Origin of the sequence: Hahella sp. HNIBRBA332, from assembly GCF_030719035.1 — a bacterium.
GTDB lineage: Bacteria > Pseudomonadota > Gammaproteobacteria > Pseudomonadales > Oleiphilaceae > Hahella.
Genome location: NZ_CP132203.1, coordinates 2,937,559 through 3,052,901 on the forward strand (window position 1 = coordinate 2,937,559; position 115,343 = coordinate 3,052,901).

General features: G+C 50.6%; 92 protein-coding genes and 1 pseudogene (2 of these 93 only partly in view). 23 read left to right on the forward strand and 70 right to left on the reverse strand.

All coding sequences use genetic code 11. The features are described 5' to 3' along the window. From prsR to O5O45_RS13045, 3 genes and pseudogenes are all read left to right on the forward strand, one after another. On the forward strand, positions 1-114 hold the 3' portion of the coding sequence (prsR, locus tag O5O45_RS13035; RefSeq protein WP_305905651.1) for a PEP-CTERM-box response regulator transcription factor. 1,239 nt of this gene lie to the left of the window's left edge; 114 of the gene's 1,353 nt are visible here — the last part of the coding sequence; its start codon lies off the left edge, out of view; it ends in the stop codon at positions 112-114. Positions 115-139: 25 nt separating this feature from the next. Next, positions 140-2,794 carry a tetratricopeptide repeat protein gene (locus O5O45_RS13040; protein ID WP_305905652.1) on the forward strand — a complete coding sequence of 885 codons (2,655 nt, stop codon included), beginning with the start codon at positions 140-142 and terminating at the stop codon, positions 2,792-2,794. A gap of 285 nt (positions 2,795-3,079) precedes the next feature. After that, a pseudogene (locus tag O5O45_RS13045) lies at positions 3,080-3,276 on the forward strand (integrase core domain-containing protein); the annotation flags it as partial. 60 nt (positions 3,277-3,336) lie between these two features. On the opposite strand, the gene O5O45_RS13050 reads toward O5O45_RS13045, so the two are convergent. The 4 genes from O5O45_RS13050 to O5O45_RS13065 form a co-directional block, all read right to left on the reverse strand. Further along, on the reverse strand, positions 3,337-4,503 hold the full coding sequence (locus O5O45_RS13050) for a DegT/DnrJ/EryC1/StrS family aminotransferase (RefSeq protein ID WP_305905653.1): 1,167 nt from the start codon (positions 4,501-4,503) through the stop codon (positions 3,337-3,339). 12 nt (positions 4,504-4,515) lie between these two features. Beyond that, on the reverse strand, positions 4,516-5,640 hold the full coding sequence (locus tag O5O45_RS13055; RefSeq protein ID WP_305905654.1) for a glycosyltransferase: 1,125 nt from the start codon (positions 5,638-5,640) through the stop codon (positions 4,516-4,518). Between the two features lie 161 nt (positions 5,641-5,801). Beyond that, positions 5,802-7,541 (reverse strand): SLC13 family permease, encoded by a 1,740-nt coding sequence (locus O5O45_RS13060; protein WP_305905655.1) that lies wholly within the window; start codon positions 7,539-7,541, stop codon positions 5,802-5,804. Between the two features lie 342 nt (positions 7,542-7,883). Beyond that, complete coding sequence (locus O5O45_RS13065; RefSeq protein ID WP_305905656.1) at positions 7,884-8,618, reverse strand: PEP-CTERM sorting domain-containing protein; 735 nt, start codon at positions 8,616-8,618, stop codon at positions 7,884-7,886. Between the two features lie 239 nt (positions 8,619-8,857). On the opposite strand from O5O45_RS13065, the gene xrtA reads away from it, so the two are divergent. From xrtA to O5O45_RS13095, 6 genes are all read left to right on the forward strand, one after another. Further along, the gene (gene xrtA / locus O5O45_RS13070) at positions 8,858-10,387 is read left to right on the forward strand and encodes an exosortase A (RefSeq protein WP_305905657.1); all 1,530 of its coding nucleotides are present in this window, start codon (positions 8,858-8,860) and stop codon (positions 10,385-10,387) included. Positions 10,388-10,519: 132 nt separating this feature from the next. Next, on the forward strand, positions 10,520-11,482 hold the full coding sequence (locus O5O45_RS13075) for a polysaccharide deacetylase family protein (protein ID WP_305905658.1): 963 nt from the start codon (positions 10,520-10,522) through the stop codon (positions 11,480-11,482). A 4-nt stretch (positions 11,483-11,486) separates the two neighbouring features. Continuing rightward, on the forward strand, positions 11,487-12,614 hold the full coding sequence (locus O5O45_RS13080) for a glycosyltransferase family 4 protein (RefSeq protein ID WP_305905659.1): 1,128 nt from the start codon (positions 11,487-11,489) through the stop codon (positions 12,612-12,614). Next, positions 12,611-13,231 carry an adenylyl-sulfate kinase gene (gene cysC / locus O5O45_RS13085; RefSeq protein ID WP_305905660.1) on the forward strand — a complete coding sequence of 207 codons (621 nt, stop codon included), beginning with the start codon at positions 12,611-12,613 and terminating at the stop codon, positions 13,229-13,231. Before O5O45_RS13080 ends, cysC begins: the two co-directional genes overlap by 4 nt. Then, positions 13,228-14,373, forward strand: a complete 1,146-nt coding sequence (locus O5O45_RS13090) for a glycosyltransferase family 4 protein (protein ID WP_305905661.1) — start codon at positions 13,228-13,230, stop codon at positions 14,371-14,373. The genes cysC and O5O45_RS13090 overlap by 4 nt, the downstream gene beginning before the upstream one ends. A gap of 42 nt (positions 14,374-14,415) precedes the next feature. Then, the gene (locus tag O5O45_RS13095) at positions 14,416-15,282 is read left to right on the forward strand and encodes a polysaccharide pyruvyl transferase family protein (protein ID WP_305905662.1); all 867 of its coding nucleotides are present in this window, start codon (positions 14,416-14,418) and stop codon (positions 15,280-15,282) included. Between the two features lie 60 nt (positions 15,283-15,342). On the opposite strand, the gene O5O45_RS13100 is transcribed toward O5O45_RS13095, so the two are convergent. From O5O45_RS13100 to O5O45_RS13145, 10 genes are all read right to left on the reverse strand, one after another. Further along, positions 15,343-16,320, reverse strand: coding sequence for a glycosyltransferase family 2 protein (locus O5O45_RS13100; protein ID WP_305905663.1), 978 nt, complete (start codon positions 16,318-16,320; stop codon positions 15,343-15,345). Positions 16,321-16,359: 39 nt separating this feature from the next. Next, entirely contained in the window at positions 16,360-17,268 is a 909-nt protein-coding gene (locus tag O5O45_RS13105) for a glycosyltransferase family 2 protein (RefSeq protein ID WP_305905664.1), read from the reverse strand. A 14-nt stretch (positions 17,269-17,282) separates the two neighbouring features. Beyond that, a complete protein-coding gene (locus O5O45_RS13110) occupies positions 17,283-18,194 on the reverse strand; it encodes a hypothetical protein (RefSeq protein ID WP_305905665.1) in 912 nt (303 codons plus the stop codon). 128 nt (positions 18,195-18,322) lie between these two features. Next, positions 18,323-19,306, reverse strand: coding sequence for a glycosyltransferase (locus O5O45_RS13115; protein ID WP_305905666.1), 984 nt, complete (start codon positions 19,304-19,306; stop codon positions 18,323-18,325). Next, positions 19,291-20,157: a sulfotransferase family protein gene (locus O5O45_RS13120; protein ID WP_305905667.1), complete on the reverse strand. Its 867-nt coding sequence runs from the start codon at positions 20,155-20,157 to the stop codon at positions 19,291-19,293. Before O5O45_RS13120 ends, O5O45_RS13115 begins: the two co-directional genes overlap by 16 nt. Position 20,158: 1 nt before the next feature. Next, positions 20,159-21,013, reverse strand: a complete 855-nt coding sequence (locus O5O45_RS13125) for a sulfotransferase family protein (protein ID WP_305905668.1) — start codon at positions 21,011-21,013, stop codon at positions 20,159-20,161. A 6-nt stretch (positions 21,014-21,019) separates the two neighbouring features. Further along, complete coding sequence (locus O5O45_RS13130) at positions 21,020-22,525, reverse strand: lipopolysaccharide biosynthesis protein (protein ID WP_305905669.1); 1,506 nt, start codon at positions 22,523-22,525, stop codon at positions 21,020-21,022. Continuing rightward, positions 22,525-23,760 (reverse strand): glycosyltransferase family 4 protein, encoded by a 1,236-nt coding sequence (locus O5O45_RS13135; RefSeq protein ID WP_305906204.1) that lies wholly within the window; start codon positions 23,758-23,760, stop codon positions 22,525-22,527. The genes O5O45_RS13130 and O5O45_RS13135 overlap by 1 nt, the downstream gene beginning before the upstream one ends. Continuing rightward, positions 23,760-25,127 carry an O-antigen ligase family protein gene (locus tag O5O45_RS13140; protein ID WP_305905670.1) on the reverse strand — a complete coding sequence of 456 codons (1,368 nt, stop codon included), beginning with the start codon at positions 25,125-25,127 and terminating at the stop codon, positions 23,760-23,762. Before O5O45_RS13140 ends, O5O45_RS13135 begins: the two co-directional genes overlap by 1 nt. Further along, positions 25,127-25,666, reverse strand: a complete 540-nt coding sequence (locus O5O45_RS13145) for an arsenate reductase/protein-tyrosine-phosphatase family protein (protein ID WP_305905671.1) — start codon at positions 25,664-25,666, stop codon at positions 25,127-25,129. The genes O5O45_RS13140 and O5O45_RS13145 overlap by 1 nt, the downstream gene beginning before the upstream one ends. A 267-nt stretch (positions 25,667-25,933) precedes the next feature. Between O5O45_RS13145 and O5O45_RS13150 the strand changes: the two genes are divergently transcribed. Continuing rightward, positions 25,934-27,028, forward strand: coding sequence for a carboxylate--amine ligase (locus O5O45_RS13150; RefSeq protein ID WP_305905672.1), 1,095 nt, complete (start codon positions 25,934-25,936; stop codon positions 27,026-27,028). Positions 27,029-27,089: 61 nt separating this feature from the next. On the opposite strand, the gene O5O45_RS13155 is transcribed toward O5O45_RS13150, so the two are convergent. From O5O45_RS13155 to O5O45_RS13195, 9 genes are all read right to left on the reverse strand, one after another. Next, positions 27,090-28,187, reverse strand: coding sequence for a glycosyltransferase family 4 protein (locus O5O45_RS13155; protein WP_305905673.1), 1,098 nt, complete (start codon positions 28,185-28,187; stop codon positions 27,090-27,092). Between the two features lie 31 nt (positions 28,188-28,218). Then, positions 28,219-32,502, reverse strand: coding sequence for a non-ribosomal peptide synthetase (locus O5O45_RS13160; RefSeq protein ID WP_305905674.1), 4,284 nt, complete (start codon positions 32,500-32,502; stop codon positions 28,219-28,221). Positions 32,503-32,554: 52 nt separating this feature from the next. Then, on the reverse strand, positions 32,555-33,928 hold the full coding sequence (locus tag O5O45_RS13165) for a FemAB family XrtA/PEP-CTERM system-associated protein (protein ID WP_305905675.1): 1,374 nt from the start codon (positions 33,926-33,928) through the stop codon (positions 32,555-32,557). A gap of 8 nt (positions 33,929-33,936) precedes the next feature. Next, positions 33,937-34,794, reverse strand: coding sequence for an XrtA system polysaccharide deacetylase (locus O5O45_RS13170; protein ID WP_305905676.1), 858 nt, complete (start codon positions 34,792-34,794; stop codon positions 33,937-33,939). Positions 34,795-34,811: 17 nt separating this feature from the next. Next, the gene (locus tag O5O45_RS13175) at positions 34,812-36,098 is read right to left on the reverse strand and encodes a porin family protein (protein WP_305905677.1); all 1,287 of its coding nucleotides are present in this window, start codon (positions 36,096-36,098) and stop codon (positions 34,812-34,814) included. Between the two features lie 55 nt (positions 36,099-36,153). Continuing rightward, complete coding sequence (locus O5O45_RS13180; RefSeq protein ID WP_305905678.1) at positions 36,154-36,984, reverse strand: XrtA-associated tyrosine autokinase; 831 nt, start codon at positions 36,982-36,984, stop codon at positions 36,154-36,156. Then, positions 36,981-38,495, reverse strand: a complete 1,515-nt coding sequence (locus O5O45_RS13185) for an XrtA system polysaccharide chain length determinant (protein ID WP_305905679.1) — start codon at positions 38,493-38,495, stop codon at positions 36,981-36,983. Before O5O45_RS13185 ends, O5O45_RS13180 begins: the two co-directional genes overlap by 4 nt. A gap of 71 nt (positions 38,496-38,566) precedes the next feature. Next, a complete protein-coding gene (locus tag O5O45_RS13190) occupies positions 38,567-39,205 on the reverse strand; it encodes an XrtA/PEP-CTERM system exopolysaccharide export protein (RefSeq protein ID WP_305905680.1) in 639 nt (212 codons plus the stop codon). A 135-nt stretch (positions 39,206-39,340) separates the two neighbouring features. Beyond that, positions 39,341-40,699: a TIGR03013 family XrtA/PEP-CTERM system glycosyltransferase gene (locus tag O5O45_RS13195; protein ID WP_305906205.1), complete on the reverse strand. Its 1,359-nt coding sequence runs from the start codon at positions 40,697-40,699 to the stop codon at positions 39,341-39,343. Between the two features lie 460 nt (positions 40,700-41,159). On the opposite strand from O5O45_RS13195, the gene tviB reads away from it, so the two are divergent. Further along, positions 41,160-42,437 carry a Vi polysaccharide biosynthesis UDP-N-acetylglucosamine C-6 dehydrogenase TviB gene (gene tviB, locus O5O45_RS13200; RefSeq protein WP_305905681.1) on the forward strand — a complete coding sequence of 426 codons (1,278 nt, stop codon included), beginning with the start codon at positions 41,160-41,162 and terminating at the stop codon, positions 42,435-42,437. Between the two features lie 97 nt (positions 42,438-42,534). Here the strand turns inward: tviB and prpD are convergent, their stop codons facing one another. From prpD to O5O45_RS13265, 13 genes are all read right to left on the reverse strand, one after another. Then, positions 42,535-44,019: a 2-methylcitrate dehydratase gene (prpD, locus tag O5O45_RS13205; RefSeq protein WP_305905682.1), complete on the reverse strand. Its 1,485-nt coding sequence runs from the start codon at positions 44,017-44,019 to the stop codon at positions 42,535-42,537. Between the two features lie 30 nt (positions 44,020-44,049). Next, complete coding sequence (prpC, locus tag O5O45_RS13210; protein WP_305905683.1) at positions 44,050-45,177, reverse strand: bifunctional 2-methylcitrate synthase/citrate synthase; 1,128 nt, start codon at positions 45,175-45,177, stop codon at positions 44,050-44,052. Positions 45,178-45,255: 78 nt separating this feature from the next. Beyond that, the gene (prpB, locus tag O5O45_RS13215) at positions 45,256-46,134 is read right to left on the reverse strand and encodes a methylisocitrate lyase (RefSeq protein WP_305905684.1); all 879 of its coding nucleotides are present in this window, start codon (positions 46,132-46,134) and stop codon (positions 45,256-45,258) included. 48 nt (positions 46,135-46,182) lie between these two features. After that, positions 46,183-46,857, reverse strand: a complete 675-nt coding sequence (locus O5O45_RS13220) for a GntR family transcriptional regulator (protein WP_305905685.1) — start codon at positions 46,855-46,857, stop codon at positions 46,183-46,185. A gap of 351 nt (positions 46,858-47,208) precedes the next feature. After that, positions 47,209-48,222, reverse strand: coding sequence for a UDP-N-acetylmuramate dehydrogenase (gene murB / locus O5O45_RS13225; RefSeq protein WP_305906206.1), 1,014 nt, complete (start codon positions 48,220-48,222; stop codon positions 47,209-47,211). A 1-nt stretch (position 48,223) separates the two neighbouring features. After that, complete coding sequence (locus O5O45_RS13230; protein WP_305905686.1) at positions 48,224-48,706, reverse strand: low molecular weight protein-tyrosine-phosphatase; 483 nt, start codon at positions 48,704-48,706, stop codon at positions 48,224-48,226. Next, positions 48,703-49,470, reverse strand: a complete 768-nt coding sequence (gene kdsB, locus O5O45_RS13235; protein WP_305905687.1) for a 3-deoxy-manno-octulosonate cytidylyltransferase — start codon at positions 49,468-49,470, stop codon at positions 48,703-48,705. Before kdsB ends, O5O45_RS13230 begins: the two co-directional genes overlap by 4 nt. Before the next feature lies 1 nt (position 49,471). Continuing rightward, entirely contained in the window at positions 49,472-49,654 is a 183-nt protein-coding gene (locus O5O45_RS13240; protein ID WP_305905688.1) for a Trm112 family protein, read from the reverse strand. Continuing rightward, a complete protein-coding gene (gene lpxK, locus O5O45_RS13245; protein WP_305905689.1) occupies positions 49,647-50,660 on the reverse strand; it encodes a tetraacyldisaccharide 4'-kinase in 1,014 nt (337 codons plus the stop codon). The genes O5O45_RS13240 and lpxK overlap by 8 nt, the downstream gene beginning before the upstream one ends. After that, positions 50,657-52,414, reverse strand: a complete 1,758-nt coding sequence (msbA, locus tag O5O45_RS13250; protein WP_305905690.1) for a lipid A export permease/ATP-binding protein MsbA — start codon at positions 52,412-52,414, stop codon at positions 50,657-50,659. The genes lpxK and msbA overlap by 4 nt, the downstream gene beginning before the upstream one ends. A gap of 23 nt (positions 52,415-52,437) precedes the next feature. Continuing rightward, positions 52,438-52,857: an ExbD/TolR family protein gene (locus O5O45_RS13255; protein WP_305905691.1), complete on the reverse strand. Its 420-nt coding sequence runs from the start codon at positions 52,855-52,857 to the stop codon at positions 52,438-52,440. Continuing rightward, the gene (locus O5O45_RS13260) at positions 52,854-53,489 is read right to left on the reverse strand and encodes a MotA/TolQ/ExbB proton channel family protein (RefSeq protein WP_305905692.1); all 636 of its coding nucleotides are present in this window, start codon (positions 53,487-53,489) and stop codon (positions 52,854-52,856) included. The genes O5O45_RS13255 and O5O45_RS13260 overlap by 4 nt, the downstream gene beginning before the upstream one ends. 118 nt (positions 53,490-53,607) lie before the next feature. After that, positions 53,608-55,344, reverse strand: a complete 1,737-nt coding sequence (locus O5O45_RS13265) for a DNA internalization-related competence protein ComEC/Rec2 (protein WP_305905693.1) — start codon at positions 55,342-55,344, stop codon at positions 53,608-53,610. Positions 55,345-56,052: 708 nt separating this feature from the next. On the opposite strand from O5O45_RS13265, the gene O5O45_RS13270 reads away from it, so the two are divergent. The 3 genes from O5O45_RS13270 to O5O45_RS13280 all read left to right on the forward strand — a co-directional run bounded on the left by O5O45_RS13270 (position 56,053) and on the right by O5O45_RS13280 (position 58,541). Then, the gene (locus tag O5O45_RS13270; protein ID WP_305905694.1) at positions 56,053-56,586 is read left to right on the forward strand and encodes a DUF2062 domain-containing protein; all 534 of its coding nucleotides are present in this window, start codon (positions 56,053-56,055) and stop codon (positions 56,584-56,586) included. Positions 56,587-56,669: 83 nt separating this feature from the next. Beyond that, positions 56,670-57,782 carry a 3-deoxy-7-phosphoheptulonate synthase gene (locus O5O45_RS13275; RefSeq protein ID WP_305905695.1) on the forward strand — a complete coding sequence of 371 codons (1,113 nt, stop codon included), beginning with the start codon at positions 56,670-56,672 and terminating at the stop codon, positions 57,780-57,782. Between the two features lie 12 nt (positions 57,783-57,794). Further along, complete coding sequence (locus O5O45_RS13280) at positions 57,795-58,541, forward strand: glycerophosphodiester phosphodiesterase (RefSeq protein ID WP_305905696.1); 747 nt, start codon at positions 57,795-57,797, stop codon at positions 58,539-58,541. A 55-nt stretch (positions 58,542-58,596) separates the two neighbouring features. On the opposite strand, the gene sthA is transcribed toward O5O45_RS13280, so the two are convergent. The 10 genes from sthA to O5O45_RS13330 form a co-directional block, all read right to left on the reverse strand. After that, positions 58,597-59,991, reverse strand: coding sequence for a Si-specific NAD(P)(+) transhydrogenase (gene sthA, locus O5O45_RS13285; protein ID WP_305905697.1), 1,395 nt, complete (start codon positions 59,989-59,991; stop codon positions 58,597-58,599). Positions 59,992-60,182: 191 nt separating this feature from the next. Next, entirely contained in the window at positions 60,183-60,425 is a 243-nt protein-coding gene (gene nqrM / locus O5O45_RS13290) for a (Na+)-NQR maturation NqrM (RefSeq protein ID WP_305905698.1), read from the reverse strand. Positions 60,426-60,429: 4 nt separating this feature from the next. Beyond that, positions 60,430-61,482 (reverse strand): FAD:protein FMN transferase, encoded by a 1,053-nt coding sequence (locus tag O5O45_RS13295; protein WP_305905699.1) that lies wholly within the window; start codon positions 61,480-61,482, stop codon positions 60,430-60,432. Continuing rightward, a complete protein-coding gene (nqrF, locus tag O5O45_RS13300; protein WP_305905700.1) occupies positions 61,475-62,701 on the reverse strand; it encodes an NADH:ubiquinone reductase (Na(+)-transporting) subunit F in 1,227 nt (408 codons plus the stop codon). The genes O5O45_RS13295 and nqrF overlap by 8 nt, the downstream gene beginning before the upstream one ends. 30 nt (positions 62,702-62,731) lie before the next feature. Then, positions 62,732-63,343: an NADH:ubiquinone reductase (Na(+)-transporting) subunit E gene (gene nqrE, locus O5O45_RS13305; RefSeq protein WP_305905701.1), complete on the reverse strand. Its 612-nt coding sequence runs from the start codon at positions 63,341-63,343 to the stop codon at positions 62,732-62,734. Between the two features lie 2 nt (positions 63,344-63,345). Next, entirely contained in the window at positions 63,346-64,011 is a 666-nt protein-coding gene (locus O5O45_RS13310) for an NADH:ubiquinone reductase (Na(+)-transporting) subunit D (protein ID WP_305905702.1), read from the reverse strand. After that, a complete protein-coding gene (locus O5O45_RS13315) occupies positions 64,004-64,813 on the reverse strand; it encodes a Na(+)-translocating NADH-quinone reductase subunit C (RefSeq protein WP_305905703.1) in 810 nt (269 codons plus the stop codon). The genes O5O45_RS13310 and O5O45_RS13315 overlap by 8 nt, the downstream gene beginning before the upstream one ends. Continuing rightward, complete coding sequence (locus tag O5O45_RS13320; protein ID WP_305905704.1) at positions 64,806-66,005, reverse strand: NADH:ubiquinone reductase (Na(+)-transporting) subunit B; 1,200 nt, start codon at positions 66,003-66,005, stop codon at positions 64,806-64,808. The genes O5O45_RS13315 and O5O45_RS13320 overlap by 8 nt, the downstream gene beginning before the upstream one ends. Positions 66,006-66,008: 3 nt before the next feature. Then, entirely contained in the window at positions 66,009-67,352 is a 1,344-nt protein-coding gene (locus O5O45_RS13325; RefSeq protein ID WP_305905705.1) for a Na(+)-translocating NADH-quinone reductase subunit A, read from the reverse strand. A 420-nt stretch (positions 67,353-67,772) separates the two neighbouring features. Further along, positions 67,773-69,245, reverse strand: coding sequence for a glyceraldehyde-3-phosphate dehydrogenase (locus O5O45_RS13330; protein ID WP_305905706.1), 1,473 nt, complete (start codon positions 69,243-69,245; stop codon positions 67,773-67,775). 208 nt (positions 69,246-69,453) lie between these two features. Here O5O45_RS13330 and mfd point away from each other — a divergent pair, with 208 nt between their 5' ends. Beyond that, complete coding sequence (gene mfd / locus O5O45_RS13335) at positions 69,454-72,903, forward strand: transcription-repair coupling factor (protein ID WP_305905707.1); 3,450 nt, start codon at positions 69,454-69,456, stop codon at positions 72,901-72,903. Between the two features lie 156 nt (positions 72,904-73,059). Beyond that, complete coding sequence (locus tag O5O45_RS13340; RefSeq protein ID WP_305905708.1) at positions 73,060-73,926, forward strand: peptidoglycan binding protein CsiV; 867 nt, start codon at positions 73,060-73,062, stop codon at positions 73,924-73,926. Positions 73,927-74,034: 108 nt separating this feature from the next. On the opposite strand, the gene O5O45_RS13345 is transcribed toward O5O45_RS13340, so the two are convergent. From O5O45_RS13345 to O5O45_RS13375, 7 genes are all read right to left on the reverse strand, one after another. Continuing rightward, positions 74,035-74,769, reverse strand: a complete 735-nt coding sequence (locus O5O45_RS13345) for an S-methyl-5'-thioinosine phosphorylase (RefSeq protein WP_305905709.1) — start codon at positions 74,767-74,769, stop codon at positions 74,035-74,037. 1 nt (position 74,770) lies between these two features. Next, positions 74,771-75,892 (reverse strand): mechanosensitive ion channel family protein, encoded by a 1,122-nt coding sequence (locus O5O45_RS13350; RefSeq protein ID WP_305905710.1) that lies wholly within the window; start codon positions 75,890-75,892, stop codon positions 74,771-74,773. A 39-nt stretch (positions 75,893-75,931) separates the two neighbouring features. Continuing rightward, the gene (gene nagZ, locus O5O45_RS13355) at positions 75,932-76,972 is read right to left on the reverse strand and encodes a beta-N-acetylhexosaminidase (RefSeq protein WP_305905711.1); all 1,041 of its coding nucleotides are present in this window, start codon (positions 76,970-76,972) and stop codon (positions 75,932-75,934) included. Between the two features lie 44 nt (positions 76,973-77,016). After that, positions 77,017-77,499, reverse strand: coding sequence for a L,D-transpeptidase (locus O5O45_RS13360; RefSeq protein ID WP_305905712.1), 483 nt, complete (start codon positions 77,497-77,499; stop codon positions 77,017-77,019). Positions 77,500-77,570: 71 nt separating this feature from the next. Beyond that, complete coding sequence (locus O5O45_RS13365) at positions 77,571-78,242, reverse strand: TetR/AcrR family transcriptional regulator (RefSeq protein ID WP_216735573.1); 672 nt, start codon at positions 78,240-78,242, stop codon at positions 77,571-77,573. A 238-nt stretch (positions 78,243-78,480) separates the two neighbouring features. Beyond that, positions 78,481-79,692, reverse strand: coding sequence for an ammonium transporter (locus tag O5O45_RS13370; protein ID WP_305905713.1), 1,212 nt, complete (start codon positions 79,690-79,692; stop codon positions 78,481-78,483). A gap of 458 nt (positions 79,693-80,150) precedes the next feature. After that, entirely contained in the window at positions 80,151-81,095 is a 945-nt protein-coding gene (locus tag O5O45_RS13375) for a hypothetical protein (RefSeq protein WP_305905714.1), read from the reverse strand. Positions 81,096-81,431: 336 nt separating this feature from the next. Between O5O45_RS13375 and O5O45_RS13380 the strand changes: the two genes are divergently transcribed. Both O5O45_RS13380 and O5O45_RS13385 read left to right on the forward strand, forming a co-directional pair. Then, a complete protein-coding gene (locus tag O5O45_RS13380) occupies positions 81,432-82,058 on the forward strand; it encodes a riboflavin synthase subunit alpha (RefSeq protein WP_371748006.1) in 627 nt (208 codons plus the stop codon). A 117-nt stretch (positions 82,059-82,175) separates the two neighbouring features. After that, complete coding sequence (locus tag O5O45_RS13385) at positions 82,176-83,627, forward strand: rhomboid family intramembrane serine protease (RefSeq protein WP_305905716.1); 1,452 nt, start codon at positions 82,176-82,178, stop codon at positions 83,625-83,627. A 36-nt stretch (positions 83,628-83,663) separates the two neighbouring features. On the opposite strand, the gene O5O45_RS13390 is transcribed toward O5O45_RS13385, so the two are convergent. From O5O45_RS13390 to O5O45_RS13405, 4 genes are all read right to left on the reverse strand, one after another. Then, positions 83,664-85,127 (reverse strand): tetratricopeptide repeat protein, encoded by a 1,464-nt coding sequence (locus O5O45_RS13390; RefSeq protein ID WP_305905717.1) that lies wholly within the window; start codon positions 85,125-85,127, stop codon positions 83,664-83,666. Positions 85,128-85,261: 134 nt separating this feature from the next. Then, positions 85,262-86,269, reverse strand: a complete 1,008-nt coding sequence (locus O5O45_RS13395) for a DNA polymerase III subunit delta' (protein WP_305905718.1) — start codon at positions 86,267-86,269, stop codon at positions 85,262-85,264. A gap of 150 nt (positions 86,270-86,419) precedes the next feature. Further along, positions 86,420-88,429 (reverse strand): transglutaminase TgpA family protein, encoded by a 2,010-nt coding sequence (locus tag O5O45_RS13400; protein ID WP_305905719.1) that lies wholly within the window; start codon positions 88,427-88,429, stop codon positions 86,420-86,422. Further along, entirely contained in the window at positions 88,422-89,414 is a 993-nt protein-coding gene (locus tag O5O45_RS13405) for a DUF58 domain-containing protein (protein WP_305905720.1), read from the reverse strand. The genes O5O45_RS13400 and O5O45_RS13405 overlap by 8 nt, the downstream gene beginning before the upstream one ends. A 267-nt stretch (positions 89,415-89,681) precedes the next feature. Between O5O45_RS13405 and O5O45_RS13410 the strand changes: the two genes are divergently transcribed. Beyond that, the gene (locus O5O45_RS13410) at positions 89,682-90,302 is read left to right on the forward strand and encodes a hypothetical protein (RefSeq protein WP_305905721.1); all 621 of its coding nucleotides are present in this window, start codon (positions 89,682-89,684) and stop codon (positions 90,300-90,302) included. A gap of 155 nt (positions 90,303-90,457) precedes the next feature. Here O5O45_RS13410 and O5O45_RS13415 read toward each other — a convergent pair whose 3' ends face one another. Together O5O45_RS13415 and O5O45_RS13420 are read right to left on the reverse strand one after the other, a co-directional pair. Beyond that, positions 90,458-91,021, reverse strand: a complete 564-nt coding sequence (locus tag O5O45_RS13415; protein ID WP_305905722.1) for a DUF6160 family protein — start codon at positions 91,019-91,021, stop codon at positions 90,458-90,460. Between the two features lie 236 nt (positions 91,022-91,257). After that, entirely contained in the window at positions 91,258-91,812 is a 555-nt protein-coding gene (locus O5O45_RS13420; RefSeq protein ID WP_305905723.1) for a DUF6160 family protein, read from the reverse strand. 739 nt (positions 91,813-92,551) lie between these two features. Here O5O45_RS13420 and pabB point away from each other — a divergent pair. Further along, the gene (gene pabB / locus O5O45_RS13425) at positions 92,552-93,883 is read left to right on the forward strand and encodes an aminodeoxychorismate synthase component I (RefSeq protein WP_305905724.1); all 1,332 of its coding nucleotides are present in this window, start codon (positions 92,552-92,554) and stop codon (positions 93,881-93,883) included. Here pabB and thrH read toward each other — a convergent pair. Beyond that, on the reverse strand, positions 93,880-94,494 hold the full coding sequence (thrH, locus tag O5O45_RS13430; RefSeq protein ID WP_305905725.1) for a bifunctional phosphoserine phosphatase/homoserine phosphotransferase ThrH: 615 nt from the start codon (positions 94,492-94,494) through the stop codon (positions 93,880-93,882). The genes pabB and thrH overlap by 4 nt on opposite strands. A 1,079-nt stretch (positions 94,495-95,573) precedes the next feature. Between thrH and O5O45_RS13435 the strand changes: the two genes are divergently transcribed. Then, entirely contained in the window at positions 95,574-96,299 is a 726-nt protein-coding gene (locus tag O5O45_RS13435; RefSeq protein WP_305905726.1) for a phosphoadenylyl-sulfate reductase, read from the forward strand. Between the two features lie 27 nt (positions 96,300-96,326). Here the strand turns inward: O5O45_RS13435 and cysB are convergent, their stop codons facing one another. Beyond that, positions 96,327-97,301: an HTH-type transcriptional regulator CysB gene (cysB, locus tag O5O45_RS13440; protein WP_279502797.1), complete on the reverse strand. Its 975-nt coding sequence runs from the start codon at positions 97,299-97,301 to the stop codon at positions 96,327-96,329. Between the two features lie 142 nt (positions 97,302-97,443). Here cysB and O5O45_RS13445 point away from each other — a divergent pair, with 142 nt between their 5' ends. Both O5O45_RS13445 and O5O45_RS13450 read left to right on the forward strand, forming a co-directional pair. Then, on the forward strand, positions 97,444-98,214 hold the full coding sequence (locus tag O5O45_RS13445) for a sulfite exporter TauE/SafE family protein (protein ID WP_305905727.1): 771 nt from the start codon (positions 97,444-97,446) through the stop codon (positions 98,212-98,214). A gap of 167 nt (positions 98,215-98,381) precedes the next feature. Further along, on the forward strand, positions 98,382-101,066 hold the full coding sequence (locus O5O45_RS13450; protein WP_305905728.1) for a LuxR C-terminal-related transcriptional regulator: 2,685 nt from the start codon (positions 98,382-98,384) through the stop codon (positions 101,064-101,066). A 290-nt stretch (positions 101,067-101,356) separates the two neighbouring features. Here O5O45_RS13450 and dinG read toward each other — a convergent pair whose 3' ends face one another. The 9 genes from dinG to O5O45_RS13495 all read right to left on the reverse strand — a co-directional run. After that, on the reverse strand, positions 101,357-103,513 hold the full coding sequence (gene dinG / locus O5O45_RS13455; protein ID WP_305905729.1) for an ATP-dependent DNA helicase DinG: 2,157 nt from the start codon (positions 103,511-103,513) through the stop codon (positions 101,357-101,359). A 6-nt stretch (positions 103,514-103,519) separates the two neighbouring features. Next, entirely contained in the window at positions 103,520-104,326 is an 807-nt protein-coding gene (locus O5O45_RS13460; protein WP_305905730.1) for a general secretion pathway protein GspB, read from the reverse strand. 9 nt (positions 104,327-104,335) lie between these two features. Further along, positions 104,336-106,105, reverse strand: a complete 1,770-nt coding sequence (locus O5O45_RS13465) for an ExeA family protein (protein ID WP_305906207.1) — start codon at positions 106,103-106,105, stop codon at positions 104,336-104,338. A 161-nt stretch (positions 106,106-106,266) separates the two neighbouring features. Beyond that, a complete protein-coding gene (locus tag O5O45_RS13470; protein ID WP_305905731.1) occupies positions 106,267-107,739 on the reverse strand; it encodes a DUF3336 domain-containing protein in 1,473 nt (490 codons plus the stop codon). Between the two features lie 169 nt (positions 107,740-107,908). Continuing rightward, entirely contained in the window at positions 107,909-108,634 is a 726-nt protein-coding gene (locus O5O45_RS13475) for an MlaA family lipoprotein (RefSeq protein WP_305905732.1), read from the reverse strand. 490 nt (positions 108,635-109,124) lie between these two features. Further along, entirely contained in the window at positions 109,125-110,246 is a 1,122-nt protein-coding gene (locus O5O45_RS13480) for a beta-ketoacyl-ACP synthase III (protein WP_305905733.1), read from the reverse strand. Between the two features lie 136 nt (positions 110,247-110,382). Further along, positions 110,383-114,255, reverse strand: coding sequence for an ATP-dependent RNA helicase HrpA (gene hrpA, locus O5O45_RS13485; protein ID WP_305905734.1), 3,873 nt, complete (start codon positions 114,253-114,255; stop codon positions 110,383-110,385). A 260-nt stretch (positions 114,256-114,515) separates the two neighbouring features. Next, positions 114,516-114,905: a VanZ family protein gene (locus O5O45_RS13490; protein WP_305905735.1), complete on the reverse strand. Its 390-nt coding sequence runs from the start codon at positions 114,903-114,905 to the stop codon at positions 114,516-114,518. Positions 114,906-115,006: 101 nt separating this feature from the next. Beyond that, on the reverse strand, positions 115,007-115,343 hold the final stretch of the coding sequence (locus O5O45_RS13495; RefSeq protein WP_305905736.1) for a long-chain fatty acid--CoA ligase. Its footprint extends 1,352 nt past the window's final position; 337 of the gene's 1,689 nt are visible here — the last part of the coding sequence; its start codon lies beyond the right edge, outside the window; the stop codon is at positions 115,007-115,009.

Genomic DNA, 115,343 nt, shown 5'->3' on the forward strand with positions numbered 1-115,343 from the left:
ATTCAAGCGCTGCAATCTACTCAAAACAATATGGCTAAAGCGGCCAGGTTGCTTGGCATAACCCGACCGACGCTGTATAACCTGACCGATAAGTACAATATTTCGTCCTCCTGATACAGGGTGAATCAAGGAAACAATCATGCTACTTCGAAAAGCAGTATCCCTTAAAATTATAATTATGGCCGCATTCAGCCTCTTGGTTGCATGTAGCGGCCAAGACAACAGCGCCCCCTCCAAGGAAGAAATTCAGTTCAAGAGTCATTTGGATCAGGCTCGCTTTTTTCAAAAACAAGGGCAGCTAAAAGCAAGTATTCGTGAAGCGCAAAACGCTATCAACATCAACCCTTCCAGCAGAAAGCCATTTCTGATCATCGCCGAAACTTTGCTGATTACCGGCGACGCCGTCAAAGCAAAAGATGCTTATGAGCAAATGCTGAAAGTTCAACCGGAAACAGCCTCAAAGGGCGAGCTTAATGAAGCCCACGTTGGTTTGGCGAAGTCCCTGCTGTTGCTCGGAAAAGTTGATGACGCCATGGTCGAACTCGACAAGATACAAGAGCCTAACGCAACTTTGTCAGCTCGAGCAGACATCGTAAGAGGCGATATAGAACTGTCAAAACGCAATACTGACGCAGCTCGCACTCTCTACGACAAAGCACTCCAATCTGACCCGAAATCATTCCAGGCGCTACTTGGCTTATCCAAAGCCTCATTTTTACAGAATGACAAGGATGGCGCGGCAGCGGAGCTGAAGAAAGCCGAGGAGCTTGCGCCAAATGATTCTGACGTTTGGCTCTGGAAAGCCAAAATGTCCGCCCTGGACAAGAATTTCCCTGCCGCCGAAGACGCCTATGTCCGTGCGCTGGAAGACATTGGCCAGTATGACCTGATGACGCTGCAAAAGTATCAGACCATTTCAGAATTAATCGAAGTGCTGCGCGCCCAAGGCAAACATGCCGAAGCCTTCACCTACCAGGAAGTACTGGATAAATCCGGTCCTGGCAGCATCAAGAACAGCTATGTTTCAGCGCTCGAAGCAGTTAAGAACAAGGACTATACAAAAGCTGAAGAGTACCTGAAAGGTATTCTTGAAAAAGCGCCGGGGCACAGAGAAGCAGGCGTTCTTTTGGGCATGGTGAAATATCAGCAAGGCGACTGGGAAGCAGCCGACAAATACCTGAGCCAATTCGCAACGGAAGACGTCAACAGCGCCGTCACCAAAGCCCTGGCAGCCACCAAGCTTAAGCTGCAGCAACCCGAAGCCGCAGCTCGCCTGGTAGAAAAATTACCGAAGGAAGATCCCGATTCGCTGTCTATTTACGGCGTAGCCGAGCTAGAGTCTGGGAATCTGGCGAGCGGCGTAGAAGCGCTTGAAAAAGCGTTGGCGCTGGATTCATCCAACACTGTATTGGTCGATAAACTAGGCAAAGCCTATCTGGCCAATGGTCAAGCAGACAAAGCCATTACCTTGCTCTCAGACAGCAAGGACAAGAACCCCAAGAGCGAAGGTATTCGCGCGCTTCTGGTCTCCGCTTACGCTAAGGCAGGAAAAGGCGACCAGGCCAAGTCAGAAATCGAAGATTGGAAAAAAGCGATTCCAGATAGCGCCTTGGCGCTTAATGCAGAGGGCGCATACTATTCCAGCCTCGACCAGTTTGATAAAGCAGAAAAGGCGTTTGACCAAGCCAAGAAGATTTCTCCAGACCTGAAAACGCCATACCGCAACTCCATTCTGCTGTTCGCAAAGACACAGAACTGGAACAAACTGCTGGACGAAACAAAAGGGGCTGTCAAGCAGTTCCCCGAAGACTTAGCACTAATTCGCGCTTTGTTTGAGGCCGCCAATAAGCTTAACAAGCTTGACGAAGCTACCTCTTACTTAGAGGATATTGCAAATAACGTGACCACCACGGCAGCCCCCAGTCTAACGCTGGCGGAGTTCTATGCTCGCACTGGCGAGTTTGATAAAGCGCGCCAATTCTTGAATAAAGCCAAAGGCCTCGATTCAGCCGGATCACAGCTAGAAAGCACGACACTTCTGGTCGCCACATTAGAAATTCCTAGCTTAATCAAAGCTCAGAAGAATGAGGAAGCTCGCAAACTAGCCACAGAAGTAGCCAAGACTTTGCCTGATCGCATAGAAGCGAGACTGCTACCCGTTAAAACTGAGTTTCTGACGGACAATGAAGCCGCAGGCGTAAAACTGCTCAACGAAATCAAAAAAGAATTTAGCGACTCTTCCCTCCCCTATGAAGTGGAAGGCGACCACTACTACAGTAAAGGCGAATACGAAAAAGCAATCAATGCATTCCAGCTAGCCTGGTATCAAAAACAAAGCCAGTCTCTGGCTATTAAGATGCATGAAACGCTGAAAAAAGCTCAGGCTGGCGCGAAATCACTAAAACCACTTGAGGAGTGGGTTTCCATTGAGCCAAATAGCCCACAAACCATTACATTGCTCGCCATGGGCTACCAAGCTAACAACATGCCCGATAAAGCGATCGAACAGTATGAAAAGCTGCGTCAGATCCGCCCCAATGACGCTGTAGCGCTTAACAACCTGTCCTGGCTCTACTTTGAAAAAGGCGACGCCAGAGCGTTGGAGCTGGCGGAAAACGCCTACAAATTGCAGCCAGAGAGTGCAGCTATCGCTGATACCTATGGCTGGATCTTGTACAAAAATGGCGACGCCCAAAATGCCCTGCCCATCTTAAAGAAGGCAGCGTCTTTGGACAGCAAATCCGAAGAAATCAAAGCCCACTATGATGAAGTGGCCAAAGCGGCTGGCCAATAAAATAACAACCTAAGCTGGCGGCCCAGGACATATCCAGGTCGCTATAATAATTAAAAAGGGGCGCTGTTTAGCGCCCCTTTTTTATGCCAATGACCCGTCCTGAATAGAGTTGACACATTCCAGCCCTGACTTTGAGAGAATGTGATGAATCAACGAGTTAAGCGGACACAACAGGACCACACCCTGGCTTTTAAACAGGCGGCAGTGGATCAGGTGGAAGGCGGTGAGCCAGAATCCTACCATGCCGAGCTCCCCACCCACCCCGGAACAGCGAATCAAGTAGCTTACGGTTATGACTGCTATCAGAACGCGCTGATGGAGCGGGCGAACGGGATCTTGAAAACGCAGTTCCTACCGGTGCGGCCAGGGAACCTGGGCAGGCCCGGACGACGGTCGATGAGTCCGTGGGTATTTATAACCGGGAGAGGCCACATCTGGCCCTGAAATACAAAACGCCCGATGCGGTGCATCGGGCGTTCTGAGACGAAATAGGTGTCAACCTATTTTAGGACTAGACACAATGCAAATAGATTAGATCGGCATCAGCATGCCAACTTTGCCACTGTTTTCACCACATCAATAACTTCATCTATTTCTCCGACAGTTATTCCTTCGTGGCATGGTAATGTTAACAACCTATCCGCAAACTCTTTAGCAGCAGGGAAATCATCTCTACCATTTTTTAGACGCATATTAATCCCTTCTATTTCGGGCAAAGGAACCCGATAAAACGCATTAGCGCCATATCCGAGCCTATTCAGCTCCAACTCCAAATGATCACGCGTCGCACGCGTAGGGGCCAGGATTGGAAACCTCAACAAGCCTTTTCGCGAAACATCATTAGCCTCGCCATCCACCACAAGCTTCCAGCCAGCATTCTGAAGTTCCGCCAACCCTTTAGCGTACGCAGCCACTTGAGCTTCACGAATAGCGTAAAAATGCTTAAGACCTACTGAGACGAGCTGATCCATCCCCTCCCTCACTTCAATGTACTGAAGAGGGTGATAAGTCGTAGCGCCAATATTCAATAAAGGTATGCGTTCCAGCACTCCATACGGATAACGCATTACTAGTGTATTCACGATGAGCGCCTTCAGCTTCCACACCCAATTAACGACAAGCTGTGAACGCACAAGTCCTGCCGTTACACCCGAAATGAGCTCGGAATGGACAGGTTTAAATAACAGCGCACCACCCCCCATCAGATTTACAGGCTTCCCTCTGCCGTAACTGAGTATGGCGAAATCCGCATACGCCGCCTCAGCAGACAAGGGAACAGGGGCCTGAGCCGAGTCTTCTATTAACATAACGCCTTGGGCGTCAGCAATCTCCCTCAGCTTATGCAATCGCTCATACATACCCAGAAAGTTAACAGCTACAATAGCAACCGTATTTCCAGTCAACGCCTGCTGAAGCTTTCCAAGATCCAGAAAAAAAGAACCCGCCTCAAAATCAACCAGAACAGGAGACGCCCCTTGGGCAATTAACGCCGCCACCAAATCTGGACAGGCATACGCGGGTAGAATAACCTCCGGGGCACCAACAACTGATGACGCTTTTGCTTGCATCGCAGCAGCCACAGCCAAGGATAAGGCTGCAGTACCACTATTAGTGTAGATATGCTGATAATTCGCTTTCCATGGAATATCCACCGGCGCATCTTGCGACTGATAAACTCTGCCGCCTACGGGCCTGACTTTAGCTAACACGTTCACTTCCTATTATCGTTTGGATGGCGTCCATACGGTCATTCTCGTCCCTTTGAAGAAATCAATGGTAGCTTTGGCAATCGCCAAGTTTACCTGGACAAAGAAGTAAGGAATTTTCACATACACTTTTTCACGCAAATCTGGCTTGAAATGGCCAATCAATACCAGCAAGTAAAACGCGATCTGCCCTAACAGCACCAAGGAATAGACTCCTCCCTGGTAATTCAGAAGCAAACTAAAAACTAGCAACGCCGCCAAAAACCAGGGAACGGCCCAGCGCATTACTTTATGACTTAACACTTGAACCGCAAACCAACCAAACTGCACAGGACTTAGAACCTGGGGATGACGCGACAACGCGGTAATTCCCCTGATAATTGTCCGCACCTTACGCTGGTACTCTTTCTGCGGATCAGCAACGTCTTTATAAAACCCCAACACATCAGGAGCCGTCACCGCAACCAGATCTTTTTTCACGCAGTTGAGGGCTGTATTAAAGTCGCTAGGGGAGTAAATATCCCATTCTTCACATACCTTCTTTCTTGCAGCGAAGAAAGAACCGCTCAACCCAACCAAACCAAAACGTTCGGACTCCAAGCGACGCAGCCACATTTCGTACTTGACGTACGCTCCTTCTCCCGCCACCTGATCATCATTGGTAATGAAGCGATCCTCACTGGACACCGCCCCTACTCTTTCATCTGCAAAGTAGCTTTCCAACTTTTTGATTGCATCAGCTGGGATCTTTGTCGCCACATCCGAAAACACAAGAATTTCGCCCGCAGCAATAGTGATCGCTTGCAACTGAGCGTACTCTTTCCCCTTGCGCTCATCAGCTCTGGCTAGCCGAACCCCTTTATCCGCGTACTCTCTGACAATATCGTCCGTTTCATCAGTAGAGCAGTCTGACGCAACAATAATCTCCATGTCGGGATAGTCCAGCTCCAAACTGTTTTCTATCTTCTCCCGAATACGATCTCGCTCGTTGTGAGCTGTGATAATGAGAGAGACTTTTCTTGAGGCCGCCCCTTCCGCCCTGACCATTCTTCTTTTTGGCAGCAGCTTCAAAATCAAAGGATATAGAAAGTAACTATACACTGCGCCAAACAACGCCACCCAGAATAGTATTTTGAGCATGGGTCACCTATTCAAAATTAAGCTGAAATTCTTCTCAAACCCCATCCACATACATTAACGCGACCCCATAATAATCAGGTATTACGTCAACACCGTGTTTGGCGCAGGATATTAGCATATCGCCAATCGCAAGTTGGAATTTTTAGCTGTGGATTCAACCATTAAAAAGGGAAAAACAACGGCGTAAGCAAGACCACCATGACACCATAAACCAATGCCACAGGAGCCCCCGCTTTGATGTAGTCCAAAAACCGGTAGTTGCCAGCGGAGTAAACCATTAAGTTTGTCTGGTAGCCATAAGGCGAGAGAAAGCTCGCACTCGCAGCATAGGCCACCACCATAAAAAATGGTTTTGGATCAACATTCATACTCTCTGCCGCCGCCAAGGCAATAGGAAACGCTAGCGCCGCAGCAGCATTATTTGTTATCAATTCCGTTAACAACCAAGTCGCCAAATATATACCCGCCAAAGCCCCCCAAGGGCCCAGTCCACCAAAAACAGACATAATTCCAGTAGACACAACATCAGCCAAGCCGCTTTGAGTCATAGCTTGGGCAATGCCCAGCGCAGCGCCAATTATCAAGATCAGCTCTATTGGTAATTTTCTGAACAATTCATTCAAACTGATGAAGCGCATTGATATATAAAAAAGAAGCAAAAACAAAGCACCATCAAAAAGTGAATAAAGCCCCATCGCACTTCCCAACAGCATCCCCAGAAAACCCAAGACTATTAAAGCGCTATTGAGCCCAGAGAACTTTTGGTTTGTGCGTAACCCCCTAACTACCAACAAATTAGAAGCCAAGTTGGGCATATTCATAAAGTCGTCACCCACAGCCAGGACTAACGCATCACCCGGAAATATCCGAATTTTACCCAGCCCACCCTTTAGGCGCTCATCCCCCCGACGAATTGCAACGACCCCAGCATCAAACATCGCCCGAAAGTTAACCTCCTTTAGAGTCTTCCCTTTCAGTTGTGATGATTGAGTCACCACCACTTCCACCAAGTTTCTCTCAAGAAGGTCCTGCTTATCGTCGAAAGGCACCAAGCCCGGAAAATGGCTCAGTAACTGAACTTGAGAAATATCGCCAGCAAAAATAAGCACATCGTTAGGTTCTATTAGCTCGGAAGGCGTCACTGGCGTAATCAAGTGCCCCCGCCGAATAATTTCTACAAGAAATAGCTGCTCCAAATTTCTGAACCCATTCTCAGACACTGTCTTACCAATCAGCGGCGATTGAGACAACACTGTGTATTCAAGAAAGTACTCTGATTGCAGTGCGGATTTTGTCTTGCCATTTTTAGGCAAGGAACGCACGCTCAAAAACACAATACACGCACAACCACAAATGAAAACCGGCAGCCCAACCCACGCAAAATCAAGCAACGCCAGCGGAGGATACCCCGCCTCACGAACAAAACCATCCACAATAAGGTTCGTGGAGGTGCCAACGAGAGTGAGAACGCCACCAAGAATGGATGCATAAGAAAGAGGAATTAGCAGGCGCGAAGGTGAAATAGAGTTATTATTCTTCAGCGGTGCAATAAGGGAACTAACAACAGCTGTATTATTTGCAAAGCTGCTTACAATTCCCGCCACCCCAATGGTCTTCAGTAAGCTACCTCGCTCCGTACTTCCGACTATCCAGCCCGCGATGCGCGGCAACAGCAGTGTTTTCTCCAGCGCAACAGAACACAGGAGCAACAAAGCCAGTGAGGCCAACGAAGTGTTAGTAAAATTTGCCAGCATCTTCTCTCGATCCACCAACCCAAAAACATACAGAGTGACAAGACCGAAAATAAATACCATTGCAGGGCGCAGAGATGTGACTGCCAGCGCAACAAGGATTGACAAAACCACCAGCGCAGATAACCAGAGGTCTAGTTCGCCGAACACATTATCTCCCATATTATGCTAACCCGCCAAAACGCACATTCCACCACACCTTTGAAATACCTGCAATTTCAGCGACAGCAAAATTAGACGCTTATTTCACGAAACATTAGGAGGGGACCGAAAAAATCATGCCTCACTTTTGGCAGGGCATATATTAGTAACAACACTCAAGAAGTACTACACTCAACCTCAGTAAACAGGCTAATTAAAATTTGAGCGATGAGCATCTATAAGATCCTGCTACCTATTACACAGGAATTTGGGACAAAACCTATCGATAGATAAAAGGGGCGTAAAGAAAACTTTACACCCCTTCTATTTTAGTCTTTAAACTTTGCTGAATTAAGCTTTCTTACGACGAGAAAGACCCAAACCAACCAAGCCCAGACCCAACATTGCCAGAGTGCCTGGCTCAGGAACGTTGAAGCCACCTTCGATAACGTCGTTAGCACAGGTCATAGTCCAACGCAGACCCAGAGCAGTAGATTTGCTCAGATCAGTAATACCCAGGTCAGCCAAGGTAATAGTGAATGACAGAACGCCCAGTGAACCAACTGCAGCGCTTGCACCGCTCAAGTCAGCACTAGAAGTTTCACCAGCAACTAAGCTAGCAGCGTCAGTTTTAACGCCAACTTCTTGATTCACACGAACAGAACCTGGGCCAGATAGAACCAACTGAGACGCGTAGTCTACATCTGACAGGCTATACAAGTCGCCAGTTGCAGAGTCCAGAGCATACTCCCAGTGCTCGCCATTACTGACATCGTCCGTGCCATAACGGTTTGCCGCAGTGCCGTTAGGATTCCAGCCATTGGTGCTGATAAACAAATCACCGAACTTATGACCCAGGCTGTCAGCGCCCTCAAAGAAGTTGGTGTATACGTTCACGTAAAGGTTGTCTGCATCGTAGGAAACTTCCATACGATCCACTTGATAAATCTTTGCGTCGCCGAATACGTCGCCATTGTAGGAAAGACCAGCGCCGTTATAGCCGTCGTTGATCGTTGCAGCATTTGCAGAAGCCGCAGCAACACCGATTGCCAGCGCCGCCAAAGTTGACTTAGTGAAAGAACTCATAACCGATTCCTTTTTTCTTTTGAAAGAAAGTGATGATAAACCCGCCATCACTTTAGCACATCTCATACCATAATTGATATTTCTTTATTTATCATAAGCATAAGAAAGATAGAACAGCCACAAAAACCTTGGAAATGTAAAAAAAACTGACAAGGGAGCTATAAGGTCACAAAACCAGTTGATCTCCGTTTTTATTCTTCTTTATAGTGCGCAATCACTGAATTTTAGTTGTGCGAGCAATGCAGTCAGAGATTAAAAAACTTAACCTGATCACAATTTTTCTAGTACTTTTAGCCATATCCCTAGGTTATTGGCAAGATTGGCTGTCGTTATTTCAGCTTTGGAATGACTCATACGATTATACGCATGGCTTCTTGGTCTTCTTTGTCACCATATGGCTCCTTTACACAAAGCGTGAAGAAATCCTTAAGCTTCAGCCTAACAGTTGGTGGCTATTCCTTACCGCATTAGTAGTTACGGCCTCTGCGCATCTGCTAGCCAAGGCAGCGGATGTTAAAACTGTGGCCACCCTGAGCCTACCCAGCCTCCTAATCTTTAGCGGACTGCTCTTATATGGCAAACAATTCTTCATAAAAGCCGTTCCCACTTTAGCTCTACTCTATTTTGCCTTGCCGGTATGGGACGACATTGCACCATTGCTACAAAGAATTACTGTTTTTACCAACCAAATTCTACTTGGCATATTCGATATCCCAGCGGTAATAAGAGATCTTTATATTACCATTCCCCAAGGAACGTTTTTTGTAGCGGGTGGCTGTAGTGGATCTCGATACCTATTAGTTGCCATGTTCATAGCAAATGTCTATGGAATTTTGTATTTACAAGACATTAGAAGAAGCCTAATGCTCTTTTCTATCAGCATATTTCTTTCGATGCTAGCGAACTGGGTTCGAGTCTTTGGCATTATATACGCAGGATATCAGACTGACATGAAAAGCTCGCTAGTTAATGATCACGAAGTCTATGGGTGGATCATTTTCGCGTTAGTATGCCTACTACCTTTGTTCATATCCGCCCATTACATTGAAAAGAAGACTGGAAGGGGAACCCCTGATGAAAAAGGAACTAGTCCCACGAACCACCCACCTTACCAGCCTCAATTTCGCAGACATGCGTTATTAGTCAGCATCACTCTGTTAATTTTGCTCTTTTCTCCTGCATGGCTGTTTATACTTTCCTTAACAACACAGAATGAATCTGTAAATTCAGTACGTTTCCAGGCCTTACCTGTTGGCGATCAAAACTGGAAAGGGCCCCTTATTAAGGACATGGACTGGAAGCCCGATTTTCACAACACAGATTTAAGCGCCAGCGGCGTTTATATCAATGAAGCGGGCGAAAGCTTGCAACTCAGCATAAACTGGTACTTTGATCAGCACCAAGGCAAAGAGCTGATATACTTTAACAATCTTCTTTTCGATGATAAACAGTGGAGCTTAGTTAGCAGATCTTCGATTAGATTACCCTTCACCACCCCGGAACTAAAAGTGGCGAAAACGTTATTGAAAAGGAAAAGCGCTGAGAGTTACGTGTTAATAAGGCACTGGTATCAAGTTGGCGGATTTATCGCGGAGACCAATATCGAAGCAAAAGTATTTGGAGCCTTCTCCAAGCTTGCTGGCGACGAGTCTGGCGGACTTATCGCAATTGCGAAATACTGCAACTCCGCGCAAGAGTGTAACGCAAATGATGCAGCCTTGGACTCGCTATCCCAATTTGTAGCCAAACACTTTAACAGTAAAATTTAGACCCAAACCCAAAGCTCCTATGTGTAAAGTCTGATTATCACACAGGAGCTGCTTCACATCTTAGGCGCCAAAGTGTTTGTAAAAAGTTCTGTCAAACAAGTATTTCAAATCCTACGCTACGCAGGCTTCTTGATGAAAAATAGAAAGCCAGCCCACCCAACGTTATACGTATTAACCTACCATCGCACGCTTCCAAAGAGCGATCCTCGGAGGGACTACGAACAACCAGGGATGGTGATAGCGCCAGAGCTGATAGCTCAGCATGTAGTATGGATGAGGAGTCTTGGGGCGACCCCAATTTCTCTTGAGCGATGGACACAGGAGAAGGATTCTCTTCCAGCAAATATTTATTTTGCAATAACCTTCGATGATGGCTGGCGGGACAATGCAGAGTTTGCTATCCCCCTCCTTACCAAGGAGAAGATATTTAGCACAATTTTTCTGGTGGCAGACTACATAGAGCACGACACACTGTTTTGGCCAGAAAAACTAATATATCTCCTGAAGCAAACGTTCAAAGATGCGCCCAGTGCATTTGATCAGACACAGTTCCAATGGCTGAAAGACTTGGGCGCAACTCTAAGTTGGAGCAGCCCCCCAGACATAGAGCAATTAGACCCCATTATTAATCTTTGCAAAGCATTAGATGACAGGGTGCTAAACAGCCTAATAGATCAAACAGCCCTAGAGACCTTCAGGGAAAAGATTGATACCTCTCAAGCCCGAAATTTGCTGGGCCAAGAAGATATTAAGGCATTATTAGACGGGGGCGGGGTTGATTTTGGCTCCCACACTTGTCGCCACTTACGACTTGACAAGATAACAAGCGATGATGAGTTAGAATACGAAATAGCTACATCCAGAGAGAAAATTGCACAATCAACAGGGAGGCAGCCCACATTTTTTTGCTATCCCAATGGAAATACTTCAGAAAAAGGCATGCAGGTTGTAGCTGAAAACTATAGCGCCGCCTGCACGACTAAACAGGGGGCAAACACCCCTGACACCCCATTGATGCAGTTGAGGCGCCACAACCTTCATGATGGCAATGCCTCATCAAAAATAAGCTTCTTCGCAACACTAAGCAATGGATAACGTAATGCAGAACTCACGCCCTCACCTAACTCACGTTGCATCAGGGGATGTTTGGGCTGGCGCGGAAAAGCAACTATATGAACTATGCAAGGCTTTAATCGCAACGAATAGCTTGGACTTATCGGCCATATTATTCAACGACGGAGTTCTTGCAGAAAAACTCCGCCAACTCAACATTGGCGTTACTGTTGCCGATGAAGCAAAGCTATCCCCTTTAGCTATGATACGCGGAATTCGCAATCATTTTATTAAACATAACAGCAACATTCTGCATACACACGGCTTTAAAGAGAATATTTTAGGCGTTACCGCAAGCATAAAGTCACCAGTTACCAGCGTAGTACGCACCATTCATGGCGGCTCCGAATCAAATATCTCATGGAAGACGCCCCACAAGAAAGCTATACATATTGCAGATCAATTACTGACAAGACACAAAGTCGACCGAATTGTGGCGGTTTCTGGACCACTATATCAGTCGCTCAGCAAAAGACATCCAAGCAAGGTCGTTAAGATATTTAATTTTATTAATAGCCGTGAGCTTGAAACAATTTCCCCAGGGAAGCCACCAGGTGAGGCTTTTACAATTGGAATAGTTGGCCGCTTGGCTCCAGTTAAACGAATAGATTTATTTGTTGAAACGATCAAAGAGCTACTTAAACAGGGCCATCATGAGATCAAAGGCAAGATAATTGGCGATGGCCCATTACGAAAGCCTATTGAGAATCTCGTGCACCAAGAAAGTTTGACTCAGGTTATTGAGTTCACTGGCTTTGTAGACCCATCTACACCAGAAATAGCAAAACTGGATCTACTGCTAATGACGTCAGATCATGAGGGCTTGCCAATGACGTTACTTGAAGCACTAGCCCTGAAGGTGCCGGTGGTTGCGCACAATGTCGGAGGGATTCCCGAGGCGCTCAATTTCGGCGCCGCCGGCCTATTGGTCGATGAGCATTCCGCTTTAGGTTATGCTACCGCCATCGATAAAGTACTCAACAACCCAGCAGAGAAAGAACGAATGCAAATGAACGGACTGAGTTACTTAAAAGAAAACTTTGATTCAGTCAAGAAGTCACGCGAGTATCTCAACCTCTATTTCCCATTATTAGGCCAGGAACTATCTAGATGACTCAAGAAAATATCGTCTGGCACGATTTTAAGCTAAAGAAGCAAGATCGCGCAGACATAAAGAACCAACAACCATGTCTTGTCTGGTTTACTGGACTAAGTGGATCAGGCAAGTCCACGGTATCAAATGCTTTAGACATCGCGTTACATAAACGCGGCTATCATACATATGTGTTAGATGGAGATAATGTTCGTCACGGATTGAATAAAGACTTAACTTTTTCAGACAGAGACCGAATAGAAAATATTCGCCGAGTGGGCGAAGCCAGCAAATTACTTGTTGATGCCGGCTTAATTGTCATGACTGCGTTTATTTCACCATTTCGTGACGATCGGAAGATGGTCCGCTCTCTATACGTACCGGGCGAGTTCATTGAGGTCTTTGTCAATACTCCTATTGAGGTTTGCGAGCAAAGAGACCCCAAAGGGCTTTACCAAAAGGCCAGACAAGGCGCCATAAAAAACTTCACAGGCATAGACTCCCCCTACGAACCCCCAGAGAGTCCAGACTTAGTTATCGACACCAGCAAGGAAACCACTGAGGAGTCAGTGGCGAGCATTATCGCTTTCTTAGAAGCAAGGAATGTCATAACCCCATCAACTGACAGCGATAAATGACTAAAATTTTAATTTTATATCACTGCGAAGCAAATACAGGCTATGCGATAGGCTCTTTGGAAAAAGTATTCTGGAGAATGGCCTTACGCATAGCTGGATCGCCAGATAACATCCACTTATGCTACCCCGGATATAACAATGGATACCCCGACTATACTCCGGAAGGATTTGACAATTTCGTGGAGTTCTCTGACAGACAGAACGCAATAGATAAAGTTGAATTATTTGCCTCGTACCTGAAAGAAAATAATATCAACGTTATTTTCGGCTTCGACCAACCCGTATCGCTTCCCTACTATAAGGCGGCTCGTTCAGCAGGTATCAGCTCCTTTATTTCTTACTGGGGAGCCCCTATGAGCAGCATCAATAGCGGCCTCAAACTACTATTAAAGAAGCTGGACGTGATGCGATACAGGCATGGCCCCGATCTCTATATATTTGAGTCCGAAGCCATGCGACAGTCAGCTTATCTTGGCCGTGGCGTACCTAAAGAAAAAACCGCCCTTTGCCACTTGGGGGTAGATACAGAAAAGTACCACCCTGATGAGAAAGATCAATACTACGCTCACGACCTATTTGGCATCTCTAGAGATAGGCAATTACTTTTCTATTCTGGACACTTTGAGGAAAGAAAAGGGGTTCGAGTTATAGCGGAAGCCGCCAATATTATCGCCGCTCAGCGTGACGACATAGTCTTCATATTATTTGGAAACCGTAATGATGAGGCAGCCCCTTATCAGGCGCTATTAAACGAGAAGTCATCAAAGCAGGTTATATTTGGCGGTTACCGTTCGGATTTACACAGGATACACCGCAGCTGCAAAGCGGGCATTATCGCTTCTACAGGGTGGGACTCGTTCACCATGTCATCCATTGAAATGCAAGCCTCGGGACTTCCCCTTCTTGTATCGAACTTACAAGGCCTGAGAGAAACAATTATTGATGGAGAGACCGGCCTTCTATTTTCGCCTGGTTCTGCAGCGGAGCTTGCTGAACGAGTTCAGATGCTGCTCGGCAAGGCGTCCAACATTAAGAAGATGAGTCAAAATGCCGTGTTACGCATACAAAGCCAGTTCTCTACCGAGATTCAAATCCAGAACCTAACAAGCCTGACAAAGCAACAACTAACTCGAAGCAAATAGCCTGTATTCCTCTACAGCTTTCTAATTACTCGGAAACAAACCATGTCAAATAGCCTCTACCTCAAGACTATCGAAGGAATAAACAGAGTAAAGCGAGTCGCAACTAAGAAATACAGCTCCGTATTAGGCACTATTAAAGGAAATAAAATTACTGCGTACTGGTGGAATGGTGAAACCAATTTTGGCGACCTTATTACTCCAGAACTGCTAAAATTTTACGGGTTTACCCCCGTCCATGCCTCGGCTTCAAGCTGTGAAGTCTTATCTACAGGCAGCATTCTGCAGTTTTCCTCCATTAACTACAAAGGCCATATCTTAGGATCAGGTTTGATAAAGGACCTTGAGTTTCCTATGCCTGAAGCGAACGTTCTAGCAGTCAGAGGGAGCCTTACCAGAGACAGAATCAAAGCCTCAAGTGACGTCCCACTCGGTGATCCTGGATTATTGGCGCCCAAGCTATTGCGAGGCGAAAGAGCCAAAAAGAAATATATTCTAGGAGTAATTCCGCATTATGTAGACGCAAACGATAGACGTATCACGCAATTAACAAATCGCTATCCATCTGAAGTAAAGCTAATTAGTGTAAAAAGAAAGCCTGAGGATGTATTCAAAGATATAGACGAGTGTGAATATATTCTATCCTCGTCTCTACACGGCATAATATCCGCTGACGCCTTAGGCATACCAAACATTTGGATGTCTCTGTCAGACAAAGTAGTTGGCGGCGGATTTAAGTTCCGAGACTATGGAACTGCGATTGACGCTGAGCCGCAGCCTTATCTCCTAGCTGGAGATGAAGCCCTCGACCAGCTATTGAAAACTGCCAGAATACCAACGGCCAAAGTAAAAGAAGCCCAAGAAAAATTAAACAACGTTTTTCTATCATTAAAAAGTGATAAATCGCCATAAAGGCAGCTCAACACGCCAATTCCTGCTCCTTAGTGATTGGCGTGCTTGCACACTGACTCCTCATGATTTTGGCAGCAGCATCAAATAGTTGAACAATGCCTTAATATTTGAAGGTTTGAAGCTAAAGGCTTCTCTATAGCAACGACTAGCTTCTTTATATGAGTGGCTATTTTTCAGCCCCCACCCTAACCGCTCAAGCCTATCAGACACCGCGGCTCTTATCTGCCTCTTCTTTGCATCGTCAAAATGACTAATATTCAGGCAGGATTTTAAAACTCTTATATCGGATTCTGCACAATCTTGGTGGTTTTCCGTCAAATTATTATCACCTCGGCCCGCGCTAATTAATGGCTCGTCTATGTATACTGCGTTAGCAAGAGTAGATAGCCGGAGGAAAAAATGAAAGTCCTCTGATATGTCAAACTCTGTCGGCCAGCCCTGCGCTGCTTTGTACAGCTCTCTTCTCATAACCAACGTACAGGGAGACATAAAGTAACCTGCCAACAATAATCCAAAGACATCCTTTTGCAGCAAGAAGTATGACTTAGAGGAAATACCTTCAAGGGGGGACTGGGTATAGCGATAAATGTTATTAAAAAAGTACGAGTTTGTATGCTCCAACCTTGCAGAGGGATTCTCAATTTCAAAACGAGAAAAATCGCTAAAAACAAACCCAACATCCGAACGCTCTCGCAGTATTTCCAGAGACTTGCTCAACTTTCCTTGCTCAAACAGATCGTCAGAATCCAGATATGCGATAAATTTACCTGAGCTGTTGGCCGTCCCTTCATTTCTGGCGCTTGAAACACCTCCGTTGCTCTTTTTTATAAGCTTAATTCGCCCTTCATAACTCTTCAGCGCTTCGTCGAGTTGGTCCTGAGATCCATCATCCACGACGACCACTTCAATGCCTCCCACGCCAGTCTGCGAAAGCACGCTGTCAATAGCCCTTCCAACAACGTGGGCTCGATTATATACAGGGATGATGACAGAGACGTCTATATCACTACTGGCCTGCTCCAACACTTTTACCGCCATTGTTCAATACAAGTTAAGGTGAATCGGGACATAAGGGGCTTATCGAAATTTGGAGGTAGCCCTGGCTATGCAGTACATAAACGTCAAGAATATATGATAGCAGCGCCCTTCTATCCCCCCCACTACTCGAGCCTTATAAAAAGACATAAACACAACAAGGGCCGCAGCAATAGAAACAAAAAGGAACGCCATCCACCATTTTGTCAGCGCAATGAAAAGGATAGAAAAAACGACAAGCATAGCAATAGAAAATGAAAATATTGCTACTTTTGACTTCAAAAGCGCCGCCAAGGTCTGCACATCGCCCTTACCATGCCATTGCTCTCGCCGGAAGAACGAACCCACATCTTCGGGATAACCCAAATGAATAGCAGATAGATTGGAGACATATCTAACCGTTGCACGACAAGAATTACGCGCTTTTAGGCAAAAATCATAGTCTTCACCAGTACGTAAATCACGACTAAATCCACCGACTTGGTCAAATAGACGTCGAGAGACCAGCATATTACCAGTTCCCACATAATTGCATTCCCCCTCTTTTTTATTCAAAAGAGGTTGAAACCAATATTTATGGAGCATATTTTCTGGATCAGATACCTGAAGGGAACCGCCAACGATAAGGTTTTGGGCTTCAATCTCGTCCTTAAGCTTCAGAAAGGCTTGACGCCATTCAGGTGTCAAAAGGACATCAGCGTCATTAAACAACAAAATATCACCAGAAGCTTTTTGGGCGCCAATATTTCTCAATTCGCCAATAAGAACACCTGGAACTACCAATACTTGGCAGCCCAGGCTTTCAGCAATCTGAGAAGTCCTATCCGTAGAACCATTATCAACAACTATCACTTCATGAGAAATATCTTGAAGAGACATCTTGATAGACGCTAGAGTCTCTTCAATAACAGCTTCCTCATTGAAAGCTGGAATAACAATACTTAAGTTCACATTATCCTTACTAACTACTGAATGGTTGCTTCCACTCTACTGGGTGGTGATTTATAAAGGGCAGATGGATTGCCTTTTTCACCAATATACAAGTTACCCTCTGCATCTCTATCTTGCGGCCTCAACTCGGCAGTGTCGACAGAGCTTTTCATTACTATGTTGTCAATATATAGAGACTGAGTTTTGGGCGCCTTACCGTTCCAGTAGGTAAAGAAATACAGGGAATCAGCCCAATCGCCCGAGCTTGTTAAAGTTTGCACATCCTTTCCATCCCAAACAAGCTTGTTATCAATCCATAGTTTAAAGTACGCCAAACCACCTTCACTTACGGGAACGGAGTCAAACCTCAAACTGATTTCGACCTTAAACCACTTGTTACGGGGCAATAGCTCATCTTTCTGATCTTTTGTACCGATGTACTTCCAGCCTCGACCAGCGGCGCCTTCTTTGATAAATCTGTACACTGCACCATTAAATGATGGGTCATCCATTATCTGGAAATCATTAAATCCGCCAACGCCATCAGCAGCTGACGCTCTGGTGCGAATTCGAAGAAACTTTAACGCTCCATTTCCTGCCGCGTAAAACTGAAAGTCATCGGGGACATACATGTGGAAAGAAGCCCAAAAGATGTCGCCTTTGTACAGGTTTTTACGGAAGTTCATAGCTCCGCCCCATACACCCCATCCCGTTTCCCCTTCCTTAATCGTCATCATTACATGCTGGGGATCCGCACCATCTACGAGAGGCCTGGGAAAGGCTGTAGAAAAGGTTGTACGTCCAGCAACTCCGTCAAAGGTATCAACAGTTTCAGCTTTAGCGCCTACCACTCCGCTGTCGAAGGTAACCTCCCTAGAAAAATCCTCTGAAAAAGCGCTAAGACTAAGCGTCAATGCGCAAACGGCTGATAAAAATCTGATTTTCATATTTGCCCCCCAACAATAAATTCATAAGCAGTATACTTTCATTCCATTCCGGATACGGTTACAGAAGAGCCGCTTTCTTTTACGGTACGTATTTTTTTCGACTTGGTCACAAGAGTGCTTCCAGGGCTTTAACAAAATCTCTCCAGGACAGTGAGTTGAACCTCTCTCTCCACGCGTTCGTTATCTCCAAGGCTATAGGCATAATTATAGCCCCTTTCCGCCAATTCCGCCCTCTTCTTCCCATCCTTCCACAGAGCGTCTATGGCGCGCCGCATTTCGATCCGATCTTCTGGAGAGACAACCATGGCGAGAGAATCATCCAGGATACCTACCGTCGAGGTTCCCCGGGTGATGATCACAGGCTTTCTAAAAAGCATCGCCTCCAAACACACACTGATACCCGCTGGTTGAATGACGTCTTTTATAATAGGAATGACTACCATTTTGCAATTGGCCAAATAGTCATACCATTCTTTCCTAGGCAAAAAAGCATTTATCCAAGTGACATTCTCAGGGAGATTATTGCTATCAATTCGCGCATTATGTTTACTTATACTTTGCTCCGGCAGCAAAATGGTTAGAGGATAACCAGAATCACGCACTGCCTCACACAACGTATCAAAGTCTCTTTGTGATGCACCGCAAGATAATATGTACTCACCTTCGTTAATTACAAAATCGTCATATATACCAAAGTTGTTGGCATTGAAAGGGACATAAGTAATCTTGCTTTCAGATATCCTGTAGTACTTCAAATAACCTGATGTTTCTTTATGCACACAGATTATCAAGCTAGCTGACTTCAACAAAAAAGATTTAAATAATATCTTGACTTTATCACCCAGCCCCTTTGGCCGACTAAGCACAACATCAAAATAGACTATTTTCACTCGCCCAAAAGTTAATAACTTTGTGAGAAAGAAAATACAAAGCATTCGCAAGTTTGGAGTCCAAGCCAGTATCACATCACTGTCGTATGCCCGACGGATAAACCCCAGCAACTCACCGACTACTTGCAAACCACTATTAACAAAAGGCGCGAAGGTTACTTCCACACCATCCACTTTCGATTTCAGCTTATTTACTGAGAGGATTTTCAACGGCTTAGCCATTGGGCCTCCTCTCGCAAGTATTCATCTCGAACCGCTTTAAAGTGCTCAATTTCACTCATCAACATCTCTTCTAGAATTTCGCGCGCGGCTTTGGGCATTGAAATACTTTCCCTGTCCTCGTTTGAACGCTTATGTAGAGTCTCAGGAATGTAATCTTGACTAATCCCAAGCAAGCTACAAGCATGCTTAAAAAATGCCTCTGGCGAAGCTTTTAAGTCTTCGTAAAACAAAAGACTGAAACGGTCTGGAAAACGCTCTTTCCAGCGGGGAATAATTTTCGAGTACTCAGACCGCAACCGAACTGTATTGGAGCCTATTCTTGCTTTAAGGCCGTCAACTTCTTCTTGAGTAATGTTCTCTCCCGTCCAGCGGTAGTTCATTTTCACCCCGGACCAGGCGCGCTCAACAGGATCTCGGATAATCAACAGTATTCGGCAGTGCTCAGGCACTGTTGACCTCACGAGATCCACTCCTTTCTCATCCAAAGTAGAATACGCTGGCGTCAGCTCGCCTCTGACTTTATCAGCCACGCGAGGAAAAAGATTTCGGTACCAAGAAGAGGATTTCGCGCCAAAGTTATAGCGTAACAGCCATTTTAGCGTTTCCATATCTGGCCGCTGCTTGAGAAAACGCATACGTTCCAGGGGGCTCCCCCAAGGATACCCCTCCTTCCCCACTAAAAGCGCATTGGGCTGCGCGAAGTTGAAATAGTGCAGCTCTTTTATTACTGGCAACCAGACCTGTGGGTGGTGCGCCAACTGATCATAAAGCCAGGTAGTGCCAGCTTTTTGGGCCCCAATGCATATAAAGTCCGGGCCTGCGAGAGTACCGGGCCGATTTGAATTAGTCATCCTATAAGTTCCACGTACTAAAATCTTTACCAGTGAGACGATGAAGTTCCGCCACTTTTTCTTGAAAGACAGGCGTCAATAGCTTGTAGACTTCATCTATTTCCTCTTGGGTAAGCTTTTCGTTGCTTTGGGTCTCGGCAAGCCTGACCCCCATGCGCCTAATACTCTTCGGCACAATTGCTGATACGCCATCCCATACACTCGAATGGCGGAACTTATTCAACAACCCCAAGCCACGCACTTTTTTGTAAGTTTTCGGAGCCTTGTTGGAGTCGACCTGTTCCGTCAGCTCGCAGTCAGCATCCACACCCAACCATGTAAAAATTTCACTCATTACCTTATTTTGATCAGATACCAGATCCTCAAACGTTAGTATGTATATTTTGTCTTTACCGAACAGGTCATAGTAGGGTTGGAGTTGGTATGCATAATCAGAGTACGCAACATACGCAGGATCTCTCTGAATAGCTTTGCTTATACTACGAGATTCCCCGTGCATATATAAATCACGCACATTGTGGTAGTAATGGCTTATTATCCTAGCGATCGGTTGACGCATTACATATAGAATTCTAGCATTAGGGTTGTAGGTATGTATTTTCTCCGGAACCCCTAAATAGGTGGGCAGTTTCGTATAATGCGTACTAGACTCCCCCACATATTTTTTGTTTTCACCAGGAGCCAACAAATCGGCATACTCTTGCTCAGTACGCCTACCCCACAGCTCTGGAACAAAATATCCCGGCTCCTTTTCCTCTGTCATGTGGATATCCGAATGCTTCGCCAGGCAATCGTGTAAAGTAGTGGAGCCGGATTTCATTGCCCCGATGACAAACAAGTTTGCTTTCACACCCATAGTTAGCTACTTACCACGCTTCTTGATAATAGACTGATAGAACATTTTCAAATGCCCGTATGGAATAACCCCTAGCGCTATCGCCAGGACAGGATAAAGCAGGGACAAGGCGACTCTGATGGCGATCGCCCAACCACCTACAGGATCCATTTCCGAGAATATCCAGTACTCAGAGATTAGATAAAAAGAAAGTGCAAGCGAAAGTGACACAATATGACTACGCCATCTAAGTTGCATGTCAAAGTGTCTTTTTGCGAAGTGATGGATTAGCAAGAACCTGACCAAAAAAGCCAGCACTGTTACCCAAGCCGCGCCATACATACCATATTTGGGAATACATACCCAATAGCCCAGCACACAGAAAATCGCCGTTACTACAGAAATCCAGCCAAACCGTCCTGTCTTGCCTGCTGTAAAAAAACCTAGATTGCAATAGTTTGTCCAAGCCAAAAGCACATAGGCTATCAGAACGATAGGTGCGATACTCGCAGCCGCCCAATAGTTTTCGTCAGACATAAACCGCAACACTACTGGCAACCACAAAGCAATTCCAAACGCCATATAAACTAAAATGCCTGAGACAACCCTGAATACAGCATCAAACAGATAGTGACTTTCTTGGTCTTTGTAAATGCGATACTTTTCGGCATCCCACATATTCAGGAAAGGCGTCCACCCTAGAGCGAATAGCATAAAACCAAATTTGTACGCCAAAGAATAAATTCCAACGGAGTCCAAGTCTAAAAATGCGCTAATAAAATAGCGGTCTGAATATGTAATAAAGAACATACTCAAAGCCGCAATAATAATAGGGAAGCTGAAGCCCAACATACTCTTCGCCGTACCCCATTTGAATTCGGGTTTTAACTCACCAACAACACCGAAGGTCAAAGCCAGCGCGGCTAGCGAGAAAGCGATAACAGAGGCGTAGACCGCTCCATACACCCCCATCTCAAGGTATATAAGAAAAAATAGATTAAAAGATATCTGCAGTGTAAGGCGCAGTACGGAATAGCCCAAGAACTTAAACGCTTTTCCATTGGCTCTGAGGTATGCAAATGGAATCTCCATCACAGCGCCAAGCAGCATATTCAAAGAATATAGCTGCACCAGAGTTTTTAAATCCGAGGAGCCAAACAGCAATTCGCTGATAGGACCAGATAGCGTTACTAACGTAAACACCGCCAACAAATGCATGCCACAGGTCATACCTAATGCGCTACCAGTGACTTGATATTTCTCATTATCGGTATTAGCTAGCCCGTAATATCTCAGAAAGGCTTGTCCAATTCTCGCCCCGAAAAATATGCCAGCCAAATCCACCAGCATTCCAAGCAGCTCAATAACACCATATTCAGAAGGTAAAAGATATTGAGTATAAATAGGCAGAAGCAGGAAGCTCGCTAATGAGCGAATAATAGTACCAAGACCATATATAGCCGTATTAGACACCAATACTTTTGTTTGTTTAACAGCTCCTGGGTTAGCCACTTCTGACTGAGGCGTGCTCATTACTTTGCCCCCCCGTTTCCAACAATAGAGGAGTATTCCTCAGCCATACGCAAAGCATAAAACTGGGGATGAAAACGTTGATTAACTTTACACCGACCTTTTTCCGCAAAATTTTTTCTCAACTCAGGCCTATCAATAAGAGTCATTATTCCCGTTGACAGCTCATCAGTGTTCTTCGGGTTTATGACATAACCGTCTACTCCATCTTCCACTAATTCAGGAGCCGCGCCTAAACTGGAAACAATTACAGGACAGCCGCTCGCCATAGCTTCAATTATCACCAGACCAAAAGGCTCTGGATCTATTGAGGCGTGAACAACCAAGTCAGAGATAGCGTAGAAAGGCCTAACATCCTTTTGAAAGCCAGCCCATATGATATTTTCTTCGATGCCAAGAGTCTCAACTCTGTGCTTGATCTTTTCATTGTATGCTTTACTGAAGCCTTCTGAAGCGTCTCCTACAATTAAAAGCCTTACTTCAGGCCAGTGCTCTGCAACTTTTGCAATCGCTTCTATAAGTTCAAGTTGCCCTTTCCAAGGAATAATTCGCCCAAATATTGAAACAACGAAGTTACTATCAGACAAATTGAACTGCGATTTAACGCTCTGAAGCAGAGTTTCATTCAAAGTCCAGTCAAGAGCAGCGGGATCAACCGGGTTCTCAATAACTTTTAGCTTTTCAGCAGGGTATCTATTTTTAACGGCGGAATTGGAGACAAAGCCAGATATTGCCAAGAACAATTTGACGCTAGGTGAAAATAGCCTTTCAAGAAAAGAGAGAGGGCTTTCCACCACTCCGTGTATATGCCAGACACAAGGCTTTCTGGTCAGAGCGGCCGCCATAAGCACATATACACTGTTATTAGCATGCACAATATCAATATCATTATCTCGAATGATTTTCATCAACTTCGTTACATAAGATAGGTTCTTGCATGTCGAATACAATGACAGCGCATATATCAGGATTTTGCGAATCACTTTATTCTGAACACCGGAGATTTTGTGGCTAACTCGAAAATAATCTAGGTAATTGAACGTAGGAGAGCAACTAACGACTTTTATATCGCCGGCATCAATCCATTTTTCTGGATTTTCTTTGATAGCTGTGACCACCACTGGATGAAAATTGTCAGGTAGTGACTTAGCCAGGCTAAGCAACACAACTAGCGCACCACCAAAGGATAAGCCTTGGTCAACCATCAGGACATTACACTTCTTTTCCGAATCCTGCATCACAAGGCCTCACCCGCCAGCTTAGACTCTCGCTCCTTCAGCTGCAGCTCCTTATGGGACCGTTTAATTGAGTTATGCATACATACAACCAGAGCTAAATGTATCCACAAATAAGGATAGTACAGTACAGTTACAAAACTGGCGCTTATCAAAAAACCAATCATGGCGAAGTCAAACCCAAACGCCAAATAATAGTAGAGGCGGTTTTCCATTTTTTTCGCCAGCTTTCGGACTTTATAATCTGTAACAAAGCTGGCCAATATAAGGAGAACAAGAACCGTTATTCCCGCAAAACCCAACTCAGTGCCACATTGAACAAATATATTGTGGACTAACTTACTCCCCTTCACTTCCGACGAGAAATGCCTTGGGTGGTATGTCGTCCATGCTTCGTGCCCGACGCCAAGAACCGGGTACTTTTTCATAGTCTCCCAGCCCTGCTCCCAACGCTCTATTCGATGCAGTGAAGTTCTATCTTCCCCGGAAGTTTCAAATCTCGCTTTAAACTCATCTGGAACAGATACAACGACAATCCACCCAACCAAACCAGCAACAATCGCCGTTTTAAAAAAGTGTTTAGTCTTTGCCAACGCAAGAACGCCCACGCCAATAACCGCAACAAGAGCTCCTCTTGAAGAAGAGGCAATGACAGTTCCAATAGCCGTGAACGGGAAAAGACTAAAGAATATTTTCCAGTATTTATTGATATATAAGCTAATACCTAATAGAAACGCCACGGAAAGAGGGGTAAATATCGCCATCTGAATACCTACTTCTCCTGAGTTTTGAAACCAGCCAGGAGCCCCTGTTACCCCCCAGCTCGCAAATGCGAACCCACGGTTCATCCATGAAATAAATCCGTGCTGAGACATTTTAAAAGAGTAAATCAAAAACGAGAGAAAGAAGATGTAAAACCGCTTTTCATTATTCACGATTGTCACAATCATGAAGTAGAACAAAAACCAGTCAAAAAAGGTCCATAATCGATTGAATGAAGCAGCACTGTATTCGGAGGCGGCCGAAGATATCAATACCACCAGTCCGTAGAGAACCATCAACTTGTTTATTCCATGCCCCGTATCCACTTTCTTTTTCTTTTCCACACAGTGAAAAATAAAAGCAGACATAATAAAAAGCGGGACCCACGGCAATATATTAAGCCACAAGTAGATCGACTGAGGTCGGACATATTCAAAAAATAAATACCCGCAGATACAAATAAAAGCGAATCCTTCCGCTCTTATAGTCTGATAGATAAATTTAATATCCATGGAATACAGCCGCTCCATATCACTGCGTGGCGGCTGCTCACTCGATTTTTTCTGCTTATTAGGACCGGAATAGTGGCCTAACTGGGGAAAGTTCATTACAAGCTTTTCTGCAATACTGAAAGCTTCGACTCAATGGTATCGAAGACTTTATTAAAAACTGAAACTTCCCTGCCGTATGGATCTGGAATGGTAGGCTGTTGATCTGGACCAACCATACCCAGAATAAGAACATGAGACTCCGCATCGTCCTTTCGATATTTATCTAAGGCATGAACCATATAAGGCTCCATGACGATAAACAAGTCGCCTTGGCGCATGCTCATGTCTTGAATTCGCGTACTGCGATGGTCGCTAAGACCCACTCCCCTCTCGGCAGCAACCTCTTTGGCTGTAGGGTTAGCGAGCGTTCCTCCGTCAGTAGCCAGACCACAGCTAACAATCTCAACCTTATCTTTCTGAAGCCTACCCTTGAGAAAGGCTTCCGCATATACGCTACGGCACACATTTCCTTTGCATACAAAAATCACCCTTTGGGGAGAAAATCCTGGGGGAATATCTGAATACCTTTTGTAAAACCCAAGGACCATAAAAAGATACTCTGACAACAACTTCAGTAACTTTTTCAGCTTACCCAAAATGATTCACCTTAACTTTGACGCCGGGTCGGACTTGCTCCACGAGCGCGATTATAGAGACTGCTGGAGGTTATTCAAACCACAGCAGACAACTTTTGACAGTTCAACACTTACCCAATTACTATCACCGGCATCTGAATCACTGCTACTTATCTTTCATCAAGCGACCAACCTACCATGATCAATACTCGCGCCTTGATACTCGACGCTAACCAACGCTCCGCTCTCGCCGCCACTCGTTCCCTGGGAAGTAAGGGCGTCTGGGTCATGACTGCGGACGAAAGTTTTGAAACACTTGCTGGAGCTTCGCGGTACTCAAGCGAAAAAGGCGTCTATGCCTCCCCTTACAGTAAACCTTCAGCATTTTTCGACGACATATTGAAAATAGTCTCTGAACAGCAAATTAACTTCCTGCTCCCTGTGACAGAGGCCTCCACCTACGTCATCCTGGAAAACAGAGACAAGCTGCCAAAAGGCTTAATTCTGCCATTTTCCGAAGCTGAGTCGATAGAGCATTTGGCTAACAAGAACCGCCTATTTCAGCTCGCTCAATCCCTGGATCTCCCCACCCCTCATACCTTGTATATAGAAAGTATAGAGCAGGCGCAGGAAGCGATAGCGAACATTACTGAATACCCAGTTGTTTTAAAGCCATTCAAGTCGCGCATACTTACCGGCGGAGAAATTATTAGCACTACCGTCATCATTGCTCACTCTCGCGAAGAGGCTGAGGCGGCCCTTAAAAGGCGTTATTTCCGCGAGTTTCCCTTCATGATTCAGTCTTATATTAAAGGTGAAGGCCAGGGGTTATTCGCTCTCTACTCACAAGGCGACCCCCTTTGCCATTTCTCTCATCGAAGACTGAGAGAAAAACCGCCGTCAGGAGGCGTAAGCGTACTTTGCGAGTCAAAAGAAGTAGATTCTCGTATGAAGAAAATTTCAGACACCCTGCTTCATCATGCCAATTGGAATGGTGTGGCCATGGTGGAGTTCAAAGTCGCAGAGGATGGCACCCCCTACTTGATGGAGATTAACCCACGATTCTGGGGTTCGTTGCAATTGGCGATAGACTCCGGCGTGGACTTTCCCTATCTCTTACTAAACTCTTTTGAAAACGGTGAAGTCGCACCTATTGACTCATTCACCGTAGGGCAAAAAATGCGCTGGCTGCTTGGCGATCTGGACCGCTTATACCTTGTCTTAAAATCTCCTGCACACCAGTACACACGTGCGCAAAAGCTGCTTGAGCTGCTTCGTTTCCTTCTCCCTAATGGTAATACCAAGCATGAAGTCAATCGACTATCCGACTTCCGCCCCTTTATATTTGAGCTGAAGAAATACTTACGAGATTTGCGTAGCTAAGACTTTACCGAAGAGCTTGTTTTCCATATTGACCCTCGGGCCAATATGGAAAACCAAGCGTTTAGGCAATCAGCCTGTCGTACAAGGCCTCGTATTCGCCAACCATAGTGACCAAGGAAAACCTCTCTATCGCTGACTGTTGCGCAGCCTGTCGCATTTTATCCACCAACTCCCTATCTCGGAGTTTTAATAAGGCTGTTTTAACCGCCTCAGGATCTTTCACAGGAATCAGCAATCCTGTTACACCATCCTCTACAATTTCTTCTGGACCACCACTGCGGGTAGCCACAACAGGCACGCCAGCCATCATGGCTTCAACTGTCGCAATGGAAAACCCCTCGCTCGTTGAAGTTAACAGGAATATATCCGCTTGCCCTAACAGATCCTTAACATCCGAGCGAAAGCCTAAAAAGTGCAAATTAGGCACTCCATCATGAGACTCAATGCGTTTTAGCAACGTCTCATATAAGCTTTTCTTCTGATGCCCGACAACAACGAAGTGATACTCAGGAGCCCCTTTCATTTTGGCGGCTGCATCCACCAGATATTCATAACCTTTTGCAGGCCGAATATTGCCTACCGAGAGCACAATTATTGCACCATCGGGCAAACCAAGCTCCCTATTTAAGGTCTTATCCTGTTTCGAAAACTGATTCGGATCCACTCCATTGTATATAAGTTTTAGCTTGCTACCTTCGAGCTCCCCTCGCTGCTTTAATTCCTCTTCCAACTTCTTTGACACGCAAATAATGGAGTCAGCTCCAAGGCTTATTAACTTAAACTTCAGGTTGATTAACCTTTCCTGCTTCGCCACATCAACCCCTCCATGAAACGTGGCTATCATTGGCTTACGCGTCAACATTGCGACGAGCGCGCCATATACATTAGACCCCATCAAGTGTGCATGAATTACATCTATCTTGTTAGAGCGTATAAATCGCACCAACACCAAAGCATAACTTAAGTTGAAGCTGCCTTTGGAGTCGATGAATATCGGCTCTATTCCTGACGCTCTAACTTGGTCGGCGACCCACCCCTCTCCGCGCAATATGACATGGTGATGGTACTTGTCTTTGGATAGATTCCGTAACAGTTGAATAAATACCGTTTCCGCACCACCTGGGCCAGTGGTGTCGATTATATGTAATACGTTCTTCATAAATTAATTGAAAGATACCTCTTTCGACACTCTATTCTTGCTCCCGGAGAAAACAGGCCAGCACCCGCTTTGCCTCTTCAGACTCCAGAAAGTGTGCGTGCTCAGCATCTACCGTCTCAATTTCTACTCTTCCTGTCAGATGCCTCTCCCAGCCCAGCACGGGCAAGCTGTACGCCCCGGACTCAGTGGAAGGCAGGCGCAACAGCATGACACTCCCGTTGTAAGCTCGTTCTATATGCCTCTCGACAGCAAGACGGTTCGATCTGCGCACCTCAAACACACGCAACGTCTGAGGCATTCTCAAACCAAGCATCCGATAGAGTCTTACTTCTAAAAAGTTCTTGTAATACTTTATTCTGGCCGATGTGCTTTGAGCGACCTTTTGTAAAAACGTGCGCCGATCCTCAGCGAAGCCTTCAGGCAAGTGCTTGGCGGCAGGCCCAATGGTGTCAAGCAATATCACCCAATCGACCTTAAACCCCTTACCAGAGAGCTCATTAGCCAACTCTACCGCTATGGAGCCCCCCATTGACCCTCCCAAGAGTAAAACTTGCTTTTTACTAAGAAGTTCATCAAGAAGCGCCGCATAGTGACGAGCCATATCAAGAATTGAGTATGAAGGCTCACTTACCCCATCCAGCCCGGTAGCCTGTATACCATAAACAGGGCGATTCAAATCGTCGAAGTCCAGTAATGCCTTATAGGCCAGCACATTACCGCCAACAGGGTGAATACAAACCAATGGAGTCTTGGCGCCACCAGCAGACAGTTGCACGATGTTTTTCCACCCTTCAGCTTCTCCTGCGGAATAGCCGCCCCCCTCGGCTTCGCCCCCTGAATAGCTATTATTAATTCGCGCCAACTCACCAGCTAGAGACCTTACTGTAGGCGCTTTGAAGAGCAAAGCCAGCGGCGCATTAATCCCGTATCGCCGATGCAACTGATCAAATACTTGTAACGCCTTGATTGAGTGACCGCCGACCTCAAAAAAATTGGCGTCAAGATCTAGTTCATCCAACCCCAGAACACTTTTCCAAATAGCTCCAACCTTATTGAGCAGCTCTTCGTCATCACCATGATGAAACTTAATCTGGCGCCGACCATTAACCCGACTATTGGCTTGAGAGCCCGAAAAACAATCTATTGAAATATCTGAATTTAACGCCGCCCCGCCAATTTCCATGCTCTCTATAAAACCTTTTAGCGTCGCCATGAACGCAGCAAGCATTTTCCTGCTTGTATCCAAATTAAATAAGGCGGAACTTGTCTGAAAGCGAAATACAAAGTCGCCCCCATAAAAGTCAACGTAAAGAAAGATCTCCCCCTGTGTATAGCCAATATCGACCGGCACAGGATTCAAAACGCCACTACCCGCCACATTTAGCTTGCGATTAGAAAAGTCATTAAATGTTATATAAGCTTGCGCCATGGTGGGCCTTGAGGCATCGCGGGCAGCCTGTACGCTGGAGACTATTTTTTCAAATGAAATCCCCCCATGCAGCAAGGCCAGATTTAAAGCCTGCTCAGTGCTTTTTAGCTGCTCCTGTAAACCGCCATCAACTTCAGGTAATCGCAATGGAATAGTATTAAAGAACATCCCTATGGCGTCATGAAGCCCCTTTTGTCCCTCACGACCGCTCGTAGCCGTCCCTACTATCAAGTCGCGCGCGCCCGTTACTTTTCTCAACCACGCAGAGAAAGCGCTTATTAACACTACAAACGGTCGCGTTCTAAATTTGTTTGCTACGCCAATTAACCTGAGCGAGAGATCTTGACCTAGAACCTCTACAACCTGCCTTCCTTTAAAGTCAAAAAAGTCCGGACGCTCGTAATCAGTTCGCAAGTTTAATAGCGGCAACGGTTTACATAGCGTCTGCACCCAAAATTCGATGCTCTCTTCCAAGTCTCTTTGACGAGAAGAGACAATTACACCCTTAGCCTCTTCCCCATTTTCCTGATAATCAGTTAGAGCCTCTTCCCTCTCATAGAGCTGCAACAAGCGGTCCCAAACTTTCAATTGGGATATGCCATCTAACAATATATGATGAGTCACCATCTGCAGAGCGGAAATCCGCCCTTCCATTTCATAGGCGACAAAGCGAACAAGCAACTCAGAATCAAAATCAAACTCACGCTTGGCCTCTTGGTGCAGAAGCGCCTCTAAAGAGTCTGATGAGCTTGCAATATCCCTCACTTGTAATGGCGTTTCCGCCGCCGAGCACAGCCTCCACGATAAACCAGCTGTATTCAACATCAACCTCAGAGCAGGGAGTTCGCGCAGCAACTCGGAAATCGCCCGCTCCAATCTGCCCATATCCCAAGGCGACTCTAAAATAAACGCCTCAGATTCATTAAATACGCTACTGGAGCCCGCCAACTGACATATAAACCAAATTCTTCGCTGACCATCGCTTAGCTCCGCACACTCTTCCAGCGTTATGAGATCTGAGTGATGCATCGCTTCAGGCGCGGCTGCAACCATCTCACACTGCTCAATAAACACGGGACATGCAATCAACTGATTAACGCCAACCGATTTCCCAAACTCAATCTCAATCTCATTCGAGAGTCTGGCTGCAGCTAGGGAATGCCCCCCAAGCTCATTAAAATGATCGTGAACGCTCTGCGGAGAAACTCCCAAAACCGCCTTCCACGCACACGCCAAACGCCGCTCAATATCAGAAGAGAACGGGTTATCAGTCGATGCAGATGACGCCATCCCCTTTTCCACATCGCTCTTCAACGCTTTCTTATCAATTTTCTTATTCGGTGTTTGTGGAAAGCTGTCATATATTCGCCAGAGGCCGGGAACCATATAAAACGGCAGTGTTTGCCGCAACGAATTCTCAACGCTCCCAAATGCCAAAGCTTCACTGGAAAAGCGCAAGCAACCGACGAGGACGTTGTCGCCTGCGGGGTTAGACACTGCAACAACTGCAGCGTCAGCGATTCCTGGCAAACGCGTCAATGCAGCTTCTATCTCTCCCAGCTCAATTCGAAACCCTCGAATCTTTACTTGATTATCAAGCCGATCAACATAGCGCATCTGACCGCTGGCGACCTGCACAAGATCGCCGGTACGATAATAAGGCTGCGTGAAACCAGAGAAATTGAGGGCGACAAAACGATCCTTATTGAGCTCGGGCCTTCTAAAATATCCAGGAGACAGACAAGCGCCGCCAATTAACAATTCTCCAGTCGCCTCACCCGAAACAGGATTAAGAGCCTCATCCACCACAACTAGATCGACATTAGCGTAGGGCGCGCCCAGCGGTATAAATCCCGCGTCAATATCTTCTTGACATACCTTATGACTACAAACCCATACCGTCGCCTCGGTAGGCCCATACATGTTCCAAACCTCACCCGCCTCCTGGAGGAGTTTTCCCGCCAAATCAATCGGAAAGGCCTCTCCACCACACAAAATCTTGTGCGTATTTCCAGGGCGCCACCCCAGTTCCAACATCAAGCGCCAAGTTGCCGGCGTCGCCTGAAGGACGTTAATATCATTCTTCGCGATAATATCTCCAAGCCGATCTGGAGACAGCGCATCGCTCTTCTTGCAGACATAAACAACCCCACCAAGAATCAGCGGAAGAAACAATTCCAGAACAGAAATATCAAAGGAAATCGTGGTCAGCCCAAGAAAACGATCGCCATCTCGAGTCCCGATAACCTCGTCTACGCCATATAGGAAATTAATAACAGCGGACTGAGCAATGGGAACACCTTTGGGGCGTCCTGTAGAGCCTGAAGTAAAAATGATATACGCGATCAAGTCAGCGGCTTTTTCAAGCGAGCCTCTAAGCTCTACATAGCTGTCTCGGAGGTCATCCAATGACTCAGAACACACACCACCTCCCGCCTCAACTACACTGTATTTATCCAAAAGCGCCAAATCAGGGATGGCTTGCAGAAGATCAAAGGTAGATGATTCAAATATGGCGGCGGAAGCGTCGGCATCTCCTAGAATAATTCGGATGCGCTCCGCAGGAAATGCGGGGTCAACTGGAACGTAAGCTGCACCAACAATACCAACGCCTAAAAGCAATGCAGGCAAATGATGGTCGCGATTCACACAAACTGCGACACGATCACCAACGCCAACTCCTAACGCGTTGAGTCGCTCAGCAACCAATAAGGAATGCTGTAGAAGCTGGCGATAACTAAGCTCACCATCTTCTGATTTCACCGCAGGCTTTTCAGAGAAACGTTCTGCGGAATTAAGAAGGACTTCCGGCAGCCCCCAGCTCTTCTCTTGTGCAATTGCAAAAAGACCAGCGCGGTGATCTCGATGATTGGGAGTATTACTCATCGCCTCAACCCTGCAACATGTAAAGGCCAGACTGTATATCGCACGCTTTTGATCAGGGCAAATACTTAACTACCATGGGACCGACCAAATTAGTCAGCCACACTGGCAGTCTTGTCCATACAGCAATAAGCAGCTTGAACTTGGGGTTATCGGGATTAAGCTTGGGCGCCTCTTTCCCTTCAGCAAGACAGTAGTCCCAATGTAAACGCACTGGCGCGGCGCCCCACTGCTGTTTAAATTTGTAAGTGCCGCTATCTTCCGTACAGCGCCCGAAATCAAAAATTTTATATTTCGCTTTAATGCTGAACCTTAAGATTTCCCAATACATCAGCATATTAATACCGGAACTATTTGCCTCCTGAACTGTTGAAGCCCAGGGGATTTCCATTCGATCGCCACTGCCGATAATAATCGCACAAGCGACTACAGCTCCGTTTAACCTGCCTATGACAACTCTAGCAGATTCTCCGTACGAGCTAAGGAAGCCACGAAAAAAGTTTTTCCCATAAACCGGCGTGCCAAGATCTCTCATATTCCTTGAAAATACAAAATAAAAATCATCCAGTAACTCGACACCACCGAGAGTTATTTCCGCTCCTTCCTTTTGAGGCCGCTTAATTTGTGCTCGAACTTTGGGTTTAAAGCCTAGCCATAAATCTTCTTCCTGATCAGGCAACGCAAGCCAGAACGTTAGCTTCTCGGTACGTTGCGGCAGCCCCAAATTGGATGACGTCAAATGCCTCAGCTCAATATGCCCTGCTCCCACCTGATCTCGCCAACGCACCGCATCTGCGAGGAGCATTTGAGCGACCTGATCGCTATCCGCAAGAATTCCGCCATAGTTAAAATATGGCGCTGAGACAACAAAGTTCCCAAATAGACGGCTCTTCAATTGAATAAGAGGTAGAACGCCGACCACCCTATCAGACTCATCAAGCGCACAACTAAAGCGACATGGATGGCCATACACCGATTCGATGAACGATTTCACCCACAGCTTATGATACGGGGAAGATTGTGGATGTTGGCCAACATAGCTCTCCCAAGACGCCTTTAAGCCTGGTTCTGCATCTATTTCCACAATGCGAAAAGCTTTGACTGCAAGATTCAAAATCTGTGACGTAGAGGAGATATCTTCAATAATCTGCTGCAGCTTCTCTGCTTGCTTGGACTTATCCAACTGACCACTCGAAAGCACTTCGTCATTCGATTGATCGGCTTGTTGACGCTGCGCTTTCTTAAACGCCTTAATTTGACCCGCTACTTCTTTGAACTCGGCTGAAACTGCTCCCATTTCGGCGATGAGCTCATCCGCGTCCGCTCCGTTTTTTTTAGCTTCGCCAATTAAACGCGAGAGTTCGCCTTTACGCGCCTTAAGCCGATCTTCTCGCAACTTCAGGCTGTCTAAATTAATCGCATCATTCATAGCAGGCGTTAAACCGCAACTGGAACGGGGTCAATAGACTGAGATTTAAGTACTTCTGAAACCGTTGTAAATGAAAAGTCATCCAGCAGCGACTCCAGCCTGGAAAAGCACACATCCAGATTGTTGTAATGCCGAAACGTCGACAACATGCTGGCTTTGACCCGTGGTTGCTTAGGATCGATTTCCCAAGGGTGCAAGTAAAAAATAAAGCTTCGACCCAAACTATTAACCCTACCCAACCCCCAACGCGTAAGCCAATAAGGAAACAGCCTGAAATAACCACCGCCAGCAATAGGCAGCCTATACTTGCCAATTGGGCAGGTGGTTAAGGGGAATTCTACAATCTGCTTTCCATTCGGCGCTTGTAGAATATAGGGATCCTCTGGTGTATTTGGCATTCCGTATCGATCATGCCTCACTGGGAAAATACTTGAGTCCCACTTAAACCCCAAATCACACAAAATATCCAGCGCCCACTTGGACTTAGCCGTTATCGAGTAACTTGCCGCGCGATAGCCTTCTACTGGCTGCTGAATGATATTCTCCAGAATATCTTTGGATTTGGCGGTCTCTTCCCTGAATACTGCGGGAGTTTGCGAGTAAACCAGTTGGTGGCTGTAGCCGTGCGAAGCCACTTCATGTCCCGCCCGATGAATCTCAGTAACAATATGAGGGTATCTTTCCGCCACCCAGCCCAAGACAAAAAAAGTGCCTTTCACGCCTTTCTTATCAAACAGCTCAATTAAGTCTCGTGTGTTTTTTTCAACACGACACTCCCGGCTCGTCCACTCATCAACGCCAATTGATTCCGCTAGCGCTGCAACGTGAAAATAATCCTCTACATCTATAGTCAAGGCGTTCTGCAAGACAACCACCTGTATGATTAAAAATTGGGGACGTAGTCTACGCCGACGCCGACAGTCATCGCATCATACTCTACTGCTCCGCCTTCAGAGTCCTTTGACTCGTACTCAACGTAATAACGAGAGCTGAAGTTCTTGTACCAATGATGATTAATCTGTATTGAATGTTCGTATGTGTCCTGTTCAACGTCAGTGCCGCCGAAGTTATTATTGGTATACTCTGATGACGCCAACCAGTTCCATACAGCATTAACTTTATGCGACCAACTAACCGCCACGGAATGCTCTTTATCTTCCAAAGCAGTTGTTTCATTTTCTTCGGTCGTGCTAGAGCCTTTTAATTGAAATACATCTCTAGCATTAGGCTTATAATTTACCCCAGCAACATGCTCTTGCATTAATAAGCTGTCACTTGACCCTTTACTGATTGGGTGTTCAAAGCTCTGAAAAACAGTTTCAGAAGCGCTATCGGTTAACTTGCGATTATAAGAGTACGTCAATCCAACCGTGGCGCTGGCCTGATAGCTCATATTCAACGAGCCAGTAACCTCATCCGACTTTCTGGTGACATTCGCCTGCTCACTGGTAAGCTTGGTCATACCAACGCCCATGCTGGCGAATAGATCGTTATAGCGCTTACTGAGACGCACCTCAGACTCTAAAGTCTCGATGTCTGTCTCGTTATCCAAGTCTGCCCACTCTCCACTGTTGCTCCATGTAAACGTAAGCTCATTCGCAAAACGATGTATATAATCGGCGGTAGCTGTCTTCCTTTTACTATCGATAGCCGTATTACTATCGAAGTCAATTTGCTTGTATTGCCCACTTAGCACCAAGTCATCTTCCGCCGACATAGCAATACGATAGCTAGGTCCAGTGGTAAAAACATTCTTCCGGACTCTTGTATCTGGAGTATTAGGCGTGCTGCTATTTAGCACGTCCTCGGTCAATTCATCCTTAACAAGCCAAGACAGGCTTGGGGTAAAATTATACTTACCGTCGTATACCAACTCAGTGGAAACTTCATCGCCAAAGGTATCGCCCCAGTAATGCTCAAAACCAAAGTCTGCCGAAAGCGAACTCTCAAAAGCTCCTTTCGTAATCGTTTGCCCCAGCTTTAAGCCCACCTTGCTAAGCCAATCATCTTCCTTATTCTGAGTTTTTGTTACGTTATCGGAGTACTCCTGAGTAGCGCTTAATTGCACTTCAAGCGGCTCCGCCTGTACATACAGTGTTGCGCTAATTGCATTTATACCAATCAAGGCAAGCATAGCTGGCCTTGATTTATCTAATAGAAGATGATCCATGAAGGGACAGGTCCTTATGGTAGTTATATAGAAAGACAGTCTCTTTTAGCTATTTTCAGCCATTTACCAAGACTCCCGCGCACTTCTGCGACGGAATCGATGACACAGCGGACACAATCTGACTTTCTGTAACCCTTCCATGAGGTACGACAACTAATGTCAAATCACACAGCTCGGAGATAATCCGCGCATCGGGAGACACTGCAATCGAAGGCGTATCCAGAATAATAAAGCGGTCTGGATAGCGCTTTCTTAATGAGTGCAAAAATTGTCTCATACGGAACGAAGTAAAAAATTCTCCCGAGGACTCTCGTCTACTTCCAGCCGGAATCAGTCTCAGTCTCTTGATGCCGGTTGGGTAAATTACGGAGGCTATATCCATATCTGGATCCTCAATAAAATCCGTAACCCCCAAGTCTGGCATCAAATCCAAAATATTGTGCAGGGAGGGCTCTCTAAGATTACAGTCAATAACCAAAGCCGTTTTACTGCTATCCAATGCAAACGCAGCAGCTAAGTTAATTGCCGTGAACGAGGCTCCACAACCATCAGCGACCCCTGTAACAGCTAACGTGAAGTTGTTACCTTTGCTGATCTCCAGCAAACGAGTTCGCAGTTCTCGAAACTTATCTATAATCGTACGATCAGGAGACTCTGGGTGAATAATGCGCTTTTGATTCAGATCATCAACTGACAGGAGAGAAGGCTCTCGCATCTTGGCGATCTGCTTACTAATTACATAACGCTCTACACTACCAGACTTAACTTCCAGCGAGCTAGGCACCAGCACCCTATCTGCAGTTGAATTAGGCTGGGCCTCTTTGGGATTAATCTGCCCCTTATCGATATCATAAATATTTTTGATATTCTCTTGTTTGTCGGTCACAAGACGACTCCCGTATAACGCATCCACCCATACACCAAATAAACGCCGATGCTGACTAATGCCAGGAAAAGAATGACTTTAGTTCGACGCCTGTCAATTCTCCGTTCCAATGGAGTGGAAATATAGGGAATCGTCGCCAACACAGGGATACCCGTATTTTCCTGCAAAATAGATCCTGTACGTACACGCGGGTCTACCTGACAGAACGCGACAGCTATGCCGATAGGCGCGAGAAAACCTAAAAACAATCCCGCCATAGCAAAGTGACGGAAAGTAAACCCTGACGGCTTAAGTGGATAGGCCGCCGGCTCATGAATCTTATAACTAAGACCGTGACCCTCAACATCAAGGCGCATAGAAACTCGCGCCTTTTCCCTGCGCTTTAAGAGATCGTCGTAGATATTCTTATTAACCTCATAATCCCTGGTTAGCTCAGCAATCTTCGCCTGATTTTCCTGAATGCGCTGCATCCGAGTGCGCTCTTTTTCCAATAAGACCGCCAAGGACTTTTGTCTAGTGCGTAACGTATCTATGTTGGCGAGCGCTTTTGAAAGCTCACTCTGCAGCTCTTGATATATAGGGTTAAAAGAAGACTCTGAGCGCGTAGACGAACCACCGCTGGACACAGCCTCTGCGCGCTGCTTCTCTAGCTCAACTATTTGCTGCTTCAAAGCGATAATGTCAGGGTAGCTATCCAGATAAATCAATCGCAAGGAATCAAGTTTCTTATTTAACTCATCTATGCGAGTTTGATATGCATCATCTGCGACTTCTCTTCTCACAACTCTAGATTGTCCAGACAATTGTGATTGCAGCGCATCTCTCTGAGCCATCGCCTCCTTTAGCGCAAGCTCGGCTTCTTCAATTTGACGCTCAAGAGCGGATAATCTTGACCCCACCGACTCAGCAGTACCGTCCACATTATCCTGCAGAAAGTTCTTCAAGCGCTCTTCAGAAGCCTGTAATTGCGTTTGATATGCCTTAACTTGCTTATCAACAAACTCATACGCGTTGCGACTCTCTTCACGCTTGCTGTTTTCCGTTTCTTCAATGAAGAGCTGCGTCAACTCACGAGTCACATCAAAAACTCGTTGCGCATTAGAATCCTTGTACTCTATCTCAATAAAGTTGGGGGCTCCGGTCTTCTTGACCGCCACGTTGTTACGCACTTTTGAAATAATACCCTCTTTCGCAGCGTCGGATTTTACTGTTCCCCAGATATCCTCCATTTCTGCGAGACGGGTCAGAACTCTTCTCGACAACATGACCTCTTCAACAGAAGCTACATGATCTTTCACTTTTGTGGTCAGGGCAGAGCCATCCATCAAAGGTCGGATTATATTTTGATCATCGACATAGATAACGCTTCGTGAAGTAAACTGCTGCGGCCATAACGCGCCCACGACAAGCGTTCCGAAGCTGACAGCAAGAAAAACAAAGAACGACAGCCATTTCCGGGAGCGAATCTCCCTGTAGGCTTCTTTTGGTAGCTGATCTATTGGAACCGCCATATCATTGCACCAGCATAGTCATAAGAGAAAAGTTCTGTCTCAAATTCAATTTCGCCCCCAACTGCGTCGTATTACAACACCTTTTCAGGAACAGTAATTATATCCCCAGGGTTCAACTCATAGTTGGTGGTCACATCGCCTTCCTGAAAGATTTCATTTAATTTTACAGGAATGATAACGGTCTTCCCTTGATACTGTCTGTACAACACGCTGCCATCTCCGCTGGCGAAATCATTCAACCCGCCAGCCGTCAACACGACATCCATGACGGTCATGCCATGACGGTATGGGATGGAAATTGGCGACTTCACAGCGCCTGTAACGCGCACCCTGCTGGAAAATTCATAGCTCTGCATTCCAGTGACGACAACACTCACCTGAGGCTCACGAATATAAACCGATAGCTTTTGCTTGATCTCCTCAGCCAACTGAGCCGGAGTTTTGCCGGACGCTACGATATCGCCAACCAGTGTCGTAGACAATTTGCCATCCGGCCTAATTGGCACGCCTCCAGACAATTCAGGATTGCGCCAAACATTTATGTTAACCACGTCGCCAGGACCCAGAATATACGACTCCAGCATCTTCGGCCGATCTTTCAGAGCGGCGCTAACCAAAGCATTGTCGGAAGGCTTAACCGTGCTGCAGGCGCTGAACAGCACAGCCAGCAATGCCAGAACGCATATTTTCAAGGCGTTAATTTTCATCATTAGTATCCCAAGTTAATCAGCAGTTGAATCCAATGCGACTCTTCAGCAGCCAGGTTTTCCGGATAGTTTTCCAACATTACGCCCTGCCAAATACTTCAAAACAATGATGCCAATGTTAAAAACCCGAGCGCCCGCTTACCGGGAGCCTTTCTTAAACAAAATAACCTCAACGGTCTGAATTAATACAATCAAATCAAGCAGTAGACTCTGATTTTTAATGTAGTATAAATCATACCGCAGCTTCTCCTTGGTGTCCTCCTCACTATCGGCGTAAGCGAAACAGAGTTGCGCCCAACCGGTAATACCGGGCTTCACTCTATGCCTTTCGTTATAGTAAGGAATTTTTTCCGAAAGCTTTTCCACAAAAATAGGTCTTTCGGGACGCGGCCCGACTACAGCCATATCTCCGAGCAAAACATTAAAAATTTGCGGCAGCTCGTCGATACGCACTTTACGAATAAAGCCGCCAATTCGGGTCACACGAGTGTCATTTTTCTGCGCCCAGACAGCGCCATGCTTTTCGGCGTCGACCCTCATGCTACGGAACTTCATGACAGGGAACGGACGACCGTTTAAACCCACCCGCTCCTGTTTGTATAACACAGGCGCCGACCAACCTTCTTCAAGCTTAATAGCAAGCACCGTCAATAACATAATAGGCCAAGTCACGAGCAGCAGGCTCAAACTGGATAAAATATCAAAGGCTCGCTTGGTGATGCTGCGAGTGGAAACCGCCCCAAATCCGTCTGCGAAGATCATCCAGCTTGGCTGAATCAGGTCCAGCGCCACCTTGCGGCCCTCGCGCTCAAGAAATGTAGGCGCGTCAACAATATGCACGCCTTCCATCTTGCATTCCAACAGATCGTCCAGCGGCAGCTTTTTCCTGCGGTCATCCAGGGCGATAACAATCTCATCGACCGGATGATTCAAAATATAATCTTTGAGAGTTCCAGGAATTCTCAACACTTTCTGCTCAGGCACCTTGAGCTCTTCATCCAGCCCAGGCACAAACCCCATTAACTCAACGCCTCGACGGTCCAGGGGTTCCTTTAAGTCCTCGTATAGGTTGCTTGCGCGATTTCCTGCGCCAAGCACCAACACATTTCGCTTAAAGCTTTGCTCATTGGCGAAAAATAGGAACAGACTGCGGGAAATCCCCAAAATAAAGATTGCGAGGACTGAGGAAAGAGCCAGAACACCCTTGCCAAAATACCATAACCAGGATTCGGTTACGTAGAACAGGAATGACAAGCCCGCAGCGGACATGAGAATCGAAAATATCGTTCTCAGCATCATGCCGGACATACCCTCTTGGGTTTTGGCGGGATAAACCCCCATTGCGATCATGATGATAAGGTTAACCAGCGCGAAGGTCAGCGCCTCAGGAATTGCAACTTGATAGTTATCGAGGAAAAAATTGATTTCGCCGAAATAACGGAAGAAAACGCCACAGTAAAATACTGCGCCTAAGACCACCAGGTCCGCGACGCCCATAATAATGTAGGGCAAATGTATGTAATGCCGGAATATACGTACGTGGGCCAAGCCTTTTCTCCTTACCAACACGGACTTGCAGCCTAGACTTGAGGGCCGCTCATGCTATCAGATTTTTATGGACAACTTAAGTTAAGCAAATACAAAAGAGTATTGTTAAACTAAATTCAAATATCTTGGCGCGTATTTTCCGATATACTTGCGCGGCGACGCGCTTTGGCTAAATTTCTCAAGAGTTCGCTTGATATTGTCACCATTGTCGATATGCGCAAAATCAGTCCAAACGAAGTCTTGAATGATTTAGCCTTAAGCGCATGATCCAACAATGGATGCGCGGGCTGTTTCCTGAGTTTCCACGGAATTGCCAAGGGCTTCCGCGGAGACCGTCTAACGACGGACGCTCATTATAGTTCGATTTTTTAAATAAAATACTACTACTATCTCGCTTAAAGGGTTTCCAATGACAGATTTGAGGAACGCAAAAATTGCAGTTGTGGGCCTGGGTTATGTTGGCCTGCCACTGGCCGTCGAGTTCGGCAAGAAGTTCTCTACCGTAGGCTTTGACATAAACGCCGCCCGTATTGAGGAGCTGAAATCCGGTAAAGACAGCACACTGGAAGTGGAACCCGAACTGCTTGCTGAAGCCAATAAACTCTCCTACAGCAACAAACTAGAAGATATACAATCCTGTAATGTTTACATTGTCACCGTCCCAACGCCTATCGACGACTTCAAAACGCCCGACCTGAGACCATTACAATCAGCCAGCCGCACAATAGGCAAAGTACTGAAAAAAGATGACGTGGTTATTTACGAATCCACCGTTTATCCCGGCGCAACAGAAGAAGTCTGCGTTCCAATACTTGAAGAAGTCTCCGGACTGAAGTTCAACCAAGACTTTTTCGCTGGCTACAGCCCTGAGCGAATCAACCCTGGGGACAAAGAGCACAGGGTCATCAACATTTTGAAGGTAACCTCTGGCTCCACGCCCGAAATCGCCCAGTATGTAGATGAACTCTATGCCTCCATCATTGTCGCGGGCACCCACAAGGCGAGCAGCATCAAAGTTGCAGAAGCGGCCAAGGTTATCGAAAACACTCAGCGCGACGTCAATATTGCTTTAATCAACGAGCTGTCGCTGATTTTCGAGAAGCTTGGCATCGACACACTGGAAGTATTGGAAGCAGCCGGCACCAAATGGAACTTTCTCCCCTTCCGCCCCGGTCTGGTTGGCGGCCACTGCATCGGCGTCGACCCTTACTATCTGACCTACAAAGCCCAGGCGGTCGGTCACCACCCTGAAATCATTCTGTCCGGCCGACGCATTAACGACGGCATGGGCGAACATGTGGCGGAGCGCGTGATTCGCATGATGACGCAACGCAAGCAGCATGTGGCTGAAGCCAATATTCTGGTATTGGGATTAACCTTCAAAGAGAACTGCCCGGACATCCGCAACACTCGCGTGGTCGATGTGATCAACGCCTTTGAGTCATATAACGCCAATGTGGATGTTTACGACCCCTGGGCCAGCCCAGCTGAAGCGGAACATGAATATGGCATTCGCGTTATTCCTGAGCTGAAAGAGAATCACTATGACGCCATTATTCTTACGGTGGCCCACAAGCAGTTCAAAGACATGGGCATAGAGAACATCCGTAAACTTGGCAAAGACACTCACGTCCTCTTCGACGTCAAATACGTACTGCCGAAAGACGCAGTGGATGGACGCCTGTAGCGCCAAACGAAACCAGCAAATAAAAAAGCGCGGATTACCGCGCTTTTTTATTTTAACGCCACTCTCATTTAAATAGAGCGGCTTCAGCTCATGAGTGTCAGATAACGAATAGATCCATGAATTCGTTAACTGGCGTCGCCTCCAGCTTCTTCTGATCCTTACACAAGGCAAAGATTTCCTCGCAACGCTTGCCAGGAAAACGTGTCGCCAGATTGGCGCGGAATTTTTTCTCCAACAAAGGTATACCTTCCTCACGACGGCGGCGATGCCCAACCGGATACTCCACTTCGACCTTGTCCGTGGACGTTCCATCCTTAAAGAACACCTGCACTGCATTGGCGATTGAGCGCTTATCCGGCTCGTGGTATTCCTGGCTGTAGCGCTTATCTTCTACGATTTCCATTTTGTTGCGCAGCTCATCTATGATCGGGTTCGCCGCATGGAAGTCATCTTCATAATGCTCAGCCACCAGATTACCGAACGCCAACGGCACGGCTGTCATGTATTGCAGACAGTGATCGCGGTCCGCCGCATTCGCCAGAGGGCCGACTTTAGAAATAATGCGGATGGCGGATTCGTGAGTAGTGATGACAATCTTATCGATATCCTGCAACCGGTCTTTGACCTGTGGATACAGCGTAACCGCCGCCTCCGCTGCCGTTTGAGAGTGGAACTCCGCAGGGAAAGAGATTTTAAACAGCACATTTTCCATTACGTATGAGCCGTAATCTCTCTGGAATTTGAAAACGCGATCTTCAGGCGCTTTGACTTTCTGATCCGCCACAGTCTTGCTGAAAGACACATCATAGAATCCCCACTGCGGCGCCGTCAGGACACCTGGAATACCCATCTCGCCGCGCATACTGATGTCAGCCAGACGCACCGCCCGAGAGGTTGCGTCACCCGCCGCCCAGGACTTACGTGAGCCGGCATTGGGCGCATGGCGATATGTCCGCAGCGAAGAGCCGTCCACCCAGGCTTGCGAAACCGCCGCCATAATCTGCTCTCTATCTCCGCCTTTCAGCTTAGTCACCACAGCGGTGGAAGCGATGCGCACCAACAGCACGTGACACAGCCCCACGCGGTTGAAGCTGTTCTCCAGAGCAATAACACCCTGGATTTCATGCGCCATAATCATGGCCTCCAGAACATCCCGCATGGTCAAAGGTTCTTTCCCAGCAGCGACGCGCTTCTGAGATAAATAGTCCGCCACCGCCAGAATACCGCCCAGGTTATCGGAGGGATGCCCCCACTCCGCCGCCAGCCATGTGTCGTTGTAATCCAGCCAACGGATAATACAGCCGATATCCCATGCCGCCTTAACAGGGTCCAAACGGAATTGCGTCCCAGGAACGCGAGCGCCATTCGGCACTACCGTACCTTCCACAATTGGGCCCAAGTGCTTAGTGCACTCAGGGAATCTCAGCGCCAACAGGCCGCACCCCAAAGTGTCCATTAAGCAGTTTCTTGCGGTATCCAGCGCTTCCTGGGATTCGATTTTGAAGTTCAATACATAGTCAGCAATGTCCTGAATGACCTTGTCATAATCAGGACGATCATTCAGATCTACATTCGCACCCATTCTCTTTCTTCCTCAACTTGGTTATTCGTATTAATGACGCTGCTCAATCGGAGTCCATTCAGCGGATTCCGGACCGGTATAATCCGCTGAGGGCCGAATGATGCGATTGTTCTCACGTTGCTCTTTCACATGCGCAGCCCATCCAGTCAGGCGCGACATAACAAAAATCGGCGTAAACAATTCGGTGGGAATACCCATGAAGTGGTAGGCGGAGGCATGGAAAAAGTCCGCATTGCAGAATAGCTTTTTCTCACGCCACATAACTTCTTCACAACGCACGGAAACAGGATAGAGCACCTTATCGCCTACTTCTTCCGAGAGCTTTTGCGCCCACTTCTTAATAATGGCGTTACGAGGATCGGACTCACGATAGATAGCATGCCCAAAGCCCATAATTTTTTCTTTACGTTCAAGCATGCCCATAATCTGCTCTTCCGCATCCTCAGGGCTCTTGAATTTCTCAATCATCGCCATCGCCGCCTCATTAGCGCCGCCGTGCAAAGGGCCCCGCAGCGAACCAATGGCGCCGGTAATGCAAGAATGGATATCCGACAATGTCGAAGCGCAAACCCGCGCAGTGAACGTCGATGCATTGAACTCGTGCTCCGCATACAGAATCAGAGAAGCATGCATTACTTTCTCATGCAGAGCGTCAGGCTTGCGTCCGTGCAGCATGTGCAGAAAGTGTGCGCCTATGGAGTCATCATCAGTTTCCGTTTCAATACACACCCCATCCTGACTAAAGCGACGCCAGTAGCAAATGATGGATGGAAAAAGCGCCAACATGCGGTCGATATGGTCATCTTGCTGCGAAAAGTCAGCCTCCGTCTCCAATACGCCCAGCATGGAACAACCCGTTCTCATCACGTCCATAGGGTGCGCATCGGCAGGAATGCGCTCCAGGACCTCCTTGAGGGCCTGAGGCAATGCACGCAGCGACTTCAATTTCGCTTTGTAAGCCTTCAGCTCCGCTTGATTGGGCAGCTTGCCTCGCAACAGCAAATAAGCCACTTCCTCAAATTCAGCTTTGTCGGCAAGCACATCAATGCCATACCCCCGATAGGTTAAACCATGCCCCGACTGTCCCACTGTGCATAGCGCCGTCTGTCCCGCGACCTGACCTCTCAGGCCCGCGCCTCCAATATTTTTTTCCGCCATTGCTAATTCTCCTCTTACATCAGACTGTTTTAAGAGTTCCGCTAAAGCGAAACCTCAATGTTTGCAGCGATTTATGAGTTATTTGTTTTTTCCCGCCGCAAACAGCGCATCCAACTTCTTTTCGTAATCGTGATACCCCAGAAAATCGTAAAGCTCCATGCGTGTCTGCATGGAGTCAACTACTTCTTTCTGATCGCCCTTACTCAAAATGCTTTCATACACGTTCAAGGCTGCGCGATTCATCGCCCTGAAGGCGCTCAATGGATACAGAACCATCGCCACGCCGACGCCGGCCAGCTCAGCCTTGTTGTATAGCGGGGTTTGCCCGAATTCAGTGATGTTGGCCAGAATAGGCGCGCTCAACGCATCGGTGAAGGCTTGATAATGCTCCAGCTCCGTCACTGCTTCGGCGAAGATGCCGTCAGCGCCAGCCTCGAGGCAAGCGCCTGCGCGGTCAATCGCCGCCTGTAGCCCTTCCTGAGCAAACGCATCCGTACGCGCCATGATGAAGAAGTCTTCATCCGTGCGCGCGTCCGCTGCAGCCTTTATCCGATCCACCATTTCTTCCTGGCTGACGATTTCTTTATTAGGCCTGTGCCCGCAGCGCTTTTGAGCTACCTGATCTTCTATATGAACCGCCGCCGCCCCGGCTCTAATCATTTCTTTGACCGTGCGCGAGATGTTGAAAGCCCCGCCCCATCCGGTATCAATATCGACCAACAAGGGCAATTCAGACGCTGCGGTAATCCTACGCACATCCTCCAGGACGTCATTCATGCTGGTCATTCCCAGGTCTGGAAGCCCAAATGACGCATTGGCCACACCACCACCCGACAAATAGATAGCCTGGTGCCCCACTCTTTCCGCCATCATCGCGCAGTAGGCGTTAATAGCCCCGACAATTTGCAGCGGTTGGTTATCTTCTAGCGCTTTGCGAAAGCGACGTCCTGCTGACATATTAGCCCCCTGTTGCATACCATTGAGAGACGGACGACTCACAGCATGCTATAGCTGCAACTCCCCATCGCGATACTTCCTGATTAAATTGTTCCTCGCAGCGGAAATGTGCCGCCGCATCAAGAGTTCAGCCAAGTCGCCATCTCGTTCTTCAAGCGCTTCGATAATACGCCAGTGCTCATGAAACGCCTTTTCAGGTCGACCGCTGAATGTACTGAGGCGATATCGATATAGCCTCAGCAGGTGATATAGCTCGCCTGTCAGCATATTGCTGAGCTTGCGATTTTTGCTGCCGGAGATAATTCGGAAATGGAAGTCGAAGTCGCCTTCCTTTTGGTAATAAGCAAGCCCCTTCTCCTCCTTGATTTGCTCAGCATGAATGTCCATTAGCCGCTTCAAATCATCTATTTCTTCTTGCGACATACGCTCTGAAGCCAATCGAATCGCCATCCCCTCCAAGGACTCGCGCACCTCGTACAGTTCAATCAGCTCTTCGAAGGTCAGCGCCACCACTCTGGCGCCAGAATGAGCTTTGCGAACAATCAGCCCTCTGCCTTCCAACCTGTGCAAAGCTTCCCTCAAAGGTCCTCTGCCAAAGCCAAACTTTGAGGACAGCTCAGCCTCACTAATTTTCTCTCCCGCTCGAATGTCGCCTTTGACAATAGCTGTCTGCAGACGCTCAAAAGCTTGGTCAGCAAGAGTTCGGGAGTCAGGCGCAGCCATATTGTTTACAATCCTCTCCTATATCGCGCCAATACAACCACTGCATAAGCGCACACCATGAGATTGTAAACAATATTGCCGACAAAGAGAAAGAGGCTTCAAGTCGTTTTTTACAATAGCGGAATACCCCTAAAGCACGCCCTGCTTAGCCGTTCAGAATCACAGATATTTATAGAAGAAGAATAAAATCTTTTTATTTCAAAAAGTTATTGAGTATCTAGGTAGCCCTGCCTGACACAACAAATGGCGCTCGCAAACTAACGCCAAAGGCCGGATGGATGCAAAACAAGGCAGAAGAAGAAGGAAACGCCACCCACCCGCTCGACAGGAAGCAGATGACGCGTAGATTGTTTACAAAATGAGGGGCTCGACTTCCAGGGACACGCCAAAACGCTCCTCAACAGAAGCCTGTATTCTGGAAGCGAGCATTTTCACCTCGCCGCCCGACTTATGACCAGGATTGATAAGCACCAGAGCCTGCTTGGGATAAACGCCAACGCCATTTTCCAGAAAACCTTTCCAGCCACAAGCCTGAATCAGCCATCCCGCCGCCAACTTACGGGAGCCGTCCGCCAGCGGAAAAGATACTATTTCGGGAAATTTCTCGCTCAGAGCAAGAAAATGCGCCCCTGACACAACAGGGTTCTTGAAAAAGCTCCCAGAGTTGGGCACTTGCGCCGGATTAGGCAGCTTTTCAGCCCTAATAGCTTCCACTAATTTTGCGACCGCACTGGCGTCTCCGGGAGCGCCCGCAGACTCCCAACGTCGTCTTAATTCAGCATATTCAAGAACCAGCGGCGCATCAGCGGACAACCTGAAAGCCACCTCCCAGATAAGCCATCTCCTTCCCGGCTCCGATTTAAAGTAACTGTCGCGGTAGCCAAAGCGACATTCAGGCAAAGAAAACGCTCTTTCCTCCAGCGTATCCATATGGATCGCCCGCACAGAATGCAACCGATCCTTCAGCTCCACGCCGTAAGCGCCGATATTCTGAATCGGGGCGGCCCCCACTGTACCCGGGATCAGGGCCAGATTTTCCAGACCTACGTAGCCTCGCTCCAGCGTCCACCAGACAAACTCATGCCAGTTCTCGCCAGCGGCCGTCCGCACAATATCGCCGCCTGAATCTGATGCCTCTACGTTGACACCCCGATTTTCCATCTTGATGACAGCACCAGGAAAATCGCTGGCAAAAACGACATTACTACCGCCGCCCAGCACAAAAACCGGCGAAGATGTCGCCCTTAATTCCGACAACACGCGACGAATATCACCAATATTCGTCACAGACACCATACGCTCACCCCGCGCAGGACAGCCCATGGTATGGCGCGTCGCCAAATCCGCATTCAACTCCCAATACATATCAGCCACGACGTTTTAATTGCTCTCGAACGTGGACCACAAGCCCTTCACAGGCGTCTTCTACCAAGTCCAACACGTGCTCAAACCCCTGAGGACCGCCATAATAGGGATCCGGCACTTCACGCTCATCGTTGGACGCAGCGAAGCTCAAAAACAACTTCACTTTATTTTGATGCTTCCGGGGACAGATGTGCTGTAAATTCGCGAGATTATCCCGATCCATCGCCAGCACCAGATCAAACTGCTCAAAGTCATCCGGCGCCACTTGTCGAGCTCGAATGTGATCAAGGGAATAGCCGCGCTTACTGGCAAATTCACGCGCTCGACGATCAGGCTGCTCACCCGCATGCCAACCTCCCGTACCGGCAGAATCCACCGCCACACAATCCGTCAGGCCTGCACGCTGCAGAAGCGTTTCGAACACGCCATGCGCAGTGGGTGACCGACAGATATTGCCCATACACACAAACAAAATCTTGATCATGATGCCTTAGCCATCATTGCGCGTACGCGTTGCAAATCAGCTTCTGTGTCCACGCCCGCCGGCGGAGCCTTCGCCACCACATCCACATGAATGGGCACGCCCCGCCACATGGCTCGCAATTGCTCAAGGCTCTCGATCCCTTCAAGAGGACAACTTCCCCAAGACACATAATCGCGCAAAAAACCAACTCGGTAAGCGTAGATGCCTATATGGCGATAAAAATCAAAAGTAGGCGGCAATCCGGCGTCAGCGTCGGCAAAATAGTCCCGCGCCCAAGGAATTGGCGCTCGGGAAAAATACAACGCCATACCAGCTTCGTTTTTCACCACCTTGACCGCATTAGGATTAAACAGGGTTTCCCTGTCATGAATCCTCTCACACAGCGTGGCGATGCCCGCCTGAGGATTCGCAGCCAGATTATTGGCGACCTGGGCAATCAGCTCCGCCGGCAGCATCGGCTCATCTCCTTGCACGTTAACGACGATCTCATCGTCGTCCAGCTCAAGGATATTCGCGCACTCCGCCAAGCGATCCGTACCGGAAGGATGGTCCGCGCGCGTCATCAGGACCGAGCCGCCAAAACCTTCCACCACTTCGGCAATTCTCGCATCATCCGTCGCCACATATATATGCTTGGCCAAACTCTCCTGCGCCCGATCGTACACATGTGCGACCATGGGTTTACCAGCTATATCCAGCAAAGGCTTGCCCGGCAATCTGGAGGAGCCATAGCGGGCGGGAATAATGACAGTGAAGGCGCTCATATCAACTCAACCGCTCATCAGTCGTCAGCGTACGCGCTTCTTTTTCCAGCATCACAGGGATGCCATCGCGTATGGGAAAAGCCATACCGTCATTCTTACAAACCAATTCCTGTTTCTCCCGGTCATACTTCAATTCACCCTTGCAAACAGGACAGGCGAGGATGGCCAATAATTTTTTATCCATGTTTTTTGTGACTCCGCAGTTCGTTTAGCCTGGCGTCGATCCTCTCATAAAACGCAGAGTTCAACTCGGCGCCAACCTCCAGATACCAAGCATTTTCAAGATTGAACGACTTACATTTGACCGCATCTTTCTCCGTCATCAAAACGGGAAGATTATCGTTGAATTCTATATCCTTCCGGGCGTAACTGTAATGATCAGGAAATGCGTGCTGAATGGAGGCGATATCGAGATCCGCCAGTGTTGCGAAAAAACGCCCTGGATTGCCTATTGCAGCAACGGCATGCGCAGTGCGTCCCGCAAAGTAACTCGTACTTTTTTCTTCACCGCCGGAGACTTTTTTCCAGCGTACGGGGCGCAACTGCATCATGTAATCAGCGCCAACCTGCGCATGCAAGCCATTGCTAACCACCAAGTCCACAGATTGCACACGCCTAACCGGCTCCCGCAAAGGGCCAGCAGGAAGGCAAAGTCCATTACCCCAGCCTCTTTGCGCATCCACGACGACGATCTCCATATCCCTGGGCAACGCCAAATGCTGCAATCCATCGTCGCTAATCACCACATCGCAATCATAAACATCCAGCAGCTTTTGCAACGCTTCCGCCCGCCTGGGCGCCACCACCACTGGACACCCTGTGCGCATATGGATCAGAGCAGGCTCATCGCCAGTTACCTTTGGATCGGGATGACGCTCCACCAAGACAGGATACGACTCGCTTTCACCGCCGTAGCCCCGGCTTATGACACCCGGCTTTAGCCCTCTACGCTGAAAGTACTCCACCAAGGCCACAACCAGCGGCGTTTTACCGGCGCCTCCCACCGTCAGATTGCCCACCACTATCACTGGCGGACGCAAAGACGTCGCATCCGCCTCTGCTGTGGACTTTGTCATTACAAAGACAGCCTTTCTGATTGCGACGATCAACAGGTAAAGCCATGACAGCGGCCACAGTAGAAATTTCCAGCGCGAGCCGCCGTACCAAACCCGCTCGATCCATGCGCTCATGTGTCCGCTTCACTGAATTGCAGCTTGTGTAAAGCCGCGTACGCGCCATCCTTTTCGATCAATTCGCGATGCGTGCCGACTTCTACGATACGCCCTTGATCCATGACCACGATCTTATCGGCATTCTCAATGGTGGAGAGTCTGTGCGCGACCACCAATGTGGTTCGACCTTGCATCAAGGTTTCCAGTGCGCTTTGAATATTCCGCTCAGCATGCGTATCCAGTGCGGAAGTGGCCTCATCAAGGATCAATATAGGAGAATCTTTCAACAGCGCCCGCGCTATAACCATGCGCTGCCGCTGCCCTCCAGACAAACGCGTCCCATTTTCACCCAGCAACGTGTCGAAGCCTTGCTCCAGTTGCTCGATAAAATCTAACGCATCCGCAGATTTCGCTGCTTCACGCACCTGTTCCGGCGTTGCATCAGCCAATGCGCCGTATGCAATATTGTTAGTGACCGTATCGTTAAACAGCACGACCTGCTGAGTCACGATGGAGATTTGTCGCCGCAACGAGCTTAGAGTGAAGTCCTTTAGTGGCTTCCCGTCCAGAAGAATTTCGCCCTTTTCATAATCATAAAATCTAGGCAAAAGGCTAACTAAGGTCGACTTACCGCTGCCGGATCGCCCAACTAATGCAACCGTCTCGCCCGGCTCAATGACGAGATTGATATCCTGCAATGCAGGCCTGCCCTCATCACCATATGCAAAGCCCAAGCTTTTAAACTCCAGCCGGCCTTGCGCCTTGTCAACTATATAAGAGCCGTTGTCCTTTTCTACTGGTTCATCCAACTGCATGAATACATCTTGGGCGGCCGATATCCCCCGCTGTATAACAGCGTTAACCTCAGTCAGCTGCCTGATAGGTTTGGCGCAAGTGGTCGCTGCGGTAATGTACGCCAAAAACTCGCCAGTGCTCATATTGCCGCGAACTTCAGGACTAAGAGCCAACCACACCAACAAGGCAATAAAAACAGAGATAACCAGCTGGATAATCGGCGTCGACAGCGCCTGAGTGAGCGACATCTTCAACGCCTGCGTAATATTGTACTCGCTGGCTTTCATGAAGCGATTGAACTCGTATTCCTCACCGCCAAAAGTGCGCATAACGCGATACCCGCCTATGGATTCAGAAGCCACATGCGTGACATCTCCCATACTGCTCTGTATGCGGCGACTAATACGCCGAAAGCGCTTGGAAACATAGCTGATAAGAATGCCGATAATCGGGCCGAGAACAAGAAATAGAAGCGTCAGCTTCCAGCTCACATAGATCATGTACCCCATCAATCCAATGACGGTAAACCCCTCCCTCAAAATGACAGTAATCGCATTGGTGGCGGCGCCCGTCACTTGGTCCACGTTGTAGGTAATACGCGACACCAGATGCCCGGTTGAGTTGGAATCAAAGAAGCGGCACGGCAATACAGTCAGATGGCGAAACAGCTCCAGGCGCATACGATGGACGATCCCCCTGGCCACGCGCGCCATGAAATAACCACCGCAAAATGAGCCCAGGCCGCGCAAGGCGAATATGCCGATGATCAGCATGGGAACCAAGAAACGCCCTTCCGGACTTGGAGTTTCGATCGCCGCGACGATGTATTTGGTTGCGTCCGCCATCGCTGCACTAGCCAATGCGTAAATCACATTACCCAGTACCGCTAAAGCGAAAACCTTCCATAACGGCTTCAAATAAGACAGCAGTCTGCCGTACACTTGCGCGCCGGCATACTGCTTTGCGACTTTTGACATGTCAGCCCTTAGTCAGGATAACGTTATTCGGCTTCGGTGCGTTGAGTGGTGATGCTCAACTTCTGATACCCGAGCTGACCGGCGACATCCATTGCCCGAACGACATATTCGTGGGGGGTTTTGGCGTCCGCTGTAACGATGAACGGAAGATCGTTCTTGCCCTTGGACAACTGCTCCACCGCCCTTTTCAATGTAGCGATCTGACTATTGATCAGCACTCGCTGATTAACGGTGTACTGACCATCTTTGTTGATCACAACCTCAATCTGATCCACCAGGTTTTCAGATGCTTCGCCTGAAGCCTTCGGCAGCTCCACCGCAAGATGGGTCTCCTTGGTGAACGTAGTCGAAACCATAAAGAAAATCAGCAGCAGAAAAACAACGTCAATCAGAGGCGTTACGTTTACTGACAACTCTTCTCTGGATTGGCGCCGGAACTTCACTTGCTTTTCACTCCGCTCATGTCGACGTCACGATCGCCGTGAACAACTTCAACCAGCTTTAACGCCTGCTGCTCCATTTCCACCACCAGCTCATCCACGCGACGCTGGAAGTAACGGTGACATACCAGCGCAGGGATAGCGATAGTCAGACCCACTGCGGTAGTAATCAGCGCCTTGGAAATGCCGCCCGCCAATGCTTGCGTATTGCCCGTGCCGGCAATTTGAATTTCGGCGAACACGTCGATCATACCGATGACCGTACCCAACAACCCCAACAGAGGAGCAATCGCCGCCACAGAACCCAACGCCGTCAGGAAACGCTCCAGTTCATGCACGACATGACTGGCTTCTTCCTCAATGCTTTCTTTCATGATCTCACGGCCATGTTTGGCGTTGATCAGTCCAGCGGCGAGAACACGGCCCAAAGGCGTGGATTGTTGGAGGTCTTTCAGGGTTTTGCCATTAAGTTCTTTTTTCTTAAGGCGCGCCATCAAATCGTTAACGATTGAGCGCGGCGCAACTTTTTGCGGCCGCAGAGTCCAGAATCTTTCAATAATGATCGCTAAAGCCACCACTGAACACAGCAAAATAGGGATCATTATCAAGCCGCCGGCCTTTAACAACTCGTACACGCATCTGTCTCCTCAAAAAAATTGCCATACTTTACCACAGCCTATAAACAAACCGTAACAGCAAAAGCTTATCGGTAAGTAATCTTAGCCCTTTAAAAGCACGGGGTTGTTCACAGAATCAGCGATTATTACCCAGCGTCATCAGAACCTCGTCAGAAGGTCCGCCAAACTGTATTTTAAACGCGCTGCCGCCCTCTTCGATTGACACCTGAACAGCCCCAACCTGGGCCGTGTTATAGAAAGCTGCGTCTCTGCGCACAAACCAGTCCCGCACCAGTTTATGCGGATGACCAAAGGCATTGAGATAGCCTGCGGAGGCGATGACGACCCGTGGAGACACAGCGGATGCGAACGCAGGTAGAAAGCTGGATGCGCTTCCATGATGCGGCAACACCATAACGTCAGACGCCAGCTTATCATTAGCTTCAGCCAATAGCTCCCGCTGCGCTGACGCCTCAATGTCACCTGTCATAAGTATGGCCAGCTCTCCCACCGTCAAGCGTATCACGCAGGAGCGGTTATTACTTTTCCCGCTCACTTCCCTCAGAGGCCAAAGGACCTCCATTCTCGCCCCGCCGACTTGATAGATGGCCCCGGCGATACAGGGCTTAGTTCCCGCCACTCTCTCCGGCTCACCAGATAGTGCGTACGCTAGAGTGAAGTTTGCGCGAACATCACTCCAACCGCCAGCGTGATCGCTATCTCCATGACTGATGACAGCGTACTTCAATCCTTTGACGCCGACAGACCGCAAATAAGGGTCGACTACGGCGGCGCCGGCGCTCCATCCGTCCGCGAAACCGGGCCCAGCATCATACAAAGCCGTCTCGCCACGACTTTCTATTACTGTCGCCAATCCCTGCCCGACATCCAATAAGGTAAAACGGAACCAAACCTGTTCATACCGCTCACGCATTCCCAGGCCGAGCAGCGCCAGCATTCCGATGAACCAGACAGCGCCAGGCATCCGCATTGCCCCCGCCACGCAGACTCCAACCATGATGAAGGCGACTGCGGCCAGCGTCACTTCCAAAGGCGTCTGCAAAACAGGGCCCAAAGAGGCCAGTTCGGCTACGCGCCAAAAGCCATCCAGACAGATATCCGTCATTCGCAGCAACATCTCTCCACCCGCTGACCAAACCAAAGCAACAGCAAGCGCCAGAAGCCCCAAGGGAACCACGATCAATGTAATTAATGGAGTTGCAACAAGGTTAGCCAAGGGAGCCGCTGACGGAATCTGCTGAAAACTTATCGCCAGAATCCCAGCAAGACCAATGGTCAAGGCCATTTGCGAACGCCACAATGACCCCAGTTTCGAGAAAGATTGCAGCGGCCGGTGACTAAAGGCGACAAAGAGTAGCCCAACCGCCACAAAGGACAACCAAAAGCCCGCACTCCAGGGAGCTAGAGGATCCAGAAGCACACTGCAGGAAAAAACCGCAATAAAGAATGTCGACGGTAGTACTCGGCGACGCAACCGCAGCATAAGCAGCGCAAGACACACCGCCAACGAAGCGCGTAACGCTGGCAAACCATAATCGATCAGAGCAACGTAGGAGAGTATCGCCAATATCGTCAGACCGCACGCAACCCAGTCAGCATACTGTCGCGGGAGCCAGCAAAACATCCAGCGCAAGGCGAACATAACCAGTATTGCTATCAGCCCGACATGGAGACCGGATATCACCAACAAATGCGTCAACCCTGAGCGCCTCAGCGCTTCCCATTGCGACTCGTCCAATTCAGAGCGGGCCCCCAGAAATAGCGCCAAGAAGCTTCGCTGATGCGTCATCAAGCCAGTCGTCGAGCGAACCTGATCCCGAATCCGGGCCCGCAACTCAGCCAACCTCTCCATCGGCCCTCCAGTCCGCCCCATCCCCCATAATTCAATAGAACCCTGAACGATGGAGCCTCTAGCATACAGGCCAGACCTCCAAAGCTTTTGCCAAGCCCATGGTTCATGAAAGTTTTGTAATGGCCGAAGGTCTTTCAATTTCGCTCGAAGGGAATAGCGCCCGGATTCGTGCAATTCCTCCTCACAGTAATAGCAGGATAAACGTACTGTCCTGTTCGCCAACTCAGGCAGCAAAACGCCATTCCTGCGGGCTTCTGCGACACAAAAGGAAAAGGACTGCACATTATCGGCGCGCACGGAACCACATATCTCTCCGTGCAGTTGTAAGGATTCGCCAAGCAGTGACGAAGGCAAGGATTCCGCAATATTTTGTAATCGAAATCCGGCGAAAATGACCCCAAACAGAAACAATGCCGGGGTATAATAGCGACCTCGGCCGCTGAGACTCCCCGCAATAACGCTCAGCAAGGCTAAAATGCTTAGAAGGGAGAAAATCCAGACATACCGGGAAATGAACGAAAGCCAATGATGGCCGAATAAAAAAACTGTTAGCCATCCGGCTGTTAGCGCGAGCATCCATGTGCGCATCGGTTGTTCCCTAAATTTACATTACACTCTAATATATGGCGGCTTTTTTCGGAGCAGCACTCTATACGACTTTCACGCGGTTGTAATCAGCAAATGCCTAAAGATTTCATCAAGAAGTGGATGCCAAATCCACACAAGCTTAAAGAAAACAAGTCTCTGCATTTTTTAGGCGACATCTTACATGAGCCCAACCTCTGGCATATCAACCGCCACGCTATCGCCAAGGCCGTCCTGGTCGGCGTGTTTTGTAGCTTTATTCCCATGCCTTTTCAGATGGTGGTGGCCGCATTCATCGCTGTCTGGGTGAATTGCAATCTGCCACTAGCCGTCGCCCTTGTATGGATTAGCAACCCTGTCACTATGCCGCCTATTTTTTATTTCAACTATCTGGTTGGCGCGCATATTCTAGGCATGCAGAAAGTTCATTTTGAGTTTGAGCTCAGTTTCGCCTGGCTGGGCGAAAAGCTTTATCAGATTGGCTTACCGCTCTATTTCGGCTCATTCATTTGCGGGCTATTCTTTTCCGTAATGGGTTATGTTGTCGTCGAGTACCTATGGCGCCGCAAAATCAGGCATGACTGGCGAAAACGACAGGAAAAGCGCGCAGCTCAGCGCGCGTCAGGCATGACCTGTCAAAACACCAAAGCTCAATAAAGAACATTGCCGCCTCCGCGGCGAAACAATTAGCATCGAATCCGTCTACTCCAAGAATCCATCCCTTACATCAGGAAACCGCTATGCTGATCATTCTTCACCCTGATACAGATATTTCCTCGGAAGCCTATAGAGAAACCCTGAACTTTATTGACGCACTACCTGGCGTCTCCAGCAAAGTGCATGAAATTCAAGGTAAACAGCAGAAGCTGACGGAACTCTATCTTCTTGGAGACACCAAGAAGCTGAACGCCGAAGAGTTAGAAGCCTTACCCGCTGTTGAACGAGTCGTACGTATTTCTGAAGAGTATCGCATTCTTGGCCGCCACGCAGACAGTAAGCGCACCACCGGATTTCATTACAATGGGCTGACGTTTGATCAAGAGAGCTTCCACGTATTCGCGGGCCTTTGCGCAGTAGACAATCCGACTCATGTCGAAGAAATGATGCGCGCTCTTAAGGAAAACGGCCAGCATTGCACCCGCATGGGCGCCTACAAACCACGCACCAACCCCTACACATTCCAAGGCCACGGCAAAGACTGCTTGCCTTATGTTTTCGAGTTGGCCGGAAAATACGACATTAAAGTAATCGCTATGGAGATTACTCACGAGAGCCATATCGAGGAAATTGACGAGTGTCTGGAGAAAACCGGCCGTCCTACAGGCGTTATGTTGCAGATCGGCACCCGTAACACGCAAAACTTTGAACTTCTCAAGGCTATTGGCAGACAGAAAGAATACCCCGCCCTACTGAAAAGAGGGTTCGGCATTTCGCTGAATGAGTCACTTAACGCGGCGGAGTATCTGGCAAGCGAAGGTAACGCCAATGTCGTCTTTTGCCTGCGCGGCATGAAAACGGATGGCGGAGCGCCTCACCGAAATCTGGTGGACTTTGCTCACGTCCCTGTCATCAAACGCCTTACCCGTATGCCAGTTTGCGTGGACCCGTCACATTCTGTTGGCAATCATGAGCGCGCGCCCGATGGAATATTGGAAGTCACTCACGCCACCGCCCAAGGAATCATCGCGGGGGCCAATATGGTTCTGGTGGACTTCCACCCTCACCCATCCAAAGCGCTGGTAGATGGCCCTCAGGCTCTGACCCTGCCGGATTTGCCTGCATTTCTGGAAGATGCGAATTTATGCAGGGAAACCTACCTTAAACGCCAAGCAATCTATAAGAAGTCCAATTAACGGAAACTCAATATGATTATTGTGGGTCATCGGGGCGCCAAGGGCGAAGCGCCGGAAAATACCGTCGCCGGCTTTGTTCATCCCTATCGGGAAGGCATCCGCAATTTTGAGCTGGATCTTCAGCTCAGCAAGGACGGCCACTTGATGGTCATTCATGATAAAACCACCAATCGCACCACCGGTCACGCCGCCAAGGTAGCGGAGCTAACTGCGGCGGAACTGGGCGACCTGGACGCAGGACTACACATCCCGCCGTGGCATGAGCCAGCGGCTGTGCCGACACTACAGGACATACTGGCGGCTTGCCCTGAGTTTCAGTCGATACAGCTGGAGATCAAGACTGACACCAAGCCCAGGCTGAACATACTCTGCAATCGACTGGTAGAGCTGATCCAACACGAAAAGCTGTTTGGGCGCGTCATCGTCACGTCTTCAAACTCTTGGGTGCTGCAGCAGATCAAGCGACTGAATGGCTCCATCGACACGGGATATGTCGCGGAGAAACGCTTTCCAGGCCCAATACAAACCGCACTCAAGCTCAACTGCCGAATGCTGGTGCTATATTACAAGTTGGCCGATGAGGAGCTGATGAGAGAGGCCAGAAAGGCGGGACTGGAAGTCTCCACCTGGACGGTGAATATGATTCCCGACGTACTACGCTTGCAGGAGCTGGGCGTACATAGCGTGATCACCGATTACCCCTGCCACGTCCTCAAATACCTAAAGACCCAGCAGCCGCATCTGACTCACGCGCAATAGTCGCTTTCACGACAGAAGGCGAGAGGGAAGCAAAAACCCTCTCGCCTAAACCAGATCAAAATATCCGATTGAGCCCGTTTAACGCCGCCACCCGATAGGCTTCCGCCATAGTGGGGTAGTTGAATGTGGTGTTAACAAAGTACTCAATGGTATTCAGCTCGCCGGGCTGATTCATGATGGCCTGTCCGATGTGCACAATCTCAGAAGCCTGGTCTCCGAAGCAATGGATTCCCAGCAACTCCATCGTTTCCCGGTGGAACAGCAGCTTCAGCATACCAACCGTGTCGCCAGTAATCTGCGCGCGAGCCAGATCCTTGAAAAACGCCTGCCCCACTTCATAAGGCACTTTGGCTTCCGTCAACTCCGCCTCTGTCCGGCCGACGGAACTAATTTCAGGAATCGTGTAAATCCCTGTAGGCACATCCGTAATAAAGCGGAAGAAATCATCCTTAACAATCTCCGAGGATGCTGAACGCCCCTGATCATAGGCGGCGCTAGCCAGACTGGGCCAGCCAATCACGTCGCCCGCCGCAAACACATGGGGGATCTTGGTGCGGTAATGATTGTCCACCGCCAGCTGACCACGTGCGTTGGGCTCCAGCCCAATATTCTCCAACCCCAAATTATCTGTATTACCAGTGCGGCCGTTACACCAGAGGAAGGCGTCAGCGCGAATGCGCTTGCCGGACTTCATCGTCAATACAACGCCATGATCATCACCGACCACGCTATCGTATTGTTCATTATGTCGCACCAGTACCCCGTTATCCCTCAGGTGATAACTCAGTGCATCGGAAATTTCTCCGTCAAGGAAAGACAGCAAACGCTCGCCGGGATTAATAAGATCTACTTTGACGCCCAAGCCGACGAAGATGGAGGCATACTCACAGCCGATAACCCCTGCTCCGTAGATAATCAGCGTTCTAGGCGTATGGCTAAGCTTGAGAATACTGTCGCTGTTATAGACACGGCGATGAGTGAAGTCTACGTCTTCAGGCAGATAAGGTCTGGAACCTGTCGCGATGACAATCTGCTTGCCATATAAGACTTCTTTGCCGTTCAGACCGCCCCGCACTTCAATACGGTTCTCGTCAATGAAACTGGCGCGACCGCGGTACAGATCAACCCTGTTGCGGGCGTAAAACTGTGTACGAATTTTGACCTGCTTACCAATTACTCGTTCCGCATTCTGCAGGACTCTGGGGAAAGAAAACCAGCGCGGCTCCCCAATATCCCGGAACATAGTGTTGGTATTAAACTGGATGATTTGTTTAACTGCATGTCGCAACGCTTTCGACGGAATTGTCCCCATATGGGTGCAATTGCCGCCAACCTGACTCTTATCCTCAATCACTGCAACGCGCTTGCCGTGCTTCGCAGCATTCATCGCCGCGCCTTCGCCAGCCGGCCCGGCGCCAATTACAACCACATCATAACGATATTCAGCCATGCGCTGTCGGTCTCCTGAAATCCTATCCCGCCGGATCGCAGCCGCCGCAGGCCGCCGGACGGGACATCTTTATAATTAATGACTTAAATCGCGACGCCAGATAAGCGCATCGTCGCGTGCGACAACTCAATCACAACCCGCAGAGCGCCCAATGAGGCATTCCGCAGATTTGCTTATATAAGGTTAAGAGCTCACTCCTTACGAGTGGCGTCGTATGCGAGATCTTCAGCCTGCGCCTGTGATTGCTTGGCGGCTTCCGTCTCTTTTTCACATTTGTTTTTATCGCCTCCGCAAATATCGCAGGCGACCTCCATACCTAAGGCGCTCATACCGCCACAAGAACCCGAAATAGGCTTGCGACCCAGAATGACGCCAATAGACATGGCCAAAACGATGAGCAGCATGACGCCGAACACAACAAGAAACACATACATCGCTCTACTCCTCCAATCGTTTGATTCGTTGCAAAAACGCGGGAGACGTTTCTTCTACAAACTTACCGTCCCGCCGGACAATAAACAACACGGCGATATCGTTTTTGACCGCCACCTCCATACCTTGTTCCGGCCCCATCACCATAAAGGACGTCGCCAAAGCATCCGCGCGCGCCACCGTATCGTCGATGACCGTTACTGAGGCAAGGTTATGGCCAATCGGCCTGCCAGTGCGGGGGTCAATGGTATGGGAGTAGCGCACGCCGTCTTCTTCGAAGTAATTACGATAGTCTCCAGAGGTGGCTACCGCGCCTCTATCCAATTCCAACACGTCCTGAGCCCGTCTTTCGCCTACTACCGGCGACTCTATGGCGATCCGCCAAGGCTGCCCGTCTGGTTTATGGCCGCTCAGCATGACTTCCCCACCAACCTCAACCAGATAGTCAGTGACGCCCTGCGATTCCAGGTATTTAGCCGCCAGGTCAACGGAATATCCTTTGGCGACAGCGGAGAGATCAACGTACATCGCTGTCTCTTTGAGGACTTTATCGCCATCCGCCTGGTATTTGAGATGTTGGTAGCCGACTTTGGACAACTCGCTGGAAAGCGTGGCGTCATCCGGTATCTTAATCGGGCGAAGATCAGGACCAAAGCCCCAAAGATTCACCAGCTTGCCCACAGTGATATCAAAAGCGCCGCCACTGATATCGCTTACGCCCTGGGCAATTTGAAATACTTCAAATGTTTCAGGCGAGAAATCAAACCAGCTTCCGGGCTCAGACTGATTAAAACGGCTTAATTCCGACTCAGGCTTGTAAGTCGACATCAGGCGATCAACCAGCTGCAATTGCGCCAATACGCCCTGCGCCAGTTCCTGCTCCGACTTACTCGAATCAGAAGCCCACTTAACATGATAGGTCGTACCCATGATCTTGCCCTCAGAAGAGTGCAATTCCGGGCCAGAATGAAAGCAGCCCGCCAATGCGAGACTGCTGGAAAGCAGTAAAGCACTGGCGGGCTTTCTGATTTTGAAGAACGCAGAAATAATACTAACCACCAAAGTCGTCTAGTAGAATATTCTCGTCCTCAACACCTAGATCTTTCAGCATTTTGATAACTGCCGCGTTCATCATGGGCGGTCCGCACATGTAGAACTCACAGTCCTCTGGCGCTGGATGGTCTCTCAGGTAGTTTTCATACAACACGTTGTGAATGAACCCTTTGTAGCCCGTCCAGTTGTCATCAGGCAGCGGATCGGAAAGGGCCACATGCCATTGGAAGTTATCATTCTCCGCAGCCAGTCCGTCAAAGTCGTCCACGTAGAACATTTCACGACGGCTACGAGCGCCATACCAGAAAGACATTTTACGGCTGGTCTTAAGGCGCTTCAGCTGATCGAAGATGTGCGCGCGCATTGGAGCCATACCGGCGCCGCCGCCAACGAACACCATTTCAGCGTCAGTCTCTTTAGCAAAGAACTCACCAAAGGGCCCGTATACAGTTACCTTATCGCCAGGCTTCAACGAGAATACCCATGAGGACATTTGTCCAGGTGGGAAGTTGGTGCCTGGAGGAGGCGTCGCAATACGGATATTGAACTTCAGTACGCCGCGTTCTTCTGGATAGTTCGCCATAGAGTATGCGCGAATTACCGGCTCTTTCACGACGGAACGGAAACGCCACAGGTTGTGCTTATCCCAGTCTTCGCGGAAGCGCTCTTCGATATCAAACTTATCGAACGTCACGTCGTAGGCTGGCGTCTCAAGCTGAACGTAACCGCCAGCGCGGAAGTCAACAACCTCACCGTCCGGCAATTTCAATACCAGCTCTTTGATGAAAGTGGCGACGTTATGGTTAGACACCACCTCGCACTCCCATTTCTTAACGCCGAAGACTTCTTCCGGCACTTCGATTTTCATGTCCTGCTTTACAGCAACCTGACAGGACAAGCGCCAGCCTTCTTTCTCTTCACGACGTGTAAAGTGCGCTCTCTCCGTCGGCAACATGGAGCCGCCGCCATCGAAAACTTTACACTTACACTGTGCGCAGCTGCCGCCGCCACCGCAGGCGGAGGACAAGAATACGCCCTCTCCAGCCAATGTTTGCAGCAACTTGCCGCCGGCTGGCGTTTTGATTGTGTGATTGGGATCGCCGTTCACCTCAATGGTGACGTCGCCCGAGCTGACCAGTCTTGCGCGCGCCGCCAGGATCACCGCCACCAGTGATAGCACTATGGCGGTGAACATGACTACGCCCAATATGATTTCAGTGTTCATTTGTAATTAACCTTCACCTGTTCGGACCGATTACAGAGAGATGCCTGAGAAAGACATAAAACCAAGCGACATCAGACCTACGGTGATGAAGGTGATGCCCAGACCACGCAGACCTTCAGGAACGTCACTGTATTTCAGCTTCTCTCTAATACCGGCCAAAGCGATGATCGCCAACGCCCAGCCCAGTCCAGCGCCGAAACCGTACACCAGACTCTCTCCGAATGTGTAATCACGCTCAACCATGAACAGGGAGGCGCCCATGATCGCACAGTTAACGGTAATCAGCGGGAGAAACACACCCAACGCGTTATAAAGCGCGGGGAAGAACTTATCCAGCACCATTTCCAATATCTGTACGATAGCGGCGATAACACCGATATATGTCAGCAACCCAAGGAAACTCAGGTCAACATTAGGCAACCCCGCCCAGCTCAATGCGCCTTCGCGTAACAGGCCATTATAAATGGCGTTGTTAACAGGCACAGTCACAGCCAGTACGACGACAACCGCAATACCCAGACCAATAGCCGCTTCCATCTTCTTGGACAAAGCCAGGAACGTACACATTCCCAGGAAGAAGGCCAAGGCCATGTTTTCAACGAATACCGCCTTGATAAGGAGGCTCAGGTAATGTTCAAACATGCTTAAAACGCCTCCTTAACTTTATGCGCGGATAATTTGTACTCCGGCGCTTCCACCTGATCTTTCTTCCAGGAGCGCAAGCCCCAGATGATCAGGCCAATGATGAAGAACGCGCTTGGAGGCAGTAATAGCAAGCCATTGGGCTGATACCACCCACCATTCGCCACCGTCGGCAGAATTTCCGCTCCAAACAGCTTACCTGCTCCGAACAATTCCCGAACTGTGGCGACTATCAACAGAATCGCACCATACCCTGCGCCATTGCCAATCCCATCAAAGAAGCTCAACACCGGACTGTTTTGCATAGCGAACGCTTCAGCGCGCCCCATTACAATACAGTTAGTGATAATCAAACCAACAAAGACGGAAAGCTGCTTACTGATTTCATATGCATAGGCTTTCAACACCTGGTCAACCACTATTACCAGAGAGGCGATAATCGTCATTTGCACGATAATTCGAATATTGCTTGGAATATGCGAACGGATCATGGCGATAAAAAAGCTGGAAAAAGCGGTTACCAATGACACAGCAATAGCCATAACCAGCGACAGCTGCAGACTGGTCGTCACCGCCAGCGCCGAACAAATCCCAAGGATCTGCAAGGCAATCGGGTTGTTGGAGAAAATTGGCTCCAGAAGAACCTTCTTCGGCGTTACTTCAGACATTTCCTGCCTCCCCGGATCTTACCCTTTCCAAATACGTTTTAAACCCGCTCTCGCTCAGCCAGTAATGAAGCAGATTCTCTACGCCACGGCTGGTGAGACTGGCGCCGGACAACGCGTCTACAGAGTACTTAGCGTCAGACGCCGAAGGATTCACCCCTCCTTTGACAAGTCGTACGGCAACGTCAAAGTTTTCGTCATATACCTCTTTGCCAGGCCATTGTGATTTCCAATTGGGGTTATCAACTTCCCCCCCCAATCCTGGCGTCTCTCCGTGCTCATAGAAACCGAGTCCGACCACACTGTCGCCATCAGCCTTCAGAGCAAGGAAGCCATAAAGAGTGGACCAGAGACCATACCCTTTAACAGGTAAAATCACCCGGGTCAGTTTGTCTCCCTCTTTAACCAGATATACTTTCGCGTAGCGCTCGCGACGCTTTATTCCAGCCAAATCCTCGCCTGAAGACAACGCTTTGGAAAGGTCAGGGTTTTGTGAGGATTTCTTCTGATCGAACGCATCCACACTCTCAAAACCGATGTCTTTGGGCTCGACATATTTGCCGGTATCCAGGTCGACGATCTTAGGAGTAATCTGCGCAAACTTCTCCTCCACCTCTTTCTTAGAGGGAGTCGCGCTTAACATTCCTGCAGCACGCAGAATATTTTCCTTCAGGTTCAACGTTTTATTTTGAACCTGTATAGGCTTCAACAGTACAACTGAAGCAGATACGAAGATTGAGCAGACGATACATAACGCAAGCGCGACGATGACCGTCTTTTGAATAGAATCGTTTGACTTAGACACGCGCCAGCCTCCGTTTGATATTGGCCTGAATCACCAGATGATCGATAAACGGCGCAAACAGGTTGGCGAAAAGAATAGCCAACATGATGCCTTCAGGGAACGCCGGGTTAACAACGCGAATCAAGACTGTCATCAGGCCAACCAATATGCCGAACGCCCACTTGCCAGTATTAGTCATGGATGCGGACACGGGATCCGTCGCCATAAACATCATACCGAACGCAAAGCCGCCCAACACGAAATGCCAGTGTGCAGGCACTTGGAACATCGGATTGGTGTCAGAGCCGATAACGTTCAACAAAGTAGCTGTCGCCGCCATCCCAAGAAAAACGCCAGCGACGATACGCCAGGACGCAATACCCATGATCAACAGCACAGCGCCGCCCAACAGAATAGCCAGGGTTGAAGTTTCACCCACACTGCCCTGCTGGAAGCCAAGGAACGCATCCATCCAGGAAATGTTGGTAGACAACGCATTCAATCCACCGGAAGCTGCTACGCTCAGAGGCGTTGCGCCACTGAAGCCGTCAACGGCGGTCCAAACAGCATCGCCGGAAATCTGAGCAGGGTATGCGAAATACAGAAACGCCCGACCAGTCAACGCCGGGTTCAAGAAGTTTTTACCCGTGCCGCCAAAGACTTCCTTACCGATCACCACCCCAAAACTGATACCCAAGGCCACCTGCCAAAGAGGGATTGTTGGCGGGCAGATCAAAGCAAAGAGAATAGAAGTAACAAAGAAACCTTCATTCACTTCGTGCTTTCTGATCGTTGCGAACAACACTTCCCAAAAGCCGCCGACAACGAACGTAACGGCATAAATAGGCAGAAAGTAAACCGCGCCATAAATGAAGTTATCCCAAATGCTGGCGGGATTATTGCCAGCCAGCATGGCGATAATTGCGCCATGCCAGTCCATATCCATGGTCAAACCATTAGCGGCGAGATAGGTGTTAGACTGGTAACCCACGTTGTACATGCCGAAGAACATGGCTGGGAATACACAGAACCACACCGTAATCATGATGCGCTTCAAATCAACGCCGTCACGCACATGCGTATTGGCGCTGGTCACTTTGGAAGGTGTATAGAAGATGGTGTCGACGGCTTCGTAAAGCGCGTACCACTTCTCATACTTGCCGCCTTTTTCAAATTGCGGCTCAATTTTGTCAAGAAATTCTCTCATTCCCATGCATCAACCCTCTTTCTCAATGCGAGTGAGGCTATCGCGAAGAATAGGACCGTATTCATATTTACCCGGACACACAAAGGTGCAGAGGGAAAGGTCTTCTTCATCCAGCTCCAGACAACCCAGCTTTTGCGCCATTTCTGTGTCGCCGACAATCAGTGAGCGCAGTAGTTGTGTTGGAAGAATGTCCAACGGCATCACCCTCTCATACGAACCAACGGGGACCATGGCCCGCTCGCTGCCGTTCGTGGTGGTGGTGAAGTTGAACAATTTGCCCGGGTTGAGCTTGGAAAGATAAATATTTAATAAGGAGAACTTATTGGAACCCGGCGACAACCAGCCCATGAATTCACGCTTGTAGCCTTCTTCAAGGCAGGATACCTGATTGGCGTAACGCCCCAGGAAAGCTACGCTGCCTTTGGCATTGCGGCCGCCAAGAACGGAACCGGAAATCAGACGCACCTCGGATGATTTCAATTCACCGTCTGTCAATTGGGTCAGAGACGCCCCCGCACGGGTGCGCAACAGACGAGGTTTATTGACCATAGGGCCCGCTAACGCGACCACTCTCTCCACAGACTTACGTCCGGATGTGAACAGGCGACCAATAGCGATTACGTCCTGATAACCTATCGTCCAAACAACTTTGGACGCGCTCACAGGATCAAGGTAATGGATATGGGTGCCAGCCAAACCGGCGGGATGTGGGCCGTCAAACTGCTCTTGTACAGCGTTAGAGCTGCTGGGCAGATCGTAACTGACGCCAGCGCGGGCGCATACGAAGACTTTGCCACGAGTCAATTTACCCAGAACAATCAGACCGTTTTTAAAGTCGGTCTTGGCTTCATTAATAATGACCGCCGGATCGGCGCTCAGTGGGTGGGAGTCCATCGCCGTCACGAAGATGGAATGAGGCTCAGCGTCAATGGCAGGAGCCTTGCTGTACGGACGCGTTCTCAACGCAGTCCAGTCTCCGGAAGCGATCAGGTTCTCGACAACCTGTTCGCGAGACAGATTGAGCAATTCCTCAGGGCTGTACTGAGCGAACTGCTCATACTCATCCCCTTCAACGTCGATAACCACCGACTGAAACACCCTACGCTCGCCTCGGTTAACCGCCGACACGACGCCGCTCGCTGGCGAAGTGTAACGGACGCCTTCCGTCTTTTTATCAGTAAATAGAAGCTGGCCGCACTTGACACGATCGCCTACCTTTACTTCCATGGTAGGTTTCATGCCATTGTAGTCAAATCCGATTAAAGCAACCTGTTTTACAGGCTTACCGTCTTCAATGACTTGTGCAGGCGCTCCGGCTATCGGAAGATCCAAGCCTTTCTTGATCTTGATCATCTAGCCCCGCCTAATCATCAGAATAAATTGATTTACAGCCACCACGAATGCGCTCTTGTGATTGGAGTTTAGGATTGCCCTTGTTGGAGGGATGCACAGGATGGCCGACCAAAAAACGCCATAATTATAGTGACGCAAATCCGGATTTTCTACTACGCTGGGCGAGCTTCTACGGCCAATCCCCTATTTTTTCAGTGAATTCAGTCATTCAGGGGCTCCGCTAAGGTTTATTACCATCTGATTACAATTATTCAGGCGCATTTACCAGGATATACAGCCTACCAGCACACCTAGACTTTAGTATTAGAACACCCAATTCGACCGCTCAATATTTCCACATCGACAAAAAAGGCGGACACCCATGGCCCGCCTTTTTAACCAGTTGGTCAACCTTTCAGGGTCGATCCGACAATGGCTCTTTTACCCCATTGTTTTAGGATAGACCGTATAGGTAACGCCCGCCATTTGGTTCACGACGCGAACCACCTGCGCGCTGTATCCTGCTTCGTTATCGTACCAAACATACAGCACGGCGCGATTACCGTTGACGATGGTCGCCTGCGCGTCGACAACGCCTGCGCGACGGGAGCCGACAAAGTCAGTGGACACCACTTCCGGCGAATTGACGAAGTCAATCTGCTTCTGCAAATCAGAGTGCAGAGACACATCACGGAGATAGCCGTTCAGTTCTTCTACGGAAGTATCGCGACCCAGATTAAGGTTAAGGATAGCCAGCGACACGTTTGGTGTCGGCACGCGGATCGCATTACCAGTCAACTTGCCAGCCAGCTCAGGCAACGCTTTGGCGACAGCCTTGGCTGCGCCGGTTTCCGTGATAACCATGTTCAGAGGGGCGCTGCGTCCGCGGCGGCTGCCTTTGTGGTAGTTATCGATCAGGTTCTGGTCGTTGGTATAGGAATGAACGGTTTCCACGTGACCATCTTTGATGCCGTACTCGTCATTCAGCGCTTTAAGCACCGGGGTAATGGCGTTGGTCGTACAGGAGGCCGCGGAAAGAATGCGATCTTCCGCAGTGATCAGATGGTTGTTGATGCCATATACGATGTTCTTGATCGAGCCTTTGCCCGGCGCAGTCAACAACACACCCTTAACGCCTTTACATTCCAGATGGCGGGACAGGCCGGCTTCATCGCGCCATACCCCTGTATTATCGATAACAATCGCGTTATCAATGCCGTACTGGGTGTAATCCACTGCATCCGGGCTATTCGCGTAGATAACCTGAACGTAGTTGCCATTAGCGATAATTGCGGATTCTTTCTCGTCCACGGTGATCGTGCCCTGGAAGGAGCCGTGTACGGAATCGCGACGTAGCAGGCTGGCGCGTTTTTCCAGATCATTATCTGCATTGCCTTTGCGCACGACAATTGCGCGCAAGCGCAGGTTCGCGCCGCCGCCGGCTTTCTCAATAAGAATTCTCGCCAGCAAACGTCCGATACGTCCGAAACCGAACAACACGACATCTTTGCTTTCTCCGGAAGTCCCCATACTTCCTTCGACGGCGCCTTTCCCAACCACTTCGTCCAGCTCGCTGCGCACAAAATCTTCCAGCGCAACCGTGTCTTTTATTTTTTCGTATTTAATGGCGAGCTTGCCGATATCTACGTGAGCGTGCCCAAGTTCCAGTTCGTCCAGCAACTTTAATATAGGATAAGTATTGTGCACGGACAGTTCATGTTCAGCCACCTGACGCACAAAGCGATGCGCCTTTAACAGGCCGATCACTGAACGGTTGATGATTGGGCGACCATATATGGATGTGATGACGTTATATTTTCTGTACAGTCTTCCGATAAGGGGAATCATCGCTTCGGCGACGGTTTCGCGTTCCTTCCATTCCCCAAAACAAGCATCCAATTTTTCTTGACTCACTTTTATGCACCTCTCGTCTGCGCAAATCGGGCGCTCATTATCCCTTTTCAAAACATCCGAAGCAATTTAGGCTCCTTGATTTTTAACGCATTCCAAGGCGTTTCAGGACTCTTACACAAGTGGACTGGCTATCACGTTTCCGGGGTTTGGTTGTGATTTTACGAAACAATTGTAGAATGCCCCTTGACTTTAAGGTGGAGATATAGAGTTGACAGAGCGGCGCCAACTTCCTTCAAATTCAACGACTATCAAGTACTGGCCTCAAGCAGTCGGACAGTCAGACGCTTACATTCTGGCGCAGGCGCTCAAAGAGCAAAAACGCCTGTTGGTGGTAATAACACCAGATATGCCTTCGGCGGATCAGCTCGAATCAGCAGTAAAATTTTTTTTAGGGGATGCGAAAAAAAATGAAAACACACCCCCAATTTTGACTTTGCCGGACTGGGAAACCCTTCCTTACGATACTTTTTCGCCTCACCAGGACATTATTTCCCAGCGTATTCAGACCCTGCACAAACTACCGACTTGCGACAGCGGCCTGCTTATCGTTCCGCTCAGCACCATCATGGTGCGCCTGGCGCCGAAAGAATTTGTCCAGCGCTCCACCTTGTTCCTGCGCAAAGGGCAGCCGCTCAGGATAGACAGTTATAGATCCGAGCTGGAGCAGGCGGGTTACCGCTGTGTAGATACAGTTTACGAGCACGGGGAGTTTGCCGTCAGAGGATCGATCTTCGACATATTCCCTATGGGCTCCAAAGCGCCCTATCGTATCGACTTGTTTGACGAAGAAGTCGAAACCCTGCGCCAGTTTGATCCAGAGACTCAGCGCTCCGCAGGACAGGTAAATGAAATCAGTCTGCTGCCCGCGCACGAATTTCCACTTAACGACGCGTCCATCCAACTGTTCAAAGACAACTTCTACGAGAAGTTTCCTGGCGCATCGCGCAACAGCCCTTTGCTGCAAGACATAAGCCGCTGCATCGCTACGCCCGGACTGGAGTATTATCTCACTCTGTTTTTCACCGAGACCGCGAGCCTGCTGGATTATGTCGCAAAGGACGCCTGTTTCGCCCTTTATGACGGGCTGCACGAAAAAGCGCTGCATTTCTGGAAAGATCTTGAGCAGCGTTACGAGGATTTGCGCCACGACATTCAGCGCCCCATTTTGCCGCCGGCGGATATCTATCTGCGAGTTGAGGAGTTGTTTGAGGGACTGAAGCAGTTCCCACGCGCGCAATTCAGCGCCAAGTCCGAAGAAACGGACAAACCGTTCTCTCCCCTTCCTCACCTGGCCCTGGACGCCAAGAAGGAAAACCCGCTGCAGGCTGTTGACTGCGCCCAGCAGGACAGCGGTTACAAGGTTGTCTTGTGCGCCGAATCCGCCGGACGCCAACAGGCGCTGATGGATACATTTAAGGAGCACGGCAGACCGCTCAATCTGCTGGAATCCTGGGAAGAGTGCCTGAATTCCGACGCCCCGTGGAATATTACGGTGGCGGAGCTGGCGAAAGGTTTCGCCGATAACGAAAACCGGATTCTGGTCGTAGCGGAAGCCGACCTGTATGAGGGCAGAGTTCTGCAGCGGAGGCGACGCAAGCGCACGCAGGAAAGCCCGGAAAACATTATTCAGAATTTGACCGAGCTGAAGCTTAATGCGCCGGTCGTGCATATCGATCATGGCATCGGCCGCTATAAAGGCCTGCAGTCGCTCGAAGTGGACGGCCAAAAGCAGGAGTTTCTGGTGCTGGAATACGCCAACGAAGCCAAGCTCTATGTACCAGTCTCCTCCCTGCATCTGATATCTCGTTACGCAGGTCTTGACGACAATCTGGCGCCGATTAATAAACTCGGTACGGATCGCTGGTCCGCCGCTAAGCGCCAAGCAGCAGAGAAAATCAAAGACAGCGCAGCGGAGCTATTGGAGATTTACGCCAAGCGCGAACTGCACAAAGGTTACGCCTGCCCGCCTCCAGACGAGCATTACCGCGCTTTTTCCGCCTCTTTCCCGTTTGAGGAGACGCCAGATCAGGCCACAACGATCAACGCAGTCTTGCAGGATATGATGAAACCACGCCCCATGGACCGACTGGTCTGCGGCGACGTGGGCTTCGGCAAAACAGAAGTCGCCATGCGCGCCGCTTTTCTCGCCGCTCATGCAGGACGGCAGGTGGCGATACTTACGCCGACCACACTGCTTGCGCAGCAGCATTTTCAGTCCTTCCAGGATCGTTTTGCAGACACTGCGATCAATATCGAACTGATCTCTCGTTTTCGCAGCGCCAGCGATATAGAGAAAGTCAAAGACAAGCTGTCAGAAGGCAAAGTCGACATTCTTGTCGGCACCCATAAACTGCTGCAAAAAGACATCCAGTTTAAAAATCTCGGCTTACTGATCATCGACGAAGAGCATCGTTTCGGCGTGCAACAAAAAGAGAAGGTTAAATCTCTGCGCGCCAATATCGATATACTCACACTGACCGCCACACCAATACCACGCACCCTGAACCTGTCCTTCCAGGGCGTCCGCGACTTGTCGATTATCGCCACACCGCCGGAGAAGCGCCTGTCCGTCAAAACTTTTGTACAGGAGCACAGCAACAGCATTATTAAAGAAGCCGTGCTGCGGGAAATACTGAGGGGCGGCCAGGTGTTCTTTCTTCACAACGAAGTTAACACCATCAATAAGGCCGCAGCGGAATTACAGGAGATGGTTCCGGACGCGCGCGTAGCTGTCGCCCATGGCCAGATGCGGGAGCGTGAACTGGAAAAGGTCATGTCGGATTTTTACCATAAGCGCTTCAATGTGCTGATGTGCACCACCATCATTGAAACCGGTATCGACATCCCCTCCGCCAACACTATTATCATTGAGCGCGCGGATAAGTTCGGCCTGGCGCAGTTGCACCAACTGCGAGGCCGGGTTGGTCGCTCTCACCACCAGGCATACGCCTATATGCTAACCCCTCCGCCGCGCAATCTCACTGAAGACGCAAAGAAAAGGCTGGACGCCATCAGCAGCGCACAGGATCTCGGCGCCGGATTCACCCTGGCCACCCACGACCTGGAAATTCGCGGCGCAGGGGAATTGCTTGGCGAAGAGCAAAGCGGACACATTCAGAACATCGGTTTCACTCTTTATCTGCAATTATTGGATGCCGCAGTCAAAGCCATGCGTGAAGGCAAAGAGCTGGATCTGACCCAACCTCTCGATCAAGGTTGTGAAGTCAATCTGCGTTTGCCCGCACTGATTCCCGACGACTATCTGCCGGATGTCCATAACCGTCTGATCCTGTATAAACGCGTCGCCAGCGCCAAGGATGAGGACGCATTGCAGTCTCTGCAAATTGAGATGATTGACCGCTTTGGCCTCTTGCCTGACGCAACCAAAAATCTGTTCCGCCAGACTCGCCTGAAATTGACCGCCGACAGGCTGGGCATCGCTCGAATTGATATCGGCGCCAGGGGCGGCGTGATCGAATTCAACGCGAAGACCACCATCGAACCGATCAAACTGGTCAATCTCATCCAGCGTGAACCCAGGCACTATAAATTGGACGGAGGCTCCAAGTTACGCGTCACTCGCTCACTGGAGGACAAGGAAGACCGTATGCAATTCGTGGAAAAACTTCTGAAATCCTTCGCCCCCGCCCGCGCATAACCCTGCCGGGCGGCCCCGGCGCCAGGGAAATGTAGTATACTTTGTGAGGGTTTGTTGATGGATGGCCACTTCCCAATTGGCGCCATCAACCCGCCCTAGCTTTTATTCCCTGGCGCACGCCTTCCAATCACAAAACAAAAGAAGTTGTCCAAATAAATGCTATTTTGCCGAACACCTCAACTTTGCCCTTTTTCAGCGCGAAGCATTGCACTCTTTCTCACGCTGTTTCTTGGGCTTATGTCTTCCAGCCTTCGCGCCTATGCAGGGCTTTATCAAATTGACCTCATCATGTTCAAAACCCCCGTGCCGGAAGGGGAAGAAAACTTTGAATACTATCCCGTCGATTACAATCCCGAAGCGCCGCTTCTGGTGGATTTCACACCGCTGAGCAGTCTGCAGAAACAGGCGCTCGGCGCAAACCAGACATTGTTAAAGTGGATCGCCAACAACCTTGACCGTCGCTCTGGTTATCAGGTTGTCTGGCATAAATCCTGGGTCTCGAATCTCGCGTACAACCAAGATACGCCCGTGCGCATTTTTGATACGGAAAGATTGGGTCAAGGCTATAGCATAGAAGGCGTGGTGAGCCTGTCACGCACTCGCTACCTGCACACTACGATTGATTTATCCCTGGTGGAGTGGAGGCAAAAACAGCCAGGCGGCGCTATGGATGACATGTTTACCCCCTTCCCCGAGCAAACGGGCGCCGCCAATGCGCTCACGCCAATGCCGCAAAACGCGCCGGAAGCAAAGGTCACCGCTCCCGACAGCGAGGAGCCGTTCATGGAAGAGGCCTTCAGAGGACTTGAGCCTGTCGCCCGCTACCGCAACCGACAATCACGCCGCATGCGTAGCGGCGAGGTCCACTATCTGGATCATCCTGTCGTAGGCGTACTAGTGAAAATTATCCCGGTCCGTAATGTGCGCATCCAGACTTCCGTCGACACCGCAGAAGGCAACCTGGCTGGCGAGGACGAGAAAGAGCCAGAAGAAAGCGAAACCGATAGTCCAACGGAAGACTGATATAACACACACAAGTTAGACGGCTTTGAGCATCCAATAAAAAAGCGGGGTAATTTCCCCGCTTTTTTTCATTCAAAGATCAGTATGTATAACGCACAACGCTGAAGGTCAGCTCTCTGCAACCAGCGCCGCAAGCAGCTGCTTCACATACCCCATCCCCTGATCAATCGCCTCATGGATTTCTTCCATGGTGATGATATTTTCGCTAACGCCCGCCGCCGGATTAACGACCAGGGAAATACAGGCATAAGGGACATCCAGCTCGCGCGCCAACGCCGCTTCCGGCATTCCCGTCATACCTACGATGTCGCAGCCATCCTGCTTCATGCGACGGATTTCCGCCACCGTCTCCAGACGAGGCCCCTGTGTAGCGCCGTAAACGCCAAAGTTACTGTGCTTGACGCCCAAAGCCGTCGCCTTTTCACAAATCAGCTTGCGCAGCGCTTCATCATAGGGGTAGCTGAAATCAATATGGGTGACATGGTCGATATCGCCCTGAAAATAAGTATGCTCGCGCCCATAGGTGTAATCGATCACCTGATCAGGAATACACACATGGGTCGCCCCCATATCCGGATGAATGCCTCCCACGGCGTTCACCGCCAGAATGCCTTTGGCCCCCGCTTCTTTCAGCGCCCAAATATTGGCGCGGTAATTCACTTCGTGAGGAGGTATTCGGTGCGGATTGCCATGACGCGCCAAAAACAGCACCTCTTTCCCTTGCAACTGCGCGCGTACGATATCCGCCGAGGGAGCCCCCCAGGGCGTATCGATCTTGTCCTGCCCCTTGATTTCCAGACCGTCCAACTCAGTCAGTCCAGTGCCTCCAATAATGGCGTACATGTCATTCTCTCCGATCTTGTAAACTTTCTGCTTCTTTCAACACTTTCAGTTGGTCCGGCAAATGCACCGTTTGCGTTGGAAACGCCACTTCCGCGCCGTTCTGCTGAATAATATCCATCACTTTGATCAGCACATCCTGCTTGACCTCATGGTACTTGATCCAGTTGGTGGTCTTGGTGAAGGTGTAGATAAAAAAGTCCAGAGACGACGCCGCAAAGGCATTGAAATTGACAATCATGGTCTGGGTTTCATCTATTTCATCGTGCTCCGCCAACATGGTTTTAACCTGTTCCACAATCACCGGCACTTGTTTGAAATCATCATAGCGAACGCCGATAGTCTCGTAGATACGGCGGTGAGTCATTCGGGAAGGGTTCTCCACCGAGATCGTAGTGAAGGTGGAATTGGGCACATATAACGGGCGCTTGTCGAAGGTGCGAATACAAGTCAGACGCCAACCGATCTGCTCAACGGTGCCCTCGATGTTCTTGTCCGGCGAACGGATCCAGTCTCCCACAGAGAACGGACGGTCCAGATAGATCATCAAACCGCCGAAAAAGTTCGCCAGCAAGTCCTTGGCCGCAAAACCTACAGCGATGCCGCCGATGCCGCCGAACGCCAGTACGCCGGACACGCTGTATCCCAGGGTCTGCATAATCACCAGCACGCCGGTAATAATGATGGATGCGCGCAGCAGTTTACTGATCGCCGACATGGTGGTCTTGTCCATGGGCTGCTTCATCTTGTCCGGCGACACCAGAATCTCTTCCGCGCCTTTGACGAAGCGAATCAGGAACCAGATGATCAGCACAATGACGCCGATCGCGCGAATAATATCCACCGCCTCGAACACGACCGCGCCGGTTTCCCGCTGCGCCACTTCCGCCGCCCAGGAAAGCCCGATCAGCCAGATGAATACCCCTATTGGTTTGGCGCCTGCGTCCAGAAGCGTGTCATCCCACAAGTTCCGGGTTTTCGCCAGTTGACGCGCTATTCGCCCTGTCACCTTATGGCACAGATAATTGGCGACCAGGGTTACAAAGACGATAAGAAACACCCGAACAATCCAATGCATGGAATCATCGGCAAACCCTAACAAAGAACTCACTTCACTCCAGGACACAACCTTCCCCCTATCGATTAGTATGCTATTTCATCGCGTCTATTGACGCAGGCTTTGCGCCAGCTCGCGGGCCCGCGCCAGCCTCACCGGATCCACCGCCTCTAGAGGACGTCGCCGCATACTGTTGCGACGGCGCAGCGAATCCCCGGGAAATAATAGATCATCAGGCAGAGCCTCCAATTTATCGGCGACCTTGAGTAAGCGCTCGGGATTGTTGCACGCCATCAACAAATCACAACCCGCCTGCAACGCTCTGACAACGCTTACGCTCTCATCTTCGTCCGCATCCAGATCCGCCCCCTGCATGCCCATATCGTCACTGATAATCGCGCCCCGATATTGCAACCGCTCACGCAAAACCTGCGTGAGCCAGAAAGCAGATTGACTGGCGGGAGCTGGGTCGCAAGCAGGGTAAATAACATGAGCGGGCATTATCGCCTCTACGCCGGCCTCAATCATTTCGATGAAAGGCCGCATATCCGCGCCCAGTAATTCTTCATACGTGCGCAAATCGCGGGCGCTTTCCACATGCGTGTCTTCCGCCACAAAACCATGCCCCGGGAAGTGCTTGCCTACGCCTGCGCAGCCTGCCTCACCCATACCACGCCAGAAAGCTCGCGCCAACGTCGCCGCCATTGCCGGCGTATCACCGAAAGCGCGGTCGGCGATCACTTTGTTTTTGCCATAGTCCACATCCAGCACGGGCGCGAAGCTGAAATCCAAGTCAAACTCTCTCAGCTCCACAGCGGTGAGCCAGCCCAACTCTGTGGCTATTGCTTGGGCGGCAGCTGGATCCTCTTGAAAGCTCGCGCGCAGTCTTCCCGGGGCCGGCAACAAAGTGCGTCCTTCCCGGAAACGTTGCACCCGACCGCCTTCCTGGTCCACACATAAAAGCAGTTCCGGACGTATCGCGCGGATTTGTCTGACTAGCGCGTCCAGTTGCTGAGGATCGGTGTAATTACGTGCGAAGAATATGACGCCGCCCACGATAGGCCGGCTCAGTAATTCCTTTTCCTCCGCGCTAACGTCCAGCCCCTTGAGATCGATAATCAAAGGACCCAATTTCGCTGTCTTGCTCATATGAAATCGCGTATCTGGCTGATTGGATTTAGGCCGCGCGCAATTTAGCCGTTGATGAGAACGGGAGTTCCAGGGCCGACGCGGTCAAAAAGCCGGATAATATCTTGATTTCGCATCCGAATACAGCCATGCGACAGCGGCTCGCCCATCGGCTCGGAGTCAGGCGTTCCATGCAGATAAATGTAGCGACGCATCGTATCCACATCGCCGCCGCGGTTGAAGCCTTTTTGGGTCCCGCTCAACCACAGAATGCGAGTGAGAATCCAGTCACGATCGGGGTAGGCTTCGGCAAGCGCCTGAGAATAGATTTCACCGGTCCAGCGGCGGCCACGAAATACGGCATTTAGCGGCGCCTGCGCGCCAATCTTGGCGCGAATGATATGTTCGCCCCGTGGCGTTTGTCCGCTGCCGTTACGTTCGCCAACGCCCGCTCTGGCAGTAGAAACGGAGAAAGTCTCCTCCGCATTACCTGAAACCAGTAGGGTTAATGTTTGCAATGGTACAGAGATGACAATAGAAAGCGACATGAGGCTCCAGGCGTTAATTGGCGACCGCCCAAGGATATTACATCCACGCCGGGTTTACAGCCGCCCCTGACCTACCCTGCGCTGGCGGCTTCCGTAGAGGTGTGGCGCGATTCGTCCGAAGGCGCATTGATGCCTGCAGCCAGAAATGGCACCAGCTGATTGACGATGCCGATCACAGGGGTCTTTACACCCAATTCTTTCTCAAGGATGCTGCCCAACGCTTCGGAGGAAGACATAGTGAACGCCGTGGCGCCCAGCATAAACTGGATACGCCAGAAACGCTCCACCGCATTCAGTTCTGGCGTGGCGTCTTTCAGCAGGCGCATGAACAAGCGGAACTCAGTAGAGTACTGTTGCTCCAGATACTTGCGCAAATGCCCCTGGGATTGCGTGTAAGCCAGCCCCAGCAGACGCATGAAAATTGACAGACTCTTGCTGTTCCTGGCTGGAATATCGATCACTGAAGAAGTAACGATCTGCAACAGCTCCTCCAATTCGACTTTGCGACTTTCCGCAACGACGCCCTGAAGTCTATCTCGCAATATGCGGGTGAATGGATTAATGAAGCGGGCGAACACGGCTTGAATCAACGCGTTCTTGGAACCGAAATGGTAGTTTACCGCAGCCAGATTGACTTTGGCTTTGCTGGTTATCTGCCGCAGTGATGTTTCCGAGAACCCTCGTTCCGCGAATAACTGCTCTGCAGCATCTAAAATCCGATCTACTGTATCTGACTGAGACATCTTTATTCTTCTGGCGCACCGCTCCAAACAAGTGTTTGAAACATACGTTTGATAGGCTGGAATGTCAAGTCTGACAACGTTTTATATTGTGCAATTATTGCACACGCCTTCTTAACGAACCAGATCAGCGGAAATGCCGATCAAGTTTCCGCTGAATGCAGATAAATTAACAGTCGGAAGTTCCCTTATGCGCCGGCGGGCGCGACTTGCAGCGTCATGCCCACCGACTTCAGGGAACTCAGTCCATGCTGTTGGCGCCGATGCGATGAATCGCCAAGTCCGCCCCCTGGTACTCCTCTTCTTCTGATAAACGTAGTCCAGACAGCTTTTTTACCACGCCGTAGACTACAAATCCGCCTGACAACGCCAACGCCGCGCCGGTGAGCGAACCGATCAGTTGCGACAGGAATGTGACGCCTCCAAGGCCGCCGAATGACTGCAACCCGAAAACGCCCGCCGCCACGCCGCCCCACAAACCACAGACGCCATGTAAAGGCCAAACGCCCAATACATCATCCAGTTTCCGCAGGCGTTTTTGCATGTACTCAAACAGGAATACAAATAACGCTCCCGCCACTGCACCGGTAATAAGCGCGCCAATCGGATGCATAATATCGGAACCGGCGCATACCGCCACCAGCCCGGCTAGAGGGCCGTTGTGAATGAATCCGGGGTCTTTGCGCCCTACCAGCATCGACGTCACAATGCCGCCCACCATCGCCATCAAACTATTGAGCGCAACCAGCCCGCTTACACCGCCCAACGTCTGCGCGGACATCACGTTAAAGCCAAACCACCCCACCGTCAGTATCCAGGCGCCCAGCGCAAGAAAAGGAATGTTGGATGGCGCAAAGGCGACCAATTGCCCATTGCGATAACGACCGTTTCTCACCCCCAGCAAGTACACCGCGGCGAAGGCGATCCAGCCGCCCACAGCATGCACGACGACAGACCCCGCAAAATCATGAAAAGTGGCGCCAAAGCGCTCTTGCAAGAACTCTTGAAAACCAAAGGCGCTATTCCAGGCCATGCCCTCAAATAAGGGATACACTACGCCCACACAGATTGAAGCGGCGATCAGCATAGGGTAAAACTTGGCGCGTTCCGCGACGCCTCCGGAAATAATGGCGGGAATCGCCGCCGCAAAAGTGAGCAAAAAGAAGAACTTCACCAGCTCATAACCGCTGTTTACGCTCAATTCGGTGGCGCTGGAAAAGAAGTTGACCCCATAAGCGATCTGATAGCCGACGAAGAAATACGCCAACGTGGAAGCGCCGAAATCAGTCATGATTTTCACCAGGGCGTTTACCTGGTTTTTATGGCGCACAGTTCCCACTTCGAGAAAGGCAAAGCCGGCGTGCATCGCCAGCACCATAATGGCTCCCAATAGGATAAACAGGGTGTCGGCGCCTTGCAGCAAGGTCTCCACCGCATTATTAGTATCGTTCATTCCATCTCCTGTTACGCTCTTGCATGGTGCGCAATTCAGCATGATGCACACAAATAGTGCTTTTGAATTTGTTATTCTCGATCCGTCTTAGAGTTAAGCAGTCCGTTGTATTAGTTTGTTTTTTCGCTGAGTTACGGCCAAAAATCACACTTGCCGGCCACCACTCGTCGACTAAATCAGCAAATTCCAGACCAAAAACGCACCAACTTAAGGCCATACCAGTCGCGCAGCGCCCTTTAATGAGACAGAAGCAAATAGAAATTGAAAAAACGCTCCATAAAAGCGCACGCATGAATACAAGAAAATCCGCAAGGCGCGCGTAACATACGGAGAGCTCGCCCTGCTTCTCCAGAGAACAAAATCTATGGCGGGAGCGGCGACAAGGGTTGAAAGCCTGATTAGGAGGGATAGGTGAATCGAACGACGGCAGTCACCAATGACCGTAAAAGGGGCTGCACTCAGGCTTCAGAAAGCGCTAAATCCGCGAACTCCGTCTTTATTTTGGCGCTGGCTTCCATGTATTTGTTCTTGGCTATTTCAAAAGCCTGCTGCGCCTCCAGGAGATATTGCAGATAGAGACGAATGGCGGCGACCGTCCGCATAGCTTTGATCAACTGCCCTTGCTGGCTCAGAGTGACCAGACGCCGATAGCGCCTGTCCAGCAGACTTTTACGATAAGGAGACATCATCAGACATTGATACGCCAAACCGTTGCCGCCTTCCAGCATACGGATATGGGTGATCGCGCGAAATTCCAGCTCTTTTCTCTGGCGCACCAACTCACTATACCCAGCATTCTTGATGACAAGACGCCGCAGCGGCGGAATAGCCAGGGCGGATAAAGCGACGAAAAAGCCAAAGGCGATACCAGCGACCCAGGCGTTCAGTCCGCCCTGCCAGCCAATCAGAAACACAGCGAAACTGAGCAGGCACGACAAGAGCCAGAGATCCCTGCGCCGCCGAGCGCTGATCACATCAATCGTCTGCGGATAGTGTTTGATCGCCAACACTTCGTAGTTCATGACCTCAAGCGCCTCACATTCTCGGAGAATCTGAGTAAGTTGATTGCGCTGCGCCACGGTCTCCCGATAGCGGCGCTTACGGTCTTCTTCGCTTTCCGCTGCTTCCGCTTTTTTCTGTTCTGCTTTAGGGGCTCCCTGGGCAGGCGTCACAGCGCTGTTGCTTTTCGCCTTGGCCAGATCTTTATTGGCGCGCGGATCCGACTTCGGCGCTACCTGCGTTTTAGCGGGGGTCTTCGCAGTGGGCGGAGGCTCTTTGGCCGCGGGCAACGTATTGCTACGGTGTTCCTCCACCGCACGCCTTACCGGATCCATATCGCCACGGGCCAATGAGCGCAGCGTCTTGGGGTCCAGGTCAAACTCATTCGGGTTATGTATCTTCATATCGAAAACTATAGAGGAATAACGAGGACGGGTCACCAGCGCCCATTGCGCCAAAACTTCGTCAATTTAAGAGTATTTAGCAATAGACGCGCCAGTCGTCTGAATTCATTAGAAAAACCGACACATTACCGTAATGTCAGTCGGAGTTCGCCCAGAGCGCAAGCCGAATATTTGGCGTATACGCGCCTCCCTTGCAACAAAACGTATAGCTGGATCTTCTCTCCCGATTCGACCCCTCAGAGAAATACGCCTGAAAAGTTAGAAAATACGCCCATGGACGCTTATCATGGCCACCTGCACAAAAAGCATTTACCTCAGCGAAAGGATAAGTCCACCGTGTTTACAGGAATCGTTCAAGGCAAAGCCACTCTGCGCAAAGCCGTACGCCGCGAAGGTCTTTACACCTACGAATTTGAGTTCCCCACCGACCAATCATCAACTGAGATCGGCGCCAGCGTCGCCATCAACGGAACCTGTTTGACAGCGGTGCGCATTGACGGGATTTTTATCGCCTTCGATCTTATGACGGAGACATTACGCCTGACCAACCTTGGCGACCTCAATGAAGGTGACGAAGCCAATTTCGAGCATGCCGCGCGAATTGGCGATGAAATTGGCGGGCATTTGATGTCTGGGCATATCCATGATGTCGCGGTGCTGACCCACATAGAGCGTACGGAGAATAATGTGGCGTTGGACTTTCAGTTACCTCCGGAGCTGCGCAAGTACGTCTTCGACAAAGGCTTTATTGGCGTCAACGGGGCCAGCCTGACCGTCGGCTCCGTCAGTAAGGACGGGTTCAGAGTGAACCTGATACCGGAAACACTGCGCGTCACCACCTTCAGCGCTCTGCAGCCGGGCGACAAGGTCAACATAGAGGTCGACCCGCAGACGCAAACGCTGGTGGACAGCTTAGAGCGACTGCTGCCCCGCTATCTGGAGAACCTGACCGCCGGGTCCTGATCACCGGCATTGGAAGCGCGCCGCAGTGGCGCGTTTCCCGCTTATCTCCGATAATTATTTCCTATGAGTTTTCAATCCGTTCCTTGTGCTTTCCCTGTAGGTAGTTAGAGACCCAAGATGCTGATTATTCCCGCCGAACAGACCATCAACTGGCGCAAGCCCCCGGTCGCCACCCTGCTGTTGATCTTCATTAATTTCGCCATATTCTTTTACCTCAGCGGCAAAGATAACCGGATCTGGCAGGACGCCGCCCATTACTACGATCAGAATCAGATGGTCAAACTGGAGGCGCCGGAATACGCAGATTACCTGCAACGCCACATCGGCCTGGGTCAGGACAATCGTTTCGAACTGTCAGCGGCGGCGCGCAAAGCCGTCAACGAGGGGCGCGGCGAAGAACTGATTCCCTACATGCTGACCGATAGAAAGTTTGTTAGCTATCTGATGCAGAATGGACAGGAGTTTATTGAGCCGGACGCGTTTGAAACCTGGAAGTCCCAGCGCATTTACCTCCAGGAGCGCTACCTGAGCCAGCTCAGTCACTTACAGATGGGGCTCATTCCTGGCCAAATGGAGCTGGCGGACCTGTTCTCGTATCAATTCCTTCACGGCGGCTTCGGACATGTTTTCGGCAACATGGTCATGCTTTTTTTACTTGGATTCGCCATTGAGCGCATTCTTGGCGCCGCACTCTATGTTATGGCTTATCTGTTCTGCGGCGTGGTTTCAGGACTTATTTTCGGCATGGTGGAAGGCGGCAGCCTGACGCCGCTGGTCGGCGCTTCCGGCGCTGTGTCAGGACTGATGGGCATGTATGTGGCGCATTACAGGCTACAGCAAATCCGTTTTTTCGCCTTTCTTTATGTGTACTTCAACTACTTCCGCGCACCAGCGTTAATCATGCTGCCGGTATGGGTGGGCAAAGAGCTTTACGAATACTTCACTTATGTTGACTCTAATGTCGCCTACGTCGCTCACGCTGCAGGATTGGTGGCGGGGGCGGCTATCATCCTACCCCTGGATAGACTGACGCCAAGGACCGCACAGGAAATCACTCATTCCCCGGAAGAACAGGACCAGTCCATGCGTGAAGAACTGGCTCGCGCCATGGAAGCCGTTGGACGCGTCGACTTCCAACGTGCGCGGGAACGCTTCAAAGCGCTGAGGGAAAAACACCCTGAACACATCGGGATTCAGGAGCAGCTATTCCATTTGTATAAAGTGAAACCGGATACTCAGGAAAGCCTGCAGTTCACCATCGCAGTGCTGGAGCACGCCCTGAAGATGCAGGACTTTAATCATGCCTATTTCATCTGGAGCGAGTATCAAAAGTACGCCAAAGAGAACTCTCGTCTGGAAGACAAATACCACTTCCGCATTTTGAACACCTGCCTCAACAACAACCTGATTAAAGAAGCTGAGCAGGTATTTGGCGTGGTAGTGAAAAGCATCAGCAATCCAGAGTTAGTGCGAGAGTGCTACCGCACGTTGATTCAGGCTCTCAAAGCGCGGCAAATGGACGTCAAGGCGCAGAAATATGAGCGTGAACTAAGACAGCTCGAAGGCTAAGAATCTTAAGACCGTATATGGGCGCGCAACGCGCCCTTAAGATGAGAGACCAAACTTGGCGACCGGCTCCGGTAATCTGCCGTTCTTCGCCATTGCTTCAATCCATGCAGGAATTTCCGGCGTTGCGGAATGATCCGGATAGTGCTTCTGCACATAGAGCAAATATTCTTTGGCTTTATCCGCTCGGTGCAGCCCGTTAGCCAGAGTGCGCGCCATAATAATAATCGCGTCTGCGGCATGTGCGGATTCTGGAAACCGGGAGTTGAACCCTTGCAACAGCTTCAAGGTCAGCCTGAAATCGCCGGAGTGATAAAGACCCTGCGCCACATTGTACAACAGCGTCTCATCGTTGATCGTATAGTCGGGGAAATGTCCGTAGAGCCCTCTTAGCACGAGCTTCAGTTCATGAATCCGCCCCGCATCCGCCAACATCTGCAAAACCGGCTTTGACGTTTTCGAAAGCTCGGACCAGGCATTGGTCTCCAGCAGCAGCTTGTACAAACGGTCCAGCACCACCAGATCATGCGGTTTGCGTTTGTACAAATTGCGCAGCAGCCCCGCCGCCGCCTCATAACGCCCTTCCTTGAGGTTGATGTCGATTTCAGCCATCGCCAGCTTATCATTCCGCTGCGCCAGCGCTTCCGGGCTCTGCGGCGGCGCATCAAGGGATTCATCAGGCGTCAGGCCAAGGCGATGCTGATACTGAAACAACAGGTAACCCAGCATGTTGAAGATCACCAGCATGAAGTAACTGGAAATTAGTCCTGCTAAAGGAAAGCCCAGGGTCTGGGAAAAGTTACTCAGCACAAAGTCCTGCGCCGCGCCCAGCCCCAGAAACAGCAGCAGCAAATAACCATAAAGAACAAAATATGGCCAGCCAATGCTGGAAATGAAACCAATCAGTCGCATAGGGTGCACTGAGTCCAGCACATTGCCTTCAATTGCCAGCAACATAATGCTGGCAGGCAGAACCAGCGCGGAAAACGCGACGGCCAGGACCATCAGAAAAGAGCCGCCCCATATTCCGGAGACAACAATGAGCGCGCCAAAAGCAATAAAAATCAAGGTCTGCTGAATGACCAGCAATAACCCGCCGCCGCTGAACGCGGCCAACAGCTCAGGCGGCTTCAACACGCCTTTGGAGGTGGTCTCAATGACGCTATACATGTATTTGACCTGCGCACAAAACAAGGCGATAGCGATGATCAGTGATATCAGGTCTTTACCCAGGGCCAGCGGCACCAGCGTGCAAATGGCCACCAGTATCATGGGGTCCCTGGCCATAGGATAGGCGAAGAAGTCGTTCAACCGCTGCCAGAATGGCGTGACCTCAGCCGCTGAGCCTTCTGCGGAATATCGCATCACTTGTTGACACAAGGGGCAGGTAGCGGCGCCTTTGCCCGGCTTTACCGGAACGCAACTACCGCAGAGCTGAACATGGCACCCCAGGCACTGCCAGTTGGCTCCATGGGTGGGATGGTATCTGCAATAAACATCCACGCGCGTATTTTTCCTTTTGCTAACTTACTACTTAACTCGTTTTCCAGGCTCCAGCTCAAGGAGCGCACGACCCACTTTGCGAGCGCACGGCTGTCGCACACATAAAACTGTCGACCATTTTCTGGCGAAGGCGATTATTTCCTGCGTTTGCGCACGCGCTTGTTCGCCAACAACCAGCTTTCTAACATCAATTGCGGATTCAGGTTGCGCTGTTCCACCAGAGAACGCTTTATTTCGATCAGCTCAGCATAGAGTGAAACCAGCTGCTGCGTATCCAGACGCGCGCTCACGCCCGCCAGGGCCGCTTCCATCTCGCTCCCCTCGCCCTCAGCTATCTGCGTGGCGGTCAGCAATTGCTTCAGCCAGATAGCCAGCCAATCCGCAAGCCGTTCTAGATCAAGCTTGCTCCAGGTTTCCGCCAGGGTGAACGCATCCACCCGCCCTTCCAGGTAGTTGAGCCAGTCGGCCAATACTTCCGCCCGTAACTCCAGTATATCCTGACTATGCCACGCCAGAGCGGTCAAAGGACGACCGCCGGCGCTTTCCGTCAAACTATAGGCGCGCTCTTTGGGCACATCCAGTTGGGCCAGCCAGTTCACGACAGACTCTCTATTCGGCGCGGCCAGTGTATATATCTGACAGCGACTGCGAATCGTCGGCAGCAACAGGCTGATTTGCTGCGAAACCAGCAGGATGACGGCGCTGGCTGGCGGCTCTTCCAGCGTTTTCAAAATGGCATTGGCGGAATAGGCGTTCATCGCCTCCGCCGGAGTCAGCACGCATATCCGGCGACGGGAGATTTGCGGTCTGGCGTAGATAAAATCTCCCAGCCTGCGCACTTGGTCAATTTTTATGGCTTTGGCGCCGTCCTCTGGCGCCACCCATTGCAAATCAGGGTGCGTCCCCGCGTCTATCAGCTTACAGGAACGACAGTCGCCACAAGGGCGTTCAAGGCGCTGAGCCTGTTCGCATAATAGAAATTTAGCGTATTCGGAAGTCAGACGGTTTTTACCAACGCCGCTTTGCCCCGCTACTAAAATAGCGGAAGGCACTTTGTCGTTGTGCGCCAGTCCCACCCAATCGCGCCAGGTTTTGCTGAGCCAGGGAAGTTGATCCAGGGATATTTCCGTCAAATCGGACATCAGTACTCTATTTTGGTGCTATTCAGTTTTATTTATCCGGCAGACAAACAGCATCTATTATCCGCCTGTTATCTGTTCTGCATCAGCAGGGCCAGCACATGTCAGTCCCCGCCTCTGGAGGAATACCGCCGCACAGGCCGTTCCGGCGACTCAAGGATTCAAGGCCAGTTGCTTGATATCCCGTTTCAGGCGGCGCACTCTTTCTGGACTGCCGCCTGCGTCGTCCGCATACAGGTTTTGCTCAAACTCGCTAAAGATCTGCTGCAGCAATTTACGCTGCCGCGGCCACTTTCTAGTCGCCAGGGCCAATGCCTGCCCAGGCGTCAGTCCCGCATCCAGCAACAGTCCCTTCTTATGCATTCGACTCAGCAGAGATCGATACAAACGCACCATGGGATCGCCTTTATTGCGCCGCCACTCCGCTTTGAGGGTCAGTAACGACAGAGCGAGGAAGACCATAACGGAGACGCCGGCGAGTATCATTAGCATCGTCTTCATGTCGCTATCGCCAAACCAGCGTTTGAAGAAACTGCTTTGCTTCTCCTGATCGTAATTGACGACCCATTTCTGCCACATGTAGTTCATGTATTCCAGATTGTTGGTCACCCAGGCGAAAACGCCAATATGGTTGTATCTGGCCAGGGACAGCGGCGTATTTTGCAGGAATGTGCCTTCTTCCGCGACAGCGTCTCTAATGCCCGACTCAACCCTTTGCGGAGCCACCGCCGCGGTTGGGTCGACACGCACCCAACCGCGCTCAGGCAGCCATGCTTCCACCCAGGCATGGGCATCATACTGATGCACCACCAGAAAGCCACCCTGCTCGTTCCACTCTCCGCCTTGATACCCGGCCAGCACCCGCGACGGGATGTTCGCCGCGCGTAAAATAAACGCCATCGTGCTGGCGTAATGCTCGCAAAAGCCGCGACGCGTGTCGAAGAAAAACTCGTCAATTCTATTCGGCGAAGTCAACAGCGGCGGCGATAAGGTATAGGCGTAGGGTTCCTGATTAAAGCGCGTCATTACCGTTTTTATAAAGGTTTCGGCGTCAGGGGTCGTCTCGCGTAATTGTCTGGCCCATTCAGTGGTACGGGGATTGGAGCCTTGCGGCAAGCTGCTAAAGCGGGCGAAGCTTTGGGCGCTTTCTCTATATTCCTCAGCTTGATTGATGACGCGATACCACTCAGGGGACTTCACGTCTCTCATAAATCTCACCAGCTGGTCCGGCGTTGAGAAAGGCGCGCCCCGCGCCACCTTGGCGTCATCCAGCGCAAAGCCCCATTCACGATTATGGGGTTCCAGCAGCACCTCATAATCCCATTGCTCAGTTTGAGTTCTGGCGCCCGGTCTGACCGCGCCTTGGCGGTCGCGATTGGTCTGACTGAATGACCGCTTCCAACTCGTACCGTCGTAGCGATCCAGGATCAAAGCGCGCCAGTATAGGTCCCGGTAGGCCGGTCGCGGTCCATTAAACACAATCCGAAACGCGCGCTCGCCTGACTGGGCAAGATTCGCCACATCTCCCGGCGACATGGTTTCATCAAGCCCGGTAAACGCGGTGGAGCTCTTCAGCGGCATCGCCCACAAAGGACCAAAGCGGGGAAAGAACAGATACATCACGATCAACAACGGCGCTGCAACCGCCATGGAGCCATACACGCCTTTAAAAGTAGCGCCAATGGAACGGGATTTAAGCGACTGGTTCACCGCCATCAGAGCAACAAAGCTCAATCCCATGGCGATGAAAATGTAGAGACTGACGAACAGAGACTGGGTGAACAGGAAGCCGAGGCAGAGCAAAAACAACGTCATGAAACTGAACAGGAAGGCGTCGCGCCGCTGATTCAGCTCCAGCAACTTCAGCGCATAAGCCAACACAAAAAAGCCGACCGCCGTCTCCACCGTAAACTGCGCCTGCGTCGAGAACACATAGGCGACGGAGGTCACCACCATGACTCCGCCTTTCACCCAGGTCGAGGGTGCGGACCATTTTCCTTGATACACTCTGGTGCGCCAAAATACGGACACGCACGCGAATCCAAGCAGCCACACTGGCACATGATTCCAGTGCGCGCCTGCGGCGGCAGCCAGAGAAACCACCATCCATACCAGCGCCCGCGTATCCAGTGCGGGAGACTCCTCAAAACTTCGCTTAAACATGATCAGGATACTTCGCCAGCGCAGTCAGACATTTATTGCGATGCTCAAGACCTGAGCCAGGCCCGCACGCCCAACCGGGCATACGTAATCCGTAAGGCGTCCCTTTTTGCTCCAGCTCCAAAATCTGGGCGCACAGCGTAGACAGACGCAGCTCCGTCTCCATCCCCTGGTAGGCGTCAAAATCAATCCAGTCCGGGTCCAGTTCCGGCTGACTGAATTCCTTACTGTATAACTCCCCCTGCTGCGCATACTTCTTCCAGGCGATACGGGTTAACGGCTCGCCGGGAACATAAGTGCGCAGGCCTGCGAAATCTTCTTGCCCCACGATGTGCGAATCGCCTTTGCCTTCGCCCTCAGCCAGGGAGGCGCTCCACTTAAACTGAGGTTGCGTCGCCGGCCTGGGATAGACCAGCGCCTTGGCGTTCAGGTCCTGCCAGGACCAGGCGCGAATCAGTCCCATCGGATAGGTAGACGTAATCAGCATACGCCCCGGCGTCAGCCAGCCTCGTTTGCGACAGCGATATTCAATCACCGCGCGTCGCTGTCCATGCTGATCCAAGTCCAGGGTGACATAGCTATCCGGCGTCCAGCCGAGTTGCACCGCGGCGGCGCCATGTTCTGACGCCGTCACCAGAAACTCAAACCCCGCCAATTCGTCAGCGAAGCAGGAACCTGCGCGATGAAACCGGATAACCAGCCCCGACATATTACGGTAGGCGATGAGGATATTGACCACGAAAATAGATATAAGAAAGAAGCCCACAGCCAGGATCATGGAGTTTTGATAATTGATTCCTGTGAGGAGAATCAGCCCCGCCAGCATCACGAAGCCCACCCCCCACCGCGTAGGCAATACAAAAATCGCCCGATGCGACAGCGTGGCTTCCTCTACCGGCGGCAGCCGCTTTTCCACCCACTTATCAATGCGGCGTCCGAGTTGACCGCCGATGCGCGCTCCTGATTTTTGCCGAATGCCGGTTGTCATAACACTACTACTTAACTTCTGTCCTTGTCTTTTGCAGGCCAGGGAAATACAGGCTTACAAAAATTAATCAAAATTCGCGCGATACAGTGGCTTTTGCGAATCAATCGGTTGAAAATGTAAGTATACGCAGTAAAACTGGATTCCACCTAAACGCTTGTGGCCGAACGCAATTATTTTTTCTCCACGCATGCTTTCGGCAGCGGGCCCATGAGAATCGGTTGTTGGAAAATTTACGTTTAACACGAAATTGTAAAACACGGCGCTGCTATGAACTACTCAAGGATTTTGCTCGGATTGGCCGCCACCGGCCTTGTTCTGACCGCCCGCGCGGAAGTCAAATCAATGACCAGCGGCGAGTTGACCGACACCTATATTAAAGATTCCACCATCATTGTTACCCCCGCACCCAAAAAGCCGGAGAAAAAGCGGGTCGTCACCTACACCATCGGACCCGGCGAGCCCGTAAAAACAGAAGCTGAAGAGCAGTCAGAACTGAACACCGCGTTGACGGTGGATCAGCAACAGTTTAAAGACTCTTCAGAAGCCGCCGCCCAAGTGATACGGGAACTTGCGTTTATTCCCTATACGCAACCGGAACTGGCGGCGCTGAGCGAACGTCCGCTGCCCCATCCAGACCTAGTGATTCCAGAGGGAGCCTTCACATTCCAGCAGGTTTTGTCTCCGCTGAATCCGGACATGGCGCAACTGCCCTACGGCGACCAGTTGAACCTACAATCCAACGGCCAGCAATTAACCATCACGATCGGAAACAATTTACCCGGCGTGGATAACATCATCATCCCTGAGCGCATCCAGGGCGGTATGATTGATTTAGTTCCCCGGGACAGTGGGGGATTTGATCTGACGCTGACGTTGCCTCAGCAGTAGCCACGCAAAAAGCTCACTACCCAGTGAGCTTTTCTATTTACGGTGTGCTAAGAAACGCCGTTAGGCGGACAACAGATACTATTCACTTCGGCGGTTTATCAGAGCAGGCTCGCCAAGCACAGGCTTCCATCCCGGCCTGACGCAATCAGACATTTTCAGAACATCTTTATCGGCGTCAGTTTATACGCATCTGCGCCGACATTGATTATATCCGTGTTGATCGGGGCGTTGAGAATCACCAACCCCTGTTTGGTAAGAAAAACCTGATCATCGATGTTCACAGAGGTATCGCTCTGCTGAATATCCAGCGGCATAAATCCCGTGCCGAACCCCACATTGGGCTGAAAGCTGAATATCGCCGCGCCGCGATCTTCGACGCCATCTCCGTTGGTGTCAATCTCACCATAACGCAGTGGTAAAACGGCCGTAAACAGGTCAACGAGCGTCCCCGTGCGCGGGGTTCCAAAGGTCATCCCCTGCAGGGAGACATTGTCATCGTGAACCGCCCCGTCGCTGGACGTCTGACCAGGATAGATAACTTCCCGCACCCCGTCGGGGTTGGTGTAGGCGATCGCCTCATAGGTGACTTGACCGTTTATTTCGATAACGGGAGCCGCTTGCCCCACAACTTCGCTAAGCTGCTGATCGTTAATCGGTTTTAATTCGGCCATTACCGCCGTGGAGAACATCGCTGCGCAAACAAACACAGTCTTTTTCATACTCCCCTCCACACTCCTTACATCTCTAGAGCTTTTGTTACTGCAGGCGCTTAAGAGCCTTTCGCTCAGCGCGAGGCAGACGCGACGCCCACTGAAGCCATTGCGTATATCGTCTGTCTGAGAAAGGATGATTTTTACTGCAGAACAAATAGATGCTTAAGAGATATTTGCAAGAAAAGGCATCGGTACGATGCCTTTTCCATCATCAATCGGCTGACCGTCAGGTCCGCCCGGTATTAATTACCGTGAACAACCAGCTCAAGGCCGTCCAGGTTCATACCGATGATTTCAACAGCGCCCATGCTGTTAACTTGACCCAGACCAGTCTGGTTCAGGTAAACGCCCATGTCGCCTACGCGCATGTTGATGTCGGAGTTGGCGAAGGTGATGCCGATACCGCCCAGGTTGGTGGTGCCCAGAGTGGCTGCGTCAGCCAGGGCGTCGATAGTAACGTCAACGCTACCGTTGATAGAGATGTCTTTCGCGATGAAGCCGCCCAGCGCGCCAGTAGAAGCGCCCAGAGTAGAGTTAGAAGCGGAATCCCATGCTTCTACGTCAACTTCCCATTTGAACGCGTCGATGTGGATGCCTGCGTCAGTATCCCAGTCGCTGTCAGCGATTACAGCGATGTCTGAGTATGTCAAGGAACCGAAGCCGGCTTCAATAACCAATCCGCTTTGACCGGAAACGTCCGCCAGAACAGCGTCGTCAACTGCTTTCAGTTCAGCTTGCGCAGCCAGAGGAGCCGCAGCAATAGCAGATACCAAAACTAATTTTTTCAGGCCTTTCATTAAAATTCTCCTAATGTTTATTTTTTTAATTTCAGGAAACTCTCGTGAGCTTCAGATTACCGCTCAGTAATCAAACAAATTGTTTGACAACCGACCGAATAATTCTGAGCGATTGTTAATTTAGTTTACGCTTCATTGGTTTTCCGTGATTACTCTCACAGTTTCCATATTATTAATACGCGCCTAGAATTCCATTTAAAAACAAACAATTAGCGTCTAAGTACAACCGCCTGAGCATTGTGAAACGTTTCGTTTTTGTTTGATTTGTGTTTCACAATCACGAGGCCAGTGTAGGGTTGTGTTACTGACGAATCCGTGAATGAAATCACAGAAATCATGCCGTTTGTTAAGAAGTGTTAACAGGTAGACACTATTTAGCCATCTGGCCTATATACGGTCCGACAAGGCCCGCCCAAACGCGCCTCTCAACCAGTCATTCCTGCTGAAACCCCTCCCTCTTAGACTCAGCTAGCCGGAGAGTTGTGACCGACTTGGAGCCGCAGTCAGAGAACTAAAAGCGTGAGCAACTTCAAATATGCGCGCGCTGACACTACAATTCGGCAGTCTTTTGAGACCAGTCAGACCAATGGACGTAAGACAATAAGAAGTCCGGCCGCGAAACGCCGCCGTCCGAGCGCCTGAAAAATGGATGCCGGAGGGTTAAAATGTCGGATTAATGAGCCATTGGCGCTTATCGGGCGCCGGAAGGGGCGTTTTTTAACCAGGCCAATATTTGTTGATGTCAGTTTTCACCATTCCCTACGCAGACTATAACGCCGTCATTCACTTGCTAGCTTCCCGTCCCGGCTTTTGCTGGCTGGACTGTCGAACCCAAGAAGGTCGCGCTTTTGAAATTATCGCCTGCGATCCGGAATGGATGGCCCGCAGCCAAGGAAACGCTCACTATATCACCCGTTCCAATGAGACGGAGACGCCAATCTCTTACGCCGACCTGCTGGCGCTCGCCCAGCAACCCCGCGCCGTTCGGCCAACGCCCTGCTTCAAAGGGGGGCTGATAGGGTTCATCAGCTATGAGTTTGGACGCAATCAGCTGCTTGGCGACCGCAACTGGCGTCGAGAGTCCGAGTTTCCATCCGCCTGCATCGGGGCTTACGAGCACTATTTGATCGTGGAGCACGATAAAAAGACCATCACCGGTTTTGGCGCATCAGCGTTCCAAACCCTACTGAAGCAACAGCGCCCCGCTACAGACACTTTCAACGTCACTCGCGCAATTTCTCCAGATTGGCGCTACGAACAATACGCAAATGAATTCGCCAGAATCAAAGAGTACATTCTCGCCGGGGATTGCTATCAGATTAACCTGACACAGCGCTTTTCCGGCGCCTATACAGGCGATCCTTTAGACGCTTATATCAAAGTCAGACAGGTAGCCAAGGCCCCCTACTCCGCCTTTTTCCGCAGCGGCCAGGGAGACCTGCTTTGCTTCTCGCCGGAAAAGTTTCTTACGGTGAACGGTCGCGATGTCGTCACCAAGCCGATCAAAGGCACCCGCCCACGCGGAGCCAGCGCCGTCGACGACTTTCGCCACATAGAAGACCTTACGTCCAGCCCCAAGGACCGGGCGGAAAACGTGATGATTGTCGACCTGCTGCGCAATGATCTGGGCAAGATTTCAAATATTGGTAGCGTTAAAGTCGAGAAGCTCTGCGCTCTGGAAACCTACAGCAATGTTCATCACCTGGTCAGCACGGTGACATCCACCCTGCGCGACGATGTTTCGCCTTTCGCCGCCCTTATTTCCTGTTCGCCAGGAGGATCGATTACGGGCGCGCCCAAAAAGCGGGCGATGGAAATTATTGATGAGTTGGAGGGCCATGCTCGTAGCGCTTACTGCGGCAGTGTTTTTTACCTGTCCAATGATGGCCGCATGGATAGCAACATAGCCATCCGCACCATGACCTGTCGGCAAGGCGACATGCATGTCTGGGGCGGTGGCGGCATCGTCGCGGACTCCAACTGCCTTGCGGAATACAATGAGTCCGTTGTGAAAATCAGACACATCGTTGAAGCCCTCGGCGGAGATCTACCCGGCAAACGTGAAGATTAGTTCGTCACCAAACGGCTGGCTTTAATAAATTCCTCGCGTAGTTCATCGTAGGTATGCACTGCCGGAAACTGTGGATATTCAGCAATAACGTTGTCGGGCGCCTTGAACAATATGCCGGCGTCCGCCTCCGCCAACATAGTGGTGTCGTTGTATGAATCTCCCGCCGCAATCACACGGTAATTCAGACTGTGAAACGCCCGCACCGACATCCGTTTTGGGTCCTGCTGGCGCAACGCGTAATTCGTCACTTTGCCGCTCTCGTCGACCTCCAAGCGATGACACAACAATGTGGGCCAGCCTAGCTTTTCCATCAACGGCATGGCGAACTCATAAAAGGTATCAGACAAAATCACCACCTGAAATCGGCGCCGCAGCCAGGCGACAAACTCCTGCGCGCCAGGAAGCGGCTCCAGCGTGGCGATAACGGCCTGTATATCCGGCAACCCATAGCCATGCTCGTCAAGGATTTTCAACCGCTGCTTCATCAGCACGTCGTAGTCCGGAATATCCCGGGTCGTCGCACGTAGAGCTTCTATCCCTGTTTTTTCCGCGAAGGCGATCCATATCTCGGGTATCAACACGCCTTCCAAATCCAGACACGCTAGTTCCACGGCTCACTCCTGTCATCTTTATTCACTTAAAAGTTACAGAAACCAAACGCCTACGCCGCTCGTTTCAGGCGTGACACAGCGCCCCACAGCATCCCAGGCCAGTCCTGCATTTCCTAAAAAACGCCTTAATCATAAGGGTTTAGCAGGGGGTTGCATATTCGATGAATAAAGCTAAAATCGATTAAAGATGTAAACAAGATTTCACATAAGTTTACGAAAAAAATAACAAGATCAAACTATAGAGGAGAGTCCGATGTACATCAGCGCAAAAAAGCTGGCTGGTCTGGTTGCGTTTAATGCGTTAGGGTTAACTCTGACGTTAGTTTTGGCGAATCAAATTCTTTAATCACCTCTTACTCGAATAATTAGCCACGTCCCGGTTTGCTGTCCGGGACGGCTGTCTGACGTCCCTCTATAGCCATAGCCGCCTCCTTTCGCAGAATATCCAGCTTAACTTCCTTCGCCAGCAGGAATGCCTTTGCTCGGATTATGGATTCGAGCGCCTACATTGAATCTTGCCGCGTCATCGACGTATTGCTTTCTTTTAGATCCGTTGATCCGGTTACAAGTCTTTACAGTCAAACATGCAGACACACTTAATCCAAATGGACTATACTAAACTCACGGTGGTGATAAACCCTTGCAGAAGCAGCCACCGACCGAATTAGGAGGCCCTGAACGCCTCCTTTTTTCTTTTCCCCTTCTCTAAAAAAATCCCACAGGTTCTACGCCCTATTCTTTGGGAGGTCTTTGGCCCGCGGTCACACCCAGCCACTCCAAAGCATAAAGTTGACTGTTTTCATGAGGCATTATTTTTTTCTTGGTCTACACTTTTTCTCGTAGTGACACAGACCTGTTGTGTCAACAGCTTAGAATTAAATCTTGGGAGGCCTCTTGGCCTCCTTTTTTTGTAATTCGCTTTTTTATAAATTCTTATCCTTCCCCTTCCTCCGCCGCACTTCGTCCATGGGGCGCGCCTCTATTTTCGTTCTTTAGATATAAGTCTTTATTATTTTTAGCACTATCAACAATTTGGTAGCCTACAGGCGTCTAATTTCTCTGCTACAAGGCGCTAGGTGATGACACCCGACTATGATGTAAAGGAACTCGCCAGGGAGATGGAAGAGTGGAGCCCCAAGGAAGTGATGCGTAAAGCGTTGGAGCTTTACGACAATATCGCAATTTCGTTCAGCGGCGCAGAAGATGTGGTTCTGATAGAAATCGCCCGCAAGCTAAAGAAGAATATTCAGGTGTTCACGCTGGATACAGGTCGCCTGCATCCCGAGACTTATCGATTTATCGAAAAAGTGCGCGACCACTATAATCTGCAAATTGAAACGCTATCGCCCAATGCGCAAGACGTTGAGCGTCTGGTCAAGGAAAAGGGGCTTTTTAGCTTCTATAAGGACGGCCATTCCGAATGTTGCGGCGTTCGTAAGGTGGCGCCGCTACGACGCAAACTTGCAACCGTCGACGCCTGGATCACCGGGCAAAGAAAAGACCAAAGTCCCAGCACGCGTAATAAAGTGGCTTTAGTGGAGGTAGACGCCGCATTTGGCGCGCCAGATCGCCCCCTGGTCAAATTCAACCCTTTGGCGAACTGGACGTCGCAGGACGTATGGAACTACATCCGCATGTTCGATGTTCCCTACAATGAGCTACATACAAAAGGTTTCATCAGTATCGGCTGTGAGCCTTGCACGCGACCAGTGCTACCCAATCAGCACGAACGCGAAGGACGCTGGTGGTGGGAGGAGTCCACCATCAAAGAATGCGGGCTACATGCAGGCAACCTCAAAAGCTGAGGCCCACGCGTCTGCCCGCAGCTGCACCTAGTACGTGGGCAGGCTGATATTCTCGAAAAGCTCTTCGATTTCCGCCTTGGTGGCCTTTTGGGACGCCTGATCCACCAATTCTCTGGTGAGATGAGGCGCGAAGCGCTGGATAAATTCGTACATGTAGCCACGAATAAAAGTCCCGCGCCGAAACCCGATTTTCGTCGTGCTGGGGCGAAACAATTTGCTGGCGTCCAAGGCCACCAAATCGGAGTCCGCCACCGGGTCATAGGCCATACGAGCGATGATGCCCACACCCAGTCCCAATCGTACATAAGTCTTGATGACGTCGGCATCCGCTGCGGTGAACACCACTTTTGGCGTCAGCCCTTTTTCACTAAACGCTTCATCTAGTTTTGAGCGTCCAGTAAAGCCAAACACGTAAGTGACGATGGGGAACGCCGCTACATCTTCTATTTCAAGCTTTTTCTTCTCAGCCAGAGGATGGTTCTTCGGCACTACCACGCAGCGGTTCCAGCGGTAGCAGGGAATCATGATCAGATCCGAAAAGTGCTCCAACGCCTCCGTGGCGATGGCGAAGTCCACGGTGCCGTCCGCCGCCATTTCCGCAATCTGCATCGGCGTGCCCTGATGCATGTGCAACGAGACTTCCGGATATTCCTGAATGAAGCTGCGAATGATGGAAGGTAGCGCATACCGCGCCTGCGTGTGCGTCGTGGCGATGCTAAGGTCGCCTTTACGCTGATTGCTGAATTCCTGCGCGATCTGTTTGATGCCGTCGACCTTACGCAGAATCTCACCGGCGACTTTGATGATGGTCTCTCCCGCCGGCGTCACCCTGGTCAGGTGCTTGCCGCTGCGAGAGAAAATCTCTACGCCCAGTTCATCCTCCAGCAGACGGATTTGTTTACTGATGCCGGGTTGTGAGGTGTAAAGACTCTGAGCAGTGGCGGACACGTTGAGATCATGATGGGCGACTTCCCATATGTATCTCAGCTGTTGCAGTTTCATTGAATTGTCTCCTTGCAGCCCGGCGTTATTATAATTGGAGATAAAAATATAAATAAATATTCTTTTTAAGAATAGATAAATCTAGCTAGATTGGCCAAACAATTCTTGGCTTATTACGCATTTGTTAGTTTAGACCATCTTTATGGAAATTCTTTTATATATTGTCGCCGGGGCTGGCGTCGGCTTCCTGGTCGGTTTGACAGGCGTTGGCGGCGGCTCGTTGATGACGCCATTACTGATTCTGTTCGGCTTTCCCGCGCATACGGCGATTGGCACCGACCTGCTCTACGCCGCTATCACCAAGTCCGGCGGCGTCGTCACCCACGCCCGCAGCGGCACGGTGAACTGGAAGCTTGCCGCCACCCTGGGCGCTGGCAGTATTCCCGCTTCGATTATCACTACCCAGATTCTCGCGCACTACTTCCCTCACCCAGAAGCCTATAAACACCTGTTGACCACCAGCCTGGGATTGATGCTGATCGTCACCGCCGCCGTGCTTCTATTTAAAGACCGGTTGCTGCGCGCCAGCTCCGGGGCGACAGTTATGAGCGACGAGCGCCGCGCCGGAGTTACCGTATTTATGGGCGTCATCTTGGGCGTGTTTGTGACATTGTCCTCTGTCGGCGCTGGCGCTATCGGCACAGCCCTGCTCATGCTGCTTTATCCCGCTTTGTCTTCGTCCCGCGTCGTCGGAACAGATCTCGCTCACGCCGTCCCTCTGACCTTCATTGCAGGCCTCGGACACATGCAGTTGGGGAACATAGACTACTACCTGCTCGGCAGTCTGTTGATCGGCTCTCTACCTGCGATCCATTTCGGGACCGCCCTGGCCAAGCGGATGCCTTCGGCCGTGCTGCGGCCGGCTCTGGCGAGCATGTTATTGATCATCGGCGTCAAATACGCGTTTTTCTGAGTTTGGCGCGGACGCTTAACGCCCTTGCTTCCCCTCCCCCATTAACTGAAAGAGCCTAACGGGGTCTAAAGCGCATATTTCATTGATTTAATTGAGTTCAGTTGACAAGTTTTCAGTTTCCATAAAGACTGAAACCCGCTTTTAGCCATACTGACTGCACTCTGCGCATGATCGTTCTCGAAACCAAACTTTTCCCGCTTCGCCTCGACGACAGCCTGTTAACACGCCAGCGTCTGCTTGGCCGCATCGACGCGCCCGGCAGCGCCCGCTTTATTGGCCTCGTTGCGCCCGCCGGCTTTGGGAAATCCACGCTGGCGCGGCAATGGACGCAGTCTCATCATGCGCTTACCAGTTGGATCTCACTCGATCCCGCGGACAATTCAGCCTCTACGTTCTGGAGCTATGTCGTAGAAGGATTGCGTCGTAACGGTTTGGAGGGTATCGGGGAGCTGCGCACGCAGCTGCAGGATACGGCGCACACCAACGCCAGAGTGCTGGTGACGGCGTTAATCAACCAGCTACACCAGCATCAGGATCGCCACTTTGTGCTGGTTCTCGACGACCTGCATCACATCGCCAACAAGGACATCTTCGACGGCTTGACCTATTTGGTGGACTTCGCGCCGGCCAACTTCACTTTGCTCATCACGTCCCGCAACGAGCCGCCATTCCCTCTCGCTCGCTGGAAGGTGAAACGCTACGCCAAATTGCTCTATTCCGCAGACCTGGTGTTCGACTCGCAAGAGGTTGCAGACTTATTCGCGCTTGCATTGGACGTCAAAGTCAGCCCGGAGGCCGCGGCTCGCGTTGTTGGCTCCACCGGCGGCTGGGCGGCGGCGTTGCAGCTGTTGTCGCAAGCGGATTTGAAACGGGCGGACGGAGCCTTATCTAACGAGAAATTTGAGCAAGCGTTGGCCCAGGCGAAGAGAGAAATCGACGACTACGTCGCCCAGGAGGTATTGGACGATCTACCGTCCCGCCTGCGTGAATTCATTCTGGAAATGGCGGGAGCCCCCCGCTTTGACGCACCGCTATGCGACCAGGTCCGAAGCACTCAGGACAGCCACCAAATATTGCAGGAGCTGGAAGCGCGCAATCTGTTTCTGATTCCCCTGGATGACGCCGGCCAATGGTTTCGTTTCCATGAGCTGTTCCGCGATGGCGCCTTGCACTACTTGAGACAGCGCCAGCCCGAAGTTCATTTACAGCACTGCCGCAACGTCGTGCGAGCCTGCCTGGAGCGCCGACTCTATTTGGAATCCGTGCAATTGATCATGCACATTCAAGCCTGGGACCTGTTGCAGTCCACCCTGGAGAGCATCGGCAACCAACTGGTGCGGCAGGGATACCACCTCTACATCATTGAATGGCTTGACGACGCCCCGCAAGAACTACTTAGCCAGTCGCTGCGTTTGCAGCTGTTGAAAATATGGTGCCTGCTTTACGACAACCAGTTCGCCGCCATTCCCGATCTGGTGGAAGCCGTGAAGAAGCATCCTTTGCTGCCTGAGCAGGATGATACGGTGCGCCATGAGTTGCGCCTGCTGGAAGCGTACGCCGCGCGGAGTCGCAAGGACATCCAGACTGCCAGCGCACTGACGCAATCTGTCTTACAGGATCTCCAGCAGATCAACGCCCCGATCAAATCCCTGGCCTACTTTGGCCTCGGCAACGACTACTATGACCTGGGGCGGCTGGATGACGCCATCGCGGCGCTGAAGGAAGCCGTGACGCTGGGCAAACTGGAGCAACGTTTCTCCACGGTGCTTTCCAGCCTGGGGCTGCTGCTATGGATCATGCAAATCAAGGGTGAGTTTCTGCATGCGATCAATTTGTTCCGGCAAACGGAACTCTGGGTGCAGAGTTATCATAAGGACGGCCCTGAGCCCAACATTGTCTCGTGCTGGTTGAACAGCTCGTTGGTGCTGATTCATTGCGCCCTGGGCAATCAGGAACATGCCGAGCGCTTTCTCAAACCGATGTTGTCATTCGTGGATAACGCCGAGCCGCAACAGAAACTCATCACCTATTACACCTGGGCTGAATTTAACCGTCATTGCGGCGATTACCCGCAAGCGCTGCGTCACTACGAGCAGGCTCGCGAGCAATTGGAGTATAACCAGCGTGAGTTGGCCGCGTTCGCCCCGCCGGTTTTGGCCGGTAAGCTGCACTGTCTGTTGGATAAAGGCGACATGGCCAATGCTGAGTCGGAGTGCACCCTTATTCTGGACAAAGCCCCCACAGAGTCTTCTCCTTTCGAGGGATTGGAAAACCTGTCAGCACAAGCGCGTTACTTTCTACGCAAACAGCAATGGGGCAGTTTGCAGGAAACCGCTGAAGAGATACTAGCCCTCGCTGAAAACCACGGCTCTTCCCGTTATCAGGCGCAGGCCAAACTGCTGCACGCCGTCGCCATGGCGGGACAATATCAGCCAGAAGCCGCTCAGCGGCTGATAAGTGAGGCGTTGACGCTGGGCGAAAGCAACGATTTCGTCGCCATGTTCCTGGCGGACGACGCCTATCTAAGACCGCTGTACGCCAACCTGGATATCGCCAGTACGAGTCAGGATTACCTGGAAAAGCTGCAAGTAGCCTCATCTCCCCAGGAAGCTACGCCAACACGGGAAGAAGAGCCACAGTCCCAGACAGAAGGCTTATTGGAAGAATTAAGCAAGCGGGAAATGGAGGTGCTGACGCTGATTTATGAAGGGCTTCCCAATAAAAAGATCGCGGACCGCTTATTCCTGGCGCCCGCTACGGTTAAGGCGCACATTCGCAATATCTACGGCAAAATCGGCGCGGCGAGCCGTACGGAAGCATTGGCCCGGGCCCGTCATCTGGGCCTGTTGTGATCCATTCCCCCCTTTTTACGCCCTATGGACGATGCGGCTACGCCCCCTCTTTTTTTACGCTAGCCCCATGAATCGAATTCGACAAAGCCTTTCATTTCGAATTCTCTTGCAGGGCTTGTCCCTGCTTTTTTTGTCTCCTTAAGAGCGCAGGAAGTTACTTCTCCTGTTTTGCGCTAGCGGCGACGCCAAGCTAACCAGCTTCGAAATCGCCGCCCCTTTTTCTGACGCGCTCTGCCCTTACTCATAAACCACACAGCGCAATCTGCTGGTGTTACATGCTGCCTGGGCTGCTATGACTCGCTGGGAGTGGACTGACGAATATCCGCCGAGACCACCTTGTAAGGCGGCAATGCGTTGAGAATGATGCGCCCGTATGAGCGCGTCCACAGACGACGGTCCATAATCGAGATCTTACCGCTGTCCCTCTCGCTGCGCAGTAAGCGTCCGCATGCCTGTAGCAAACGTGTGATCGCGTCAGGCAGCACCACCTGGTTGAACGGATTGCCGCCCTTGGATTTCAGCCACTCCGCGTAGGTCGCCTCCACCGGGTCATCCGGTACGGCGAAAGGCAGCTTCGCAATAATGACATGCTTGAGATAGTCTCCAGGCAGGTCCAGCCCCTCAGCGAAACTGGCCAGACCAAACAGTACGCTGCCCTTATTTTCATCCACCCGCGAGCGGTGATTATCTATCAACTGGCCTTTGTTGCCTGAGTCCTGAGTTATGATCAGGCTCCCCAGTTTAGTGTCCGCCAAGGCGCGGGCGGCGAACTGCATATGTTTGCGCGCGCTGAACAGCACCAATGTAGCCTGCTTATCATCGATGATGCGCAGCAGCGCCTGGCTCAGCATTTCCAGATAGCTTTCGGAATCCTGCGGGTCGCGGCCAAGATCGCAAAGCTCAAGAGTGCAGTTGTTGTTGAAGTCAAACGGACTGTGGTGAATTGCAAAAATACTGCCGTCGGGAAGGCCCACTTGTCCCGCCAGTCGATCAAAACGTCCCGCCACACTCAGCGTGGCGGAGGTCAGCACACATCCAAACGCTCGCGACCACAGCCGCTTACGCAACAGATGCGCCGCATTGGTAGGGCTGACATGCACGACCACATCGCTATCCGTTTCTTTAGCCCAAGTCGTCAGCCAGCGGGCGGTTGGCGTATGGCCCTCCTGGACTTCCTCGCCCATGATTCTCCACACGTCTTCCAGATTCTCCACTTGCGACTGATACACAGACAGCGACATCACCGCCTGGTCATAAGCTTGTCGCTGCGCGCCGCCCGGCTGTTCTTTCTCCGCAAGATCCCGCAGACGCTTGAGCACCGCATCCAGCTCCTTGGTCATCTCGCCGACCTTATCCGCCATCGCCGCTGATAGCTTGCGCAATTCTTCAGGAATCACGCCCATGGGATAACGGTATTGAAAAGTGGCGCGCTCGTCGTTTTCTTCCCACTCAATGGTTTCATTCAGAAAACGGGCGACGGCGTCGAGATGGTGGTGCATTTCCTGGGACAACGCCGCCATTGGGCTGACCCGGTTGGTGATCTGCTCGTCGTAGGCGAAAACACTTTGTCCTTCCACCAGAGCGCGACTCAATCCACGCAGCATTTTCTGCGAGGATTTCAGACCAGCGCTGAAGGCGAAATGATTCAGCGCCTTATCCGCCATGTGGTGGGCTTCATCAAAGATATAGATGGTTTCTTCCGGCGGCGGCAAAACAAAACCGCCGCCTAACGCCAAATCCGCAAACACCAAATCATGGTTCGCGACGATAATCTCCGCCTTTTCGGACTCCATCTTCGCCTTGTAATAGGCGCACTGGGTGAAGAACGAGCAACGCTTGTTCAGACACTGGCGGTGATCCGTGGTCACCGTTGACCAGATCGTCTCTTCGATTGGCTCCGGGGCGCTGTCCCAGTCTCCGCTCCACCCTTTGTCCACCATCCAGTTCATAAAGCGCTGGTAGGCTTCCGCGTCCACGTCCGCCCCGCCGCTTTCCTGCGGCCCGTCAAGCAACAGGATGCCCTGCTCTTGGCCGGCCAAATACGAGTCAAGTTTATGCAAACAGATATAACGGCCGCGTCCCTTCGCCAGCGCCACCTTGAATTCAAGGTCGGTATGTTGCGCCAGCAACGGCAATTCACGCTGCACGACTTGCTGCTGCAGGGTCACTGTGGCGGTGGAAATGACGATTTTTTTACGCAACGCCGCTGCGAATGGAATGGACGCCATTAAATAGGCCAGGGTCTTCCCTGTGCCGGTTCCCGCCTCCACAACACATGTGGTGGCGTCGTTGCTACGGCGAAACTCGCCGTCCAGTTCGATGGAGGACAGATAACGCGCTATCTCAGCGATCATATGCCGCTGCCCGGAGCGAGGCTTGATGTTACGGGCGGCGATATACTTTCGATAGGCGGACTGAATCTGCTCCTTTATACCTTCACTAACCATGCTCGCCTAACTTTCGGGAGCCCAGTTACGGATAACGGGAATCCAGAATAGCTGCCCGCCTTTATCCAACACCACGCCGTTCTCGGTAATCTGATACACCTTCAGGCCGGAGAAACGTTGTCCTTCCCGAAGATAGTTATTGTTGATCATGATTCTACGGTCATCCGGACTGGCGCTGTAGATATGACTATTGAATTCCATCGCTGGAATCTGCTGCTGAAATGCCGCGCTAAGCTCAGAAATATTTGGATACTGATCTTCCACGTTCTGCGTCGCTTCCGCCGCGCCGGAGCCAGGGATGATCATCGTTCTGCGTGTTGAGCCATTGGAGGGCGCGATGAGCATGCCGCCATCCGTATTGATCGTCTCCTCTTCCTCGCCGCCGAGGTCCACATAGATATCCGTGTTCGAGGCGGTATCCAGAGGCACCTTATCAACCATAAAGTCCGAGTTATTCGCGCTCATCGGTTGTACGGGAACCGCCTGAGTTGGCGCGTTTCCTGCCACTGGCTGCGCAGACTGAGGTTGCGTCGGCGTCGCTGGGGTCGTAGCGGGCGGTTTAGTAGGCTGAGCGGGATCTGCGTCAGTGACGACTGCCTCCTGAGGCGTTTGTTTTTCAAAGGGGCGATTCATAAAAAAGAAAATCGCCAGGGCGATGGCGTTGAGGCTCAGCAACAAAATGAGAATCAACGCCCAGGGCGCACGCTTCTCTTTACGGGGCATCATGAATGCGCCGCCTTGCACCACATCAGGCAGCTTTTCCTGATATCTTTCTGATTCGGAACGTCTCAGAGCTTCAAGTATATAGGACATGTCGTTTTCCTATGAGCGCTTGATCGGAATAAGCAGAGGCGCTGTGCTGTCAGTCCAGCTGTTTAACATGATCAGGGTGATGGCGCCGGGAATGCCGTCCGGCAATATCCCGACCTCCTGCTGAAACCAACGCACCCGGTCTTTCCATGAGGTGTCGGGCAGCGGCTCCAGTGAAGGCTTTTCGCCTTGAGACAGCCAAACCTCGTTCACCATTTTGATCTTGCCGTCAATCCACTCATTTTCATCCTGCACTTCTCCTGGCTGAATCACCATGGACGCATAGGGGGGCACTTTCCACAAAATGCTGTAATCGCCCTGCCAATGCCCATCCAGCTCCGCCAGAGGAATAGTATGACGTTCGCCATCCAGCTCAATCACCGCCGACTGATCCGCCGATACGGAGATTAGCGCAGCGCTGAAGGTTTCGCCGGTATTATTCATCAATTTCAACACGGCTGGACGATTAAGCTGCAGAAGGCTGCGCCAGTTGCCTTGACGATGCAGACAGCGCAGCCCGCGAGTCTCTACGAATTCACACACCAAACCGCGGGAGCCGGCATTGTCGGCCAGTCCCCAGATATGCATCACCGACTGATAGGCTTTACGCGTATTGTCGCCCTTGGGTCTATAGACGCCCAATACCTTGGAAGCCGAGGTCGCCACAGGCGACACCCAGGCGGCGGGTTGTGCGGCTGCAGTCGCGCCGCTGGCGGCGGCTTCTTTCGCCGCCCCTTGCTCTTCAGTTGGCAACGCGGCGTCTTTGAGCATCCCCTCATCCCGCTGAATCTGACCTTCCCCCTCGCCCGCCTCCGATAAGGCGGACGCCTGCGCAACAGCGCCGATGGTCTTTTCCGGTTGGCGGCGATCTTGGTTGAGCGACAACCCCAACACCAGGGTCAGACCTCCCGCCAACGCCCCAGCCGCGAAGCCTTTGACGATCCAGTTGTCCAACCATTTCATGGTGGTGCGCTTGGCGTTAAGGCCAATCTCTTTGCCCGCCATCTTAACCAGCGCGGGGGTCACGACCTGACTGTTTTCCGAATAAGCGCCTAACAGCGCCCGGTCACAGATCAGGTTGATGATGCGAGGTATGCCGCGACTGAGCTTATAAACCTTATTGATCGCCGCATTACTGAACAATTCTTTGCGACAGCCTGCGACGGAAAGGCGGTAGCCGATATAGGCGCGCACATCCACGGGAGAGAGAGCGTCCAGGTGATAACGCGCCGTGATGCGCTGCACTAACTGACGTAATTCCGGCCGTTGCAGAAGCTCCTTCAGTTCCGGCTGCCCCAGCAAAATAATCTGCAACAGTTTCTTTTTTTCTGTTTCCAGATTGGTGAGCAGACGCAATTGTTCCAGTACATCCGAAGACAGATTTTGCGCTTCATCTATCACCAGGGCGGTATGTTTGCCGGCGGCGTGCGCTTTCAATAAGTGCTTGTGAATAACGTCTATCAGGATCTTGATGGAGCATTGAGCGGGATAAGCGATGTGCAACTCATCGCAGATCGTGGCCAGCAGCTCTCTTGCGGTGAGTTTCGGATAAAGGATGAAAGCAATGTCCGTGTTTTTCGGCACCCGCTGCAGAAAACAGCGACAGGTGGTCGTCTTACCGGTGCCTACTTCACCGGTCAGCAGCACGAAGCCCCCTTCCCTTTCAATGCCGTACAACAAATGCGCCAAAGCTTCTCTGTGGCGTTCGCTCATGTAGAGATAACGGGGATCAGGCGCGATGGAAAATGGGCTTTCTTTTAAACCGAAAAACGCTTCGTACATGGAATCCAAAATTGCGCCTGTTGGCGCGGGCCTAGTTACTGTCAACGCGCTAGTGTAACGCGCCGGACGACGGAGTTAAATTATAGAAACTGCAAATTTCAGGGATTCGTCCATGAATCATACAAATTCCCCGTCAGCGTCGCGGCTGCGCTCCATTATGTCTATTTGGTAACGTTCACCACCCGCAATTCCGCCTTGCGTCCCTGCAGTCTGTTTTTCAGTCGTTTGATTCCCTTCTCCAGAGTCAGACTGATCTTGGAGTGTGTACGGATCATGGATATTTTCGGCCAGGTGGCGCGCTCCCCCTCCAACGCCAGGCGCTCCACCACATCCGGCGAGGGATTGCAGAGCATCCGGCGAAAGTGCCAGAAGCTATAACGGGGCGCGACGGTGACATCGCCGTAGTAACGCTGGGCCAGAATCGTATAGGCCTGACCGCACAGTTGCCGCAATAACTCCGGCTCGGCCTGTTTCCGCAGATAATCGAAGGCGCCCATCCCGTGAAATTGCATTTCCGCCTTGATCACCCGCAACGGCAGCGACGTCAGACTGATTTTCTGATCCCGCTTCTTCGCATTCATAAATGGAACGATATGCGGATTGGTCTGGCTCACTATGGAAAAATTAATGTCATACAAATGCTTGAGTCGCTCTATGGGCAAGTCGCTCACCACGGAGCCATCCACCCAACGCAATTTCGGCATGTAAGGAACAATGCCGCCATTCTCATCCTTACGCATCAAACGCACAGGCGGAAACACGGCGGGCACCGCTGATGACGCCAGCGCTGCGCTCCATACCAGGAGATAAGGTGAGGTGTAACCGCTAAGCAAGCGCTCTTTTTGGTGATGATGCACGGGCGATACAGAGATATTGATGCTGCGGCCAGTACGCTGATAGGCCTCTAAAAAGGAATACTCGCCAATATTCGAACGCAGACATTTCTCCAACTGGCGGACATCCATAAACCCACGCCCCCGCAACCCGTTGAACATTCCCATCCAACGCCAGGCCTTCAGATTGTGGCGATGAGGCTCCAGCATTTCCGGGATTTCCGCATCAGTATGAGTCCCCAGCATGGCCGCAATCACGGAGCCCACGCTGGAACCGGCAATCACCTGGGGCAACAGGCCGCGCTCCCAAAGCGCCTTGATCACGCCAAGATGAAACAGGCCCAATGTCGCCCCTCCGCTCAACAGTAACGAAGGCCGGCCGAAACTGATTGACGTATCTTTGAAAAACTCCAGCTTCTGCCGTGGCGGCAGCTCGGGAATATCATTGTCACAGACATAATTGAGCGCGTCGCAGACTTGATTGACGTACTCCTCAATCAGGTGCTTGGTGCCGATATAACTGTGCTGATACAACAAAGCATTCCCCATATTGCCGAGGTCATGGTGCAACCCTTCGCGCAAACTGCGAATCAGCTTGGAATGATCCCGCCCCTGCATCGCGTTGCGAAGCTCCATCAGGCGGTCATAAATCAGCTCATAATTGTATAAATCGCTGGCGAATGACTCCTTCCACTCCACATGCCCTTCCAGATAGTCCAGCTCCAGCGCGGCGTCACGCCAAGTAGCGTAGTCTCTGGCTTCAGCCATCGCCTTACGGTACCTGTGAAGTTTCGTGTTCATGTATCTCGACATCAGTCCCACCCAGCTATTAAATCCTTAGACTAAATATAGCTTATCGGACAGGGAGGGCCGCAAGTAGCTATACGAGTGAAGGACGGAAAGAGACGTGGCGAGAAAAAGGATGAGGATGAGAAGGAGGCGGCGAGAGACTGGCTCCCGCCCGACAGGATCAATAATCCTCGTCGAAGTCGTCGGAGGTAAAGGGATCTTCGACTTTACCGTCATTGATCAGGAATTCACGCTGCTGCAGATAAGCGTTTCTGACGAAGGTATAACGATCGCCCTGAATCAGATTCTCCGCCGGAATAATATCGGCGCGTTTGTCGACGATGCGGGTTGCGCTGGCGAAATACCTTTCCGGCTCGGGAAACAGATACCCCACCGGATCGGCATAACTGTCAGGAATGCGGCCAATAGTATCGGTGATAGTGCCCGGACCCAGGAACGGCAGCATCAGATAGTTTCCCTGAGGCACACCCCAGTAGCTAAGCGTCTGGCCAAAGTCTTCTTTGTCGACGGAAATATCAAACGCCGTGGCCACATCAAACAGACCGCCGACTCCCCAGGTGCTATTGAACATGATGCGGCTAGCGGTTGCTGCAGTTTCTCTTGGCTTCAACTGCAGAATATTGTTGGCCAGCGTAACGACATCGCCAAGATTGCCGAAAAAGTTAGTAATTGAGCGATCGACGACTTCAGGCGTCACCGCCCGATAGCCTTTAGCGACAGGGCGCAGAAAATAGTCGTCCAGAAATTCGTTAAAGGCGAAAACCTTCCTATTGTAAGATTCCCACGGATCCTGCGGGTGAGACGCCATCGCCCCAGCGGGTGCGGCCATTGACAATAACAAAACGGCGGACAAACGCCTTGTGTGCTGCGGTTTACTCGTATCCATAAATCCCACTTAAGCGCCTTGGAGGCTCTCTGTATTCTTCAGTCTGGCTTAACTTCGGCGGTATTCAAGACTTTCAAAGCCTCCGTCTTCTTGCAGCGACCTCTCATCGTTGTCACTACGCGGAATGCTGAACTGGCCGCGGGCGCTTATTTTTATTGGAAATGGCGGCGAATTGGCTCAAAGGCCTGATTAATATGCGGGCTAACGCACATTTTTGCAACGGCCAAGCAGTCTACCTGACAAAGTATCCCCTTCAAAGTAGGTATTCCTCTGTAGCCCAGAACTTATGATTCACGACCTCTTTTGGCGCAAAATAACTCAATTCCCGTCCGTCACCCTGTATCAATACGACAGCTTTGAATAGTTACAGTTCAATGAAACGGGTTCCGCTGGCGCGCCCCCAAGAAAGGGGGAGTCAGGCCCAGAAATGAAAAAGCCGCGACGCAAAAACGCCACGGCATAACAAAAGAGAGCTAGATTCGAGACTGAATCAAACCTTGCGGACAATAATACTGCCAGCGGAATAACCCGCGCCGAAGGAACAAATCACGCCCAATGCGCCGCTGTTCAGATCCTGTTTATTCAGGTGGAACGCGATGATAGAACCGGCCGAGCTGGTGTTGGCGTAGGTGTCCAAAATGGTCGGCGCTTCCTCGGCTGTTGCTTCCCGTCCCAACACTTTCTTTGAAATCAGTTGGTTCATGCTCAAGTTGGCCTGATGCAGCCACATGCGATTGAGCCTGGAGGCGTCGATATCGTTACTGCCCAAATGCTCCACAATCATCTCGGAGACCATTGGCACCACTTCTTTGAACACTTTGCGTCCATTCTGCACGAAGAGCTTATCTGGTTTGCCAATCCCGGACTCATCGCAACGGTTCAAGAAGCCGAAGTTGTTGCGAATATTGTTGGAGAACAGCGTTTTAAGTTTGGTTCCGATAACCGTAAACTGGTGCTGACTGGTCGCGGCGTCCGCCTTCTCCAGAATAATCGCCGTGCAGGCGTCGCCAAAGATAAAGTGGCTGTCGCGATCCCTGAAATTCAGGTGACTGGAACATATTTCCGGATTCACCACCAATACGGCGCGCGCCGAACCGGATTCAATCGCGTTAACCGCGGCCTGAATGCCGAAGGTGGCGGAAGAGCAGGCGACATTCATGTCGTAGGCGAAGCCGTCAATGCCCAGGGCGCTCTGCACTTCCACCGCCACCGCAGGATAAGCCCGTTGCAGGTTTGAACAGGCCACAATGACCGCATCAATGTCTTCTGGGGACTTGCCCGCTTCAGCCATGGCTTTTCTCGCCGCATCGACCGCCATTTCACACTGTACGCTCGGCTCTTCATTGCTGCGCTCAGGGATATAGGGATGCATGCGATCCACGTCCAGTACGCCCTCTTTGTCCAGAACGTAGCGACTTTTAATGCCGGATGCTTTGACAATGAAGTCAGCCGAGGACTCTTGTAGCGCGTCAACTTCCCCTGACTCGATTTTCTCTTTGTTCTCTTCGTTAAAACGTTGCACATAGGCGTTAAACGAAGCCACCAGCTCCTCATTGGAAATGCTGTAAGCCGGGGTAAACAGGCCCGTGCCGCTAATGACTACAGAACTCACGATTAAGCCTCTACTTGTTTAATTAGTTATTGCACTCGCGTATTGACGAGAAATCTTAGCACATAACGGCGCAGGGGCTGGATCAATTTGCCCCAGGGCGCTCACAAGAAAGTGAGCGTTATGTTAAGAAGCGGAATTAAATTCGGACTTTTTCCCATTGCTTCTGTAGCTTCTTCTCCGACACGCTCATAAGTGTGCCAAGCTTCTGCGCAAAATAGGAAACCCGAAACTCTTCCAGCATCCAGCGGAAATTGGCGAGCTCTTCATCCACATAGCCCTCCCGTTGATGCTTCTCTTTTCTCGCGTTGTATTGCGACCAAAGCGTCTCGAACATCAGTTGGAACTGGCGTTCCTGGGTGATCTGCCGTGGCATCTTGTCCAAGCGTTCTTCAATTGCGGCAAGGTAGCGCGGATACTGCTGCAACCACTCAAGCGGCGCTTCCGTGAGAAACCCGGGGTAGACCAGGTGCTGCAGCTGCCGTTTTACGTCCCCCAGGAACATCGCCAGCGCCAAAACCGTATTTTTACCCAGGGCTTTGGTAATGCGGTGATAGGCCTGCAAAATTTCATGCAGCAACAACGCAAGCTCTTCCGCTTTGGGAATCAAATCCGCCTTATACTGCTGCACCCGCCGGGCGAACTCATCCGCGTTGGCGATCGCAGGTTTATCTTTCAGGAAGACTTCAATGCAAGCGGTCAGAGCAAGTTCGTCCACCAAACCGTCCAGTTTCCCGGTTGGCGCGTAGTACAGCCCAATCTCTTTTAACTTGGGCAAATTCTTCTTCAGATACTTCACCGTATCCGCCAGCCTCAGCATGATCAGCCGCGCCATGCCGAGACGGTGTTGCGCCTGCGCGAACCCCGCGTCGAACGCTGACTTTAACGCCACGGACGCTCCCTGATCCTGCAAATAAGGGTACAGAAACAGACTGGCGCCCGCCTGACTGACGGCGACTTTCTCTTGCAGGACGCCGAAGTTCCACTCGGTCAGGCCTGCCTGCTCCTTGAACAAGGTTCCAGATTCCTGCGCCAACTTTTCCAGGCGCCCCTCAAGCCTTTTAACCAGCTCATGGTAATCTCGCCCCTGATCAATCACCCCGCCCTGGCTGTCCACTACCTGGATATTCATACGCAAATGAGGCGGCAGCAGGGATTCATCCCATTGCTCAGGGGCGACCTGCATACCGGTCATTTTGCGCAGTTGCTCTCCCAACGCCAGTGACATGGGATGGTTATCCGGGACCATAGCGTCACTGGCCGCCTTGGCGAAATCAGGCACTGGCACAAAGTTTTTCCGGATCGCTTTCGGCAGTGAACGAATCAACGCCTCGCACTTCTCTTTGCGCATTCCCGGGGCCAGCCAATCCAAGAGCCCTACCGGCGCTTGCGCCATCGCTGCAGCGGGCATGCGCACCGTCACGCCATCGTCTTTCGCGCCCGGCTCAAACTTGTAGCTCAGCTGGAACTGCTGTCCATTCCAAAGCAATGCATCCGGAAACTGCTCTTCCAACTTCACTTCCGGCAGCACTCGCAGCAATGCTTCAGGAGACAACAACAACGCCTTTTTGTCTCCGTCCGGCAGGCGCTTGTACCAATGTTCCAACGCCTTGACAGTGGTGATTTCCGCAGGCAGTTGCTCATCGTAGAACTGGAACAACACTTCGTCATCGACCAACAGGTCGCGGCGGCGGGCTTTGGCTTCTATCTGCTCCACTTCCTCCCGGCATTCCGCATTGTGCAGAATAAACGGCAGACGGCTGTTGATCTCGCCTTCAATGAGCCCTTCTCTGATCAACGCCTCGCGACTGAACAGCGGATCAATGCGCCCGTAGCTCACTTGACGACGCGGCACGACAATCAGGCCATACAAAGAGACCTGCTGAAACGCCAGCGCCTCGCCACGTTTCTTCGACCAGTGCGGCTCCAGATAACTGCTCTTCAGCAGTTGCGGCGCCACTTTCTCAATCCAGCCGGGCTCCATACGAGCGACTGTGCGGGCGAACAGGCGGCTGGTTTCCACCACTTCCGCCGACATAATCCAGTTCGGCGCCTTTTTCCGCACTTTCGATCCCGGAAAGATCACAAATTTGCGCTGACGGGGTCCGGCGTATTCGCCTTTTTCGTCTTTTTGACCGATCTGGGTGATCAGACCCGCCAACAACGCCTGATGCAGTTCGTCATAGGCCGCAGGCTCCGTGTTTTCCTTATAGCCCTGTTCATGGCAGAGCAACAGAAGCTGGCGATGCGTGTCGCGCCACTCGCGCATTCTCAGGAACGACAGGAAGTTCTTCTTACAGTAGTTGCGCAGTTGATTCGCACTCAACTCCTGGCGCTGTGCTTCATAACCATTCCACAGGTTAAGCAGGCTGACGAAGTCTGACTGCTCATCCGCCCATTGCGCGTGCTTTTCATCCGCCGCCTGTTGAAACTCCATGGGACGTTCCCTTGGATCCTGCACCGCCAGAGCGGAAACAATAATCAGCATCTCTTTCAGGCAGTGCCCTTCCGCAGCGGCCACCAGCATCCGCGCCAGACGGGGATCAATGGGGAAACGCGCCAGGGTCCGCCCTATCGCCGTCATCTGCCGCTGGGCGCTTACCGCGCCCAGCTCTTCCAGCAACTTGTAACCGTCATTGATATATCGTTTGTCCGGCTTCTGCATGAAAGGGAACTTCTGGATATCGCCCAGACGCAATGAGAGCATCTGCAGAATCACCGACGCCAGATTGGTGCGCAGAATTTCCGGATCAGTGAAAGGATCGCGACCGACAAAGTCCTCTTCAGAGTACAGACGGAAACACACGCCCTCCGCCACACGACCGCAGCGCCCTTTACGCTGTTCGGCGCTGGCCTGCGAAATCGCCTCTATCGGCAATCGTTGCACTTTGGAGCGGTAGGAATAGCGACTGATGCGCACCTGCCCCGGGTCAATCACATAACGAATGCCCGGCACCGTCAGGGAGGTTTCCGCCACGTTGGTGGAGACCACTATGCGACGACCGCCATGGGACTGAAAGATACGGTTTTGCTCCTGGTTACTGAGTCGGGCGTACAGGGGAAGGATTTCCGTGTTACGAAACTCTTCTTTACGCAATCGCTGCGCGGTTTCGCGAATCTCCCGCTCTCCGACCATGAATATCAGGATGTCTCCGGGCGGCTTGCGCTGTTCGCGCTCCATCTGTTCGATTTCCCGAATCACGTGCACAACGCCATCCTGCAGACCAATATCCACCTCGTCGTCCATGGTGGTCAAGGGGCGATAATGCAACTCCACCGGATAGGTGCGGCCAGACACTTCCACCACGGGCGCTCCATTGAAGTGTTCAGAGAAGCGTTCCAGGTCAATCGTGGCGGAGGTGATGATAACTTTAAGGTCAGGCCGTTTGGGCAGGAGGTTTTTCAGATACCCGATCAGGAAGTCGATATTTAACGAGCGTTCATGGGCTTCATCGATAATGATCGTATCGTAACGATTGAGGAAACGGTCATTCTGGGTCTCCGCCAGCAGTATTCCGTCCGTCATCAATTTCACCAGCGTGCTATCGTCGGTATGATCGGTAAAACGGACCTGATACCCCACCTGCTTGCCAACTTCGCAGTCCAGCTCCTCAGCGATGCGGTTGGCGACGGAGCGCGCCGCCAGACGACGAGGCTGCGTGTGGCCAATCAGGCCATTGACGCCGCGTCCCAGATCCAGACAGATTTTCGGCAACTGAGTGGTTTTACCCGAACCGGTCTCACCGGCGATGATAACCACCTGATTTTCAGAAATGGCTTTTTTGATTTCTTCCAGCTTATCGACGACTGGCAGATTATCCGGATACCGCACCTGCGGCATCGCTTGCAGACGCGTCGCCCGAATTTCCATAGAACGCAATGTCGCGCGCCAGAACTTTTCAACGTCCTTTTCCGCAACAGAACCCTTTGCGATTTCCCGCCACTGCCTCTGCAATCTAAAACGATCTTTGATCAACACCAGGGACGGGTCAAAACGAGATTCACTCGACATGTAATATACTTTTTAACCAATACTAATTCAGGATGCGGATGTTAGCGGGAAATGGGTTAATAGTTAAGCGGCAAATGGGATAGCGTAACCACGCAACAGCTTGAAATTCAGGCAGTCACACTCGTAATTTGCACTCAGAAATATAACCACTGTCGCGACTATCTACGACATCAAGTTCCATTATCTTATTAATGACACTAGTTGTTCTCTTAACTCTCCATGGAGAATTTAATAAGTCCGGCGCAAAGTCCAAGACAATATTAAGATTCAGCCGCCTTGTTGGCGGACAGCAATAGCGTCACCCAGGAAAAAAACGCAATGCCCGCCACATCCGCCATAACATCAGCGATGTCCAGCGTGCGGGATGGAAAGAACGCCTGTGTCAGTTCTTCGCCCAACGCGAAGATGAGCACACCGAGTGAGCCGATATAGAGAGGAATCGGGCCCAGTTTCAGGTGTTTAGTTTTGAAGGCGAAGTTAGCGGCCAGAGTCAGGACGCCAAACAAGCAAAAGTGCCCCAGTTTATCGCCATAGGGAATGGATTGGACGAAGTCGAAGAAAATGCTCGCTCCCCCGGTATCCGCCAGATGGATAATCCATAGAATAAACGCCAGAAAACCAAGGGCGAACAGGCTGACCGCTTTCTGCATAATCAATTTACAACGCGCTACTACTGAAAGAACCCGCCTTTAATAACACAAAAAGCGGGCTTTCGCCCGCTTTTCAGTAGCCTTAGACTTGCTGCGCAGTGTTACGCCGCTTTGTCTTTCTGCTTTTTGATTTCCTCGTCACGCAGTTCCCGACGCAGAATCTTGCCGACATTGGTTTTCGGCAACTCATCGCGAAACTCAATGGTTTTGGGCACTTTATAAGCGGTCAGACGTTCGCGACAGAACTCTTTCAGCGCGCTTTCAGTCAGGTTGGGATTGCTCTTCACAACGAACACTTTCACCACTTCGCCACTTTTCAGGTCAGGCACGCCAATCGCCGCGCACTCCACCACATCTGGATGACTGGTGACCACATCTTCAATTTCGTTGGGATAGACGTTGAAACCAGACACCAGGATCATATCTTTCTTACGATCC

Coding starts and splice junctions, on each gene's coding strand:
- pabB (WP_305905724.1), top strand. CDS start 92,552: ATGTCAGTTTTCACCATTCCCTACGCAGACTATAACGCCGTCATTCAC.
- murB (WP_305906206.1), bottom strand. CDS start 48,222: ATGTATTGGGAGTTGAATGCGGATTTGGCGACGCGCCATACCATGGGC.
- O5O45_RS13420 (WP_305905723.1), bottom strand. CDS start 91,812: ATGAAAGGCCTGAAAAAATTAGTTTTGGTATCTGCTATTGCTGCGGCT.
- O5O45_RS13155 (WP_305905673.1), bottom strand. CDS start 28,187: ATGAAGAACGTATTACATATAATCGACACCACTGGCCCAGGTGGTGCG.
- O5O45_RS13460 (WP_305905730.1), bottom strand. CDS start 104,326: ATGTCCTATATACTTGAAGCTCTGAGACGTTCCGAATCAGAAAGATAT.
- cysC (WP_305905660.1), top strand. CDS start 12,611: ATGACTCAAGAAAATATCGTCTGGCACGATTTTAAGCTAAAGAAGCAA.
- sthA (WP_305905697.1), bottom strand. CDS start 59,991: ATGGCTGAATATCGTTATGATGTGGTTGTAATTGGCGCCGGGCCGGCT.
- O5O45_RS13345 (WP_305905709.1), bottom strand. CDS start 74,769: ATGTACGCCATTATTGGAGGCACTGGACTGACTGAGTTGGACGGTCTG.
- O5O45_RS13125 (WP_305905668.1), bottom strand. CDS start 21,013: ATGGGTGTGAAAGCAAACTTGTTTGTCATCGGGGCAATGAAATCCGGC.
- O5O45_RS13040 (WP_305905652.1), top strand. CDS start 140: ATGCTACTTCGAAAAGCAGTATCCCTTAAAATTATAATTATGGCCGCA.
- O5O45_RS13465 (WP_305906207.1), bottom strand. CDS start 106,105: ATGTACGAAGCGTTTTTCGGTTTAAAAGAAAGCCCATTTTCCATCGCG.
- O5O45_RS13115 (WP_305905666.1), bottom strand. CDS start 19,306: ATGGCTAAGCCGTTGAAAATCCTCTCAGTAAATAAGCTGAAATCGAAA.
- O5O45_RS13080 (WP_305905659.1), top strand. CDS start 11,487: ATGCAGAACTCACGCCCTCACCTAACTCACGTTGCATCAGGGGATGTT.
- O5O45_RS13340 (WP_305905708.1), top strand. CDS start 73,060: ATGCTATTTTGCCGAACACCTCAACTTTGCCCTTTTTCAGCGCGAAGC.
- O5O45_RS13310 (WP_305905702.1), bottom strand. CDS start 64,011: ATGTCTGAAGTAACGCCGAAGAAGGTTCTTCTGGAGCCAATTTTCTCC.
- O5O45_RS13410 (WP_305905721.1), top strand. CDS start 89,682: ATGAACTACTCAAGGATTTTGCTCGGATTGGCCGCCACCGGCCTTGTT.
- O5O45_RS13075 (WP_305905658.1), top strand. CDS start 10,520: ATGAAAAATAGAAAGCCAGCCCACCCAACGTTATACGTATTAACCTAC.
- O5O45_RS13175 (WP_305905677.1), bottom strand. CDS start 36,098: ATGGATCATCTTCTATTAGATAAATCAAGGCCAGCTATGCTTGCCTTG.
- O5O45_RS13405 (WP_305905720.1), bottom strand. CDS start 89,414: ATGACAACCGGCATTCGGCAAAAATCAGGAGCGCGCATCGGCGGTCAA.
- dinG (WP_305905729.1), bottom strand. CDS start 103,513: ATGGTTAGTGAAGGTATAAAGGAGCAGATTCAGTCCGCCTATCGAAAG.
- kdsB (WP_305905687.1), bottom strand. CDS start 49,470: ATGAGCGCCTTCACTGTCATTATTCCCGCCCGCTATGGCTCCTCCAGA.
- O5O45_RS13140 (WP_305905670.1), bottom strand. CDS start 25,127: ATGAACTTTCCCCAGTTAGGCCACTATTCCGGTCCTAATAAGCAGAAA.
- O5O45_RS13150 (WP_305905672.1), top strand. CDS start 25,934: ATGACTGCGGACGAAAGTTTTGAAACACTTGCTGGAGCTTCGCGGTAC.
- O5O45_RS13270 (WP_305905694.1), top strand. CDS start 56,053: ATGCCAAATCCACACAAGCTTAAAGAAAACAAGTCTCTGCATTTTTTA.
- O5O45_RS13135 (WP_305906204.1), bottom strand. CDS start 23,760: ATGCAGGATTCGGAAAAGAAGTGTAATGTCCTGATGGTTGACCAAGGC.
- prpC (WP_305905683.1), bottom strand. CDS start 45,177: ATGGCGGAAAAAAATATTGGAGGCGCGGGCCTGAGAGGTCAGGTCGCG.
- O5O45_RS13240 (WP_305905688.1), bottom strand. CDS start 49,654: ATGGATAAAAAATTATTGGCCATCCTCGCCTGTCCTGTTTGCAAGGGT.
- O5O45_RS13490 (WP_305905735.1), bottom strand. CDS start 114,905: ATGCAGAAAGCGGTCAGCCTGTTCGCCCTTGGTTTTCTGGCGTTTATT.
- O5O45_RS13375 (WP_305905714.1), bottom strand. CDS start 81,095: ATGAAGATACATAACCCGAATGAGTTTGACCTGGACCCCAAGACGCTG.
- prpB (WP_305905684.1), bottom strand. CDS start 46,134: ATGTCAGCAGGACGTCGCTTTCGCAAAGCGCTAGAAGATAACCAACCG.
- O5O45_RS13265 (WP_305905693.1), bottom strand. CDS start 55,344: ATGGAGAGGTTGGCTGAGTTGCGGGCCCGGATTCGGGATCAGGTTCGC.
- O5O45_RS13365 (WP_216735573.1), bottom strand. CDS start 78,242: ATGTCTCAGTCAGATACAGTAGATCGGATTTTAGATGCTGCAGAGCAG.
- O5O45_RS13280 (WP_305905696.1), top strand. CDS start 57,795: ATGATTATTGTGGGTCATCGGGGCGCCAAGGGCGAAGCGCCGGAAAAT.
- O5O45_RS13090 (WP_305905661.1), top strand. CDS start 13,228: ATGACTAAAATTTTAATTTTATATCACTGCGAAGCAAATACAGGCTAT.
- O5O45_RS13370 (WP_305905713.1), bottom strand. CDS start 79,692: ATGAACGATACTAATAATGCGGTGGAGACCTTGCTGCAAGGCGCCGAC.
- O5O45_RS13055 (WP_305905654.1), bottom strand. CDS start 5,640: ATGCTCAAAATACTATTCTGGGTGGCGTTGTTTGGCGCAGTGTATAGT.
- nqrM (WP_305905698.1), bottom strand. CDS start 60,425: ATGTATGTGTTTCTTGTTGTGTTCGGCGTCATGCTGCTCATCGTTTTG.
- O5O45_RS13360 (WP_305905712.1), bottom strand. CDS start 77,499: ATGTCGCTTTCTATTGTCATCTCTGTACCATTGCAAACATTAACCCTA.
- O5O45_RS13450 (WP_305905728.1), top strand. CDS start 98,382: ATGATCGTTCTCGAAACCAAACTTTTCCCGCTTCGCCTCGACGACAGC.
- msbA (WP_305905690.1), bottom strand. CDS start 52,414: ATGTCAAAAGTCGCAAAGCAGTATGCCGGCGCGCAAGTGTACGGCAGA.
- O5O45_RS13110 (WP_305905665.1), bottom strand. CDS start 18,194: ATGAAAATCAGATTTTTATCAGCCGTTTGCGCATTGACGCTTAGTCTT.
- O5O45_RS13165 (WP_305905675.1), bottom strand. CDS start 33,928: ATGAATGATGCGATTAATTTAGACAGCCTGAAGTTGCGAGAAGATCGG.
- O5O45_RS13130 (WP_305905669.1), bottom strand. CDS start 22,525: ATGAGCACGCCTCAGTCAGAAGTGGCTAACCCAGGAGCTGTTAAACAA.
- O5O45_RS13445 (WP_305905727.1), top strand. CDS start 97,444: ATGGAAATTCTTTTATATATTGTCGCCGGGGCTGGCGTCGGCTTCCTG.
- O5O45_RS13470 (WP_305905731.1), bottom strand. CDS start 107,739: ATGAACACGAAACTTCACAGGTACCGTAAGGCGATGGCTGAAGCCAGA.
- O5O45_RS13065 (WP_305905656.1), bottom strand. CDS start 8,618: ATGAGTTCTTTCACTAAGTCAACTTTGGCGGCGCTGGCAATCGGTGTT.
- prpD (WP_305905682.1), bottom strand. CDS start 44,019: ATGGGTGCGAATGTAGATCTGAATGATCGTCCTGATTATGACAAGGTC.
- O5O45_RS13185 (WP_305905679.1), bottom strand. CDS start 38,495: ATGGCGGTTCCAATAGATCAGCTACCAAAAGAAGCCTACAGGGAGATT.
- cysB (WP_279502797.1), bottom strand. CDS start 97,301: ATGAAACTGCAACAGCTGAGATACATATGGGAAGTCGCCCATCATGAT.
- O5O45_RS13190 (WP_305905680.1), bottom strand. CDS start 39,205: ATGATGAAAATTAACGCCTTGAAAATATGCGTTCTGGCATTGCTGGCT.
- xrtA (WP_305905657.1), top strand. CDS start 8,858: ATGCAGTCAGAGATTAAAAAACTTAACCTGATCACAATTTTTCTAGTA.
- O5O45_RS13400 (WP_305905719.1), bottom strand. CDS start 88,429: ATGTTTAAGCGAAGTTTTGAGGAGTCTCCCGCACTGGATACGCGGGCG.
- O5O45_RS13325 (WP_305905705.1), bottom strand. CDS start 67,352: ATGATCAAGATCAAGAAAGGCTTGGATCTTCCGATAGCCGGAGCGCCT.
- tviB (WP_305905681.1), top strand. CDS start 41,160: ATGACAGATTTGAGGAACGCAAAAATTGCAGTTGTGGGCCTGGGTTAT.
- O5O45_RS13320 (WP_305905704.1), bottom strand. CDS start 66,005: ATGGGAATGAGAGAATTTCTTGACAAAATTGAGCCGCAATTTGAAAAA.
- O5O45_RS13395 (WP_305905718.1), bottom strand. CDS start 86,269: ATGTCCGATTTGACGGAAATATCCCTGGATCAACTTCCCTGGCTCAGC.
- hrpA (WP_305905734.1), bottom strand. CDS start 114,255: ATGTCGAGTGAATCTCGTTTTGACCCGTCCCTGGTGTTGATCAAAGAT.
- nqrE (WP_305905701.1), bottom strand. CDS start 63,343: ATGTTTGAACATTACCTGAGCCTCCTTATCAAGGCGGTATTCGTTGAA.
- nagZ (WP_305905711.1), bottom strand. CDS start 76,972: ATGAGCAAGACAGCGAAATTGGGTCCTTTGATTATCGATCTCAAGGGG.
- O5O45_RS13230 (WP_305905686.1), bottom strand. CDS start 48,706: ATGATCAAGATTTTGTTTGTGTGTATGGGCAATATCTGTCGGTCACCC.
- O5O45_RS13385 (WP_305905716.1), top strand. CDS start 82,176: ATGCTGATTATTCCCGCCGAACAGACCATCAACTGGCGCAAGCCCCCG.
- O5O45_RS13195 (WP_305906205.1), bottom strand. CDS start 40,699: ATGGGCGTCGCGGACCTGGTGGTCTTAGGCGCAGTATTTTACTGTGGC.
- O5O45_RS13220 (WP_305905685.1), bottom strand. CDS start 46,857: ATGGCTGCGCCTGACTCCCGAACTCTTGCTGACCAAGCTTTTGAGCGT.
- O5O45_RS13415 (WP_305905722.1), bottom strand. CDS start 91,021: ATGAAAAAGACTGTGTTTGTTTGCGCAGCGATGTTCTCCACGGCGGTA.
- O5O45_RS13095 (WP_305905662.1), top strand. CDS start 14,416: ATGTCAAATAGCCTCTACCTCAAGACTATCGAAGGAATAAACAGAGTA.
- O5O45_RS13120 (WP_305905667.1), bottom strand. CDS start 20,157: ATGACTAATTCAAATCGGCCCGGTACTCTCGCAGGCCCGGACTTTATA.
- lpxK (WP_305905689.1), bottom strand. CDS start 50,660: ATGAGCGCATGGATCGAGCGGGTTTGGTACGGCGGCTCGCGCTGGAAA.
- O5O45_RS13100 (WP_305905663.1), bottom strand. CDS start 16,320: ATGGCGGTAAAAGTGTTGGAGCAGGCCAGTAGTGATATAGACGTCTCT.
- nqrF (WP_305905700.1), bottom strand. CDS start 62,701: ATGAACACTGAAATCATATTGGGCGTAGTCATGTTCACCGCCATAGTG.
- O5O45_RS13275 (WP_305905695.1), top strand. CDS start 56,670: ATGCTGATCATTCTTCACCCTGATACAGATATTTCCTCGGAAGCCTAT.
- O5O45_RS13475 (WP_305905732.1), bottom strand. CDS start 108,634: ATGGATACGAGTAAACCGCAGCACACAAGGCGTTTGTCCGCCGTTTTG.
- O5O45_RS13435 (WP_305905726.1), top strand. CDS start 95,574: ATGACACCCGACTATGATGTAAAGGAACTCGCCAGGGAGATGGAAGAG.
- O5O45_RS13160 (WP_305905674.1), bottom strand. CDS start 32,502: ATGAGTAATACTCCCAATCATCGAGATCACCGCGCTGGTCTTTTTGCA.